The 86930-nt window shown below is 34.6% G+C and carries 89 protein-coding genes, 1 tRNA gene and 1 pseudogene (1 of these 91 running past the window's edge); 28 read left to right on the top strand and 63 right to left on the bottom strand.

Annotation, left to right across the window (positions count from 1 at the left end; all coding sequences use genetic code 11):
* Positions 1–257 precede the first annotated feature (257 nt).
* Both IEV35_RS09105 and helD read left to right on the top strand, forming a co-directional pair.
* Positions 258–659 (top strand): SLAP domain-containing protein, encoded by a 402-nt coding sequence (locus IEV35_RS09105; protein ID WP_188384360.1) that lies wholly within the window; start codon positions 258–260, stop codon positions 657–659.
* A gap of 118 nt (positions 660–777) precedes the next feature.
* Positions 778–3057 carry an RNA polymerase recycling motor HelD gene (gene helD / locus IEV35_RS09100; RefSeq protein WP_188384359.1) on the top strand — a complete coding sequence of 760 codons (2280 nt, stop codon included), beginning with the start codon at positions 778–780 and terminating at the stop codon, positions 3055–3057.
* A 137-nt stretch (positions 3058–3194) separates the two neighbouring features.
* On the opposite strand, the gene IEV35_RS09095 is transcribed toward helD, so the two are convergent.
* The 4 genes from IEV35_RS09095 to IEV35_RS09080 form a co-directional block, all read right to left on the bottom strand.
* Positions 3195–3851 carry a reverse transcriptase-like protein gene (locus IEV35_RS09095; RefSeq protein WP_188384358.1) on the bottom strand — a complete coding sequence of 219 codons (657 nt, stop codon included), beginning with the start codon at positions 3849–3851 and terminating at the stop codon, positions 3195–3197.
* 103 nt (positions 3852–3954) lie between these two features.
* Positions 3955–5124, bottom strand: a complete 1170-nt coding sequence (locus IEV35_RS09090; protein ID WP_188384357.1) for a hydroxymethylglutaryl-CoA synthase — start codon at positions 5122–5124, stop codon at positions 3955–3957.
* A 184-nt stretch (positions 5125–5308) separates the two neighbouring features.
* Complete coding sequence (locus IEV35_RS09085) at positions 5309–5482, bottom strand: hypothetical protein (RefSeq protein WP_188384356.1); 174 nt, start codon at positions 5480–5482, stop codon at positions 5309–5311.
* Positions 5483–5547: 65 nt separating this feature from the next.
* A complete protein-coding gene (locus IEV35_RS09080; RefSeq protein ID WP_188384355.1) occupies positions 5548–5841 on the bottom strand; it encodes a HesB/YadR/YfhF family protein in 294 nt (97 codons plus the stop codon).
* Between the two features lie 389 nt (positions 5842–6230).
* On the opposite strand from IEV35_RS09080, the gene IEV35_RS09075 reads away from it, so the two are divergent.
* The 5 genes from IEV35_RS09075 to IEV35_RS09055 all read left to right on the top strand — a co-directional run bounded on the left by IEV35_RS09075 (position 6231) and on the right by IEV35_RS09055 (position 11401).
* Positions 6231–6956, top strand: a complete 726-nt coding sequence (locus IEV35_RS09075) for a Crp/Fnr family transcriptional regulator (RefSeq protein WP_188384354.1) — start codon at positions 6231–6233, stop codon at positions 6954–6956.
* A 333-nt stretch (positions 6957–7289) separates the two neighbouring features.
* A complete protein-coding gene (locus tag IEV35_RS09070) occupies positions 7290–8522 on the top strand; it encodes a hypothetical protein (protein ID WP_188384353.1) in 1233 nt (410 codons plus the stop codon).
* A gap of 51 nt (positions 8523–8573) precedes the next feature.
* A complete protein-coding gene (locus tag IEV35_RS09065; RefSeq protein WP_188384352.1) occupies positions 8574–9734 on the top strand; it encodes an ABC-2 transporter permease family protein in 1161 nt (386 codons plus the stop codon).
* 36 nt (positions 9735–9770) lie between these two features.
* A complete protein-coding gene (locus IEV35_RS09060; protein WP_188384351.1) occupies positions 9771–10661 on the top strand; it encodes an ABC transporter ATP-binding protein in 891 nt (296 codons plus the stop codon).
* A 29-nt stretch (positions 10662–10690) separates the two neighbouring features.
* On the top strand, positions 10691–11401 hold the full coding sequence (locus tag IEV35_RS09055; protein WP_188384350.1) for a hypothetical protein: 711 nt from the start codon (positions 10691–10693) through the stop codon (positions 11399–11401).
* Between the two features lie 97 nt (positions 11402–11498).
* On the opposite strand, the gene IEV35_RS09050 is transcribed toward IEV35_RS09055, so the two are convergent.
* The 9 genes from IEV35_RS09050 to IEV35_RS09005 form a co-directional block, all read right to left on the bottom strand.
* Positions 11499–12071, bottom strand: a complete 573-nt coding sequence (locus tag IEV35_RS09050; protein ID WP_188384349.1) for a hypothetical protein — start codon at positions 12069–12071, stop codon at positions 11499–11501.
* 1 nt (position 12072) lies between these two features.
* Positions 12073–12708, bottom strand: a complete 636-nt coding sequence (locus IEV35_RS09045) for an SCO family protein (protein ID WP_188384348.1) — start codon at positions 12706–12708, stop codon at positions 12073–12075.
* Positions 12709–12786: 78 nt separating this feature from the next.
* Positions 12787–14460: a cbb3-type cytochrome c oxidase subunit I gene (locus tag IEV35_RS09040; RefSeq protein ID WP_188384347.1), complete on the bottom strand. Its 1674-nt coding sequence runs from the start codon at positions 14458–14460 to the stop codon at positions 12787–12789.
* Positions 14461–14477: 17 nt separating this feature from the next.
* Positions 14478–14945, bottom strand: a complete 468-nt coding sequence (locus IEV35_RS09035; RefSeq protein WP_188384346.1) for a cytochrome c oxidase subunit II — start codon at positions 14943–14945, stop codon at positions 14478–14480.
* A gap of 15 nt (positions 14946–14960) precedes the next feature.
* Complete coding sequence (locus IEV35_RS09030) at positions 14961–15116, bottom strand: hypothetical protein (protein WP_188384345.1); 156 nt, start codon at positions 15114–15116, stop codon at positions 14961–14963.
* A gap of 860 nt (positions 15117–15976) precedes the next feature.
* Positions 15977–17002, bottom strand: a complete 1026-nt coding sequence (locus IEV35_RS09020) for a nuclease-related domain-containing protein (protein ID WP_188384343.1) — start codon at positions 17000–17002, stop codon at positions 15977–15979.
* Between the two features lie 776 nt (positions 17003–17778).
* Positions 17779–18798: a multicopper oxidase domain-containing protein gene (locus IEV35_RS09015; protein ID WP_188384342.1), complete on the bottom strand. Its 1020-nt coding sequence runs from the start codon at positions 18796–18798 to the stop codon at positions 17779–17781.
* A 222-nt stretch (positions 18799–19020) separates the two neighbouring features.
* A complete protein-coding gene (locus IEV35_RS09010; protein WP_188384341.1) occupies positions 19021–19389 on the bottom strand; it encodes a cupredoxin domain-containing protein in 369 nt (122 codons plus the stop codon).
* Positions 19390–19524: 135 nt separating this feature from the next.
* Complete coding sequence (locus IEV35_RS09005; protein WP_188384340.1) at positions 19525–19764, bottom strand: DUF2249 domain-containing protein; 240 nt, start codon at positions 19762–19764, stop codon at positions 19525–19527.
* A 154-nt stretch (positions 19765–19918) separates the two neighbouring features.
* Between IEV35_RS09005 and IEV35_RS09000 the strand changes: the two genes are divergently transcribed.
* Positions 19919–20611, top strand: a complete 693-nt coding sequence (locus tag IEV35_RS09000) for a Crp/Fnr family transcriptional regulator (RefSeq protein ID WP_188384339.1) — start codon at positions 19919–19921, stop codon at positions 20609–20611.
* Between the two features lie 112 nt (positions 20612–20723).
* Here the strand turns inward: IEV35_RS09000 and IEV35_RS08995 are convergent, their stop codons facing one another.
* Positions 20724–21854: a TIGR04053 family radical SAM/SPASM domain-containing protein gene (locus tag IEV35_RS08995; RefSeq protein WP_188384338.1), complete on the bottom strand. Its 1131-nt coding sequence runs from the start codon at positions 21852–21854 to the stop codon at positions 20724–20726.
* 199 nt (positions 21855–22053) lie between these two features.
* Between IEV35_RS08995 and IEV35_RS08990 the strand changes: the two genes are divergently transcribed.
* Positions 22054–23520, top strand: coding sequence for a multicopper oxidase family protein (locus IEV35_RS08990; protein ID WP_188384337.1), 1467 nt, complete (start codon positions 22054–22056; stop codon positions 23518–23520).
* A gap of 105 nt (positions 23521–23625) precedes the next feature.
* Here IEV35_RS08990 and IEV35_RS08985 read toward each other — a convergent pair whose 3' ends face one another.
* From IEV35_RS08985 to IEV35_RS08970, 4 genes and pseudogenes are all read right to left on the bottom strand, one after another.
* Positions 23626–24462 carry an SDR family oxidoreductase gene (locus IEV35_RS08985; RefSeq protein WP_188384336.1) on the bottom strand — a complete coding sequence of 279 codons (837 nt, stop codon included), beginning with the start codon at positions 24460–24462 and terminating at the stop codon, positions 23626–23628.
* Positions 24463–24484: 22 nt separating this feature from the next.
* Positions 24485–25216, bottom strand: a complete 732-nt coding sequence (locus IEV35_RS08980) for a DUF3784 domain-containing protein (protein WP_188384335.1) — start codon at positions 25214–25216, stop codon at positions 24485–24487.
* A gap of 37 nt (positions 25217–25253) precedes the next feature.
* Positions 25254–26480: pseudogene (locus IEV35_RS08975) on the bottom strand (MFS transporter).
* Between the two features lie 161 nt (positions 26481–26641).
* A complete protein-coding gene (locus IEV35_RS08970) occupies positions 26642–27142 on the bottom strand; it encodes a CarD family transcriptional regulator (RefSeq protein WP_188384334.1) in 501 nt (166 codons plus the stop codon).
* A 132-nt stretch (positions 27143–27274) separates the two neighbouring features.
* Between IEV35_RS08970 and IEV35_RS08965 the strand changes: the two genes are divergently transcribed.
* Positions 27275–27712: a MarR family winged helix-turn-helix transcriptional regulator gene (locus IEV35_RS08965; protein ID WP_308419777.1), complete on the top strand. Its 438-nt coding sequence runs from the start codon at positions 27275–27277 to the stop codon at positions 27710–27712.
* A 44-nt stretch (positions 27713–27756) separates the two neighbouring features.
* Here the strand turns inward: IEV35_RS08965 and IEV35_RS08960 are convergent, their stop codons facing one another.
* Positions 27757–28917 carry a hypothetical protein gene (locus IEV35_RS08960; RefSeq protein WP_188384332.1) on the bottom strand — a complete coding sequence of 387 codons (1161 nt, stop codon included), beginning with the start codon at positions 28915–28917 and terminating at the stop codon, positions 27757–27759.
* A 129-nt stretch (positions 28918–29046) separates the two neighbouring features.
* Positions 29047–30183, bottom strand: a complete 1137-nt coding sequence (locus IEV35_RS08955) for a hypothetical protein (RefSeq protein ID WP_188384331.1) — start codon at positions 30181–30183, stop codon at positions 29047–29049.
* A 187-nt stretch (positions 30184–30370) separates the two neighbouring features.
* On the opposite strand from IEV35_RS08955, the gene IEV35_RS08950 reads away from it, so the two are divergent.
* Complete coding sequence (locus IEV35_RS08950; protein ID WP_188384330.1) at positions 30371–31222, top strand: alpha/beta fold hydrolase; 852 nt, start codon at positions 30371–30373, stop codon at positions 31220–31222.
* Positions 31223–31252: 30 nt separating this feature from the next.
* Here the strand turns inward: IEV35_RS08950 and IEV35_RS08945 are convergent, their stop codons facing one another.
* The 15 genes from IEV35_RS08945 to IEV35_RS08875 all read right to left on the bottom strand — a co-directional run bounded on the left by IEV35_RS08945 (position 31253) and on the right by IEV35_RS08875 (position 46362).
* Positions 31253–31963 carry an MOSC domain-containing protein gene (locus tag IEV35_RS08945; RefSeq protein ID WP_229740693.1) on the bottom strand — a complete coding sequence of 237 codons (711 nt, stop codon included), beginning with the start codon at positions 31961–31963 and terminating at the stop codon, positions 31253–31255.
* A gap of 21 nt (positions 31964–31984) precedes the next feature.
* Positions 31985–32623 (bottom strand): hypothetical protein, encoded by a 639-nt coding sequence (locus IEV35_RS08940; RefSeq protein WP_188384329.1) that lies wholly within the window; start codon positions 32621–32623, stop codon positions 31985–31987.
* A 52-nt stretch (positions 32624–32675) separates the two neighbouring features.
* Positions 32676–34952, bottom strand: coding sequence for a M20/M25/M40 family metallo-hydrolase (locus IEV35_RS08935; protein WP_188384328.1), 2277 nt, complete (start codon positions 34950–34952; stop codon positions 32676–32678).
* A 561-nt stretch (positions 34953–35513) separates the two neighbouring features.
* The gene (gene srtB / locus IEV35_RS08930) at positions 35514–36287 is read right to left on the bottom strand and encodes a class B sortase (protein WP_188384327.1); all 774 of its coding nucleotides are present in this window, start codon (positions 36285–36287) and stop codon (positions 35514–35516) included.
* 21 nt (positions 36288–36308) lie between these two features.
* Positions 36309–37079, bottom strand: a complete 771-nt coding sequence (locus tag IEV35_RS08925; RefSeq protein ID WP_188384326.1) for an ABC transporter ATP-binding protein — start codon at positions 37077–37079, stop codon at positions 36309–36311.
* Entirely contained in the window at positions 37069–38052 is a 984-nt protein-coding gene (locus IEV35_RS08920; RefSeq protein WP_188384367.1) for a FecCD family ABC transporter permease, read from the bottom strand. Before IEV35_RS08920 ends, IEV35_RS08925 begins: the two co-directional genes overlap by 11 nt.
* A 48-nt stretch (positions 38053–38100) precedes the next feature.
* The gene (gene isdE, locus IEV35_RS08915) at positions 38101–39021 is read right to left on the bottom strand and encodes a heme ABC transporter substrate-binding protein IsdE (protein ID WP_188384325.1); all 921 of its coding nucleotides are present in this window, start codon (positions 39019–39021) and stop codon (positions 38101–38103) included.
* 106 nt (positions 39022–39127) lie between these two features.
* A complete protein-coding gene (locus IEV35_RS08910) occupies positions 39128–41032 on the bottom strand; it encodes an NEAT domain-containing protein (RefSeq protein ID WP_188384324.1) in 1905 nt (634 codons plus the stop codon).
* 17 nt (positions 41033–41049) lie between these two features.
* Positions 41050–41928, bottom strand: a complete 879-nt coding sequence (locus IEV35_RS08905; RefSeq protein ID WP_188384323.1) for an NEAT domain-containing protein — start codon at positions 41926–41928, stop codon at positions 41050–41052.
* 419 nt (positions 41929–42347) lie between these two features.
* Positions 42348–42893 carry a histidine phosphatase family protein gene (locus IEV35_RS08900; protein WP_188384322.1) on the bottom strand — a complete coding sequence of 182 codons (546 nt, stop codon included), beginning with the start codon at positions 42891–42893 and terminating at the stop codon, positions 42348–42350.
* A gap of 33 nt (positions 42894–42926) precedes the next feature.
* Positions 42927–43523 (bottom strand): HAD-IA family hydrolase, encoded by a 597-nt coding sequence (locus tag IEV35_RS08895; RefSeq protein ID WP_188384321.1) that lies wholly within the window; start codon positions 43521–43523, stop codon positions 42927–42929.
* A gap of 19 nt (positions 43524–43542) precedes the next feature.
* Entirely contained in the window at positions 43543–44202 is a 660-nt protein-coding gene (locus tag IEV35_RS08890; protein ID WP_188384320.1) for an HAD family hydrolase, read from the bottom strand.
* A 46-nt stretch (positions 44203–44248) separates the two neighbouring features.
* The gene (locus IEV35_RS08885) at positions 44249–44836 is read right to left on the bottom strand and encodes a GNAT family N-acetyltransferase (RefSeq protein WP_188384319.1); all 588 of its coding nucleotides are present in this window, start codon (positions 44834–44836) and stop codon (positions 44249–44251) included.
* A 253-nt stretch (positions 44837–45089) separates the two neighbouring features.
* A complete protein-coding gene (gene splB, locus IEV35_RS08880; protein WP_188384318.1) occupies positions 45090–46118 on the bottom strand; it encodes a spore photoproduct lyase in 1029 nt (342 codons plus the stop codon).
* A complete protein-coding gene (locus tag IEV35_RS08875) occupies positions 46111–46362 on the bottom strand; it encodes a transcriptional regulator SplA domain-containing protein (RefSeq protein WP_188384317.1) in 252 nt (83 codons plus the stop codon). The genes splB and IEV35_RS08875 overlap by 8 nt, the downstream gene beginning before the upstream one ends.
* Before the next feature lie 134 nt (positions 46363–46496).
* On the opposite strand from IEV35_RS08875, the gene IEV35_RS08870 reads away from it, so the two are divergent.
* A complete protein-coding gene (locus IEV35_RS08870; RefSeq protein WP_188384316.1) occupies positions 46497–47162 on the top strand; it encodes a hypothetical protein in 666 nt (221 codons plus the stop codon).
* Positions 47163–47186: 24 nt separating this feature from the next.
* Here IEV35_RS08870 and IEV35_RS08865 read toward each other — a convergent pair whose 3' ends face one another.
* The 3 genes from IEV35_RS08865 to IEV35_RS08855 all read right to left on the bottom strand — a co-directional run bounded on the left by IEV35_RS08865 (position 47187) and on the right by IEV35_RS08855 (position 49634).
* The gene (locus IEV35_RS08865) at positions 47187–49037 is read right to left on the bottom strand and encodes an SLC13 family permease (protein WP_188384366.1); all 1851 of its coding nucleotides are present in this window, start codon (positions 49035–49037) and stop codon (positions 47187–47189) included.
* A gap of 73 nt (positions 49038–49110) precedes the next feature.
* Entirely contained in the window at positions 49111–49377 is a 267-nt protein-coding gene (locus IEV35_RS08860) for a DUF2442 domain-containing protein (protein ID WP_188384315.1), read from the bottom strand.
* Between the two features lie 8 nt (positions 49378–49385).
* Positions 49386–49634, bottom strand: a complete 249-nt coding sequence (locus IEV35_RS08855; protein ID WP_188384314.1) for a DUF4160 domain-containing protein — start codon at positions 49632–49634, stop codon at positions 49386–49388.
* A 470-nt stretch (positions 49635–50104) separates the two neighbouring features.
* Here IEV35_RS08855 and IEV35_RS08850 point away from each other — a divergent pair, with 470 nt between their 5' ends.
* A complete protein-coding gene (locus IEV35_RS08850; protein ID WP_188384313.1) occupies positions 50105–50347 on the top strand; it encodes an alpha/beta-type small acid-soluble spore protein in 243 nt (80 codons plus the stop codon).
* 41 nt (positions 50348–50388) lie between these two features.
* Here IEV35_RS08850 and IEV35_RS08845 read toward each other — a convergent pair whose 3' ends face one another.
* The 5 genes from IEV35_RS08845 to IEV35_RS08825 all read right to left on the bottom strand — a co-directional run bounded on the left by IEV35_RS08845 (position 50389) and on the right by IEV35_RS08825 (position 53876).
* Positions 50389–51573 carry an NAD(P)/FAD-dependent oxidoreductase gene (locus IEV35_RS08845; protein ID WP_188384312.1) on the bottom strand — a complete coding sequence of 395 codons (1185 nt, stop codon included), beginning with the start codon at positions 51571–51573 and terminating at the stop codon, positions 50389–50391.
* A gap of 58 nt (positions 51574–51631) precedes the next feature.
* Positions 51632–52870, bottom strand: a complete 1239-nt coding sequence (locus IEV35_RS08840) for an NAD(P)/FAD-dependent oxidoreductase (RefSeq protein ID WP_373284716.1) — start codon at positions 52868–52870, stop codon at positions 51632–51634.
* Position 52871: 1 nt separating this feature from the next.
* Positions 52872–53252 carry a (2Fe-2S)-binding protein gene (locus tag IEV35_RS08835; RefSeq protein ID WP_188384311.1) on the bottom strand — a complete coding sequence of 127 codons (381 nt, stop codon included), beginning with the start codon at positions 53250–53252 and terminating at the stop codon, positions 52872–52874.
* On the bottom strand, positions 53242–53517 hold the full coding sequence (locus tag IEV35_RS08830) for a (2Fe-2S)-binding protein (RefSeq protein ID WP_188384310.1): 276 nt from the start codon (positions 53515–53517) through the stop codon (positions 53242–53244). The genes IEV35_RS08835 and IEV35_RS08830 overlap by 11 nt, the downstream gene beginning before the upstream one ends.
* 286 nt (positions 53518–53803) lie before the next feature.
* Positions 53804–53876, bottom strand: a tRNA-Val gene (locus tag IEV35_RS08825).
* A gap of 140 nt (positions 53877–54016) precedes the next feature.
* Between IEV35_RS08825 and IEV35_RS08820 the strand changes: the two genes are divergently transcribed.
* From IEV35_RS08820 to IEV35_RS08790, 7 genes are all read left to right on the top strand, one after another.
* Positions 54017–55699 carry a DUF2207 domain-containing protein gene (locus IEV35_RS08820; protein WP_188384309.1) on the top strand — a complete coding sequence of 561 codons (1683 nt, stop codon included), beginning with the start codon at positions 54017–54019 and terminating at the stop codon, positions 55697–55699.
* A 717-nt stretch (positions 55700–56416) separates the two neighbouring features.
* The gene (locus IEV35_RS08815) at positions 56417–58147 is read left to right on the top strand and encodes an ABC transporter ATP-binding protein (RefSeq protein ID WP_188384308.1); all 1731 of its coding nucleotides are present in this window, start codon (positions 56417–56419) and stop codon (positions 58145–58147) included.
* Positions 58137–59972 (top strand): ABC transporter ATP-binding protein, encoded by a 1836-nt coding sequence (locus tag IEV35_RS08810; protein ID WP_188384307.1) that lies wholly within the window; start codon positions 58137–58139, stop codon positions 59970–59972. Before IEV35_RS08815 ends, IEV35_RS08810 begins: the two co-directional genes overlap by 11 nt.
* A gap of 152 nt (positions 59973–60124) precedes the next feature.
* Positions 60125–60856: an alpha/beta hydrolase gene (locus IEV35_RS08805; protein ID WP_188384306.1), complete on the top strand. Its 732-nt coding sequence runs from the start codon at positions 60125–60127 to the stop codon at positions 60854–60856.
* Between the two features lie 113 nt (positions 60857–60969).
* Positions 60970–61488 (top strand): YjcG family protein, encoded by a 519-nt coding sequence (locus IEV35_RS08800; protein ID WP_188384305.1) that lies wholly within the window; start codon positions 60970–60972, stop codon positions 61486–61488.
* Positions 61485–61910 (top strand): GNAT family N-acetyltransferase, encoded by a 426-nt coding sequence (locus IEV35_RS08795; RefSeq protein WP_188384304.1) that lies wholly within the window; start codon positions 61485–61487, stop codon positions 61908–61910. The genes IEV35_RS08800 and IEV35_RS08795 overlap by 4 nt, the downstream gene beginning before the upstream one ends.
* Positions 61911–62761: 851 nt before the next feature.
* On the top strand, positions 62762–63463 hold the full coding sequence (locus IEV35_RS08790; protein WP_373284719.1) for a YetF domain-containing protein: 702 nt from the start codon (positions 62762–62764) through the stop codon (positions 63461–63463).
* Positions 63464–63503: 40 nt separating this feature from the next.
* Here IEV35_RS08790 and IEV35_RS08785 read toward each other — a convergent pair whose 3' ends face one another.
* The 3 genes from IEV35_RS08785 to IEV35_RS08775 all read right to left on the bottom strand — a co-directional run bounded on the left by IEV35_RS08785 (position 63504) and on the right by IEV35_RS08775 (position 64298).
* On the bottom strand, positions 63504–63767 hold the full coding sequence (locus tag IEV35_RS08785; protein WP_188384303.1) for a hypothetical protein: 264 nt from the start codon (positions 63765–63767) through the stop codon (positions 63504–63506).
* Between the two features lie 73 nt (positions 63768–63840).
* Positions 63841–64035, bottom strand: a complete 195-nt coding sequence (locus tag IEV35_RS08780; RefSeq protein ID WP_188384302.1) for a hypothetical protein — start codon at positions 64033–64035, stop codon at positions 63841–63843.
* A gap of 65 nt (positions 64036–64100) precedes the next feature.
* Positions 64101–64298: a hypothetical protein gene (locus IEV35_RS08775; protein ID WP_188384301.1), complete on the bottom strand. Its 198-nt coding sequence runs from the start codon at positions 64296–64298 to the stop codon at positions 64101–64103.
* Between the two features lie 197 nt (positions 64299–64495).
* Here IEV35_RS08775 and IEV35_RS08770 point away from each other — a divergent pair, with 197 nt between their 5' ends.
* A complete protein-coding gene (locus IEV35_RS08770; RefSeq protein WP_188384300.1) occupies positions 64496–64963 on the top strand; it encodes a CotY/CotZ family spore coat protein in 468 nt (155 codons plus the stop codon).
* A 77-nt stretch (positions 64964–65040) separates the two neighbouring features.
* Here the strand turns inward: IEV35_RS08770 and IEV35_RS08765 are convergent, their stop codons facing one another.
* The gene (locus IEV35_RS08765) at positions 65041–65562 is read right to left on the bottom strand and encodes a CotO family spore coat protein (RefSeq protein WP_188384299.1); all 522 of its coding nucleotides are present in this window, start codon (positions 65560–65562) and stop codon (positions 65041–65043) included.
* Between the two features lie 154 nt (positions 65563–65716).
* Positions 65717–67078: a magnesium transporter gene (mgtE, locus tag IEV35_RS08760; RefSeq protein ID WP_188384298.1), complete on the bottom strand. Its 1362-nt coding sequence runs from the start codon at positions 67076–67078 to the stop codon at positions 65717–65719.
* 163 nt (positions 67079–67241) lie between these two features.
* Here mgtE and IEV35_RS08755 point away from each other — a divergent pair, with 163 nt between their 5' ends.
* Complete coding sequence (locus IEV35_RS08755; RefSeq protein WP_188384297.1) at positions 67242–68417, top strand: FtsW/RodA/SpoVE family cell cycle protein; 1176 nt, start codon at positions 67242–67244, stop codon at positions 68415–68417.
* A gap of 50 nt (positions 68418–68467) precedes the next feature.
* Complete coding sequence (gene prpE / locus IEV35_RS08750; RefSeq protein ID WP_188384296.1) at positions 68468–69214, top strand: bis(5'-nucleosyl)-tetraphosphatase PrpE; 747 nt, start codon at positions 68468–68470, stop codon at positions 69212–69214.
* Here prpE and IEV35_RS08745 read toward each other — a convergent pair.
* The 3 genes from IEV35_RS08745 to yjbM are packed head-to-tail and all read right to left on the bottom strand — an operon-like array spanning position 69211 to position 71557.
* Positions 69211–70098 carry an RluA family pseudouridine synthase gene (locus IEV35_RS08745; RefSeq protein ID WP_188384295.1) on the bottom strand — a complete coding sequence of 296 codons (888 nt, stop codon included), beginning with the start codon at positions 70096–70098 and terminating at the stop codon, positions 69211–69213. The two genes, prpE and IEV35_RS08745, sit on opposite strands and share 4 nt — an antisense overlap.
* Positions 70099–70117: 19 nt before the next feature.
* A complete protein-coding gene (locus IEV35_RS08740) occupies positions 70118–70918 on the bottom strand; it encodes an NAD kinase (protein ID WP_188384294.1) in 801 nt (266 codons plus the stop codon).
* 30 nt (positions 70919–70948) lie between these two features.
* Positions 70949–71557, bottom strand: coding sequence for a GTP diphosphokinase (gene yjbM, locus IEV35_RS08735; protein ID WP_188384293.1), 609 nt, complete (start codon positions 71555–71557; stop codon positions 70949–70951).
* A 127-nt stretch (positions 71558–71684) separates the two neighbouring features.
* On the opposite strand from yjbM, the gene IEV35_RS08730 reads away from it, so the two are divergent.
* From IEV35_RS08730 to IEV35_RS08715, 4 genes are all read left to right on the top strand, one after another.
* Positions 71685–72260 (top strand): CYTH domain-containing protein, encoded by a 576-nt coding sequence (locus tag IEV35_RS08730; RefSeq protein WP_188384292.1) that lies wholly within the window; start codon positions 71685–71687, stop codon positions 72258–72260.
* 73 nt (positions 72261–72333) lie between these two features.
* The gene (locus IEV35_RS08725) at positions 72334–72714 is read left to right on the top strand and encodes a globin domain-containing protein (RefSeq protein WP_188384291.1); all 381 of its coding nucleotides are present in this window, start codon (positions 72334–72336) and stop codon (positions 72712–72714) included.
* Between the two features lie 14 nt (positions 72715–72728).
* Positions 72729–73619: a ClpXP adapter SpxH family protein gene (locus tag IEV35_RS08720; protein WP_373284715.1), complete on the top strand. Its 891-nt coding sequence runs from the start codon at positions 72729–72731 to the stop codon at positions 73617–73619.
* 342 nt (positions 73620–73961) lie between these two features.
* On the top strand, positions 73962–74141 hold the full coding sequence (locus IEV35_RS08715) for a hypothetical protein (protein ID WP_188384290.1): 180 nt from the start codon (positions 73962–73964) through the stop codon (positions 74139–74141).
* Positions 74142–74773: 632 nt separating this feature from the next.
* Here the strand turns inward: IEV35_RS08715 and pepF are convergent.
* From pepF to IEV35_RS08655, 12 genes are all read right to left on the bottom strand, one after another.
* A complete protein-coding gene (gene pepF / locus IEV35_RS08710) occupies positions 74774–76588 on the bottom strand; it encodes an oligoendopeptidase F (RefSeq protein ID WP_188384289.1) in 1815 nt (604 codons plus the stop codon).
* A 100-nt stretch (positions 76589–76688) separates the two neighbouring features.
* Entirely contained in the window at positions 76689–77879 is a 1191-nt protein-coding gene (locus IEV35_RS08705; RefSeq protein ID WP_188384288.1) for a competence protein CoiA, read from the bottom strand.
* Between the two features lie 86 nt (positions 77880–77965).
* The gene (mecA, locus tag IEV35_RS08700; protein ID WP_188384287.1) at positions 77966–78649 is read right to left on the bottom strand and encodes an adaptor protein MecA; all 684 of its coding nucleotides are present in this window, start codon (positions 78647–78649) and stop codon (positions 77966–77968) included.
* A 363-nt stretch (positions 78650–79012) separates the two neighbouring features.
* Positions 79013–79408 (bottom strand): transcriptional regulator SpxA, encoded by a 396-nt coding sequence (spxA, locus tag IEV35_RS08695; RefSeq protein ID WP_188384286.1) that lies wholly within the window; start codon positions 79406–79408, stop codon positions 79013–79015.
* A 288-nt stretch (positions 79409–79696) separates the two neighbouring features.
* Positions 79697–80278 (bottom strand): GNAT family N-acetyltransferase, encoded by a 582-nt coding sequence (locus tag IEV35_RS08690; RefSeq protein ID WP_188384285.1) that lies wholly within the window; start codon positions 80276–80278, stop codon positions 79697–79699.
* 158 nt (positions 80279–80436) lie between these two features.
* Positions 80437–81663: a putative glycoside hydrolase gene (locus IEV35_RS08685; protein ID WP_188384284.1), complete on the bottom strand. Its 1227-nt coding sequence runs from the start codon at positions 81661–81663 to the stop codon at positions 80437–80439.
* Positions 81664–81941: 278 nt separating this feature from the next.
* Positions 81942–82499: a hypothetical protein gene (locus IEV35_RS08680; RefSeq protein ID WP_188384283.1), complete on the bottom strand. Its 558-nt coding sequence runs from the start codon at positions 82497–82499 to the stop codon at positions 81942–81944.
* Between the two features lie 3 nt (positions 82500–82502).
* Positions 82503–83135 (bottom strand): SCO family protein, encoded by a 633-nt coding sequence (locus IEV35_RS08675; RefSeq protein WP_188384282.1) that lies wholly within the window; start codon positions 83133–83135, stop codon positions 82503–82505.
* A complete protein-coding gene (locus tag IEV35_RS08670) occupies positions 83116–84597 on the bottom strand; it encodes a cbb3-type cytochrome c oxidase subunit I (protein WP_188384281.1) in 1482 nt (493 codons plus the stop codon). Before IEV35_RS08670 ends, IEV35_RS08675 begins: the two co-directional genes overlap by 20 nt.
* 17 nt (positions 84598–84614) lie before the next feature.
* Entirely contained in the window at positions 84615–85139 is a 525-nt protein-coding gene (locus IEV35_RS08665; RefSeq protein WP_188384280.1) for a cytochrome C oxidase subunit II, read from the bottom strand.
* A 175-nt stretch (positions 85140–85314) separates the two neighbouring features.
* Positions 85315–86121 carry an MBL fold metallo-hydrolase gene (locus IEV35_RS08660; RefSeq protein WP_188384279.1) on the bottom strand — a complete coding sequence of 269 codons (807 nt, stop codon included), beginning with the start codon at positions 86119–86121 and terminating at the stop codon, positions 85315–85317.
* 132 nt (positions 86122–86253) lie between these two features.
* Positions 86254–86550 (bottom strand): DUF378 domain-containing protein, encoded by a 297-nt coding sequence (locus tag IEV35_RS08655; RefSeq protein WP_188384278.1) that lies wholly within the window; start codon positions 86548–86550, stop codon positions 86254–86256.
* Between the two features lie 147 nt (positions 86551–86697).
* On the opposite strand from IEV35_RS08655, the gene IEV35_RS08650 reads away from it, so the two are divergent.
* On the top strand, positions 86698–86930 hold the 5' portion of the coding sequence (locus IEV35_RS08650) for a pyridoxamine 5'-phosphate oxidase family protein (RefSeq protein WP_188384277.1). The gene runs 190 nt beyond the window's last position; only the first 233 of its 423 coding nucleotides appear in the window; the start codon lies at positions 86698–86700; its stop codon lies off the right edge, out of view.

The raw sequence follows: 86930 nt of genomic DNA, 5'->3' as shown, positions 1-86930 counted from the left end.
GTTTATTTGATGTAGTGGTCGGGAAACCAACTATATCTTATCACGAAGAGAGGCCTTTTTAATTTTAATACCACGCTATAAGCTCTCCGGAACCCCCGGCATAGCCAGGGGTTTTCAAATGACATAAAAAAAATGCCATGCTTTATAACATGCATGGCAGTGAAGAATACTCTATACCTATAACCAACAATGTATGACCTTAACTCCAATATGTTACACTACTTATATCTAGCCTCATTAATAAAGGAGAATACGTTATGCATACATTAAATTATCAAACTGCATGGGAAAAACAAATTTCAGCTAAGGATAAGGCATTAGTGGAAAGGAAATTCGAAGAAACTATTTTAGAGGAGGACACTGTACAATATACATTAATAAGAAAGGATCGAAATTATAAAAATGAGTTATTAGTATTAGTTTTAGTCCATAATACTACTGATCAGGATATTATGTACAAACAAAAAAAGCTATGCTTATGGCATAACGATACATTAGTTGCAGAACATATATTTACATTGCATAATCTTACTGTGAAAAGTAATAGTAGTATGCCTTGGACTTTTATTTTTCCAATTGGGACATATAATCTTGAGGAGAAAATAGAAATTGACCATATATTTCTTAGAGAAAGTATTGAAAGGAAATCAGAAATATGATAGTGTTAGAGGGTACTGTCTGAATAATCAATGATATGATATACTTCTTCCTATTTTATTATATCACTTATAATTCGGTTAGTCAACACAAAATATATAAAAGATTGGGGTTGATTTAATGAGTCACGACAAAAACATAGTTGAGGAACAAAAACGTGTCGATGAGGTCATTCAGGAAATCAACATCATAGAAGAGAAGCTTTACTCTAAAGCCGGGGGGCTGAAAGAAAGTATTATTGATCTTCGTAAAAACTTCTGGGACGATGTAACTGTAAACTTAGATGAACCAGATGATGTAATTGAAACACAAGCAAGTTTAAAACAGCAGGCTGAGTTATTGGCTGAGCGGGAACGATCACATGGCAAAATTGGAAAACAGCTAAAAACATTAGCTCGACTCAAGGACTCCCCCTACTTTGGAAGAATTGATTTTAAAGAAAGACCAAGGAATGAAGAAGAGCAAATATATATCGGAATAGCATCACTGATGGACCAACATGAAGAAGACTTTCTAATATATGATTGGCGAGCACCTATTTCAAGTCTTTATTACGACTTCCCTCCCGGTGAAGCTTCTTATCAAACGATAGATGGTACAATTACGGGAGAAATTACACTGAAGCGACAGTTTATTATTAGACAAGGTAACATAAAAGGAATGTTTGATACGGGTGTAACAATTGTTGATAATCTGTTACAAGATGCCCTTGGTAATAACGCAAGTACTACGATGAAAAGTATTGTTGCAACAATACAAAAAGAGCAAAATAAAATAATTCGCAATGAACATAGTAAATTACTTGTTGTGCAAGGTGTCGCTGGAAGCGGCAAAACTTCAGCTGTGCTTCAACGTATCGCGTACTTACTTTACCGATTTCGTGAGAATTTGAATTCAGAGAACTTATTGCTTTTTTCTCCAAACCCTTTATTCTCTAGCTATATATCAAATGTACTACCAGAACTCGGCGAAGCAAATATAAGTCAAACTACTTATCTCGATTTCTTAAAAGAAGGAATTGAAAAGGATATTGCAATTGAATCCCCTTTTGAACAAATGGAGTTTACGTTAACTTGTAAAGATGAACAGTTACTAGCATCTAGACAACAAAATATGAACTTAAAATCCAGCATTGATTTCAAATCAATTTTAGATGACTATCTTTCCTCTTTACTCATAAGTGGCATTCAATTTAGAAATATTACTTTTCGAAATGAAATTCTTATTTCTAAAGAGAGTATATCAAAATATTTTTATTCACTTGAAAATAACATCAGTATACCCAATCGAATTGAACTAGTTTCTAAATGGCTTCTTAAAGAGCTTCGGGTCATACAGGATAGAGAAAAACCTAAAGAATGGGTACTTGAACAAGCGGAATTACTAGAAAAAGAAGAATATCTACAAGCATATTATGAGAATCAACGTGTAGATGAAGAAGACTTTAGTATCGAAGAAGATGTATTACGTACTCAAGTGATTAAAAGATACTTTGCTCCAATTCGTAAGCAAATTAAACAATTTGCATTTGTTCATACACTCGCTACCTATAGACAACTTTTTATAGATTGGGAACCGTCTACCGTATCAGATGAATGGGATACTATTTGCGAACTTTCCATTGACTATTTAACGAATAAGTTTTTAACATGGGAAGATGCTACAGCATATCGCTACTTTAGAGGAAAAATTATCGGAGACAAAGAACATCGTGGAGTACGTCATTTATTTATTGATGAAGCACAGGATTACTCTGCTTTTCAATTCGCATATATTCAAGAAGTGTTTCCATATGCTAGAATGACATTAGTCGGAGATATAAACCAAGCTATTTTCTCTTATGCCTCTACAGAAAATCCATTAGTTCCTAACTTTTTCGATGAAAGTTTCGAGAGAATTGTTCTTACAAAAAGTTATCGTTCCACAAAACAAATAGTTGAGTTCACGAAGAAATTTGCTCCAGGCGGTGAAATAATCGAACCATTTGAGCGAGATGGAGATCCACCGAATGTTATTTTTTTAGAATCCATTTCCAAGCAGACCGAAGAAATAATAAATTCTATAGCCAGATTTAAGGATAAACAATTTGAAACAATCGCTATTCTATGTAAAACATTGAAAGAAAGTAACGATATTTTTGATATGCTCAAAGATAAAGTTGCTATTAAACAAATTACAGAAGAAACGTATGCATTTGATAAAGGGATTGTTGTTTTACCAGTCTACCTGGCAAAAGGTATTGAATTTGACGCAGTCATTATTCCTGATGGCTCACTAGAACATTATAACCAAGAGTCTGATCGCACTCTTTTTTATACTGCCTGTACTCGTGCCATGCATTCATTAACGATACTAACGACAAATAATCCATGTTCGTTTTTACAAGAAGCCTTGAATTAACATTTTTGGATATTTATCATTTCTTATCAATATAAGTTAAGTTAGGATTCCATTTAAATCACATCAAAAAACCGCTTGATAGAAACCTAATTTCTTTCCAAGCGGTTTTTTATTTCATAAAAATATAGATTGATTCGTTATTCCAACTCACTATTACTATAAATCTCCACTCCACTCAATGCTTGTGTTGCTAGATGGTCTGCTTCCCGGTTTTTCTTCCGGGGTATTAACTTATATTCAGGAGTAATACCCAATTGCTCTACCTTTGCCTCAATTCTTTCAATCCAACGAAGTAATTCTTCTTCATAGCATGGCCACTCATCATTTAATTGATTAATAACACCTTGTGAATCACCTGTAAATGTAACAGGCATATGGTGAATACCGATAGTTTCTAATTCATTAACCGCTAGATGTAATGATGCATATTCCGCTTCACCATTTGTGTTTAATTCCTCCACCAATGCATTTTTCCGTATTCGATATTGTTTCTTGCCTTTTTCGTAATAGATGACACATCCTAAGCCAGAATTACTAGAGCTAATGTCAAATCCCCCATCAAAGAATACGACTATATTGTGTGGCTCTTCCTCTAAACTTTGAACATACTTCTTCAACTCTTTTACAGTCCAAGTAGTATCATGTTGATCATATAAAGTTATATTTTTTACTCGACCAGTTTTCTGTAAATCTTCTACTAGTAGTAATGCTTTTTCTGGGGTCATCTCATCAGAGTGAAAAGTAACTTCAGTTCCCTTTGGCGTTTTATATATTATCTCCATTTTTAGTATCATACCACTATCAGTACTCCTATTCGTTTAAAGGTAATTTCCTTTTAATTGTAAAAAAGGGATACGAACCATTTTATGATTTGCATCCCCAAAACACTATTATTTTTTAACGATTTTTATTTACATATTGACGTTTGTTATCAACTACACCACTTAAACAGATTGTAGCAGGATCCTTCGATATATCTAATTCAATATCTGAACCATCTGCAGGTAGAACATCCTCGAAGATTTCTTCGTATTTTTCAACAGTTACTTCTTCCCTCTTATTAAATAACTGTTGATGAGATTCTTTGATTAAATAATCTCTATAATTCAGCTGAAGCACCCCAGTAAAGAATTCTCCTACAGCACCAGAACCATAACTAAACATCCCGATTCGTGAACCATCTTCTAAATCAGCATTTTCAAGTAAGGATAATAAGCTTAAATATAAAGAACCCGTATAAATATTACCAACATTACGGTTATAGATTGTACTTGTTTGGTAATTCTTTAGTAATCGTTCCTGCACTTCTTCCGACGCTTCATCCAATACAGTGCGTAAAGCTTTTAATCCCATTTTTGTATATGGGAGATGATAACAAATTGCTTCCATGTCTTTTAATTCTAGACCAGATTTTTCTTTATATACTTCCCACACTTTATTAAAGAATAATATATATTGCTCATTTGAGAACTTCCCATCCACAAATGCCTTGTCCGAATAGATTGGTCTCCAAAAATCCATAATATCATTTGTTAAATAAACATTATGTTGTTCTAATTCCATAACATGTGGATTAGCACTAATAATCATCGCTACTGCACCTGCACCTTGAGTTGATTCCCCAGGTGTATTTAATCCATATCTTGCAATGTCTGTTCCAAGTACAAGAACTTTACTTTCAGGATTTAGCGCAATATGTCCTTTTGCCATTTGAATACCAGCTGTCGCTGCGTAACAAGCTTGCTTTAATTCAACGGCACGTGCATGAGGATTCAAGCCAAGTAATTGATGAACATATACTCCTCCTGATTTCGAATGGTCGATTCCAGATTCAGAACAAAAAATGACAAAGTCAATTTTTTCTCTATCTTCTTCGTCAATTATCTGAAGAGCTGCATTAGCAGCTAATGTCACGGAATCCTGAGTAATTGGTGCAATGGCCATTTGGCTTTGTCCAATTCCAATTGTAAACTTCGCAGGTTCAACACCTCTTGCCTCCGCTAACTTCTCCATATCCACATACACATGTGGTGAATAAAATCCTATTTTATCTATTCCTATTTTCATGCTGATTTCTCCTCCTGAGTAATTCTATCTCCTATTATAACTACATGTGAATAATCACACAAACAGAATTAAAATTATGTATGGTACTGGTTTAACAATTGAAGTATCTTTCTCCGTTCTGTAAATTAATAATAAATTTTCAGAACGGAGTAACATTTAATTATTGTTTTGCAGAACCTTACACTTACCCATTATCTCTTTTTCGTTTATTCTTTTTTCCATTAATGTTTAGAAATTCACTATCACTAGCAAATTCTTCATCATGTTTTCCGTTTCGTTCAGGTTCCGTATTATACTTAATCCCGTAATTTTTCTGACGCCCTGTATCACGATTTCTATTTTTATTTTCTTCAGACATAATTTGCCCTCCTCATCATAACATGTTCAAGGATTATTATGTCCACGAAAACACATCTTATTTGATTAGTTTTTTTCAGTAAATTGATACTCTACCTCTTCCTCCCCCATGACGACTTTCATATTATATTCGTCCAAAAACCAAGCATCATTTTTATTAAAATAAAATGTAATACCATCCACTTCTTGTTCTTCACCTATATCCCCATGAAGACCTACAGAAATCCCCAAGAAAAAGTTAGGATGATCCGTTTTTATACCTCCATAAATTTTTAAGAAAAATTGAACATAATCCCCATTCTCTAATCCCATTTCATCTTTGAACCACTTCACTGCATCACTAGTTATTTGTAAACCCATTGGTGCACCTCATTTTTTTATTATTATCTATACCCTATTCTATAATAGATTACGTAAAATAGCGGAGAAAACGACATAATAAACCCACTTTTTATCGAAATTTGACACAAATATATATACTCGTCGTTTCTCAACAATTATTATGAAGCCTATACTCACGTTAAAAGGTTCAAGATACATACGATTTGATCAAAAAGGTATTTAAATTTAAATATTCGCAATATTTTATTAAGTTTATTATCGTTGTATATTTACAATAAAATAATTTATAATATAAAGTTTATACATTTTTCACAATATCGTAAAGACTAGGACAAAAGTATCCCTACTTTTAATGGTAAACTATAGATAGATTAAACTAATCACTCTTTTATAAGGGGTTGAATACAATGCTTTCTAGTCTTATGTTAGGTGCTAACAATAGCGCTAATATTTCTATATCTAATGAATTAAGAGAACTATTAGATTCTATTAGTACAACTAAAAAGGTAATGAAAAATGCTTTTATTTTTCACGAAGGTTTAGAAGCAAATGAAATTTATATCGTTAACACTGGACTTGTACAAGTGTCAAAACTAACTGCCGATGGAAAAGAACTAATCTTACGTATTTGTAATCGTGACGATATAGTCGGTGAATTATCTTTATTTAGTGATGATCCTAAATATTTACTAAGCGGAAAAGCTTTAACTGATGCTGAGATTCAAGTCGTTCAAAAGGATCAACTAGAAGATGCATTACTTTCCAATGGAAATTTAACATTTGAATATATGCGTTGGTCAAGTACACAAATGCGTAAATTCCAATCAAAGATTAGAGACCTATTATTAAACGGAAAGAAAGGTGCATTATACTCTACCTTAATTCGTCTTGCAAATAGTTATGGTTTAGAACAAGATGATGGCACATTAATCAATGTCTCTCTTACAAATCAAGAACTGGCAAACTTCTGTGCTGCAACGAGAGAAAGTATTAATAGAATGCTTGTTCACCTTCGCAAAATCGATGTCATAACTATCGATAAAACGGGAAGAATTTTTATTAAAGATTTAGATTACTTAAAAACAGAAATTGGCTGTGAAGGATGTCCAATTGAAATTTGTAATATTAACTAAAACAACCAACAATAGAGACTACTTGTTAGTCTCTATTTTATTTTAACGGTTAGTTTTCAATAATACTGTGATAATCGTCACTTCCAATTTCATTCACTAAAGCAATAGAATTTTATGAGGCTGTCGTTAAATGCTTAGCTAGAGACTATATGTTTTGTTTGTTTCTAGCTTTTTTGATTTACTAACCGCTCCCTTTCCTCTTAATCTATCGTCCTCCCTCAGTTATGGTTTACAAAAATCGACTGGAAGTTTATACTAAAAACAAATAATTTTTATATAATTTTGAACAATATATAAAAATTAAAGATATATAAATAAAATGGGGTAATCAAAATGGTTAAATCGATGTTTATTCATGAATTTAAAATGATGGTAACAAGCAGAAAAAATATTTTATTTCTCATCGCTCTAATAAGTCTGATTTTAACTTACTGTTTGCTAGTACTACCTACGAAAGAAACTCCAGATTCCTTTGACCCAGAAATAATGAAAAATGAAATCGTTGATCTTAAAGCAGTTCAAGATGGAATGATTTTAAGAGGCGGAACTGGATTCAACAGGATGGCTGGATATGCACCATTTGCAGACAATGTGTACAACGTAAAAATACAATCAAGAATGGTTCAAGCATTTGAAGATAAAGACTTTGATCGTTTTTTACAGTTTCGATTAAAAGGGTATGGTTTTCAACAAATGGCAATAATGAGGGACTGGGGTATGATTGGGAATGCACCATATCCTATGTTAGATCAAGGTCGTGATGATAGCATAAGATCACTTAAATATGAAAACTATCAAGAAGTTGGCATACCAATTACATACGACATGATTGAACAAAAAACAGCATTACAAACAATTAGTAATTTCCTCCTTGGAACAACGGCATTCATGGTGTTATTCTGTGCCATCTATTTTAGCAGTGACATGCTCTCTAAAGATAGACAACACCGAACAGTATTACAAGGAATCCCTATTAGTTGGTACCGTCTAATTAATGTTAAAACTTTTACCACATTTATCTACACATTAATCGTACTAATTGGTTTATTACTTTTAGCTACGATAATTATCTCTATTCAACACGGCTTCGGTTCCTTTAATCTCGCTGTACCGATCACTGTACCTAGTACTCAACCAGATGATTATTGGGGTTATCGATTCAGTGAATACGATACCATCTCTATGGCTAAGTTTTTCTTATTAATTGCAGGAATAGTACCTATACTTGTTTATTTATTTATTCGATTAAATGCTCTAATTAGCTTACTATTTAAAAACTCCTGGATTGTCCTAATGGTAAGTACAATTATCTTGTTTTCAGAGCGAATCTATTATTCTAGGACAAAAACTGAATTATTCGGTATAGACATTAGTAATATACCGATGACATATTTCGATTTTGGACGAATTGTATCCGGTGAAAAATATTACCTACTCCACCTTGAGTCTATTACGTATGGACAAGGAATAATTGTTTTACTATGTACTGTTTTAGCATTAGAGGTTTCTATCTTTATTGGGTCACGACTTATTAATAAACGACGTTATTTCAGTAAGGCTGCATAAGTAATTTATGCCTACCGTAATTTTAATGCTCGTTTAGAAAGGAAAATGAATATGTTCTGGAAGTATACGTCTTTTGAATCAAAGTTGTTGTTAAAAAATAGAAAAAATTGGTTTATTGGTGTGTTCCTATTACTCTTTTTCGTTTTATATTTTATGTATTATCAACAGATTACCCCTCCTACTCTACACGATCAAAAAAGTGGAGAATGGGGAATGGCTTACGCTGCGTTTGAATACTTGGACTTAACCCGTCACGATATTCCTGAAGTTGCAGAAGTTTATGATTATTACACAGAAATCGCATCCCTAGTCGGAATGCAACGGTGGTACATTGGAAATGGAAACGATAGTGAACAGTATGTGGATAATGGACTTGAGATTAACCGGCTCCGGCTAATCGTTGATGATTTAGGTAATAGAGGTATACCGGATCATTTAATTATTCCGAGGGAAGAGATTCTAAAAGAAGACGCAATGTTGCGTTATATTAAAGAAAACGATCTACCTATTGAATCTGATTCCTTTGCAACGAACCAGCATCTTACCAATGTTCTCGGAATGTTTACTGGACTCCTATTACTCGTTATTGTTTTAATAAGCGGAAACGAATTACTCGTTTATGAGCGAAAACATCATTCCGTATTAAAAGGGTTTCCAATCTCATTTATGAAAAAAGTAACTAGTAAAATTGCTGTACATTTTATCCAACTTTACATTTTCCTAGTATTTGGTTTTCTATTCGGTGTAATCTACGTAGCTAACAAATTAGATGCAAACGAATTTTCTTTTCCAATACTAGTTTATAAAAATGAGAACTTTATAGCTGTATCGACATCTGAATATTTACTGTACATGTTTCTAGGATTAGCTTTAATAATAGTTTTAATATTAAGTTTGTCAGTTCTATTTAATATGCTTTTCCGAAATGCTTTTGCTAATATTCTTATTGGGCTTGGGATCTTTTTACTCCCAGATATCGCATCAGCAGCAGGTCTGAAAGCTACATTTTTACATCCAATTAAATATATCGATTTAACTAAAGTTCTATCCGGTGATTTAGCAACAGAATTAGGTAATAGCAGTATTGATTATTGGAATGCTATGGCTACTTTAGGAATCATCACCATTGTCATTCTCGGAACTATTTTTACTATAAATAAATTAGTTTATCATCGAGTTCCAAAAGATATGCCATTAGAGAAAGCATTCTAAAATAAAATACATTAAATTTAGAAACGGGGGATAATGATGCTTAAGTTAGAGAATATCTCTGTTAAATATAAAGATAAAGTCGTATTAGAAAACCTATCTTTTTCTGCAAATAGTGGGGAAATTATAGGGCTAGTAGCACCAAACGGTACAGGGAAAACAACCTTATTTAACGTGATTGCTAATTACCTTAAACCTAATAAAGGAAATGTTACTTTTAACGGGAATCTTCAATATAAGACAGAAAGAAAAGAATTATCCATTCACAAACAATTAGTCACTCTTCCTGATCAGGGAGACTTATTTGAAGAATTATCTGGTGTTGACCATATGAAACTATATGCCAATATGTGGAAAGGTTCTTCGAAACAAGTAAAAGAAATATATGAAGAATTGCATATGGAAGGATATGTAAAAAAGAAAGTTAAAACGTACTCTCTCGGTATGCGTCAACGTTTGTGTTTTGCTATGATTGCTGCAGCCGATACACCAATTATGCTAATGGATGAAGTAATGAACGGATTAGATGTAGCAAATGTATCGCTTATATCTAATCGGCTTATGAAAATGAAACAAGAAGGTAAGTTAATTTTTATTGCCTCTCACTTATTGGCAAACCTTGATCTATATGCCGATCGTGTCATTTACTTAAGAGATGGCGGCATTGTTCATGAGCAACGGCTAAATGAAACAGACGAGGAATTCATCAAAATACAAGTAACAGAAGAACAATACGAGAAATTACAATATGCATTACCAGAGAACCATTTGTATATCGGAAAAAGACTCTGTTGTATCCCAGTCACTGGATTGTCAATGGAAGAAAAGAAGGAATGGATAGAAAAGCTATCTGAATACAAAGACAAGGAACTAACAATTGGTCCACTCGGCACACCGGAATTTTATGAAAGATATTACCATGAAGATTGATTTTGTGCAGAATATTAGGAGGAAAATAAATGAAGCGAATTCTTTTATTAATTTGCATCGCTAGTTTATTTATAGTAATGGGTTGTTCAGAGCAACCTTCAGAAAAAGTATTAGCTTACAAAGAAAATAATGAAATAATCGGTTCCGAGCGAGATCAAATTATTGGCAATGTTAGTGATACCATCTATAAATCTATAGATCGAAGCAATACCGAAGCGGAAGAGTTAATTGTAGGTCCTATCGAAGGGACTGGTGAAGATATTACTCTACCAGAAGGAAGATATAACATCTTCACGGCCCCAAGCTCCGATGGTACTCCTTCTGCTGGAAGAGTTGTAATTTACGATGAAGATGGTAATGAACTCCTTCAAGAAATTTTTGATTCCTATTATGGAGTGGGTAGTGTGACAGTTGATGTAAATGAATCACACACAATCCATTTTGATGGGATCGAAGAAGCAATTATTCAACCAGCAAGCACTCAACTATCCACTGATTTAACAACTGGAATTTGGGAAGTTGGATTAGACATTGAAGCAGGTAACTATTCCGTTTACCCTAATGAAGACTATTCATATGGCACTGAATTAGCAGAATTAATGATTTTTGAAAAAGGAAAAGAACCTAGACTGTTCGAAATCTTAAATACTAGCAAAGAATCACCAATAAATGTTGAATTAAAAGATGGTCAAAAAATAAGAGTCGCAAGTATTAATAATCTGACATTTGAACCGAAATAATAGATAGATATAAATAAATATTAAGCTAGATACTTGTGGTATCTAGCTTTTTTGTTAAGTTAACTTATGAATTCATCGGTATTTTTCAAGAGTGGTATTATACAGTATCTGCTTCCTCGAATTCATCTTCATGTATAAATAAAGATTGAATTAAAAAGACAATAATTCCAAGAGCAGTAAATACAGATGTCCAACCAAGTGCTTTTTGCTCGGCTACTAGATAGTTGTTGCATAACTGTGCAGGGGAGAAAACATATAGTCCTCCCACTATTACATATATAACGGATAAGCAAGTAAGGATTATGTTTTTTCCTCGCTTGGTAAGTTTATTCCAACTATCTCTAAGTGGGACACCAGCTAAAAACGGTAAACTAATAAATTTAAAGATTTCTATCTCAGTCACCGTTATGGCTTCATCCATTGTTCTAGGAATCATCCAATAGATAACGATAATTAAAAATAATAACATACCTGGAATTCCATTTTTATTCCAAGTTGAGAAAAAGTTAGGAAAACGAGATTTTAGAAATGGAGTAATTAATATACCGACTATAACTAAAAGAGGCATTTGCATATGCATATGAATGACCATAATCGATTCTGACACATGAATAACTGGAGGGAGCATTAAAAATAAATATAATAAAAGCCCATATTTTACTTGTCTCATACTACATTCCCTCCCCTTCCCCAGTTAAAATTGTGTGAACCTTCGTTGCTGCTTCTTTCGTTTTTGTATAGTCCATCACTTCAACCAATTTCCCTTCTGGATCAACTAAGTAAAATGCGGAATTATGTGTAAATCCTCCTGAATTATCTGGTATTACAATTACACCAAATGCATCTAGCAAATTCTGCAATTCTTGCTTATCTTCAATTCTAGTCATTCGCCAAGTTTCTTCATCACTATTAAAGAAATGACTATATTTTTGTAATGCTTCGATATCGTCACGATCAGGGTCAAAACTAATACTTAAAAATACAATATCTGTTCCGATATATTCTTTCGGTATTTGGTTATATACTTCAGCAAGATTCATTTCAAGTTGAGGACATACGTCGGTACATTCCGTATAAACAAAAGTTAGCATGACATATTTTCCAGCAAATTCATTAAAAGTGTAATTCCTTCCTTTACTATCTTCTAAAGTAACTTGAGGAAATTCTGGTCTTTCCTTCTCCAATTGTAGTAGTCTTGCTGTCTCAGCAGTGTAGGCTTTAAACCCATCTGTACCAATAAAAAACAGGACAAATCCAAATAGAAAGACGATAAGAATTGCTATTGTTTGCTTCTGAGGTTTTTTCATTATTTTCACATCCTACAGTTGATATTTTGAAAAGGAAAGAGATAGCCTAGATAATAAGACTATCCCTTATTTTTCAAATTACCATGTTCTAAATCCTGGTGATCCTGGAGGTCCATTAAATATCATTTCTGTTAGTGGCATTACATAACCCATTGCTAAGATGATAATTAACATAGCAACTACGATGCCCCAATTTTGTGTCCATTTCGGAGTATTCTTCGTTCCGTCTGTTTCTGCAACTGGGAACTCTGTATTCCCTTTAGGTGCTTTGAACATTAGATGGAAGACAATGTATACCATTAAGATTACGGCTATCATTAGTAATGTTCCACCGATTGCTAGGAAGAATAAGTAAGGCTCCCAGCCTAGTGCTGTTGCGTTATCGCCATACGTGGAGTAAGATGTTCTTCTTGGTGACCCAAGTAAACCTACCCAGTGCATGGCACCAGCCATGAAGATCATTCCTACTGTCCACATTACTGTTTGAATAATACCGATTTTATTCATTTTAGGTGTCAATACACGTCCAGATAGATGTGGTACTAACCAATAAACGATTCCAAAGAATGTTAATGCAACTGTTAAACCTAATGTAAAGTGGAAGTGTCCTGTCACCCATAATGAGTTGTGAACTACTTGGTTTAAGTGGTGGTTTGTTTGAGCGATACCACCTGCTCCACCAGGAATGAATGCTGCCATCGCGATAAATGGTGCTAAGAATCGTACATCACCCCAAGGTAATTTCTTGAACCAACCGAGTAATCCTTTTCCACCGTTTTTACGGCCAACTTTCTCAAATACTGCAAACATAGCGAATGCTGTCATTAAAGAAGGGAATGCGATAGATAAACTCATGAATACGTGTGCAAATTTCCAACCTTCTGTAATTGCCGGGTCAATAATTTGGTGATGGAATCCACCAGGAATGTTCAGAATAACTAGTAAGATAACAACTAATCTAGTTAGAGAATCACTAAATCCTTTACCACCAATTAGTTTAGGTACTGCTACATACCATGCTGATACTGCTGTAAAGTACCATACGTTAACTAATGTGTGACCGAATCCCCAGAATAGAGTTCTTGATACCATTACATTAACTGTTTCCGTCCAACCAAATGCCCAAGGGATAAGTGTTAATACTTCAACTGTTACTAATATACTTGCACTGAATAAAAGTAGGAATGCTCCAACTGCAAAGTATGCTAATAATGGAAGATGTTCACCTTTATGCTTTTTCTTCCAATTCCATGCATTAATAAATACCCCAAATGCTGCTAACCAAATTCCAACTACTAGGAATACCAATCCAATGTAGAACCATGGTGAAGCTTGCATTGGTGGGTAGAATGTGAACATTACAGATGCATCACCTGCAATAATCGTTGCTGCTACAAGTACTGTTCCGAATACCGCTGAACCAAATGCGATCCAGCCAAGTTTTCTTGTAATTGGTATTAATCCACCAAGTACATGTGATATAGCTGCATAAAAGTAACCAATCATAAATAATGTTGTGAATACTAGAATCATTAAAATACCATGAGCAGTAAGCGTTTGATAATAACCAAACCAAGAAGGTAAATTAAATAATCCAGCTCTATTTAAACCTTGTAAAAGTCCTAATGTTCCTCCGATAAGTAATACGATAAATGCTAGAGACAAATATGTTTTTGTAAGTTTTGCATCTTGAGGATTAACTCCTAAAGCTTTGTTAACTTTTTCTCCTAATTTCGTTTCTGCTAAAGCCATAATCTTCTCCTCCTTTCCTATTTAACGGTAATCGTCGTACCCATGATTTGGTGACCGATACCACAATATTCATTACATAAGACTAAGAATTCTCCTGCCTCATCAAATGTTTTTGAAATTCGTTGAATATAACCAGGTGTGACCATGGCGTTTAAGTTTGTACCGGCTACTTGGAAACCGTGAATTACGTCTTTTGATGTCATAATAAACTCAACTTCAGCTCCAACAGGTATTTCAATGTTATTTGGAGTAAATTGGAAAGCAGACAAAGTCATAACTACTTCATATTTATTTTCTCCAACTTGATAAACACCAGGTTCGCTAAATAATTCATGTTCATCTACTTTTTCAGGATCTAGGGTTTCCATACCACTTGGAGGCCCCATTGATTTTGCAAATCCTTGATAACCAGTGATTACCATGGAAAGCACTAAAATACCTACGCCGACTATCAGCCAAATTTCCTCAGCACGATTAAACTTCATATTATTACCTCCTTTTTAAATTCGTACCATATATAAAGTTAGTAGTAATGCAATAAATAATACGATTCCTCCACCTACAAAAATTAATGAGGAAGCTAATGCCCCTTTATAAGAGTGATCTTCTTGCAAGTTTTCATGTTCATTTACTTTTATTTCTTTATTGACTGCCATTATCAATCCCTCCTTTATCTTCACCTTTATTTTATTTTGAAAAGAGACTCTTAAGTGTGAAATAAATCACACTACACCTGTGATTTTCACCTCATTTTCCGCTTCAGATGACAAAATTGTGAACTGGAAGAGGGATGTGACCTTCGAGCGAGAGTTTGTGACCTTGTGTGAGCGGTATGCGACCTTAGGGAGAGAGTTTCTGACCTTGCGTGAGCGGTATGTGACCTTCGGGGTGGAGTTTGTGACCTTGCGTGGGCGGTATGCGACCTTAGGGTTGGAGTTTGTAACCTTGCGTGAGCGATATGCGACCTTCGAGAGAAAGTTTGTGACCTTACGTGAGCGATATGCGACCTTCGAGTGAGAGTTTCTGACCTTGCGTGAGCGATATACGACCTACGAGAGAAAGTTTGTGACCTTACGTGAGCGATATGCGACCTTCGAGAGAGAGTTTCTGACCTTACGTGAGCGATATGCGACCTTCGAGAGAGAGTTTGTGACCTTGCGTGAGCGGTATGCGACCTTCGAGAGAGAGTTTGTGACCTTGCGTGGGCGGTATGCGACCTTAGGGTTGGAGTTTGTGACCTTACGTGAGCGATATGCGACCTTAGGGGTGGAGTTTGTGACCTTGCGTGGGCGGTATGCGACCTTCGAGAGAGAGTTTCTGACCTTGCGTGAGCGGTATGTGACCTTCGAGCGAGAGTTTGTAACCTTGCGTGAGCGATATGCGACTTTCATATGAGAGATATAATCTTTGTTAGGGAGTATAGATGTCTGACTATATTTTCATATTTGTAATATAAAAGGTTTATGCTCAATTGTTACAGAACATAAACCTAAAAAACCGTACAAAATAAGAAATATTAATCACCAAAGATGGAACGATTTCCTCCTGGTATTTTTGAATTCTGTGGGTACTTCTCTAGTGGTGGGGCGTGGTATTTCCTAGCTCTATTGTTACCGGAGTATTCTAAGTTCATGGAGTTTAGGATGCGACGTGCAATCTTTGGAGAGTTAATTTGAAGTATTTCACGACAAACCCGATTAGTAATAGTTGGTTCAAAAAGCAAAAAATAATCATAAATCTTTTGTTCATGGGCTGTTGGATCAACATCTCCACATTTCCCACATTCCCATCTTTTTCTCTTTTTGTATATAAGGGGAAAATGGCCACATTTCGAACAAACTATACCTTTAGCCAAATGTTGCTCTTTAATACGAAATTGATTAATTAAATCTGGCTTCAGTGGGTTATTTTCTTGAACTAACTTTTTATTTAATTTTCGGATTACCGTTTGATTGTATATGCTTCTAGTAAACTTAGTATATAAATTATCAAATGTAGTTGGTAAAGTTTCTAATTGAATAAACTTTGCTTCCTTGTCTTCGTCTAAATACGTAAGAATTGATGAAGGATTAGTGGACACTCCAATGGTCTCTATTGGAATTGAGGGAAATCCATTCTGTTGTAACCATAATATAAATTGTCTTTTTTGGTTATCAGCCTGTAAAATTGGATTTTTTTGGCTTCTTCGCTCTTCTCCGTCAATTTGGATTAGCTGTTTTGTACGAGGATTATACTGAAGTTCACCTTTTAAATTTTTAATTTCGATAATGAATATAACCATAGGAGTTAAAATTAGGTTATCAATCTGGAAGTTGATGGAACCATTTTTAAGGCGGAGTCCTTGGAAAATGTAGGCGTGACTATGAGGATAACTAGTGATAAAATAATCGGCACTTTTTTCTCCGTAATAACCAGCACGGTGACTGGCATATTCCTCTATTAGGGTTTTGTTTTCGCGGAATTTAGGAAGCAACCACCTAAATAGAGCTTCGTAACAAAGCACCGTATAGGGCTTAGTTCGATAAATCATTATTTTTTTCAATAAGTATCACTCCTTAAGAAATTATCCCTATATTATTTCTACAATTATTTACAAAATCCTTCTTATTTTACACAAAATATCATTTTGAATTATACTAAAATACTGCTAATCCCTATGTTGCTAGCAAATTGATAATCATGTGCTAACCACATATTTAAATTATGTACCCTTATAACCATACTATCTTACCTTCCTATCGAACTATGTGACCTTTAAATCAAACTATCTTACCTTACAATTAAACTATGTGCCCATAAAGTCAAACAATCTCACCTTCCCATCGAACTATGTACCCTTATAACCATACTATCTTAACTTATCCTTTACTTATGTGCCCTTTAAGCCATACTATCTTACCTTACCATCGAACTATGTGCCCTTATAGCCATACTATCTCACCTTCCCATCGCACTATGTGCCCATAAATCCATACTATCTTACCTTACCATCGCACTATGTGCCCTTTAAGCCATACTATCTTACCTTACCATCGAACTATGTGCCCTTATAGCCATACTATCTCACCTTACCATCGCACTATGTGCCCATAAATCCATACTATCTTACCTTACCATCGCACTATGTGCCCATAAATCCATACTATCTTACCTTCCCATCGCACTATGTGCCCTTTAAGCCATACTATCTCACCTTCCCATCGCACTATGTGCCCTTTAAGCCATCTCTCTCCTTGCCGCGTTCAATATTCACCCTTACCTACCAACACAATAAAACCAGATACCCCAAGACCGGGATACCTGGTTTTATTATATTCGTTATTCAGTTACAATTATCTTACCAACCGCACCTTTTTCTACGTGGTCAAATTGGTGAGTGACAAATTTGTAAGTGCCTGGTTCCTTAACGACGAATTCTACTACTGCTCCCCCACTAGCTGGTAGCCCAACTGTTTGCATACCTTTTAGGTGGTTATGTGGGTGACCATCAATATATACATCTTCTAAAATTGTACCAATGACGTGAAAGCTACTTACTTCATTCGGACCAACATTATTGAGATAGAAACGTATTTTATCGCCTACTTTTGCTTCAAGTGGTGTGTCAATTAAAGCACCGACAGTACCATTTGTATTTACTTGACCTTTTTCAAGAGCTTTTGCAGAAAATACTACTTGAGAAGGATCATTATGTGTCATATCATCTAAGTCATTATATTTATACCATTCATTTTGGATGATAACGAATTCTTTATCGACTTCATCATCAGTTGGATAACCATCTGTTGGTTTCACAATGATGACACCATGCATCCCGTTTGCAATATGAGTTAACACTGGGTCAGTACCACAGTGATACATAAATACTCCAGGGCTTGAAGCTTGGTAAACGAATGTTCCTTCTTCATTAGGCATTACATTGGCAAAGCCTTTATCTGGTGCTGTATGAACGGCATGAAAATCCATACTATGTGGGACGGCTGGGTCCATATTATCTAAAGTAAAATGAATCGTATCTCCTTCATTTACTACGACTACTGGACCAGGAGCCTCACCATTAAATGTCCATGCTTTATACATATATCCATCATCTAATTCAATATCAGTAATTTGAGATGTCATTTTCACATAAACGTCTGTTCCGTCACGATCCATTTCTAATGGTACAGGTTCTTGATTGATCTCTTCATGAGGAGCAAACACTTGAGCGCTAACAGATTCATTATTCTTATCTACTACATGTACTTCTTCTATTTTCCCTTGTTGTGTGCCACATGCTGCTAGAAGTAGAACAGGAACACTTAAGCCTACAAGTAAACCATACTTAATTTTTTTCATATCGTTCACCTCAGTGTTTTTAATAGATAAGATAATCTCGTTAGCTTTATGTGAAGTGATGAACTTATTATCTTATCTTCATCTTTATTATATAAGCGAATATGAATTTTACATGTGATATATATCACATATAACTATAAAAATATGAACAACATTGGAAGACATAAAAAAACCCTTAGTCCGTTAATGATTACTAAGGGTTTTTTTGCATCATAGTATTGATTATTGTACAACTAATGTTGCGATCATATCGCCATGACCTTCACCGCACATAATGCTGCAGTAGATTTTATATTCACCAGGTTCTGTTGGTGTAAATGTTGCTGTTCCTTCACCTTCAATACTTACATCTAAGCCTTCAATGGCAATTCCGTGATGACCTGCTTCATTTGTTAGAGCAACAGTAACTTCTTCTCCTGCTGTTACTACATATTCATCTTTATCAAAATCAAAGTTTGTTGCTATGATATTTACATCTGCATCTGAACCCGCGTCTGAGGATGTATCGTTTGAAGCTGTGTCATCTCCTCCACAAGCTGCTAATACTAAAATCAAAGAGAATAATAATCCTGTAAGTAATCCTTTTTTCATCATAATTTCCTCCTAGAAATCTATTTTTCTTACATCTTTATCGTAATATGGAATGAATGAATCAAGTGTGATGTACATCACACATACATAGGTGATTCACGATTATGTCACAATTGGGAACTGTCCCCTTTGATACTATTTTTTACCGATGGCTACTCTCCACAATGTAGGTCCATTCTCTAAATACTCCCATGTAAATTCTCCATCTCTTTCCATCATAAATTGATAATGAAGTGGTTTTGGATCATGGTCATTTGTCAATTCCATAAATTCACCGGACTTTAGTTCATTAAATACTTCAAAGATTCTTGGATGACGTATTCTTGGTTCTATATCTGGTGCATGTAACTTTGTTGCAAATTGAATATCACTCATTGTTTTACCTCCTATTATTTAGTTCAATTTCATCATAGTTCTTATTAAACAATTATTTAGTGAGATTGTTCACTTCTTGCCTATGATTTTCATCACGCACATATTTCGGGTATGATAGTATTATTGGAAGAGAGAAATTAGAAGGGATGATTTCATGACACCGAAGGCAATACGAGAACTTTTACAACGGTTTACATTATTTAAAGATTTAACGGAAGAAGAAATGATTCCCATCGTGGAATTAGCAAAACATAGACTATTCTTTCAGGGGACACATTTATTTATGCATGGCGATCCATTAACAAGTGTTTATTTTATACAGAAAGGTAAAATTAAAATTTATCGGACAGATATCCATGGAAAGGAACAAATTATCAATGTGTTAGGACCCGGTGAGATGTTCCCACACCAAGGTTTTTTTAGAAAAGATAATTATCCTGCACATGCAGAAGTTATGGAAGATTCCAATCTTATTTACATCCCAATTAATCTATTTGAAAACTTCTTAATTAATCATCCAGAAATTTGTGTGAAACTTTTTAAAGTACTTGGTGATAAAATTGTAGATTTACAAAACCGCTTAGAAGAAAAAATGCTTCACAATACATATGAACAAGTAATTTTATTACTATTACGTTTAGCAAAAAATAATGGGAAAGAACATGATGAGAAGTTAACAAAGATTACATTACAACTTACGAATCGAGAATTAGCTAATATGATTGGTTCAAGCCGTGAAACGGTTAGTCGAACATTAACACAGCTGAAAAAGAAAAATTTAGTTAGTTCAAATGATAGTGGTTACCTACTTATTGATATGGAAGCATTACAAGATGAATTAATTTAAGGATTACTCAAGCGGATTTTCCCCTTGAGTAATCCTTTTCTTTATTTATACAATAGAAAAACACCAGCCAAGTAAATCATTGGCTGGTTCTATATTCCATATTATCTTCAGGTTAAACCGTTAATTTCCCCTTTTCACGTAATGCTCTAGGGATATACACACAATATGGTTCACTTTCCATATAATCTCCTGTCACATTGTAAGCTCTTGAGCGTGAGCCACCACATACATGACGGAATTCACAAACTCCACACTTCCCTTTATATTTATCAGGGTTCCTTAAGTTTTGGAATACTTCTGATTCCCGATAAATTGTTGGTAATGGAGTAACTCGAACATTTCCGGCCTTAATTGGTAATAATCCACTAGGGTAAACATCCCCAGTATGAGAGATGAATACAAAACCATTCCCATCATTAACACCTTTAGGGGCACGGCCTAATCCATCTATTTGACCTGTTTTTCCTTTATTAATTGCATCTTCATAAAATATATGTTCCTTATCGCTCATTCCTTTTTTCTCACGCATTTTCTGCTGAATGACAACACGGCGATAATGCTGACCTGCTGTTGTTTTAATATCAAATGGCACACGTTTGGAAAGCTTGTATAGCCATCGGAATACTTTCTCATGTTCTGCTGGTGAAATCATATCCGATTCTTTTCCTCTTCCGGTTGGAACAAGGAAAAATACACTCCATAAGACACAACCAAGCTCCTCTACCATAGCTGCCATTTCATCGAGATACTCATAATTATATCGAGAAATAACCGTATTAATTTGAAGTGGCATATTTAATTCATGAAGATATTTAATGGCATTCATCGTTAGGTCAAACGAACCTGTTGTCCCACGAAAATGGTCATGAATCTCTGCACAATGTCCATCAATACTAAATGCCCATCGAGCAAGCCCAATATCTTTTGCCTTTTGCATTGCTTCTTTCGTTACATTTGGTGTGGCTGATGGTGTCATCGAAACACGGATACCTTTTTCAATTGCATATTTGGCAATATCAAATACATCCGGACGTTCAAGTGGATCTCCTCCGGTAAAAACAAGCATCGGATTATCCATTTCATATATATCATCTATTAATTTTTTACCTTCTTCAAATGTCAACTCTAGTGGATGTCGATGGTGCTGTGCTTCTGCACGACAATGTAAACAATGAAGCTGACATGCACGTGTTAGTTCCCAAATCACAATAAACGGATTTTCATTATAGTCTCGATTAAACAAAATAATCCCTCCCTATACTGGTGACGTTTTTACTTTAAAACATGATTACATTCGTAGGTGTGACAAACTTCACACTTAAAGGAAGAAATGGCTGCTAGGAATATATTGTCATGAAACTTTAAGAATAAATCCATGAAATCTACTAATTTACACGGTATTATAGAAGATAGACGTTTTAAAAGATTGGAGATTAATAATAATGAAGAAATGGTATATATATGCAGCAATTATTGTAGCCGCCATTATCGGTGTAATTTTGTTGCTAACGAATGTAATATCAGATGAGGAATCGACTAAGGATGACACTAATTCAGTAGTTTCATCAAAACCTCTCCCTATTCCTCCGATATTGGAAGACAAGGACCCAGATCCAAATAGAGCTGAATTTCATCTAACTGCCCAAAAAGGAAAAACAGAAATACTAGATGGAATTGAATCGGATACACTTGGCTATAACGGAAATATTCTTGGGCCAGTCATTCGAGTGCGTGAAGGTGAAAAGGTAGCAGTAAAAATGAAAAATAGTTTAGATGATCCGACTACCTTGCACTGGCACGGACTCCGTGTGGATGGAGAAAATGATGGTGGACCACATTCTGGGATTATGCCTGGGGATACGTGGGAACCCGAATTTACAATTGAACAACCTGCCGCAACGCTTTGGTATCATCCTCATATGATGCAATCAACCGCTAAGCAAGTATATGAAGGGCTTGCCGGGTTGTTTATTATTGAAGACGAAGTATCCGATAGTTTAGCTATACCGAAAGAATATGGTGTAAATGATTTTCCACTAATCATACAGGACAAAAATATTGATAAAGATGGAAATATGAAATATGAGCCAGGAATGAATGATATTATGATGGGGCTTTATGGTAGTTCATTTCTTGTCAATGGAGCAATAAATCCGTTTCTAGAAGTACCGCAGGGAATGGTACGATTACGCCTATTGAATGGCTCAAACGGTAGGACATATCACTTTGAATTATCTAACGGCCAGAAGTTTTATCAAATAGCTACTGATGGCGGATTTTTAGAAAAGCCTGTAGAGATGACTTCATTACAAATGAGTCCAGCTGAAAGAGCTGAAATCTTAGTTGATTTTTCAGAATTAAAACCTGGAGAAAGAATTAAACTCATTGATAGTGGCTCTGAATTAAGCCGAACTGTTACAGATGAAGGTGCAGTAGAGCTAATGGAGTTAATCGTATCTGAGGAAAGTACCGAAGTCTATGAGATTCCAGAGCAATTAACTAAAATTGATAGATATGATGTCGAGCAAGCTAACGTTACAAGAGATATGGTGCTTGCTGGGGTTGGAGCAACATTAACCATCAACGATAAAACAATGGATATGACGCGCATAGATGAAGAAGTAAAATTGAATGATACCGAGATTTGGGTTGTGACCAATCAACGAACAGGTACTCAAGGCGGAATGCCGCACCCATTCCATCTACATGGTGTGCAATTTCAAGTCTTAGACCGTGATGGGAATCCACCAGCAGAGAATGAAACTGGTTGGAAAGATACTATCTTAGTTCACCCTGGTGAAACCATACGCATTATTACTAAATTTGAACATATAGGTATCTTCATGTATCACTGCCACATCCTCGAACATGAAGACGCCGGCATGATGGGCCAATACGAAGTGAAATAAAAATAACTTTTTTAAGAAGGTGTCTGACACTTCCCGAAAAGAATAGAATATTGTCGAATAAAAAAGAAGTGCTAGAAGCCAATATAATAGGTTTCTAGCACTTTTTTATTTTCTTTTCATATTTAATTTTATTACAACTACCTTCTCAATAATAGACCAAGGAACAAATTTCTTCACATACCATAACTTACTTGTCCCTTTCCCAACACGATAACGTAGCTTTGGTTTCTTGGCAACTGTAATTCTCCGCACCAAATTAGCTACTTCATAAGGATCACCGGCATTCTCGTATGCTTGCTTCGCAAATTGTAAGGCATTTCGCTTTAGAATCTCTTCTTCTAGTATATCTTTACCTATCTCTAGTCCTTTTTCCCAAATACCAGTTTTAAAAGAGCCAGCTTCAACCATCGAAACATATATATTTTCAGAGAGTAATTCTAGCCGTAAGCTTTCGCTAAAACCTTCTAACGCAAATTTGGATGAGCAATATGGCCCCATTCCTGGAAAACCAAAGAATCCGCTAACACTACTTATATTAATGATTTGACCTCTCTTAGCCTTTTTTATTAAAGGTAATAAATATTTTGTAGTACGAATAACTCCCATTATATTTGTGTTATATTGGCTTTCCCAATCCTCAACAGATAAATCTGTAATGAATCCACCTTGCGAATAACCTGCATTATTAACTAACACATCGATATGGCTATAACGAGTTTTTACTTCATCTACCGTACTTTGTATTTGCTCTTCATCGGTAACATCCATCTCTATTACTTCTAATTTATCTTCCATCTTTAACCTTTTTACCGTATCGACTAATGCAGTCTGTTTCGTAGTATTTCTCATTGCTGCAATAACTGTAAATCCTGACTTAATTAATTCAATCGTAATCAGTTTTCCAAACCCACTATTAGCACCGGTAACAAATGCAACTTTCATCTGATTCTCCTCATTAAGCTTATTATTTTTTCATTAATTTTTCGAACCATTTATTTACTTCTTCTTCACTATCCCGGTTAAATATGACATAGTCATCCTTTATTGCTATGTACAGGTATGGTCCACTTTCCCCTTTAATAAAAAGTCTACCGTTTCCATAGGGCTCTTCCAACTTATACATACCTTTTTTTATGTTCCCGGTTGAAAAGCCATTCTTTCTAAGCTTTACATTCGGTAATTCTTCTAAGATTCTTACCTCCTCTATTTGATTAAGAGGCCACTCTATCCCATACATTCCAGAAATAACAAAAGTGTCATCTTCTATGTAAATTTCGTTCTCGGAACTACCACTTAATGTTAACCATCCAATGAACCCAATAATAATTACATTAGTAATTCCTAGGATCCATAACATCTTCTTCCGTTTGGATGGTACTTCAAACTTTTGTAAATACATTAATCCACCTAATAAGAAAATAGTAAATAACCCAAACCCAATCTCCATCCCGTATGGCACCTTTAAGATGGGTAGGATAGTAGCTAATAGTAGCATGTAAAAAGAATAAAGCATAATTTTCCCCAACACGTCAATATAACCATTTTCTTTTAAATATTCTTGTTCGTCTTTTGGCCGATTAGAGAAACCAGAGATGAGACTTAACTCTTTTTTCTTTACAATTAGATACGTTATTCCGCCATAGATAATAAGTGTCCATCCCATTACAATAGCGTATATTATCATACCTTTTGACATTCACGAACACCTCTTAACTTTATTTACATAGCTAAATTTATACTTTTGCTGGTTCTGGAATTAAAAAATGCATAATTGCTGCCAATACTAATATAACAATTGAAATGTACAAAGCTATAGTATAACTACCGTATAATGTATACACTACCCCCGGTATAAACGCTCCTAGGGCAGATCCGATTTGGTGTGCTAACGATAAACATCCAACAATAAAACCAATAGAATAATATTTAAAATATTGTGTTGCTAACATTTGCGTAGGTGCAACAGTCGCAAAATCTACAAGTCCAAATATGACTGAAAATGTAATTAATAGTTCAGTATTCTGAGCATAGATTAACATTCCAAATGATAGAGCTCTTGTTATGTATAAGAAGATTAATAATTTTCTACTACTCCATTTATCAACAATTACACCAGATAATAAAATTCCAATAATATTAAAGGCTGCTAACACACTTACCGCTGTACTTGTTACTATTGTAGCATGTCCATGATGACTTGAATAAGGAATTAAATGTGTGTCAATTAAACCGGTTGTAGTAAACCCACAAATCGCAAATGGTAATAAAAGAAACCAAAATTTGCGCATCCGAAATACGATCCACATCGATGTATTCTTATTATTTTCCGTCGCATCCTTGTCGTCTGTTTGTTCTGGTATACCACCAATAGGAAGAAGCCCTTTGTCTTTTGGATGATTTATTAATGCAAGAAGAACAATTGGAAACACGATAACAATTAATAAAAGTCCTAAAGCAAGATTTGCAATTCTCCAATCAAAATACTGAATCAATAGTAATGATCCAGGAACTAGTAGCATCTGTCCAAAACCAAAACCTGCCTCTAATATACCTAAAGCAAGTCCACGTTTTTTTGTAAACCAATGAACAACTAAAACCGTCCCGACGACATTAGATGCTCCACCATCTCCAACAGATACAATCGAATACAGGAGAAACAATTGCCATAACTAAGTAATAAAGGTGATGGCAAAAAAACAAATACCTACCAACAATGTACTAATGGATAGGATTACTCTTGCCCCATAATTATCAACTAATCTACCAATTATGGGCTGGGTTATTCCATAAATAATAAAACTGATTGTAGAAATTAATGATGTTGTTCCTCGAGTGATAGAAAGGTCCCTCTCCCAAGGTTCCATAAAAGCTCCAAAAGCTAGCCGTGCACCTTGTACTGCTAAAAATGCTAGAAAAATATCAACTATGATTACCCATGCATAATGAATTTTTCTATTCATTCAAACGCCTCTCTTCTCTACTTAATGAAGTATTAATATTCGATAGTTTAATATGATTTAAAGTTAATTGCAAGAAAATTCCCAATTAATAGCTTAATCATCTTATTTTAACCAAAATAAAAAAGCTAACCAATTAAGGTTAGCCTATCTCCTAAAACTATTTAACTAGCAATATTTAACATTTGTTTAATTTGATCATCAATGTCTTCGAATGTCGTATCTAACGCCAAAGCTAATTCCTCAAATAAAATTTGTTGTGTTTTTTTCAATAATTTCTTGTCTTGTTCTGCAAATGATTTTCGGTCAACACTAGCTTCATGTTTCTTTTTCATTAATGTATTCACTACTTTTGAAATGTCTGTCCGATTTGCACTTCTAATAATATTATTATATTCCTTATTTCGTATTTTTACATCACTAATCCATTCAATCCCTGGTTCATTAAATGTTTGAAGAACTTCCTTTGCTTCCTCTTTATCTACTAATCGAATCATTACGACTTTGTCATTATTAATTGGCATAGAGATTTTTAAGTCAGTATTATCAATTGGATGTAATTCATAGTACGTACGAATTTTACCTCCAAATTCTTTATCACAAATATCATCAATCTTACAGACACCATGTTCCTCATGAACAATTAATTCTCCAACTTTAAACATTGACTATGCCTCCATTTTTAAATCGTCAACTTAGTTTACAATATCTATTGTACACTTAATTCTCTCTAACGTCAACTTAGTTGACAATTAGCTTATATATTTAATATAGTTATGACGAATATATTTACGGGAGTGAAACCTTTGGAAGAATCATTTCAAATTCTTGATCTAATTGACTCCATTAGTGAAAGACATTTGCAATTACGTAAGCTTACTCAAACACTTTGGAATAATAGTTCAGATATATACTTATCGAATTCAGAATGGTTTATTATTTCTATAATTGTTAAAAAGGAAGTACCTATTTCATACATTACAAATAAAGTAGATATTACTAGACAAGCAACTCATAAACTAATAAAAAGTTTAGAATCTAAAGGAATAGTAGAAACATTTTATGTTGCACATAACAAAAAGAATAAATTCATTCGATTAACGCCATTAGGGGAAGAATGCTATAGAAAAAACGAGGCATTAAAAGCAACTATTGAACAAAAAATTGCAGCCAAGATAGGAAACGACAATCTAGATATATTTAAACAAATCTTAAAAGCTGATTGGGGAATATGAGAAATTATTATAGCCAACAGAAAATGTACTGTTGGCTACCCCATTCAATTAATTGTTTCATGGAACTTCTCGATTTCCATTCGTAATGTTTCTATTTCTTGTTCGGTAACATCCATACTTCCATATCGTACTTTTTGATAGATATCCACATTTACTTGTATCCCGATGCGTTTGAACCATTCATTAATTGTTTCAGATTTTTTCCTACCAATCTTTTGTTTATAAGCTTGTCTTTCAAAATCATGAACCATTTTCCTAACAGGGTGCTTATTCTCATTTCTTGAAGTAATCATCTTTTTTACCATTTTAGAATACACTTGAAGTCCATCGGTCAGTTTACCTAGCATCCCTCTTCTACCAATACCTTCATGTGTAGCTGGATCTCGCCTTATTACAATAAACAAAATAACAACACAAGAAATAGCTAAAAAAATTAAGAAGCCGATTAGTAACATACCCAAAATGGAAGTTATTCCAGAACTACCCTCACTAAACAATTTTTCCATATGCCCCAATTCTACTTGTTCTTCTAAAAAATCCCCTTGGTCGTACTGTGTAACAAATTGCAAAAGGTATGTAAATCGACCAACAATCGTTAGGAAAAAATAAATGATTTGATCTATCGCTCTACTAAAAAAATCCTGACTAGTAATGAGAAATGCCACTACTCCACCACAAAATAAACATATCGTCAAACCGATAGTATATATAGATGAAGACATACGTCTTCTTTTATCATCCAGTACTGCGATATGACTGAATATATAACCTAAAATTAAGGTAAATAGTAGTAGACTGAAAAGTAAAATTGCATATATATTATTTGTTAATGCATACACAGCCAATGAAAATAATGTCGACATAAATGTATACCTTGTCTCACGCCCGACAATAAGTAATTGCCGTATCCGTAAATATCTCCATATAATAATTAAGGAAAGAAGAAAGCTGAGTAAGATAGGAAATTCTAGTAAAATGTATCCACAAAATAAAAACGGTGTTATCCAATAATAATATTTATATTCAATTCCCTTTATTTCCAACCATATAAATAGACCACATAAGGGAATTGCCGGTATTAATGTATTCCAAACTGGTATCCAATTATAAGAAAAGTGAATTGGAACAATCATAATTATTGAAATAAAAATCATTTCACTAAGAAAGTGGTATTGATCAGAAATAAATTGTCTTCTTTCCCCCATCTATAACAACCCCAATTTCTTTGGTTTTTATGTATAAATACATCAATTATAATGGGAATTTTCTACTAAGTCCAATAAGTATTTAAATAATCAGACTTTAAAACACTGCCTATTAACTTTTCACTTTTACTAATTATCTTTGTATCGATTGAGCTCCATCTTTAATTGATTTATTTCTTGTTCTGTTACGTCCATTTTTCCATATCTTACTTTTTGATAAGTATTTACATCTACTTGCAACCCAATTCTTGTAAACCACTCTCTTAACGTTTCAGACTTTTTCCTACCAACCTTATTTTTAATTGCCTTCCTTTCAAATTCGTGGACTAGCTTTCTGACAGGATGTTTCACTCCAATTCTTCTATATTTGAACCGCTTTAGAAAGTTGGAAGTAGTAGTCAAATTATTTGTTAAGAATCCGATCACTCCTCTACCACCAGTACCTTCATGGGAGGATGGATCCCTTTTTAAAATCTTCATTAAAATAAAAACACAAATAATTGCAATGATTAAACCTATAATAAAATACGACATTGCAAAAAGAGAAATTAAGTTAAATCCATCTTCTTCAAACTTTGGTTGCTCAATTAGCGTAATCTCCGAATCCCCTTCACCTATCATTTCACTAAAAAAATTCTCGAGGAACTGAAATAGATAAGTAACTCTTCCAACTAAGGACAAGAGAGTGTATTCGACTTTATTCCATGCTGATAAAAGATAGGATTGGGTGCTAATCCAATATGCAATTAACCCTCCCACAATGAGAAACGAGAGTAAATTTAAACTAAATCGAAAAGCAAACCAACTTTCTTTTTTCTTCTCTATTACCGCTACATGACTATACATAAATCCAAAAATAACAATTAATAATTGGAAAAAGAAAAAAATGATAGACATTGTTTCTTTAGTTAGAAAATAAGCTAATAAAGAAGCCACTCCCGTAATAAATATGTAAAGTGATTCTCGGCCACTAACTAATAATTGCCTAATACGTAAATATCTCCATATAATGAGCACTGACAAAATCAAGCTTATAAATATTGTAAACTTCAATAAAAGATAGGTCATAAATAGGAATGGAACGATAAAGTAATATTGTTTGTATTCTACTCCTTTTACTTCAAGCCAGTAAAATATCAAACATAAAGGGATTGTTGGAAGAAAGGTATTCCATCCCCATATCCAGTCGTAATAATAATGAATTGGAATGAGGACAACGATGGAAATAAACATCATTTCAGCTATAAAGTGGTATTGATCAGTCAAAAATTGGCGTCTCTCTTTCAATTTTCCTCCACTCCATTTCTTGAGATAATTGATTGTGGATCATTATCGTTTTTTTATGTATATTTAATACAGAATTTTCTATAAAGTCTTTATATAAGTTTAACATATTTTATAAAACAAAAGACTTTTCGTAAGCAGAAAAATGACTATTATTGGAGTGATAAACATGACAAGGGCAAAACATATAATGATTGAAGGTCACCATCTGTTTATTAATATTATTGGGTATGGGGAACCGATTATTTTTCTACACGGAGGCCCAGGTAGTGAGCACCGTTTTTTCTTACCACATATACTACCTCTAGCAAAACATTTTCAGTTAATCTTGTATGATCAACGTGGCTGCGGTAGTTCAGATCCTTTACCAGGGAATAACTACTCCATCGAGGAAGAAATAAATACACTAGAATCTTTGCGGAAAGAACTACAACTAGAGAAGATTAATATATTTGGAGAATCATGGGGCAGTATGCTCGCACTTTCTTATGCAGCTAGCTTCCCAGAGAGAGTAAATAAGCTGTTTCTTACCGCAGCAATTGGTATAAACAATAAAGGATTTAATATGTTTAAGAAGGAATTATTAAAGAAAATATCGATTAAAGACAAAATAAAACTCGTTTCCACAGATAGAAAAGCAAATAAAGGTCATGCATCTACGGATGATTTGTTAGATATATTAGACCCTTACTATGTATTTGACAAGAATAATTTATTAAAAAAGAGTAAAACAATCATGAACCATACGGTGAATCATGTCATGGTAGAGGACATTGAGAAAAATTATGATTTAACTAGTCATGTAGAACAGCTAGCAAATATTCCAATCCTTATTGCACAAGGAAGTCATGATATTTTAAGCCCTACCATAATTGAAGAGTTATTAATTAAATTTATTCCTCATGCACAATTACATCCATTGGAAGACTGTGGTCATTGGACAGTGATTGAAAAGCCCGATGAAATCAATTTATTAGTTGAACAGTTTTTCCAATCAGAAGTTGAAGCGATTAAAAAATAAGAAACCGCACAATTACGTGCAGTTTCTTATTTACTGTTTATTCGGACCAAAAACCCGATTTTCACCTGTTGACTCCTTACCTGCTAATCGTTTCATTAATGTTTGTTTCCAGTTTTCTGCTAATAGATGACACGAGGCTAAGTTCTCATTTAGCTCAAGGTCATCTTTTTTTACGTACATGACTTCATTACAATTAGCAATTGTCCATTCAGGATATGGACGCTCTATTAATGTAAATTCCAGGTCTTTTTGTATATACCCTTCTTTTAATACTCGGAAATACCAGCCTGTTCGTCCTGAATCTTGAATTCTCAATGCAAGGTCCATTGTTTTAAATCGACGAGCTGGTTTCCAACACGGTCTTCTCGGCTGGGAAACTTGAATTACCGCTTCTCCAAGCTGATATGTATCACCAATACAAACAGAACTTTCTTCCATGAATTTAACAGCTAAGTTCTCACCGAATCCACCAGCATGCATGGCTTCTATTTCTTGCTTATTTTGCCAATAATCATAATGGTCTACCGTATAGGTAAAAAGCGCCTTTTCTGGTCCACCATGATTTTTCTTATCTGCTACCTCATCCCCAACAAGACCAGTAGTAGACAACCAAACCTTTTCTTTCGTTCCCTCTTTAAACATGCCAGATTCCCATTCTTTTTCCATTGACTTTGTTGCATTAGGATTGCCGACTTTTTTCACTTTGCCTACAAATAATTTTTGAACAAATGGTGTATTCAATTAGACTTCTCCTTTGATAAATTAATTCTCAGGCGGCAGTTTATACATAACTTCCCCTTTTTCATTTAAAAATTCCATTCTTGGCACATCATTGTTATCCACAACCATTCGTATTCGTGGAGTACCTTTTGAATCCATTAGCTGTACCTTTACATTTCCTTCTTTATCTTTCCCCATAAAAGCACGTTGAGCATTTCCTTCATACAGTTTATCTATTTCTTCACTTTTCACTTCTTCACTTAGATTGGATTTTTCTATAGTTGCTTGCTTCTCAACTAGTTGGGACAATGAAACTTTCGGACGATCATAAATCGAAAAACCATAAACACTCTCTCCTTTGTCCTCGGAGAAATGCATTTGGACAACTTGGTCCTGTTTATATTGATCAAACGTTAATGAACCTCCAGTAAACACATTACCTTCCTCATCAACTTCACTCCCAAATATGAGTCCACCACATTCCTCGCCAATACCATTATAAAACATAATCCCAGAAATTGGGTCACTTTGTCTATGGCCTGGTAATATATCTTTGCCATCCATAATCAATGGTGGAATATTTTCCTTATTAAATAATGTCATTTTGATCGTACCGTCTTTATCGACAATATTTAGCTTTTCTACATTTAATTCCGTAAATTTTCCCTTATTAGTTGCCATGATTCTTCTTTCCTCCTACTATTTATACTTCTCAATGCACATACAAAGCTATTTAATATTGGAAGGTTCTAGAAATCCAATACTGATCTCCATAAGTAGTCATGTTAGATGGTCTTTCTTCATAGTCACCAGGTAGTTCAAAACTTTTACTAATTACATAAAACTCTAGTTTTTGACCTTCTTTCACTGTAACTTCTAGCGTCATACTTTCACCCATTCCAATTAACTCCAAAAACAATGGATTTTGCATTGTATATTGAGTTGGATTGCTTTGTATAAGTGTGTCATTTACCTTCATCTCTTTAACTGTGACATGATTTTTTGTAACAAACTCTATTGCTGCTGCATTAGGTGTGGACAGGTCAAATGTAAGTGTTCTCCAGCCATTAACAGTATCATCTGTAGTTATATTAGATTCTGGTAAATTTATTTCATAATAAGGTGCCTCTGTAACATACAGGTCTTGAAGAAACGTATATATTGGAAGAGTGTTAGAGTTACCCTTTTCGGCTTCCCCATCGACAAACTGGCCTGTATAAGCATCCGGTTTTGATTTCGTTCCCCATATAGCTTTTTGTGAATCCCCATCTGCTAGGTAATACACTTCATTACTAGTTGGATGTTCACTTGTTGCCTCCAAAGTTATTGATTCGTAGGTTAATATGCTAATTCCAATTACTAATAATCCGAATGCATACTTCCAACTACCAATTAATCTCGTAAAGACAGGTACAAACAACATAAGACTCAATGTAGCAACAGCCATCACAATATGTACGACAGTTATAGTTAGAGCAAGATATAATGCATTGACAAGGAACGTAAACAAAACAATTCCTGGAATCAAAAACACGGAATATAGTATCGCATACTTTTCATTTGACCATTTGTCCGTTTTCCAAAATACGAGATTTATCCCTATTAAACTAAAGATTAATGGCCATACAAATAAGTAGCTGGCTCCTGTTAATAGAAAACTAGTAGCAACGGCTAAGAGAAACCAGCAAATCATAGTACCAATCACAATCGAATACGTACCTATCTTTCGTTGTACTATACTAATGAATAAGATCAATATTGCAGTAGTAATTAGTAGAAAACCAATTAAAAAGATACTAGCAATTTGTTGATCATTAATTAGCAGCCAACTAACTTCCTGAGTTGCTTGATCAATTAGTTTATAGATGAATAACGAAATACTAAAAGTTAGTGCTAATGAAACTAAGAGTAATAGGAATCCGATTAAGATGCTTGTTATTTTTAATTGTTTCTTACGAATCCCATGATAAATGGTTAATATTAGGCCTAGTAACGAAATAATAAGTAAGGGGATAACCATACTTTCTGAATAAGAAATTAATGTATGTCCAAACAAGTTAAAATATACGGCATTTTTATCTGATTGATTTTCAATTTTATTTAAATCAATATTGCCAAAATGTGTTGCTAATTCATAAGCATAGGTTGCATGGTGTAGGAGTGTATCTTTATTTACAAAATCTAAACTATCAATAGTTGTATGATAAGCGTTTAACCCTTGGGCACTCGCAAAGTTCAACCCTTGCATTCCAAAATTCATAAACTCCGTTAAATCCGTTCCATTCGGCATCACATCATACACTTCTTTTAAGAATGAGTTCGATGCTGGTGAACTAGTTGCCTTATGAAACTCTTTGATTAACTGATAGTTTCCTTTACTTGTTTCAAACATGACAGTAGAACCGGTATTTCCTCTTGCCTCAAAGTTAAAGACAACATCAACTTCTTTTGCCCATGGATGTTCCTCTACAAAAGCACGCGCACCAAATAACCATTGTTCTTCTGCATCCGTGATTAGGAAAATAATATCATTTTTAGGAGACTTATCTTGGAGTAAACGTGCTACTTCTAATAATGCAGCAACCCCATATCCATCATCACTAGCACCTGGACTATTGAAGACTGTGTCATAATGTGCCGCTAACATAATCGTCCCAGTAGCATCTGTTCCTTCTAATCTTGTTAAAATATTTTGGACTTGGGTTGCCCTGGCTATTTCAGGCTTATAAGCAAGAGTATCTTGTAATTCTACTGGGTAGCCCATCTCTTCTAATGTATCAACTAAATATTCTCTTACTCTTGCGTGTTCAATCGAACCGACTGGATGTGGTTCTTGGGCGATGTTTTCTAAATACCCCCATACACTTTCTATGGAGACTTCTGATTCACTATTATCCTTTATTTTTGGTGGGTTAAATGGTGTAAGGCCAATATAGATAGCAAGGAAAAAGATAAACAATAGTACTAGCGGATAGATAATGGAATGCTTTAATTTTAATTGTTTTTTCATCAATACGACTCCCAGCTCACAATTATTTTATTAAATATTAAGAAACTTCTCTATATAGTATATAACTTGGCAGGAATCCTATCAATGAATACTGGAATCATATTAAGTTTAATGATTGGTGTTTGTTTTTAAAAAGTGGGCTAGTATGTCTCTTTGGGGGAAAATTCATTTAATAGTTGAATGACAAAGGAAACTTAAAAATTTCTTTCAACTGTGGCATGAAAGGGAATTTCATCTCTTTTTCTTGTTATTTTCTCGTTCAACTTCGCTTATGAAAGGGAATTGCTACTCTTTATCTACTTATTTTCCTGTTCATCTGCGCTATGAAAGGGAAAAGCAACTATTTTTCTGCTTATTTTGCCGTTCAACATCGCTATGAAAAGGAAATGCTGCTCTTTTTCTGCTTATATTCCTGTTCATCTGCGCTATGAAAGGGAAAGACATATCTTTTTCTGCCTGTATTCCCGTTCAAGGTCACTATGAAAGGGAAATTCATACTTTTTCCCATTAAAAATCCCCTTCATTCGAAAAATGAAAGGGAAATCTAAATCTAGCTATATATTAATTCTTCTTCACTAATTTCGCTTGTACCACCATGCGGCCTTCGTTCGGATCTAGCAAATAATCACAAGTAGATAATGTAAGAACTTGATCATCCTCATCAACTTCAACATCAGTTTGATACATGGATTGCTCACGAATTTCAGTGAGATATTTAGCAAATTCATCATCACTCGCGAAGTTAGTCTCTATATAATTAAACTCTGTTGTTGTAATATAAACAGCAAAGATTTCTGCTTCATACGTATCGTATAATGTTTTTATTTCGAAAGTTTTATGTTCTTCAAAGAAATCTTCATCTTTATATTTAATTAAGTCATCAAACATGGAACCATCTTTCATTCGATGCCCATAAATGACTGTATTTTGTTTCATCGAATCGATGGTATTACGATAATCCATAAAGATACTTCCTGCGATGGAGTATTCTTTGTTGAATCCTTTATTTAGGTAATCTGTATTGTTATCAGCTTGTAAGACCGGATAATCAATTTCTGTACCTGGAATTTTGATCCAGCCGACGACTTCTTCATTTTGCTCTAATAGCTCTTTAAATTCTTCTTGAACAATTGGGAGGTCACTTGCTTTATCAGTTAAATTTGCAGATCCTTTCTCTGCAGCTGAAGCATAAAACGTTTCTTGTACATCTTCCAAAGATTTCCGGTTTTTATAATATTCCATTGCGATCTCAACAAGATTATATGCTGCAAAGAGGAAAACTAATAAACAACCTATTGTTACTACTTTTTTCCAACCATTTCTTTTGAATTTCATGAAAAGCGTCCCTCCCACCAACTAAATTCCGACTGGCACAATATACATTCCTAAATCTTCGTCATTCTTCACAACTACATTAACTCCATAGACGTCATGGATTAGTTTTGGTGTTACGATTTCTTTCGGATTACCTTTTTCAATTATCTTACCTTGTTTCATAGCAATAATTTGATGACTATATTGGATTGCTTGATTGATATCATGTAATACCATCACAATGGTTAATCCATGTTCATCACATAATTGCTTAACAAGGTCTAATATTTCATATTGATAGTAAATATCTAAATTGGATGTTGGTTCATCCAGAAATAAAAATGGTGTATCCTGAGCAAGTGCCATAGCAATCCATGCCCGTTGTTGTTGTCCACCGGATAAGGCATCTATTTTAGAATCTTTCCTATCCAAAAGTCCAGTCCGACGTAGTGCCCACTCAACCTTTTCTTCATCTTCATCGGTCTTTGGACTAAATGTATTTTTATATGGCAGACGACCGTATTCAACTAATTTCTCCACTGTCATGTCAGATGGTGCGGTGTTTTGTTGATGTACGACACCTAATTTCTGTGCTAATTCTTTTGGTTTATATTTATTTATTACTTTACCATCAAGAATAACTTGTCCCTCTTGAGGCTGATAATTATTTGTAATTATTCCTAATAATGTTGATTTTCCACATCCATTAGGACCGATAATTGTCGTAATCTCGCCTTGATTAATTTGAGCATCAATACCGTGTAGTCGTTTTATTTTATCCTGATAGGCAAACGAGATATTGTTAATTTCCATAAATACGATCACTCTTTCTAAGCAGGAATATGAGGAATGGTCCACCAATGATAGCCATAATAATCGATGCTGGAATTTCAATTGGTGAAGCAATTGTTCTTCCTAACGTATCGGCTGTAATAATAAGCAATGCACCAGCTAATGCCGAGAACGGTATAAGTGCTTTATGATCTGTTCCAACTAGACTTCGGCCAATATGAGGTATTAAAAGTCCAACAAACGTAAACATACCGGCAACAGCTGTAGCAATCGATGCTAATAGTACGGCAATTAAGGAAATTACAAAGCGTGCACGATTTACACGGAATCCGAGATTGTTTAATGTTTTGTCTTTTAATCCTAGATGGTTACACCATGCAAAAACTAGGAATGAAAGGATTAGTCCGATTGTACCGTATAAAGCAATAATTTCAACATCATTCCACGTTTTCATTGTTAGTGTAGATGAAGTTACCGAAACACCTGACATCATACTACTACCATTCGAAGAGCTCAAAAATTCGCTTAATCCAGTGAATAATGCATTAATGGCAACACCAATTAAAATCATTCGTAATGGATTTAATCCAGACTTCCAAGAAAACATATAAACGAGTAAAAATGCAATTGCTCCACCTATAAAGGAGAATAAAGGCGTATAGAAAAATAATGTAGGGAAGAAAGTAATCATGATGATTGACATGAAGCCAGCACCTGATGAAACACCAATAATACCTGGCTCAGCTAAAGGGTTACGCATAACCGCTTGTAAAAGAACACCAGATACGGATAATGTAGCACCAGCAAATAATGCAATGATAATACGTGGGAATCGCAAATCTTTAATTATTTCAACATTGTCATTTGTCCCTGTGAACAAACCTTTTATTAATTCTCCAGCTGTAATCTCAATACTACCTGAAATGGCAGAATATAAAGTTACTGCAACTAAAAGAATAATAACTACTATAAAACTTACTAACTTTTTTACCATCGATAATACCTCTTTCATATGGGGACAGTCCCCACTGTGGAGACTATCCTAATTCGCCAAGTCTGGATAAAGCATTTCAACTAATTCTTCCATCGCTTCTGTAAGAGCTAAATTTGCGGTGGAACCAAATCTCGTTTCTTCTAAGTCGTATACAAGGTTATTTTGAACTGCTTTAAAATGTTTCCATATGTCGTTCTCTTTAAAATCTTTATCAAACATTTCCACTACTTCTTCTGGCATTCCGTGAGCCATACGTAGAATAACATCTGGATTGGATTGTTGTAAGTTTTCAGTGTTTGCTGCAATATATTCGTAACCTTCAGCATCCACCGCATTGACCCCACCAGCTCTACGAACAAGATCGCCCACATAAGAGTCCTCTGTTGCTACTAAATAACTACCAGGAACACCAAATAATATTAACACAGTTGGAGGCTCTTCATCTTTTACTTTTTCTTCAATTTCAATCATTTTTTCTTTAAAACCGTTGACGATTTCCTCTGCTTTTTCCTCACGGTCATACTTTTCACCTAAATGAAGGATGCCTTCATACATTCCTTCAACACTTTCTAGATCTATATAAGTTGCAGGTGTATTTGTTTGAGTAAATTTTTCTTCCACATATTCCGTTAGCGTAGTAACTGTCAATACATCAGTAGGTTTTAGTGACAGAATAAGTTCCATGTCTGGCTCCATCGCTAAACCAACTTCTGGAAGACCGTCATATCGTTCGGGTAAATCTTTATATGTTGTTGGTACACCGACAAGATCTATACCAAGTACATCAGTAATTTCAACCAATGCAACTGTTGTATTAACAATTCGGTGTTCTTCTTCTTTAGCTGACTTACCTTGTGATTCATTTGTTGAATCGGATTTTTTTACATCAGAAGTTGCATCTGCACTTCCACAAGCTGCAAGAACTACTAAAGCAAATAACATTAGTAATAATCCAATTTTCTTTTTCATACTTCCACCTCTTTTCGCAAAATTTCCTCTGAATCTTCAAAAAACACTTGTATATAAACCGAGTCTTACTGTAATTAAACAGTAAGACTCTAAAATTAATTACCTATTATGCAAAACGTCTTTTAGCAAAGAATGCTAGTGGAATAGCTGAACCGATTAATAGTAATACATAAAGTAAAATGTTCGTGTCGTCTCCTGTTTGTGGGTTAACAGTTTTACCATTACCACTACCATCTGTAGAAGCAGCTATTTTGTGATTCTCTGAATCAATTTCTATCATATTACTTTCATCGAAGAATAAACGAGCACTATGATCCATGCTGTACATTCCTGGAACAGTAATATGCATGTCCATTACAACTGGTTTACTTAAATCAGTAACTTTAAATTGAATCACCATAGAACCATCTGCATTTTTCTTAACGATAACTACATCACCATGAGCAGTTCGTAAAGAATCAATCATATCACTATTAGTTACTGTCAATTGAATATATTTTTCACCATTCTTAACTAATAGATAAGCAGGCTTTTTAAAGAATTGGTCTGCTGCTGATGCTTTATCTTGTGTTGCATGTTTTACTAGGTAGTTTATTTCGTATACTTTGTCAGGTGTTAACTGATCTTTCTTGTCTTGCACTTGATGGTTGGATTTATCGTTTGAAGACTTGTCTTGATTATTTTTGTTTTCTTGACTTTCTTTATTTGGTTTTTCCGTCTCTGTTACCTTTTCACCATCATTTACTTCTGTAACAACTTTTTCAGAACTAACTTCAACTTTACTATCAGTATCCAATACTAAACGTGCAGTATGACTTGCACTATACATACCTGGTACAGTAATGTGCATTTCTAACATAATCTCGTCCGTTAGTTCACCGTTAAGTTTAAACTCAACTACAACTGAACCATCTGAGTTTTCTTTAACAACTTCAACTTCGCCATCAGATGTTTTTAAAGAATCAATTAAATTCCAGTTATTAACTTTTAGTTGAAGGTATTGAACACCATCTTTAGTAAATAATACTGCAGGTTTGACAAAATATTGATCGGCAACTGAATTTTCATTACCTACTTCTTTAAGCACATCGAATCCAATTTCATATACTTTATCTTGCGCAGTTTCTTCTTCTTTTGGTTCCTCTTTTGGCTCTTCAACAGGTTCTTCCACTGGTTCTTCAATAATTAGTGAAGAGTCAAGTAGTTCTTCGGCAATATCATCTATGGATTCTACATTTAAAAATAAACGTACTGTATGATCCATTGATCCCATTGGTGTACTAATCGTCATATCTAAATATAATACTTCTGGTAATTCTGAACCGACATTAAATAGTAACGTACCAGTTTTTCCATCTTCATTTCGTTCTACATTAGAATCTAGACCTTGAATACCAAGCGCCGTAATGTAGTTTGCACCTGAGAAATTAATCTCAACTGTTTTTGATCCGTCAGTTTCTTTTGTAACTAATGCAGGCTTCGCAAAGTATCTTGCAGCACTTGAATCTGCATTCTCATCACCTTTTAAAATAACAAAGCCGATTTCGTCTTTCAAAATAGTTGCATTTAATAATTCCTCTGAGATTTCATCTATGGATTCTACATTTAAAAATAAACGTACAGTATGATCCATTGATCCCATTGGTGTACCAATCGTCATATCTAGATATAATACTTCCGGTAATTCAGAACCAACATTAAATGTTAAAACACCAGTTTTTCCATCTTCATTTCGTTCTACGTTTGACTCAAGACCTTGAATACTTAAGGCTGTAATATAATTAGCACCTGAAAAATCAAGATTTACTGTCTTTGTTCCATTTTCTTCTGTAACAGATGCAGAAGGAAAGTATCTAGCAGAACTTGAAGATGAGTTTTCATCACCTTTTAAAATAACATAACTTAATTCGTTTCCCGTATTTTCATCAGCCGCAAATACTGATCCTCCAAATACTGGCAGGGTAAATATTGCGATAATAAGGGCTAACATTAATTTAATACTGTTTCGCATGTCTTTCTCTCCCTTAGTTAATTACTACGTTTTTTACGTATCAATAAAATTGCTACTACAACGATTATTACTCCTACGATTAGTAGGACGATAAAACCAGCGTTTGAAGAGTTATCCTCTTTTTGTGTATCTTCAACCTGTGTATCAGAAGCTTCCTTGGAAGTTAGATCTTCCTCTTCTTCAGAATTTGCATCTTCAGCATTTTCTTCATTGTCTTCTTCATCAATTTCTTCTGCTTTATCTGCTTCTTCTGTTTCTGTTTGTTCTTCTTTCTTCTCTTCTTCCTTCACAGTATCTTCTGGTTTGTCGTTACCTTTATTTTTATCGGTATTAGCAACCGTTGTATTCTTTTCCTCTTTTTCCTTCTTTTCTACTGGTTGATTAGTAGATTGGGAAGACTCTTTTTTATTCGAGGCTTTTTTCTCTTCAGCTTTCTGTGCTGGAGCTGAAGCAGCTTTTACTGGACTAAGATCAAATACTGCTCTAGCTGTATGTGTCATGTCGTATAAGTCTGGAACAACGATATGCATTTCCATATCAAGAGGCTTAGATAAATCTCCGTCCACTCTAAACTTAACTGTTCTTACAAAGTTTGTTTTATCCTCACTAACAATTTCAACTGGTCCCGATGGCGCAGAAAGTGATTGAACGTAATTACTTCCTGTTACAGTCATTTGAATATATTGCACACCATTTTGAACGGTTAAAATTGCAGGTTTTGTAAAGTAGCCATCTGCTATGGAAGTATTCTCACTATAAGCTTCTTTCATCTCATAGTTTAGCTCATATCTTCCATCTGCTATCTTCGCTAAGGCTACATCCTTCGGTAAGACAATCGAGGTTATGGAAAAAAATAATACTGTTATAATTGCTAAGAACGAAAATCTCTGTTTCATCCTATTTGTTTCCCCCCTTATCTTTAAAGCCTGTATTCATTTATTTAATAGATATCGAATCTGTTATATATTCTCGACATTATTAAATGTAACAGTAAGTTAGTAATTTAACCATAGAATATTTGTGAACAGAATTTGATAATTTTATGAACTAATTGTGTCTGAATTGTGAACTAGGTTGTAGGAAGGGATAATAGGAAAAGAATTAATCATTTGCGAAACAAATTGGAAGGTATATCAGTGAAGGTCTGGTGTGAGCTTCTATTTATTTTAATAGAAATGGTTCAAATCAACGTATTATTAGGTTGTATTATACAGGTTAATGAAAAGAGTCTCTGTGATAGTTATCACAAAAAAGTTCACAATTCAATAAAAAAGAGAAACGCATTTTTCATACACGTTTCTCCTTTTTACATAAATTATTTTTCCCATATTCTTCTATATGTTATGTTGTTTCCTTTTATTTTGAGTAAGAAAACATCCGGATTACTCATTCTTTTCCATTCTTCATAACTGAAATCGTTGTTATAATGTTTGAGTAATAAGGAAATTACTCCACCATGAGCAACTAAAATTTGGTTATGCAAATTAGTAGCCAGCATTTCGTTTACTACTTCTACAATCCGATTCATTGCTTCGTAACTTGATTCTCCGCCTTCATACTTCAGCTCTAAATCATAAAATGTCGCTTCTAATTTATCCATCCAATCTGGCATAAAGATGGTACTTAGTTCTCTCTCGATTAACCGGTTGTCTGTTTCTATCTCCAAGTATCTATCATTTGCTACCGGCTCAATTGTTTGAATTGCACGTAAATATGGACTGGATACTATTCGATCAATCTTCTTATCTTTGAAAAAATCTAGTAAATCAGCCGCTTGTTCAAATCCCTCTTCAGTTAGAGGCGCATCAGCTGATTGACCTGTTGCTTTACAATGTCTTATAACAAAAATATTCTTCTCCATCCCCCTATTTGTCCTCCGTAAGTGAATTATTTATCAATTAAATTCTTCAACAACTTTAGTCCAAAACTCCCCATAATCATTGAGATAAAAATCAGCTAAATTACTCTTATTGTTTTGAAATAAACAAGATTTAATGTTTAGCTCTTTCGCTGGAATGATATCCAATTCACGATCTCCGATTACTAGATCAATATTATATTTCTCATGGAGATATTCATAAGACTCTTTATTGGGCTTACGTGGAAATCCATCATCCCCAGCAACAATTTCGCTAAAGTATTTCTCCCACCCGTAATAACGTAATATCTTTCGAACATCTTTCCCTAGTTTATGAGTCATGATTACATTATTATTAGCATATTGTAACACCTTTTCTACACCTGAAAATGGCATCATTTCTTGTGGAGGAATTTCTTCTTCTAAACTAGCAAATTCCTTCAATTGTTCTTCAGACAGATTATAATAATTATTTGCATGTCTAAAAGATATCTTTATATTTTGATAGACATCCTTCTCATCTATATTTCTATCCGCTAAAACCTTTTTAAATAGTTTTGTATAAACTGGATACGTATCAAATAATGTACCGTCAAAATCCCATAATATTGTTAATCCTTTGTTATTATTCATACATTCCTCTTTCCTTCACTTACAACTTTATTACATCAAACAGTTGTATTGGTTTTTGTAACTTAGGATAATCTGTAATTTTCTCACTAAAATAGGTTGGCAGAAACCAGGTGGCCTGATAAGCTTTCAATCCTGCTTTAGATGCCCCTATTAGTTCATCGGAGCCACCATCGCCAATAAAAATCGATTCCTCAGGTGAAACCCCTAAATTTTGACACCCTAATTGGTAGATTTCTACATTTGGCTTTGCTAGCTTTACTTCATAAGAAAAAATAACATCATCAAAAAGTTCAGCTAGTGGAGTTGTTTCCCAATCCAGTACTTCTTCAGGAGTACAATTACTAATTAAGCCTAGCTTTACGTTCATATCTTTTAACTTTTGTAGCATTTCTAACACTTCATGATTAATATCTTGAAATGGTACTCTTTTTGATTCAACTCTAAGTTGATCAACCTTGTCTATCATACTTTCATCAACAGGCTTTCCTAATGATTGTAGAATGTCTCTTAGTACGCTCTTATGATCAGGATAGGTACCATCCATTCGACGCTCTCTTCGTAATGCCCATTCTTTTTTATACGTTTTTTTATCAATGCCTAACGCTTCGATAGAGTATGTTGCTTTCTTTTCATTATTTTCCCACTCTGTAATCAATGTTTCGTATAAATCAAAAAACACTGCACGAATAATTGTAAACCCTCCTCCCACCTGAATTGTAATTAAATTATCTTAACTTCTTCTCATAGCATCTACACTCATGTACCCTACTAAATTTGCTGTTTATTGTTTCAGTATCTTCACCTACATAGTGTGCAAAAGCTAGAATTGGATATAAATGTGGAACTTCACTTTTTAAATGTCCTTTCAATTCCTCGTCACCTTCCATAAAAACATGTAAATAGGAATCTACTTTACGGAACCCACTTTTCTCATACCAAATATTTACCCACTCATCATCCCTTGTCCAAGCTTCGAAACGATTTAAATTCTTTTCTCTCGCCAATTGTTCTGCTTTATCGAGAAGAAGCGTACCAATACCTTTTCGTCGATAATCTGGATGAACAGCAATATGCCAAATCATACCTCCAAGGCCACTTCCCCTGGAACAAACCGTTCGTTCTTCTACTTCATATTCAATGTCTATTAAACCAACTACATTCCCGTCTTCAACAGCTACTAATTCAATCGCAGGATTTTCATATACTTCCTTTTCTCTTAAAACATTGTCGTAATATGCTGTATCTAAAAATGATAGTACTCTACAACGTAGCCAACCTTGTTCATCTTTTGATTTATACTCTCTAATTTCCATAACTGTCTCCTCTTTCCTTCATAAGATTTAATGAGAAGACTCTCCCCCAACATAAAGAAAAGACCATCGTAAAAAACGAAGGTCTTTTTATGCATAAGTACAAGTAATTATAAACTATTCTGGATGGGGAAAGAGCCAACGTAATTATTTTCTAAATGTATGCGGTTAAACGTTGTCATTGGAATCCCCTCCTATCCTCGGTCAGTTATTGATATATTAACTATATCAATAATTCTGAAAAAGTAAATACTTTTTAGGTAAAATATTCTATTTTTGCGTCTGGAAAGAAACGTTTCACATATCCGCCAATCGTATCTTTAATATCCTCCTGCTCTTCATCCTTATAGACATATTTATAAATACCATATTTACCCCATTTTGTTTTCCGCTTCGATTCATCTAATTCCAGCTTTGTCATTGGATAATTTTCTTGAATGACTCGTTTGGCTGGTTTTGTAAACCGATGCTGTATCATTTCAAATGTTAAATCTTTTCTAGCATGGGACGGTAAGGTCGCTTCCAGTTTTTCAAACATTTCTAAGTACCCTTCTTTCCAACCATCATGAAGATAGATCGGTGCAACGATAAATCCTAAAGGATAGCCGGCCTCGGCAACTTTTGCTGCTGCTTCCACCCGTTCATGTAGTCTAGATGTCCCTGGTTCAAAATATTTAATAATGTAATCATCATTAATACTAAAACGAAATCGTGTTTTTCCTTGGTGATCCGCATCTAGTAAATGATCTACATGGGCAAATTTTGTAACAAATCGTAATTTACCATGTTTACTTTTTCCAAAAAATTCAATTGCATGCTTTAAGTGGTGAGTCAAATGGTCAATCCCTACAATATCAGATGTACATGATGCTTCAAATCTTGTGAAATCGGGCGCCCGTTCTTCCATATATTTTTCTGCCGCATCAAAAATCTCTTCTACATTTACATATGTACGTATATAAGGTTTACTCCCCATCGTCGTCTGTAAATAACAATAATGACAATGGCCCATACATCCGGTAGCAAGGGGAATCGCATATTCAGCAGAAGGTTTCGACGTATCGAATTTCAATGTTTTACGAATACCTACTACGAGTGTTGATTTAGCCGTTCGATATTTTTGGAAATGATTTTCTCCAGGTAAATTACGAATCTGATTATGTGAAGTTGTTTCGCGAATTTCTATTCCCATTTCCTCAAACTTTGCAAGCAATCTCTTACCATTAGGGTATTCTAATGCTCTCGGTTCAACATATACTAATTGTGGGACAAATGGTTTAACCATAGTATTCTCCATCATCTACACTACCAAATGCAGCTTGATAAGCAGATTCCGCTTCTTCCTCGGTTTGAAAAATAGCAAAATCATCAGAAATAGGATAATAATGTTCATGGGAAAAAAGCGCCAATTCATTTGGGTTATCTGGGTTTTCGACAATGGCAGCTTGTTGAACATGTGCTACATCTTGAGCATGTGGGTTACGGATAATTATGTAGACAACTTCTCCTGGTCTAAATTCTGTATTCATTTAATATATTCACCTATCTTCTATTTGTTTTATCCTATTGTTCCCTTCCCTAATTCAATTTATGTTTATGACTCTTTAACAACAGAATTATTCTCATGAAAATAGGTGACAATGATAGAAAGGATGTGATTCTTATGAATACAATCGTATATTTTTCCCTCGGGTTCGGGTATATTTTACTATTTATATGGTCACTATTACTTTCTAAAAACCATAGTTTAGCGAATTTAACTAATACAATTATGCTTGTGATTATTGGGTTAATCTATGATAATTTCATCATTGCACTAGGGAGGTTCTTTGGTGAAGGTGGTGTACTGGAGAGCTTAACGTATAGTAGATATTTATTTCATGCATTTTTCACGCCAACTTTAATTATTTTTGCTTGGAGTATCTCTCAAACATTAGATTTTTCATGGGCAAAGAAGCTTGCCTGGAAAAGAACATTAATCCTTTTAACAGCCGGACTCATATTATATGAACTTATTACATCCATTTTTGGATTGAAATTGGAACCAAATTGGAGTAATGGTGTACTAACGTATGAAAGTAACGAACAATCCGGTCTTATCGTAATCGTTGTTACATTTGTTCTTTTTGTTTTCAGCATATTACTTATTAAAAAACACCGCCTATATTGGCCACTTGTAGGAGTACTTTTCATGCTTTTATGTGCTGTCCTACAAAGGTGGTTCAACGACTTTCCTCTCATGAATATTGCTGAGTTCATCTTAATCGTATCGTTATTATTGACAAAAAGATTCGTTGTTCAAAATGAAAAAACGCCAATCTCAAATTGACTAGTGGGATTGGCGTTCTACTTCTTATAACGGATAAAGAATGGGAATAACTATGATCATGACAATAAACATAATTATTTGTAATGGCATGCCAACTTTTACAAAATCAAAAAACTTATAACCACCAGCAGTCATCACTAGTGCATTCGTTGGAGATGAAAAAGGTGTTAAAAATGCCATTGCCGATGCTGCGGTAACCATCATTGCAAATGTGTATGGATTTGCGTCAATAGCAAGAGCTGCATTTAGAGCAATAGGAGCAAATAATACTGCTGTTGCCGTGTTACTAATAACTTGTCCAAAAATAATCGTTAACCAGTAAACCCCGATTAATACTCCCATCGCTCCAAAACCACCAAGTAAATCAATGATGCCCGTCGAAATGAGTTCCATTCCACCTGTTTTTTCAAGTGCAGTTGCCATAGGTAACATTGCGGCAATTAGAACAATACTCTCAAAGTTCATTTCACTATACGCATCATCCATATTTCGAAGGCATCCAGTAATAATCATTAACACGGCACCAATTAAAACAGAGACTACTGCTGGAAAAACTTCAAAAATCATAAGTACTACCATTAATAACATAATTGCACCTGCAATAGGTGCTTTCCCGTTTGCCGAAGCTTTACTTGCATATTCTTTCGGTTGTCCAACAACAACCACATCCTGTGTTTCCTTGGACAGTAACTCTATATCTTCCCAGGATCCTTGAACAAGTAAAGCATCCCCGAAACGAAGTGGTTGCATGAGCATATCACTTAATACATAATTCCCTTTACGATTTATTCCAATGACGTTTAGATTATATTTTTCTCTAAAACCAATACTAGCAATGTTTTTATTAATAAAACTGGAATGTGGAGTAAGTAAAACTTCAACCATGCCAAGCTCTTTTGTTACTAAATGATTTGCTTCCGATTTCTCTTTTATTATCGTCAATCCGTTATCATTAGCAAATTGACTAACCTTTTCAGCAGATCCTTGAACAAATAGTACATCACCTGCATGTATAATACTATTTGGTCCGGCCATTTCTTGATATGTGATTGGCAAAATACGTAATCCTTCGCTTGCATGACGTTCTATTTTTAGTACAAACACTTGATATTGCTTTGGTGTGCGTAAATCAGCTAGAGGTGACTCAACAATTTTCGAATCATTTTCAACTTTTACTCGAAAAAGGTTCCCTCCTAAATGATAATCTTCAGCTAACTGCTTCGTAGAGATTTGGCTTGTTTCACTTGAATTTCCTTTACTTTTATTCTTTGGTATAACTGTATTTCTTACTAGAAACAAATAAATTATTGCAACTACAATAGCAATGACCCCTATTGGTGTAATTTGAAAGAATCCTAACTTTCCTAGTCCATAGTCTTCCATCGTCTGACTAACTATTAAGTTTGGAGGTGAAGCAATTAACGTTAATAATCCTGACAAACTCCCAATATACGCTAATGGTATTAAGTATTTAGAAGGACTTTCTTTAATGGAAATTGCAATACTAACAACAACTGGTAGCATTAATGCAACTGTTCCTGTATTACTCATAAAAGCCCCGACCCCAGCAACTATTGTGAGTAAAAGGAAGAACAGCTTCCGTTCACTATCTCCTGACCATTTCAATAATAAATTCCCTGCCATTTGTGCGAGTCCAGTCCGTAAGATCCCTGCACCAACGACAAATAATCCTGCAATCATGATGACAACAGAATTAGAAAATCCAGCTAGCGCTTCTGCAGGTTCTAAAATTCCAAAGATAACAAATGCAAGTAGAGCCATGATGGCGACAAGATCTACTCGGATTCGGTTACTGATAAATAAGATGATTGTAACTAATAGAATGATGAATGTTCCGATGAGTTGCAAGGTGATTCTCCTTTAACAAACATACTAAAATTAATTAGATATAACTACTGGTACAAAGTGAAAATCTCAGGATAACATATTATATAGCATCCATAATACTATCTACATCTTTACTTTCCTGATATAAAATATCTGGATCGAAATCTACTCCATTTTCCCAACATACTGTTCCAGCGACCTCATCAATCTTTACACTCATGAATACATCTAAATCATCTCGTATTTCAGCTAATAAACCGGTATCTGATTTCAAAAATTTTTTTATATTTAACATTCGATATTCTCTCATATCAAACTCTAATATTAATTTAAAAGTCCTTGTTGGATAGACAGATGTAATCTTCATATTTTCACCTACCTTAATTTTACGTATTTACCTTTTCCTTGCATTTGTTTCCAATTATATTTGAGTATCGCGTTATTCCTATTAAGAATAATCATAAGTTTGTCTATATCTAAATCTCTTGTTTTACCATGTAGATACTCTCCATCAATTGTATAAACTATTTCCTGCTCATTTTTAATGAGATGGATATGCGGTGGTGGATGATCTTTAAAATACATATATATGCTCCAACCATCAAATTCATATATTCTTGGCAAATTTTATCCTCCTTCTATTCTAACCTATTTATCGCTTTTTCTCACTAGCATCAAACATCAATAGTTATCTGAGGATAAAATACACCATAATATGTTATGTGTCATATTAGAAAAAAATAATTTCTTGCATGCAATATGCTTATGAAAGTTAATGATATATCTGACAAAGTTGATTTTTTCATTTAATCACATCTATAAAAAATCTCATTTCAACTAAATTATTGTTAAAAGAGTAAGCAATCTGATACCAATTAGAGTGATGATTAAAAACACTAATCTCTATTCCCAAGAGGTTAGTGTTCTACTTATTTTAAGACTGTATTTCGATTTTCGAAGTCAAACTATTGTCATTAGTGTTGCATTCCCTTGATGGTATATAACTTTGCAATCAGATGAACACTACCGTAAAACAATTTTAGACGCGTAAACCTATATATTCAGCAAAAGCTATAGAAAAGGAGGCGAAAAACATGGGTAAAAAGGAGTTAAACAAGTTTAAGGGAGAAGTTATGAAAGCTAAAGGCTACACTGTCGACAAGAAAAATCCCGATGCAATCAAATATGAGATTGCTAAAGAACAGGGCGTTCCATTAAAAGAAGGCTATAACGGTCACCTAACCTCCGAACAAGCAGGAAAAGTAGGTGGGCCAATCGGAGGTAATATGGTGAAAGAAATGGTGAGGATGGCGCAGGAACAGTTGAAGAAAAAATAAGAACAAATCGGAATCCATTTGCGGATTCCGATTGTAAACAATTAAGCATACACTTCCGATTTTTTAAACCGGTCAAAGCTTAGTGGCTCTTTTGGTATGATTGTTTCAGTTTTTTCATTAATAATTTCTTCCATTAATTTTGCTGTACCTGTAGCAAGGCTGATTCCGTCACCTTCATGTCCTGCCGCGATATAAAAACCTGGCACTTCTTTAACCTCAGAAATGATTGGTAAATGGTCTTCCGTAAATGGTCGGAATCCGGTATACGCGCGAATGATTTTAAAATCATTCATTTTTGGAAAGAAGCGAAGAGCGCGTCTTGCCATCGTCTCAACAACACGGATATCAATGGTTGGATCATACCCGACAAATTGACGGCTACTTCCTAAAAGGAAGTTCTGACTTTCTGTTGGTTCAAGCACGAGGGCTACTCCGTGCTCTGTTGTACGCTTGTCAGCAATTCGCTCACGACCGAATTTATTCATTAAGTAACCAAACTCCATCACATTTCGCATCATAACTGGTTGCTGTCTAGAACCTACTAAGATGTGGCCTTTCCTTGGAGTAATTGGTATATCAACATCAAGCATTTTTCCAATAAATGGAGCCCAAACACCTGCTGCATTCACTATCTTTTGTGCACGAACATCCTCATTTGTGGTTTGAATCTTAAATTCTCTTCCTTCTTTAGTAATATTTGTTACTTCTGCCCGCGTTTTCACTTGTAGTCCGTATTCACTTTCTGCTTTATCGACTAATGCATAGCAGAACATATATGGATTTATAAGTGAATCTGTTTCACACTCTAAGCCTCCGGGAATATCATCCGCAAAAAACGGTGATTCACTCTTAATATCGTTTCGATCGAGTACATTAAACTTTAGCCCAGCTTCATTCTGTGTTTTAACCCAATCGACTGCCGCTTGCATTTCATCATCATTATCACAAACTAAAATACTACCAGACTTTCTATATTCGAATGGTCGATCTAATCTTTTCGATAGATCTTCGATTAGTTCCTGGCTTACCCATGACATATGACTATCAAAGCCCGGATCTTTATCAACAATTGACACGTTTCCATCACAACGGGAACTTGTACCGCTTGCTATGTCATTCTTTTCGATAAGAATTACGTCCAAGCCTGATTCAGCAAGATAAAAAGCTACTGAACAACCGACAATCCCGCCCCCAATGACAGCAACTTCATAATTTTTCGCAGACATCGATTAACCCCCCTAAGTTGAAAATTTAATAAACTATAAAACTATTAACCCGATGGAATTACCGTACTAATTCCAACTCTTTTTGTGTCTTCATAGTTTCCTGAAACGCTGTAGAAACTTTCTTACGTCCTTCAGAAATACCCGGATGAAATTGAATGGATGCTGCATCTCGAGTGGCAACAACATTTCTTACGGCAGCTTGTAATTTCTCTTCAATATCTATACTATTCAATTCTTTATGAGCAATTGCTAAACCTGCCACTTTTCCTTGCTCTCTTGCAACTTTTGAACTTTCAATTCCTGTAATATTTCCAGCAACGTAAATTCCTTTTACCGGTGTTTCCATCGTTTCATTATGGATAGGGATATGACCACCAAGCTCCTCAGAATAAATAAATGGACACCCGACTACTGCTGCGAGTTCTGCTAAAGGATATAATCCACCAGCTATACAAACAAAGTCCACAGGGATTTCCTTTTCTGAATTCTCAACAATGTCACCATTTATCGTGACATCCACCATCGTAACGGATTCAACTTTGTCTGTTCCATTAATCTGTTTAATAGCTTTATTTAAATAGATTGGCATGCCCCACATTTTAATTCCGTTTGTAGGATAATATTTCAGTGCTAAACTTTGCACAAATTTATATTTTGCAAACTTGCTACCTAATTGAATAAATTTTGACGGTGCTAAGTGGGCAATCCGTGATAATCGGTCCATAACAAGTCTTGGATCGGACTGTTCATCAACCACTACATTACGTGTTGGAAGTGCCATACTATGTAACTCTATTCCTGCAAGTTGTAATTCTCTAGCAATTGCAGCCGATAAAACGTTCACACCGACAATGATCCCTTTTTCACCAACTTTTACGCGATGAACGTTTGTCATCACTTGTGCTGCACCAATAGACATTACGCCAGGTAGTGTCCAACCAGGAATTGGAGCCGGAGATTCCGCTGCACCTGTTGCAATTAGTACATTTCTCGTATGAAAATACTTCTTTTTTGTATGGATAACAAATTGGTCGTCTAACTTTTCAATGTGATGAACCGAGACACCTAATTGAATATCTGTTTCTAAACTTTCCGCACGTTCCAGTAAAGCCTTGCTTTCCTCGATTCCATTCCACCACTGGCCATTTGGCTCTTGATGAAGCTGTCCAAGAAGTCTACCGCCTGCTCTCGGAAATTCATCTAAAACGACAACGTCTAAATTATTTTCTCTACATTGGATAGCAGCTGCTAAACCTGCAGGACCTGCGCCTATAATTACAACATCATAAATTTGCATGTTACCCGCGTCCCTCCTGCTCCAAGTATTCAGCATACGTTTTCGGTATGTCACCCTCTTGAGAAGGATTAAGTGGGTGTGGCTGAACTTGTCCACTTTCCACAATCATATTTGCTTTAATTGGTGTAAGACATGCACGGACATTTGTTTCCCCATTGACCGTTACCCGACATTCAAAACAATGTCCGATATTACAATAAATCCCACGCGGATTACCTGATTCTTCGTGTTTACGCAATGTACGAATTCCATGTGCTAAAAGAGCAGATGCAATTGTATCGTTTTCATAGCCTTCGTATGTCTTCCCATCAAATTCAAATTGTACTTTTTGCCTTTCTTCCAACTTCCCTAACACAGGATGATCCACAATTCTATTCGTCATCTTTTCCGAAACCTCCTAAATCAGTTAATGAAATTGGTCTTACTGGAGGAGCAACCTTTAACGGAAGTGCATCAGATGGATTCTCCTTCGTTATGTTCGTTAATATTTTATCAATCGCTGGTCGACACGTTCGCCCACCACAAAATCCCATCCCAGCTCGTGATAATAACTTAATTTCCCGAGCAGAACTATTATGTTTTTTAGCTATTTCCTCTAAGTCACCCAGAGTAATTTCTTCACATCGACATATAATAGTGTCTTTCATGTTGAACCTCCTTGTTGATTGATTTATGTATTAACAACAAATCAATAGAGATTAGTTGTTTACTAGTTTTTGAAAGCGCTTACTTTATAACAATTAGATATCCTGAATCTTTAATACTTTCCTATAATCCAATATTATGCTTTTCTTTTAATTAAATCAATAAAATTAATAATTATGAGATAATTAGTTTTGTATATGTTATTTGAATAAATACAAGTAAATATTATTTTAGATAAGAAAAAGCCTAAGTTCCATAAACTATATGGAATTTAGGCCTTCTTTTTAGTGATTCCGATTGGGCTCGAACCAACGACCTCCACCCTGTCAAGGTGGCGCTCTCCCTGCTGAGCTACGGAATCGTATTATAATTGTAGATTAATTATATGAAGTCTACTATAAACTGTCAATGAAAATCTCTTCATTCCCCTCCAAATCTCTTTCAGATGAAACCATAATCATCCCTTTTCCGTATATAATAGTAATGAAAGTGAGGGATCGTATGAAAAAAGTAATTGGACTTTTTACTATTGTTATTATCGGACTGCTAATTTTTCCAATGCAGATTTTAGCAGTTGATTTTACTATTAATAAAACAAACATTGATGCTTACCTTCAAGGAAACGGAGATGTACACGTTGTCGAATCCCATACGTATGATTTTGACGGAGATTTTAATGGAATCACACGTACAATTTACCCGAAGAAGGGAGCTACCATTAAAGATTTTAAAGCTATAGAAAATGGCAATTCACTCAAAGTTAGACTAGACGACGAAACGTATAAAATCTATCGTAGTGGCGAAGATGAGTCTATTACAATTGAGCTTAACTACGTAATCATTGATGGCGTTGAAGTTTATACGGATATGGTTCAATTTTATTGGCCATTTTTTGATTCCAATAATGAATCAGACTATGAGAATCTCACCATCACTGTACATCCACCAGCAGCAACAAGCGATACTATTGCCTTTGGATATGATGCTGCTTATGGGAATCAGCAGATAGATAATAATGGAGTAGTTACCTTCCAGCTTGGACTTGTTGAAAGTGGTCAAAATGGAGATATTCGTGTGGCATATGATCGTTCTATTTTTTCTGCTGCCATAACTCATAACGAATCTATTCAACACACTCTCTTACAAGAACAACAAGAACTCAAAGATAAGCAATTAGACTTCCTCGAATGGCAAGGGAATTTGGACAAAGTAGCACCATTTGTAATTGGTTCATTTGGTCTGTTTTTATTGCTATTACTATTCTTTGCTTGGAGGAAAAAACATACCATTCTCCGAGAGGTGGAGCGACAAGCTAGCCAGTCCGTCATTCCGAAAGAACGAATGAGTATGCCTGCAACTATATATCATTTAAGAAACGCAATGGTAGACTTTGGTGATATGTTGACAATCGGTATGATGGATTTAGTACGAAAAGGAAATATAAAAGTGACTGAAAAAGATACGTATACCCTCGTAAATTCAAAGACTGAATACGAGCATGAAAGACAACTCATTCACTTGTTATTTAAGAAAATTGGTGAGAATGGAATTTTCACATTTGAAAAATTAGAACACTATATGAAAAGCGCTTTAAATAAGAAAAGCTTATATAATGATCTATCCATGTATCAAGGTGCATTAGTACAAGAAATTAATTCTCATCAACTATTTCATAACTTTACAAAACTGCGTTGGTTTATAGGCATTACTAGTTTATTTCTAATACCATTCATGATTTTACTAGGTCTTTATCAGTTATTCATGTGGCTTTTCTTTGCTTTAATTATGATGTTTGCTCTATTGTTCTTTTCATTCCTATTTAAAGTAAGGACAGTAGAAGGAAAACTAATTAAACATGAGTGGAAACAATTTAAAGAAAACTTCTCTACCATTCAAACTAATCATTGGTATAACTTATCTAAAGATGATAAAGAACGTGCACTTTTATTTTCAACTGGCATGAAGGACAAAAAGCTAGTGGACATTAACAAATCGTTAATTAAAAAGGATGCATCTATTCAAGATGATTCTTCTTATTTAGTGCTACAACTAATAACACTTTCCACATTAGCCAGTGTGAATTTTGGTTCTGTCTCGAATGTTTCTGCTGAGTCATCTACTACTACGACCACCTTCACAGGTACAGGAGTTGGTGGTGGCGGTGGAGGATCCGGCGCATTTTAATATCTATTAGATTCCCTCTCTCTTTATAAGGAGAGGGTTTTTCTATTGGATTAGTAGAGAATGGTCTTAATCGTGTTTAGATACTATCATTGGATTCCAAGTATACTCACCATTCTAGGAGTGATGTGACCTTATATCTCATGTATGTGTCCTTGCCTAGGTGGTATGCTCCCTTTTAACTCGAGTATGTGCCCTTGCCCAGTTGGTATGTACCCTTTTACCTCAAGTTTGTGACCTTGCTCGGCTGATATGTCCCCTTACACCTCGAGTATGTGCCCTTGTCCGGCTGCTATGCACCCTTATAACTCGAGTATGTGCCCTTGCCCGGATGGTATGTACCCTTTTACCTCAAGTTTGTGACCTTGCTCGGCTGGTATGCTCCCTTTTAACTCGAGTATGTGCTCTTGCCCGGATGGTATGTACCCTTTTAACTCATGTATGTGCCCTTGCCCGGATGGTATGTGCCCTTGTACAGCGCTTATCCTACCATAAACTCAAAGTATGCGACCATCACAGGAGTTACCCTGCCTTAAGCCCCAAGTATTTTAATGATTACCAATCAACAAACTCCCACTCCTATCACCACATTCACAAAATTCATTCGAAACACGAAATAAATTCTTGGAACTAATCTTGTTTATCCTTTATAATAAAATAGCGATTATATTTTTATATTGTAAAAAGATTTACAATTCCAACAATGGGGGTACATTTTTCGTGAGATCTGTTTTTTCTTTTTTAAAGCCGTACAAATTGACTGCAGTTATTGCATTTTTATTAATGCTCGTGGAACTTGCTGTCGACTTACTTCTCCCCTTCTTTTTAGGGAAGATGATTGATTATGGAATTCAGAATGGTGACTTAAACAATATCGTAATGTGGGGAAGTATCATGATAGCAATGGCACTTTTCTCATTTATTACTGGTATTACGAACTCATTCTTTGCATCCCACGTTAGCTGGGGGTTTGCATATGACATTCGTGAGCGATTATTTCGTAAAATACAAGAATTCTCGTTTGCTAACTTAAATCGTTTTGCAACATCACATTTGATGACTCTATTTACAAATGATGTTCGACAAATTCAAAACACGATTTTCATGGCTCTACGAATTATGGCTAAAGCACCACTACTTGCTTTAGGTGGAGTAATTATGGCCTTTATCGTTAATCCAAGACTTGCTATTATTTTCTTAATTTCTGTACCAGTTTTAATTGGATTTTTATTATGGGTACTTAAGAAAGCATCGAAATTATTTAGTCGTGTTCAAGAGAAAATTGATAATGTTAACCAAGTGATGCAAGAGAACCTTGCTGGGATGCGACTAATTAAAGCATTTTTCAGACGAAATCATGAACAAGATCGTTTTGAAGAGGCTAATACTGATTTACGTGATACTACTCGATTTACATTCCGTTTTATTGAAGCTTCCATGCCAATACTACTATTTGTGATGAACTTAAGTATTATTGCGATCATTTGGTTCGGTAATACTCAATCCATTGCTGGTACGGCAGACGTCGGGGATGTTGTAGCAATCGTTAACTATGCGATGCGTGTTGCTATGGCAATATCGATGTTCTCATTTATCATTATGGCACTTTCACGGACGAAAGCTTCAGCAGAAAGAATTGGGGAATTGCTCGACGAAGAAGTGGACCTATTGGATAAAGAGGATGCAGATGATAAGCAAAAGGTTATCGATGGAAAAGTAGAATTTAAACATGTTTCCTTTAAATACCCTACATCTGATGATTATGTGCTACGAGACATTTCATTTACTGTTAAACCTGGAGAAAAGCTAGCGATTATCGGAGCAACCGGTTCAGGAAAGTCTTCCCTATTCCAGCTTATCCCTAGGTTATATGACACAACATATGGGGAATTATATATTGACGATAAACCGATCTCTTCTTATAAATTAGATAACCTACGGAAAAGTATCGGATATGTTCCACAAAGTCCACTTCTTTTCAGTGGTCCTATTATTGATAATATTGCTTGGGGAAAAGATAACGCAACCCATGATGAAGTATTAAAAGCGGCAAGTGATGCGCAAATCCATCAAACAATAATGGACTTACCGAATCAATACCAAACACAAATTGGGCAAAAAGGGGTCAACTTATCTGGGGGACAAAAGCAGCGTATCTCTATTGCAAGAGCATTAATTAGGAAACCAAGAATTCTTATGCTTGATGACAGTACGAGTGCCCTAGACTTAGCTACAGAGGCAAGATTACTCGAAGCGATTCAAGATGATTTAAACACCCTTTTCATCATTACTCAAAAGATTTCTACTGCGATGAAAGCAGATCGAATCCTGCTTCTCGATGAAGGAAAGATGTTATCTATTGGAACACATGAAGAATTACTAAAAGAATCTGAGTTGTATCAACGAATTGTGGAATCACAATTTGGAAAGGAGTATCCAGATGTCCGTTAAACAGCAGTTAAAAGCTCCCTTTCAATATGAGAAAATTCCAATTGAGAATATTTCCGAGGAAGTTACAAAAAAACGTGCAAAGAACACATGGGGAACAATTAAACGAATATGGTCTTACCTCGCACGTGAAAAAATGCGATTATGGCTTGTAGTACTTATGGTCGTTATTAGTTCTGCAATGAGCTTACTTGGCCCATACATGGTTGGGATGGCAATTGATAATTTTATTGTTAAAAAAGCAGTAGATGGATTAGGGTTACTCGTTATCGGCTTAATTGCAGTGTATATATTAAACTCACTATCTGTTTTCCTGCAAAGCTTTTTCATGGTAGGAATTGCACAAAATACCGTATATGATTTACGTACAGAACTCTTTCATAAATTCCATCGCTTACCAATTGCCTATTTTGATAAAAGGCAACACGGAGAGTTAATGAGTCGTATTACGAATGATATTGATAATGTCAATAACACTTTGAACCAATCAGTGATTCAAGTATTCTCTAGTGTTTTAACATTAGTAGGTACTATAGCGGTTATGATTTATTTAAGTCCCATTCTAACTGTCGTAACGATGTCAATTGTTCCAGTCATGTTTTTTGCTACTAGATGGATTACACGTCGTACTGGTCCATTATATAAGTTGCAACAAAAACGTCTGGGGGAATTGAATGGTTATGTAGAAGAAACCGTTTCTGGGCAGCATGTTGTAAAGACATATTCACAAGAAGATCGGGTTATTGATGAATTCGAAGTTAGAAATAAAGATTTAAAGCATTCCGGATTTTGGGCATTAACGATTGCTGGTTTTATACCAAAAGTTATGAATATGCTTAACTTTTTAAGCTTCGGAATGATTGCACTTGTCGGTGGTATTTTAGTGGTAAATACAGAGGGGCTTGTATCTGTAGGTATTATTGTTATTTTCGCAGAATATGCCCGTCAATTTACTCGTCCATTAAACGAACTTTCTAACCAATTCAACTTACTACTTTCTGCAGTAGCTGGTGCGGAAAGAGTATTTAATGTTATCGATGAAGATGAAGAAGAATTAGATGAAGATAAAGCTATCGAGTTAAAGGAAACAAAAGGACATTTTAAATTTGAAAATGTATCCTTTGCTTATGAAGAAGAAACTATTATTGATAAGGTTTCCTTTGAAGCTAAGCCCGGTCAATCTGTTGCTTTTGTAGGGCATACTGGTGCTGGTAAAACGACGATTATTAACCTAATTTCTCGTTTTTATAATTATGACGGGGGTAAAATCACACTGGATGGTATTGATTTAAAAGATATTACTAGGAAGAGTTTACGTTCGCATATGGCATTTGTATTACAAGACTCCTTCCTCTTCCATAACACTATACGAGAAAATATTCGTTATGGTCGTTTACATGCGAGTGATGAAGAAGTAATGGAAGCTGCCAAAAAAGCAAATGCACATGATTTCATTGAAAAACTCCCTAATGGTTACGATACAATTCTTGATCAAGATGGCAGTGGAATCAGTCAAGGACAAAAGCAGTTATTAACGATTGCAAGAGCATTTATTGCAGAACCAACTATTTTAATTCTAGATGAAGCAACAAGTAATATTGATACCATTACAGAACTTAAGATTCAAGAAGCACTTCAAGAATTAATGAAAGGCAGAACTAGTTTCATTATTGCTCATCGTCTAAACACGATTCAAGAAGCAGATCAAATCGTTATGCTGGAACATGGTCATATTTTAGAAAAAGGAAATCATGAAGAATTATTAGAACTGAAACAAAACTATTATGACTTATATAAAGGTCAACTAAAAGAGGTAGTCGGAAGTTAATAATTATATGAATGGGGGCACTCTCCCCCATTTTTAGATTATGGTAGCCATACTCTATCTACTTGACTTCCTCTATATTTTTAATAAGCTTAAGACATAAAGCTAGCATGATGTCGAGCTAGTGGAATGGACATACTAATGGGGTGAATAACTTGGCTAGAAAAGGAAAAATGCTAGAAAAAGAAATTAATAGTAATTTCTTAGGTGAAACACTTGTCTTAAAGATTTACCAACCGGAATCTTTTTCTCCGTTATATAAATACCATCTATGTATTATGCAAGACGGTAATGATTATTATCAAATGGGACGGGTTGCAACATTTAGTGACCGTTTACATGATGATGCAGAAATAGAAAACACTGTCTTTATTGGAATACATTATAAAGATCGTTATGATCGATTAAAAAAATACCACCCATCAGGTGAGCAATATGATGCATATAGTAAATTTTTAATGAAGGAAGTAGTTCCATTATTGGATGATATTCTTCCAACTTACCACATGGGCGGAACCCGTGCATTAATGGGAGATTCCTTAGCTGGTACTCTAGCCTTAACGATGGCGGTGAGATACCCAAATACATTTGGAAAAGTTATTATTCAATCACCACTAGTGGATGATGTTGTGCTAGATATCGTAGAAAAAGCAACAAACCTCCACTCTCTTGAAATATACCATACAATAGGAACGGCAGAGACAGCTGTTCATACAACAAAAGAACCTGAAGTTGATTTTCTAACACCTAATCGTAAATTAAAAGAATTACTTGAACAAAAAGGATTAACATATTTTTATAAAGAAATCCCGGATGGAGAACATACGTGGAAATATTGGCAAAATGATATGGAAAATGCCTTAAAAGCAATTTTCAATGAGGATTAACTAACTATTTTCTTATAATTTAGTAAAAAAAACTTTCATTGTGAAACAATTTGTTTTACATTAAGAGTAACAGATGAAATGAACATTTCTAACATTAAATAGGAGGTTATGACATGAAATACGGTATTGCAATTTTTCCATCAAAAGAAATACAAGATGAAGCTAATTCTTATCGTAAGCGGTATGACCCACACTACCCTTTAATTCCACCACATATTACTATCAAGGAAGCATTCGATGCCGATGATGATATGATTGATGAATTAATTCCTGAGATGAAACGTGTCGCAAATGAAACAAAGCCTTTTACTATTCGTATAAATAAAGCTAGTTCTTTTGTTCCTGTAACTAACACAATCTATTTAAAAGTCGAACCAGAACCGAGTTTAACAGAACTATACGAGAAACTTCATACAGGTAAGTTTCCCCAAAACAAACGCTTTGCTTTTGTGCCACATATTACAATCGGTCAAAAATTGCTTGATGATGAATACTCGGATATTTTTGGCAGATTAAAGATGAGAAGCTTTCAATTTGAAGAAGAAGTAGATCGTTTTCAACTCCTATATCAATTAGAAAATGGTTCATGGACCGTTTTAGAAACATTTGTATTTGGAAAGGAACTGTTATGATCATTAAAGAAGTAACGACACCGGAAGAAAAAGAGCATGCTTTTCTCGTTCGAAAAGAAGTTTTTGTAGACGAGCAAAACGTACCGATGGACATAGAAATTGATGAGTACGAAGATGTAGCTATCCATTTTATTGGTTATGAGAATGATCGTCCAGTTGCTGCAAGTAGACTTCGCTTCGTAGAGGAATATGGTAAGTTAGAAAGAATCTGTGTCCTTAAAGAATACCGTGGAAAATCGATTGGTAAAGCAATTATCCATGAGATGGAAATGATTATTAAGGAAAAAGGTTATCTAAAAGCAAAATTAAATGCACAAACACATGCAGAAGACTTTTATCAAAAACTCGGCTATCAAACTGTATCTGACGAGTTTCTTGATGCAGGCATTCCACATGTAACGATGATTAAAGAGTTAAGTTAAAAGAATTTAGGTTCTAGAATAACAAGTATGTGAAACCTATCATTTGGGGTTCACATACTTGTTTTTATGATGTTTATTAGTTTTATTGAAAATTGAAGATCCTTAATAACGTAGTGTGACCGTTATTATCTGATTTTTATTCCTTTGGGCACTCATCAGGCATATGAGTGACGTTACTACTTAATTTTCTCTTCCCTCGGGCATTCATCAGGCATATGAGTGACCGTTACTACTTATTTTCTCTTCCTTCGGGCACTCATCAAGCGTATGAGTGACCGTTACCGCCTAATTTCTCTTCCTTCGGGCACTCATTAGGCATATGAGTGACCGTTACTACTTATTTTTTCTCTCTTCGGGCACTCATCAGGCCTATGAGTGACCGTTACCGCCTAAATTTCTCTTCCTTCGGGCACTCATCAGGCATATGAGTGACCGTTACCGCCTAATTTTTCTTCCTTTGGGCACTCACCAAACATATGAGTGACCGTTACCGCCTAATTTTTCTTCCTTCGGGCACTCATCAAGCGTATGAGTGACCGTTGCTCCATTATTTCTCTTCCTTTGGGCACTCATCAGGCATATGAGTGACCGTTACTACTTATTTTTTCTTCCTTCGGTCACTCATCAGGCATATGAGTGACCGTTACCGCCTAAATTTTCTTCCTTCGGGCACTCATCAAGCGTATGAGTGACCGTTGCTCCATAATTTCTCTTCCTTCAGGTACTCATCACACGCAAGAGACTACTTATTTTTTTCTCCTTATGAGCACGAATCATCTCCTTGTCCCCTACTATAAATGAATGACTTCATTCATGTTGGTAAAACTAAACTTGGAAAGGGGACATTTAAAGTGCTATCCTATTCTCAAATGTTTGTTGACACTATTTTTGGTTTCGTTGCCTTATATGCATTAACAAAAATTCTTGGAAAAACGCAAATTTCCCAACTTACTGCTTTTGATTTTATTTCAGCTATTATTCTTGGTGAGCTTGTTGGAAATGCATTGTTTGATGATAAGGCCGGGATAATGGAAATGGCTTATGTTCTTTTTTTATGGGGCGCACTATTATATGTCATAGAAATTATTACCCAAAAGTTTAAAGGAACTCGTGCTTTACTGGAAGGACAACCAGAAATTGTAATTCGCAGAGGTAAACTAATTCGTGATGTGATGAAAAAAAATAAATTAGATGTCAATCAGTTACAACATTTACTACGTGAAAAAGACATCTTCACCCTTCGTGAAGTAGAATATGCGATATTAGAAACGAATGGGACCATTTCTGTGATGAAGAAATCAGATTTTCAAAATCCAACAAGAAAAGATATGAAACTTGCTCCACAACCAACAAATCTTTCCGTTACATTAATTAATGATGGGGAAATTATATATGATAATTTAGAGGAAAAGAATTTAACTGAGGAATGGTTAATGGAAGAATTAAAAGAGCAAGGTTTTGATCGAGTAGAAGATGTATTTTATGCAGAGTACTTAAAAGATGAAGAAATGTTAGTATTACCGTATGTAAATAGAGGAAAACCAAAAAAATAATTTCATTATAAAACCCGCTACACATTCGTAGCGGGTTTTATTATATCCGTTCATTTATATGCTTACCTAGGCCTGTAAGTTCAATCAATATCTCTTCTGTAGATGCCTGCTCGTTGTATAATTCCCTCTGTCTTAATGCAACGGGCTGATTAGGGTTATCCTTCTCACGTTTTAACTCTTCATAGGATAATTGTAACTCAGTTTTATACGTTTTCTTAACAGCCTCAATGTTCCTTCTCTTAACAAACATCCTTTTTTGATAATCCGTATACTCATGTTGTTGAATAGGTAATATATATCCCACATTAATACCTCCTTCAACTGGTTCATTAAAAATATTCGAATTATCTTACTATTTTATGTCTGTTATTCAAGAATTATTCCATCCTTTTTTCCAATTCCTTCATCCATGATTCAATTTCATTGATTGTTTTCATAAATCGACTGTTCCATTCGACCATTTCTTTTTCAAATGTACGTATTTTTTCTTCAGGCTTATTTAACCATTTTTCATTTTTTGCTAAATGTTTCTCGATTATCCCAAGATTTTTAATAAGTTTTTCTTTATCCATCATCTTCCCCCGCTTTTTCAGTCAAAAAAAAATGCAGCTAATGCTGCAATGTTATGACGTATTAATTATATCCAGGAGAATGGTCCTCTGTCTCGGTCATCATCTCTCCGTTCAGAACTTTCGCGATTACTTGATTCAAAACGGTCTTCTTGGCTTCTTCCTCCCAATATAGGATCAAATGGACGATTTTTCGGCTTAATAATAACATTTTCTGCTTCAATAACAAGATCTTTTACGCGGATTACTCGTTTCCCATCAGACATAGCAATCTCTCCCTCATGATATTTGCTCGATATTAGTCTATGTAACTATTTTCTTAACGTATGGTCAAAAGCCCTTATTCTTATCATTTTTCCTCTAGATAAGTAACACAAAAAATCGTACATGTGCCCACACCGAATGACACATCGCACATATTCTATTAAAGAAAGTAAGTTAATTAAAGAAAGGAGAATGTTTCATGGGTTGTGGCCATGGTAGAGTTGAAGGTGCACAGACAGGAAATTGTGTTTGTGAGGTTCTTCGTGATATTGTAGACGCTCAGAATGACGTTATAGAAAATTGCTGTGACAGTAGTTGTGAGCAATCAATTAATGATTTGTTAGGTGAAACAGATCCAGGCACAGGTTTAGACACAGTTCCTGTATTGCTTTATAACAAGTGTGATGGTAAACCATTCAAAGGATACGGAGCTAAAAGAGGTCGTATTCACGACATTAAATCAAGCTTCTACTTCCGAGTTAAAACAGTTGATGATGATTGCTGTGCAGTATTAGAATTACTACGTGATCCAAAAGACCAAGATTGTGTAACAGATCCTTGTGCACAATTTACTGGTAACTTAGAAAACACTGGTATCTGTATCACTGTTGACTTAACTTGTTTCTGTCACGTTACTTGCTTACCAGCTATTAGCGTATTTGACTAATACGAACAACTATATTAGTTGTTTGAGTAAACACCATGGAATTGTTCCATGGTGTTTATTTCATTTTCAGTTACTTATTAAAATCCGAGAAGTAAGATATCCATAATTTCCTCATCATTAATATAAACCGATCTTCTTCCTACTCTCATCCGTACAACTTGCTCCTCATAGCTTTGGATAACTCCACGATATTTCTTACCCTCTGTTAATACTTCACAACGCATTCTCGGTAAATAATCGGGTGTATTAAGAAAGTATTTTATCTTTTCATCTTTCGTCATATCTTTAAATTTCTTTTTTTCTTCCATATCTAGTTCATTATCAGTTGAGGAGGACGATTCCATTTGTGGTTCTGCTGGATATCTCTTTTTTACCTTGTTGGCAGCTTCTTCTGCAGCTCCATTATGAAATGAGCTTAAAGGACGTCTTCTTTTAATTGGTTGCTGATTCGTTTTTTTTTCCACTTCATTGCTAGGAGCGGTAACATTCGATTTCTTAGGGGATAAATATTGATGTTGCATTGGGGCTGTTGGTTTATTTTGATTCGGTTGATGGATATACATTAATGGCTCATTGGCAAATTTCCTTTTATTAGTCACGATGTAATTCTCCTTTCTAGTTCAATCATCATGACAGTATATGTAATTGTAAATTAATATGTGTAAATGCCTAGTGCAGAAGTTTTTATACAAGATTGCTACCTGAGTATAAAAAACAGGAAGAACATACTACACGGTTCTTCCTGCTCCTATTCTATAACAACAGACCCATAAAAGTAGTTGCCAATCCAAAGTAAATTAACACGGAGATAATGTCATTAATTGTTGTGATAAATGGACCAGATGCGACAGCTGGATCGATATTCATTCGATGCATTAACAATGGAATTAATGAACCTGCTAATGTAGCAATAATTAATGTTGCCATAATCGACAAGCCTACTAAAATGCCTAAGTATAAGTTTTGTTGCCATAAAAATATAACGATTGTAATAATTAATCCGCAAACCGTCCCTGTAATAAGTCCTGTCCCAGCTTCTCTGAGGATTAATTTGAATTTACCATCTGTCTCATATTCCCCTGTTGCTAATCCTCTAACAGCAACGGCTAAGGCTTGTGTACCTGTATTTCCTGCCATACCAGCGATTAACGGAATAAAAATGGAAAGAATCGTTACTTTGCTTAATGTTTCTTCAAACTGCCCAATAAGACTTGCTGTTAATAGACCGAGAAATAGTAAGATAATTAACCATGGCAACCGCTTCTTTGCTGCTGTAAGTGGATTTATATCTGGTCGGTCCACATCAGAGATACCTGCAAGTAATGAATAGTCCTCACTAGCTTCTTCATCAATAACATCTAATATATCATCCACTGTAATAATCCCTAATAAATGCTTTTGAAAATCTACGACCGGAACAGCTAAAAAGTCATAATCTCGCATAATCTGTGCAACTTCTTCCTGGTCTTCTGCTACAGAGACATAAAACACATTTTCATTTAATAGTTCAGCTATCTTTACATCATCATCTGAAATAATTAAATCTCGTAAAGAAAGTACCCCAACAAGTTTTTTTTCCTCATCAACAACATATAAATAATAAATAGTTTCTGCATCGGGTCCTTCTTTTTTTAGCTGGACCATTGTTTCTTTAACGGTTTGTGTTTTGTTAACTGAAATGAATTCAGTTGTCATAATACTACCAGCAGTTTTTTCTTCATAATGAAGAAGATCCTTTATTTCATCAGCTTCTTCTTCATCCATAATTGTTAAGTAGCTTACAACCTTATCTTTATCCATTTCATTCAAGATATCAACTGCATCATCTGTTGCCATCTCACCTAAAACCATAGAGGCATAGTTTAGATCCATTTCAACAAAAAACGGCTGTATATCTTCCAATTCAATATGTTCCATCATTGCAGCAAGTTCTTCAGGTGAAAGATAACTATAAATCAACATACGATCAGATGGCTCTATCTCTATAAAAAATTCAGCTTGATCATAAGGATGCATGTCCAAAAAATTTGTTCTGAACGCATTAATATTTTCATTGGCTAAGCTTTCTTTAAGTTTTTCGAAGTGTACTTCAATCTTTTCGTCTAAATTTTCCATGCTTAGTCCCCCTTCGTTCTGTTTATATATTAGTTATACTATACCCTATATTAAATCAGAGCTAACCATGATAAAAAGTGATATAATAATTTAATGCTTAATTAATTAGCTAAAATCGTGTAAACTTTATAAAGGAAGATTATACAGAAAGTAATGATAACGAATGAATACAAATAAACTCGATTATACATTAATATCGATAATATTACTACTTGGCATTGTGAGTGTGTTTACATTATATACCGTAGAACCAACACTTCCAGCAAAATTACAAGGTCAAAACTTTACGGAAAAACAAATCGTTTGGTATGTCGGCGGAAGTATTGTAATTGCATTGATCATGCTTATCGATTATGACCGGTTTAGACAGCTGACTTGGGTATTATACGGTGTCGGAATGATTATGTTATTTATGCTATTCTTAAGAAGGTTTTTCGGATTATTTTCTGCAATCATTCCAAATGTAAAAGGTGCATATGGTTGGTTTTCATTTCCAGTACTTGGTACATTACAACCTGCAGAAATTATGAAAGTTATATTAATTCTAGCCTTAGCACATGTTATGTATGTCCATAACCAGAAGTATGTTACACAAACAACAAAGAGCGACCTTTGGTTATTGTCCAAAATATTAATTGTAGCTGCACCACCAATGGGACTTATTGCAGTTCAACCGGACTTAGGTACCTTTTTAGTTTTATCTGCAATTACAGGAGCTATGATCTTAGTATCTGGAATTAGGTGGCGACTTATTTTCACCATTATCCTAATAACAATTGGATCTGTTGGCATCATTATTGCCGCTTACTTCCTTTTCCCAAATACAATTGCAGTTTTTTTAGAAGAATCGTTATTTAAACATGTATCGGGTCGATTTTACGGTTGGTTAAATCCTGAGCAATATTCTGATTCAGGCTACCAATTGATTCGAGCAATGATGGCTATAGGTTCGGGGCAATTATTTGGTAAAGGGATCGAAATGATGCAAGTCTTTGTACCAGAACGTCATACTGATATGATTTTCACTGCAGTAGCTGAACAATTTGGCTTTATTGGTTCGAGTATTGTCGTTACCCTGTTCTTCTTGTTAATCTATCGACTTATTCATATTGCAATACAAAGTAATGATAGTTACGGAAGTTATATTGTAACAGGAATGGTTGGTATGTTTGCCTTTCAAATCTTCCAAAACATTGGAATGTCTATTCAATTACTTCCGATTACTGGATTACCACTACCATTCTTAAGTTACGGAGGAAGCTCGACACTCACATATTTAATGGCAATTGGTATTGCATTGAATATTCATTCCCGAACGAAAAGTTATATGTTTGAATAAGGCGAGAATAGCAAATAATATTCTCGCTTTCCTTTTGTGAGGTGATCATGATGAAAATTGATGTTATTGGGGATATTCATGGGTGCTATGATGAACTTTGTATGTTGTTTGAAGAACTCGGTTACAACTTGGAACAAGGAATTTACATCCATCCCAAAGGCCGGATTCCTGTCTTTGTTGGTGACTTGACGGACCGTGGACCTGACTCACTTAACGTCATTCAGCTAGTATATGAAATGGTGATAACACATAAAAAGGCAAAATACGTTCCCGGAAATCACTGTAATAAATTATATCGATTTTTCTTAGGAAATAAGGTTCAGCAAAAACATGGATTAGAAACGACAGTGGCAGAATATGAATCCCTTGATGTGAAGAAAAAAGGGCATATACAAAATCAATTCATGCGACTCTATGAGGAAGCACCTTTATACCTTAATCTTCCAGAAGCAAATGCCGTCATCGCTCATGCTGGCATTAAAAAATCGTATATAGGCCGGAACGATAAGAAAGTAAAGACATTTGTCCTTTATGGAGATATTACAGGAAAGTTTGATGAATCAGGGAAACCAATTCGCAGGGACTGGGCACAGCATTACGATGGGGACCAGTGGATTGTATATGGACACACACCAATACTACGTCCAAGAATTGTCAATAAAACGATAAACATTGATACTGGTTGTGTATTTGGAAATCAGTTAACTGCCTTCCGACTACCAGAAGAAAAAACAATAGCTGTTCCTTCGAGTCTACCATTTCAAGAAGAAAAATTCAGATCCTTTCCAGATGATTAAACAAGTTCATCTGGCAGGATCTTTTTCATATCTTCTGGTAAGCGGGAAGCAAATACTAACCTTTTCTTTGTTAGAGGATGCTCAAACTCTAATTGATAACAATGTAGTGCCTGACGATAAATAACATCTTTTTTTCCTCCATAAAGATCATCTCCAGCTAATGGATGACCAATATAGGAAAAATGGACGCGAATTTGATGAGTTCTTCCAGTTTCTAGTTGTACCTTAACTAAAGAGTGAATACTATTGTCTTTCATTACTTCGTAGTGGGTAATCGCCCTTTGGCCATCACTTCGTACCATCCTTTCAACAATAGAATCCTCTTTTCTTCCAATATTTTCGTCAATCGTTCCTTTTAAATTCGCCAAGACACCTTGTATAACTGCATAATAGGTACGTTTTACTTGTCCAGCTTTTTGTGCTTTAGATAGGATGGAATGACTATATCGGTGTTTAGCGATTAATAGTAATCCAGATGTATCACGATCAAGTCTTGTCACGACGTGAATCGTATATGGGATATGATGTTGTTCATAATGGTATAAGACTCCGTTGGCGATCGTACCAGACGGATGATGTAACGATGGAATGGTTGCAACACCAGCTTGTTTATTAATAACAAGTACGTCGTTATCTTCATAAACAATTTCAATTGGAACATTTTCCGCCTTCATATGGTTCCCTTTTATCTCAAGTGGGAATTCCAGAGAGATTGTGTCACCTGTTTGTAAAACATAGCGCAAATTTTCTTCCTTGTCATTCACACAAATTTTTCCGCCATCATAAATAAGGCTTTTCAGAATTCTTCTAGAAAAGCCTTGCTCATTTCGTAAATAATCTCTAAGTATCATCCCTGTATGCACTTCTTGTATTGTCCATTTCATTTTTTACTCTTCCTAGTCTTTAATTAATGTCTGAAATAAATGAATCACGGACTCGATTCCAAAAAGGAAATGGTCTAAAACGAGCAAAGCGAATTTTTTCCTTTGCAACTCTACATTGAATTGATTTTACATTTGTGTAATTATGAGTGATATGGTCAATTGTAATAAAAAAGCTACGGTCTACAATTGGTTTTAATAAGCATGTATGATGCTTTGGTAAAATCAATGGTGATCCAATTGTACGGAAGACACGATTATTAATCGAAGCCATTTCTGTTAATTGGATTGCTTCAATTGAAGGATGAATAATTCCTCCTCCAAGTGCTTTGTTGTAGGCTGTACTTCCTGAAGGAGTGGATATACATAATCCATCACCCCGAAATGTCTCAAATCGCTCCCCTTTAATTTCCACATCGAAAACAACAGAACTTTCTGGCGTTTTTATCGTTGCTTCATTCAAAGCTAAAAATGTATCTGTTTTATTCCCTGTTTTCGAACGAATGATTACCTCTAACAGTGGATATTCGACAACTTGGTATGGAGTCTTTGCAATTTCAATAACTAGTTTTTCTAATTCATCAGGTACATAATCAGCATAGAACCCTAAATGGCCTGTATGTATCCCGATAAATGCTGTTTCATTTAGACGATGATGGTACCGATGAAAAGCCTCTAAAAACGTTCCATCTCCTCCTATAGATATAACTAAATCTGGTTCCTCACGATCATATACTAAATCAAAATCAATAAGATGTTGCTTCATCCGGGCTTTTAAATTATTAGACCGTTTGTCACCTCTAGAAATAACCTTGAATTTCAAACTAATACCCTCCCCTAGAACGACTAAACATTATTTACGATGAAAAATTCGTTGTGCTTCTTGGATTTCTGTTTTTATTTTTGACATTTCCTCATCTAATTTAAATGCTGCTTCAGCTGCACGTTGTAATCTTTTTTCCACATCTGATGGGATTCTTCCTTTGTACTTATAATTTAATGAATGCTCATTTGTAGCCCAAAAGTTCATTGCTAATGTACGGATTTGTATTTCAGCAAGAAGTACTTTATTCCCATGAATGGTTTCAACAGGATATTCAATAGTCATATGATAAGAGCGATACCCACTCGCCTTTTTCTCAGAAATATAATCTTTCTCTTCAATGATTCTAAAATCTTTTCTGGATTGTAACATCTTTACAATAGTATAAATATCATCTACAAATTGACAAACAACACGCACACCTGCAATATCAGTAATATCTTGTTCAATACGGTCAATAGGTATATTTCTTTTCTCTGCTTTTTCTAAAATACTTTGTACTGGTTTTACTCTTCCAGTTATGAATTCTATCGGAGAATGGCTCGCTTCATATTCAAACTGAGCACGCATCCCTTTTAATTTTACTTTTAGTTCTTCCACTACTTGTGAATATGGTGCAAGTATTGCTTCCCAATTCATTTAAACACCACCTGTGAGATTAAACATGATTTCGATTTTATTTTAACACAAAAGAAATATATATTCTTTGCATAATTATATCTCTTTCGCCATAATCAATATAAATATCCGTTTTGGAGGACTAGTAATGGCCCAAGAAATAGAAATAGAGTTTAAAAACTTACTCTCTAAATCAGAATTTGAAGTTTTATTACAATCACTACCTTTTCTCGAAAAAGGGAAAACTCAAATAAACTACTACTTTGAAACAGAGGACTTTCAATTAAGAAAGAACCATGCAGCACTACGCATTCGTGAAAAAGAAGGGAAGTACCGCTTAACACTAAAAGAGCCACATCCTAATGGTCTACTGGAAACACATGATGAATTAACAAAAGAAGAAGCATTAGAATGGTTACAGAACAAACCAATTGCTAAACCAGAAACATTAAAGCAATTAGAGAATCTCGGAATTCAGATAGATGCGATCAAGTATTTTGGAAGTTTGGCAACGATCCGTAGAGAGTATGAACAGGAAGGGTTAATATTTGTATTAGATAAAAGTCAATATAACAACATAGTAGATTATGAATTAGAAATTGAATCGACTGATAAAGAATCTGGTTTAAAAGCAATCGAGGACATACTAAAGCAATTTAATATTACAAAAAAAGATACTCCAAATAAAATAGCAAGATTCTTTTTAAGCTTGGAAAAATCATAGAGAAGTCAGATAAGTTGCTCACTCTTCTTTGTTGTTGCTACAATATAAGGACAATTAAGAAGGAGTTATGACAATGAACCACAGAACGATATATGAAGCCATCGGTGGATTTGAAACAATAGATCGACTTGTAACCGCATTTTATAAACGAGTTAGTAAGCATCCAAAATTAATTCCTATTTTTCCAGAAGACTTAACCGAAACTGCCAGAAAACAACGGTTATTTCTGACGCAGTTTTTTGGTGGACCTAGTCTTTTTACAGAAGAGCGTGGACATCCGATGATGCGAAGAAGACATTTACCATTTGAAATTACCCCGTCTAGAAAAGATGCGTGGTTAGAGTGTATGGAAGCTGCATTAGAAGAAGCAAAAATAGAAGAACCATATAAAACAGTTATGTTTGAAAAATTAACAATGACTGCCAACCATATGATGAATACACCTGAACCATAGAAAGGAGAATCGATGTGAGTTGGGAACGTACGGAGCTAATGAGCCCACAGGTAGCAAACACATCGTTCGATGATAGTGGTACGAAAAAAAAACCAATTGAAATCTATGTATTTATCGATCCGATGTGTCCTGAATGTTGGTCACTTGAGCCCTATTTAAAAAAACTTACCATTGAATATGGACGTTTCTTTACGTTAAGGCCATTAATTACAGGTTCCTCCAAACCGCTGAATCATGATAACTTTGATTCCCCTAAAAAATTACGTGAAATATGGGAAAAAACAGCCTCTAGGACAGGGATGAGTTGTGATGGTGATTTATGGATAGAGAACCCAATCCATTCCCCTACTACTGCATACCTGGCTATAAAGGCTGCAGAACTTCAAGGTATTCGATATGGAAAGGTATTCTTACGTAAAGTTCAGGAGAGTTTGTTTTTAAAGAAACTAGATATTTCTAATGAGGCCGTACTTCTTGAATGTGCTAAGGCGGCAAAATTAGATCTCCAAGAATTCCAAAATGACCTGCATTCTGCTACAGCACGGAAAGCCTTGCAATGTGACTATAAATTACAAAAAGAAATGGAAATCGATTATATGCCGACAATAGTCTTCTTCCATAAGGATATTGAGGAACAAGGGATTAAGATATCTGGACTATATCCATACGATATTTACGTTAGTGTACTAAGTGAAATGCTAGAACACCATCCGATACCTTCCACACCACCTTCTATTGAAGATCTTATTCGTGAATATGAGGTTATTGGAACAAAAGAGGTTTCCGTTGTATATGATTGGTCCTTAGCAAAAGCGGAACGGGAAATGAAGAAATTACAATTAAAGCAGATTATCGAAAAACTCCCAGCAAAACATGGTACTTTTTGGCAGTATATGAATAATTAGTTTGTTAGAAATTATACAATCTTTTTTAATTCCCCAGGGTACTCCCTGGATTTTTTAATATCTTCCTTTTACTGAAAAAAAGGCAAAAAAATAAAGGATATACGGGGCAGCGTATATCCTTTTTTCTCACTTCTTTGTATTAAAACAAAGGGGGATGGGAGAAAGTTTCATGATCAAACAAAGGGGTTTTGTTTGTGATTCATCTCACATTTATAATATAACAAGGATTCTATTTAAATGCAACAACTTTGTTCTACATTTCACAATTCTGTCACTTCTATTTTAATCTCCTTTATCATATATATTAGTAGATTACTTTATATTTTTGTGGGGAGGATTCCAATGCGAGAACTATTACCTTACTTATTCGTCATCCTTACGTTCTTTGCGATAATACTTAATCTACTAGGTTTGATGCAGTTAATACCGCTATATATAACCCTTCCAATCTTATTCTTTTGTATATATTTCACATTATTCTCCTTTACACATCGGAATAAGTATCGTGGTAGAGCTAGATGAGAATTTTTATTGAAGATCCTTCATTTTCTTGAATGAGGGATTTTATTATTGGTTTTTATGAAGTTTATGGGAAATGAATGGGATTTCTATTCGTTTTTGTTTCTCTTTTTCTGTTCATAGTGGCTATGAACGGGGTTTCATTCTGGATTTCTTTTTCTTTTACCCTTCATCACGACGATGAACGGGGTTTCATTCTTTATTTCTTTCTCTTTTCCCCTTCATCACGGCTATGAACGGGGTTTCATTCTTTATTTCTTTCTCTTTTCCCCTTCATCACGGCTATGAACAGCATTTTTATCGGTATTTCTTCCTCTTTTCCCTTTCATCACGGCTATGAACGGCATTTCATTCTTTATTTCTTTCTGTTTTCCCTTTTCATCACGGCTATGAACGGCATTTCATTATGGATTTCTTTCTCTTTTCCCTTTCATCACGGCTATGAACGACATTTCTATCTGCTTTTTTCCTTTCATACCCTTCATTCTCGGTCATGAACGGGATTTCGATCTGCTTTATTCCTCTTTTCCCCCTTCATCATGCCCATGAACAGAACTTCACCGATTTTTTCAACCCCTTTCACCCATCCCCATCACAACCAAAGAAGGATGACCCGCTACAGGTCATCCTTTTAATTATTTCTTCAACAATAGTTTTTCCATTTCGTTTAACTTTTCTTCAAACACATCTAATGCATCAAGAATTGGTTGTTTGGAAGTCATGTCAACTCCAGCTTTTTTCAATACTTCGATTGGATAATCGCTGCTACCTGCTTTTAAGAAACCAAGATAACGATCTACTGCACCTTCTTCTCCTGCTAATATTTTATTAGCTAGTGCAGTTGCTGCAGAATATCCAGTAGCATATTGATATACATAGTAATTGTAATAGAAATGAGGAATTCTAGCCCATTCTAATCCAATTTCTTCATCGGAAACTACATCGTCCCCGAAATATTTCTTATTTAACTCATAATACATTTTTGTTAAATAATCAGCAGTTAAAGCTTCTCCAGCTTGAGCACGTTTATGAATTTCATGTTCAAATTCTGCAAACATTGTTTGACGGAAAACTGTTCCTCTGAACCCTTCTAAGAAATAATTTAGTAAGTACAGTTTTTGTTGTTCATCTTCAAGCGTATTTAACATGTAATCATTAAGTAAAGCTTCGTTTGCAGTGGAAGCAACTTCTGCTACGAAAATAGAATAATTCCCATAACGGTACGGTTGGAATTTTCTTGTGAAATAACTATGTGCAGAGTGACCTAACTCATGTGTTAAAGTAAATAGATCATTCACACGGTCCTGCCAGTTAAGTAAGATATATGGATTTGTTCCATACGTACCGGAAGAATAAGCTCCACTACGTTTACCTTTATTTTCTTCCACGTCAATCCAGCGATTAGCAAAGCCTTCTTTAATAACATCAAGATATTCTTCACCAAGAGGTTTTAAGCTTTCTAAAACATACTCCTGCGCTTGTTCATAGGATACTTTCATATCTACATCTTGTACTAATGATGCATACATATCGTACATATGAAGTTCTTCTACACCTAGAACTTCTTTACGTAACTTAGCATAGCGATGAAGTAGAGGTAATCTTTCATTTACTGCCTCAACTAAATTATCATACACTTCTTCAGGTATGTTGTTATTATCTAATGCTGCTTGTCTTGCTGAATCATAATTACGTACTTTTGCACTAAAGTTATGTGTTTTAACTGTTCCACCTAATGTGGATGCAAATGTATTTTTAAATTGACCATATGTTTCATACATTGCCTGAAATGCATCTTTACGAACACGACGATCTTTTGATTCTAAAAATCCAACATAACGTCCATGAGTAAGATCAACTTCTTCCCCATCTTCATTTTTAATTGTAGGGAATTTCAAATCTGCATTGTTTAACATACTAAAAGTTTGTGAACCAGTAGACAATGCTTCAGAAGCTTCTGCTAGTAGAACTTCTTCTTTTTCACCTAGGACATGCTTACGTTGTCTTAAAATTTCATTTAATACATGTTCATATAGCTTAAGTTCTTCTTTTTCCTCTAAATAGCTTTGAATTGTTCCTTCTTCCATTTTCAAAATCTCTGGAACTAAATAACTCATAGAACTTTGAGCAAGTGTTAGCACTGTTTCTGCCTTTGCATTTAATGCTTGGTAAAATGAGTTCGTAGTATCTTGATCGTAGCGCATATGTGCATATGTATAAAGTTTACCAAGTCTTTCTGATAACTCATCCTGTAATTTTAATACACTGTATAATGTGTCGGCAGATTCTGAAACTCTCCCTTGATATTCAGATACTTTAGGAATATCATTTTTTAGTGCGCTTAACTCTTCTTCCCAAAGTTCATCTGTAGCGAAAATGTCCTCTAGACGCCACGTTCTCTCAACAGGTACTTCATTTCTAGATTGAAGTTCTTTTGTAGCCTTAGCCATTTTATAATTCCTCCTTTATTTTCAACTTACATAACATAATAATCTAGCAAAGAACAATTATTCCCACTAAAATACTATATTACTTAGTATAACGAATCATTTATGAAAAATGCTCATATTTTGTCTTGGAAATTTTCGAAAGTTCATTCATTAGCAATTCGTCTCCAGCTAATGCATCTTCAATATGTGAAAATGTTACTATTTCACGGCACTTCACAAATTCGTTCTTGGAAATAGGTTTAATATAATTCAGTGAACAGAGCAGTTGAAGATATTCTAAAATGGGATCATATGAGGATTGTATTAGTGGAAATTGATTAGTAGACATTGATTGACGAAGTTGAAAATGGCAGCGATGAACGGAGAATTTGGCTCCTACTCGTAGTGGACTTATAACGTCTAAGCAGATACGACTTTGCCAATTCCATAATGGGGTATTCATTCGATATTGCGATTTTACAGGAAGATATACTATCGATGGCAAATGCTCCCGATGTACCCCTTTTGAATATAGCCAGCGGTACCAAATGAGTTCTTTCCCATAGAGTCTTTTAGGTTGGTATAATCTAAATGCATGTTTTGCATTTTTCCATTCTTTTAATACCAAATCTTTAGTTACAGTTTGATGCCTAAATAAGTCTATAAAGGTAAGGTGGTGTAATTTTTTCATTGAGAAAGTTCCAAACATTGATTTGGAGTTTATATGAATTAAGTTAGTTGCCTGTATGAAAGTGTTCGTTTGGGGGTCATAAAAGAAGAGAGCAGGTAGATTAAACTCCTTAAACTGATGAAGTAGCTGAAGATGGAATGCATTTACAGTAATTTGATTGTTACTTCTACGATGGAATTGATTTGCACCGAGAATCCAAATAGGCTGAATCTGGTAGTCTAAATATCCTTCTGTACGATTTAATATTTCTTTAATCGGTATTTTTGTACACTGGTATTCAATAGCTATTTTCTTTTTATTAATCGTTAACAGGATATCGGCACGTTGGTTAATATCTCGTATATATGTTTCCAACGATACGTTTAAACCTTGACTTAATAACCAATTAAATAATAATAACTTGCCTTTTTCATGATATGCTCCTTCACCGCCTTCACTCGCTGGACAGTTACTTTTACTATAGTGAGCGAAATGGGGAATTATTTTGGAACCAGCCTTCATGATAACTCTTTCCTCACAAGTTGGGCAGTAGAAATCCATATTTCTTAACCTGTCAATATCTTGTGAAGAATACTGATATAAAGTCAGTACTTTTCCATTTTTTAATTTTGCTTGAAGCAAATATATCACCTCCACCTAATATAATTCGATAGAGGTGACAAGATTCCTGCATAAAAGACAAAAAAAGAACCCCAATTGGGATTCTTTTAAATTGTTTGGGAAAAATGCTTGCGAATGTCTGCAAACGTATTAGAGTCGAAGATTTTTTTACCGTATTCTTCAAGTACGTGAATAGTAATATTAGAGTCATTACCAAATTCAAATACGCGAGATATAATATCTTCTTGTGTATGTTCATCAAGCGTTTCTTGAGAAAATTCCATATATAAATAGTACTTTTCATTATAGTAGTATAATGTTTCTTCTACACTTCCAGTATCATCTTGGAAATGATGACTCAATTGAATGACATCTTCAAAGTCATTAAAGCTAGCGATAATCCAAAGATTTTCTTCTATAAAATCTTCATCGGTATCACTGCTATTACCAAATTTCTCTTCCAAAAATGACTCTACTTTTTCATCTACAGGTATATCTATTGTTGAACCTTCTTCATCAATAGGAAATTCTAGATTATCTCCATTTTTAGAAAGTTGTGCTTTGGTTACAACAATTTCTAATCCTTTTTCGAGGGCATGAACTTGAATCCATAAAGGGCCATCTACATGAAAGTCTTCTTGATAATTTACCTCGTCCATCATTTGCCAAAATAATTGCTCGCTTCGTTCACGATTGTACCAAATTTCTTCCCTTTCGAAACCACGATCTTCAATATCTACGTATGAGATAAAGAACTTAACCGTGTTTTCGTTAATTCTTTCGATTTCCATGTAATTCTCTCCCTTCTAATATAGTTTAGCAAAAGCATGTTAGTCCTACAAAGTTAATGAAGTTGGACTTTGCCTAATCTATAGAAAAAGTGTGTAACTTATATATATTGTATGTTAGCTTATTGCATAATGAAAATTAATATGCCTATTTATAACTATTTAAATCATTATTTTAACTCATTTTGATTCATTTGTCACTCAAAACTTGATATCAAAAGTACTGGGACAAAAGCTTTTTCTACATAATTAAAACCGAATTATACGATTTGGGTGCAACTAACCTAATGAATCGTATTGTTCGGCTTTAAAATTAGAAATTTAGTTTTGTCCCAGCCGCTTTTCCATTATTTACTTATGAAACAACTAATTTACTAATCGTTGAGCTTCTTTCAATTGGAAAGCTCGTACTTTTCTTGGTAAGAATCTTCGTATTTCATCTTCATTATAACCAACCTGCAACCTTTTTTCATCGATAATAATTGGCCTTTTTAATAGTCCAGGTTTCTCTTGAATAAGTGCAAAAAGCTGTTGAAGTGGAAGCTGCTCAATATTAATATCTAAATCTTGAAATGCTTTTGAACGAGTTGAAATAATTTCGTCAGTTCCATTTTCAGTCATACGTAATATCTCTTTTATTTCATGTAACGTAATAGGTTCAGAGAAGATATTACGTATCTTATATGGAATGTTATTATTCTCCAGCCAGGCTTTAGCCTTCCTACAGGATGTGCAACTAGGAGAGGTAAAGAGTGTTACCATCGTATCTCACTCCTCAATTTATTATTTCATTTTATAAACGTATGTAGTTATTAAATAATAATTATTTTAAATAACCCTTTACAAGTATACAATAACTTAGCGGTAATTAATAGAGTATTTAACATAATTTCTACAGTTCACAAAATGTTAATTTTTACTTTAATATTACCCTTCCCATTAGCTTTATTTGCTAAACATGCTACTTCGATTGTCCAACTCATTTTGTGAAAAAACATAAAAAGAGCAGGGATGTTTTCATCTCCTCTGCTCTTTTTATATTGTTCATTATTATTTATTTAACTCACCTAATATATCGTTTGACTCACGTTCTTGATCATATGTTAAAACTTCATCCACAGGTTGGTAAGATTCTCCGTAAATCTCTTTGTCTTTGTACGTGTGGATAGATTCATACATTTTTTTCATTTGTTCAAAAATAAATTCTTCAGACTCATTGTTTGGTGACCAATAGAGAATCTCCATGACATTTTCTTCGTTTGTAGCAAGGGATCTACGATTGTAACCAATGGATTGTGCATGTGTAAAGCCTTCTCTTTTATAAAAATGTAATCTTTTTTCTGAATCAGAATCTTCATAGTCAATAGGCTCTACTTCTAAAATAATTGGCTTATTTCGCATTTTTAACTTTTCAATAAGTTTATGACCAATACCTTGTCCCCTTGATTGTGCCGAAACCCATACATAGTCAATAAATATAAATGTATCAAATTCAGCATACATCATCACATGATAAGGGCCTTCATCTTTGTGATATACATCTCCTTTTTCCTTCAATAATAATTCCATATGTTCTTTTGATTTCATTTCTTCAATAGGGAAATACTTATTTAATTTTTCATACCAGTCCATGGATCTACTCCTTCATTTTTTCTACCTTGTCAGTATAACGAAATAATTAGTAATTGTTAAACGCCACATGCACGTGTATATATTCAGTATGTGTAGTTAAATGAAAAAATAAGAAAAAAAGCAGAACTTTTTCATAAAGTTCTGCTTTTAATCACTTATTATGGCGTATAATCCACATTTTCAGAATAAACATTTCCTGCATTCCATAATAGGAATTCATTTATTCCATTATCTTGCAATGCTTTTATTTGTGCTTCTACTTCATTCTTTCCATATTGAGTTACAGGTAATCCTGTACCATGATAAATCCAAGGAGCTTCAAAGTCTTGAATCCAAGGTCTTGAAACTGGAGGGTTATCTAATTTGGATAGAACTTCATTTTCAACCTTTGCATATTCATCTGTTAGTCGATATGGCTCAGTATCTGGAAATGGAATTCCGAAATAATGATTGGACCAATGACTTGGATATATCATAGATGAAATAACATCAACATTTTCTGAGATTTTAGAGAAATTCTGACCAATACCCGGTGCTTCCGGAATAGTTGCTGAATACCCAAAAATATCAACAGAAACATCAACACCATATGGTTCAAGTTCTTGTTTAGCATAAGCAACAAAATCTGTCACAGCTTGAACACGTTTTTGTACATTATCTGTACCATCATCAGCATATTCACCAGTTCCATAATTCAATACTGTATCACGATGTTCGAAACCCTCTGGGAAACGAACATAATCAAATTGAATTTCTTGGAAACCTAGTTGTGCTGCAAATTTAGCAATCTCTACATTGTAATCCCATACTTCTTGTAAGAATGGATTGACAAATGCCTCATTTCGGTTATTTTTCCATACTGTTCCATTCTCTGTAAATGATAACTCAGGTCTATTTTGTGCTAGAACCGAATCTTTAAATACAACAACTCTTGCAATCGGATAAATTTCGTTTTCTTCTAATGTTTTCATTAATTCTTGAATGTCTTTAATATAATTTTGTCCGATATTTGCAAATGGTGAATCCTCTCCGGGTTTAAAGGTTAAATAACCATGATCATCTTTAATATCAATAACCATTGCATTTAAATCGGAGTTATTTACTAAATCTAATAACGAATTCAAACGACTACCACCAGCAGAATGCCCTGTTACATAAATTCCTCGCACAGCATCAGGGTATTCAAAATGATATCCTGAATCAAATACAAATCGTGTTAAGTTTGTATCTTCTTTAATTAATTGGATCGATGTATTTCGGATAACATGGTCAGATGCAATTAATTCTTCTTCCCCACTACTTTTTACAGGCATTGCAAACGGAAGTAAAATAACGAGTAGGAGTACAAATGGGGTCATAAATCTCTGTAGATGTTTATTATTCATTCTATCAATCTCCTAAGCAATAATTTAAGTTTGCTCCCGAAGTTGATTCATCCAACTTTTCGTTTGCAACACTTTTATTCTATTATATAGCAGATATGCTAGATTTTGAATGGCAAAAACTAGATTTATGTCATTAATTGAATTTCCTTGTCGATTCGGTGCCTTGGTTTTATTTAATCATATTAAATATAATTTAGAATAATGCATTACCAAAACTTTTACTGTCAAATTAGTAATCATAAAAAGAACAGAGTCTGAAATCGAACAGCCTCTGTTTCTTATTCTTCCTCCGATTGATCTGTAAAGACACTTTGTAAGACATACAATACCATAAGGGCTGTAATGAATATAAATCCCCATCCTAATGTTTTTTGTTGTTCTAACAAGTAGTTATTACAAATTTGAATTGGTGAGTCTAAATATAGCCAGCCCATTAGTCCAAACATAGATAGATAATTTAGATAAATAAATATCCTGCCAAATGCTTTTATTTTTCTCCAACTATCTTTCAACAAAAATCCTGCTAATGGTAAACTGATGAATTTAAATATTTCATAAATAGGAAAAGTTAAAGCTTCATCTAATGTTCGTGGTAGCATCCAAAACATCGTGATAGCTACAAATATAATAATTCCTGAAACACCATTTCCATTGATTAGTTCAAAAAGCTTAGGATATTTATTTTCAATATATTCACCAATACACCAACCAACTACAATTAACAATGGTAGTTGCACTAACATGTGAATTATCATCATGGATTCCATATAGATTCGAATCGGAGGGATAATTAAGATGAGGAAAATTAAACTTCCTATGATGAAAGACCTCTTCACTTACTATCCCTCCATATCATTCTGTAATGTATCCATAATCTTCACAGCCGCTTCATCTGTCTTTTTATAATCCATTACATCCAATAATTCTCCATCTCGGCCAACAAAATAAAATGCGGAGTTATGTGTAAAACCTCCCTCTCCATCAGGTAAAACGATGACTCCAAATTCATCAAGTAAAGAAGATAACTGTTCTTCATTATTAATCCGAGCCATTCGCCATGTTTCTCCGTCACTACTGAAAAAGTGTTGGTATTTTTCTAATGTCTTCGGGTCGTCACGATCTGGATCAAAACTGATACTCAAAAACATAATTTCTTCACCGAGTAATTCAGAAGGTATTTGCTTATATACCTCTGCCAAGTTCATCTCCAATTGTGGACATACATCTGTACATGAGGTATAGATGAAGGTAAGTACAGCATACTTACCTTCAAATTCAGTAAATTCATATACTCTTTCTTTGCTGTCTTCCAATGTTACATTAGGAAAGAATGGTTTTTCTTCCATTAACCGGTAGATTCTTGCACTTTCCGCTGTATAGGCTTGAAAACCATCTGTACCAAAGTAAAACAGGCAGAACGACAATACGATACTAAAACTAATTAGTATGATATTACGCAGCTTTTTCTTCATGTAGATCGCTTCCTAAAGTTCCTCTATTCTTCACATAACGTAAGAAATGAATAATGAAAATCGTAGTAGCGATTACGAGAAATACGCCAGCAATTGCTCCAAATACAGCTGGAGTCATCCAACCTGGATAGTGAATTGCCCAACGTCTTGGTGTACTTAAAGCACCTGACACTAAAAACTGTATACTGATTGCCATCATTGCGATTGTATAGCACCAAAATGCAAATTTATCTAATTTCGTCTCTTGAACGTTACTATCTATTTTTGCTAAATAATACATAAAGGAAAATAACATAACGACTGCTCCTAGTCCCATATACATATGGAAGTGACCTGGAACCCATTTTGTATTATGCATGACATGGTTTACAACGATTGTTGCATCAACAATCGCGGGAATTGCACCAATTGTCCAACCTAACATAGACATAAATGCTAACCCAGATGCCATATCCCACTTAATTCCAGATTTATGAACAACCATTAAAGCTCCATAAGCTGTTACAACAAGAACTGGTATACCATTTGCGTAGGATAATGCTTGCCCCATGATAAGCATCCATTTTGGCATAGAAAAGTCCATTAACATATGGTGTGTATAAATTAATAATGTGAATACGGTAGACATTGTCCAAGCAACTAAAAAGAGTTTCGTAACCGCCCACGGACGTTTTGCATACTTAGGTAAGAGTTCATATACTACGATGACTGCCATATAGATAATAGCGTTAGCAAAAATATGTCCAAATGCATAAGTTAAGTTTTTCGCTAACATCGGATCAAATGTAAATGATGGGTTGATTACATTAATAATGTTCATAATTAGAACTGCTGCTCCAGCGATTAATGCAGTTACATTTACAATTGTTACCATTGTACTTGCAACTACGGCTTTCGGTGGTGCATCTTCTACTCTCTTTTTACCAGAAAGTACATCCCAACCTAATCCTTTTCCTAGACTTCCGTAATTTTTAATAATTGCTCTTCCTGTATCAATGTATAATAGTAAAAATCCTGTTCCTAAAATCAACATTCCGAATAAGTATAATAATGCTCCAGTTACTCCCCAAGCATTAGCTGAAATAGCTGGTAACGGATATAGGAATGTCCATGCACTAGCATATTCGAATGAAAATACCCCAATTACTACTAAAACTACGCCAACTAAAACTAGAGCTAAAAACCATATAAACACTTTCTTTGATAGTTCAACATATTTACCTAAGAAATACCACATAACTCCCGCCGCTGCTAGTGCTGCAGCCCCAATCATTCCCGTCCCATGGATCGTTAAGAACTGGTAGAATGCTGCATCAGATACATTAATTACTCCTCCTTGTGCAAAAAGCATTAAAATACCAAAAATCATCATGGCAGCGATTACAACTCCACCAAGGATTAATGAAGCCGTGACTAACTTATTATCTGATTTCACATTTTTACTTCCAATTGCTGTGCTCATTCTATACTCTCCCTTCGTTACTCTGTAACCGTAATTTCACTAACCATATAATGGTGAGCTAATCCGCAATATTCCATACATAGGATTTTGTATGTACCAGGTTTTGTGAATGTTATATAAACTGTATTTGTATACTCTGGCATTGCTTGAGTTTGAGCGATGATTGTCATATCCTCATCATAAATTCCAAAGCCATGAGTAACATCCGTACTTGTTACATCAAATTCGATTGGTTCCCCAACTTTAAATTCTGTTTCACTCATAATCCAGCCAAATTGTACTGCTTCCACATCAACGAGAGTAGGGTCTTGACTTTCCCCATAGATCGGCAAATCATACGGTAACTCACGTAAAGTATAAATACAAGCTACCAATAAGATGGTGACAAGTGTTGTTGCATAAACTTTTCTAGCTTTGTTCCACTTTGTCTTAATTGGCTCATAATCACTTTTTTCTCTTGATTTCCATGCTACGACTGCAAAAACAATTAATATTAAACTCATAAAAACTAAACTTGTTACCCATGCTGCTGTCTGTACCATTTTTTTACCCCCTTAAAAATAGAAGATTAGTTTTTCTGCCTTAATAGTAACCGAGCCCCCGCCTTCCAACCTGTGAAATAAGTCACTTTTGGCTTATTTTAATTATGACTTTATTTTGAACGACTTCGATTGATATTTTAAACACAAAAAAATGAGCAACTTGTTAATTGCTCATTTAAGAATTTAATATCGAACGAATCATATGAATGGAATCCCATTCTCCGAACGAAAAATATGTAATTGGATACTTTTTTTCAAACAATTTTTGTTGAATTTCTTTTTCATCGAGACCCTGTCTATTTAATAAAACCACATTTTCTCGCAAATCATTTAAATATTGAAGTTTCCGCAATAATGCCCTCTTTCCATCCTTTACATAGCCAGCATGACAGCAAAATAATTCCTGAAAATCATAGGACAACACCTTCTCTATAGATGTAATAATTTGTGGTATACTCTCATCACGAAGGACTAATTTTGTATTCGGTTGTACAAACAGGTCACCAGAGAAGAGCTGACCAGTGGATTTATTAAGAAAAGCAAGATGGTCTTCGGCATGACCCGGTGTCTTGATCACATCCCAAGTCGCATTTCTTGATGTAAACGTATTGCCAATTGGTTGGGCCTGGAATGGTTTTCTTTTCCCCCAAAACACTCTTCGATAAAACGGATAATCCGCTTCTTCAAGACATTCTTTTATTGTTATGTTACTCATCCTTATAGGCACATTAAATTGTTGTTGGATATAATTAGCACCACCGATATGATCTTCATGTGCATGGGTAATCATCACTTGATCGATGTCAACTTTTTGAAAGAATAGTTTAAATTCCTCTAATAATCTAGGAGAACCAGTATCAATCAACACTCCATCAACATAAAAACAGTACACATTTAATTTAACTTTTGACATAGTTACCGAGCCATTAATAAAGTGAACATTACTCTCCGTACCAATATTGGCATTTGTTTTTATGAACATGTGCCCACTCCTAACTGCACCAAACAAATGAATGGTGATTCATATTATTATCATACTTTGCATATCATTTGATTTCAAGTTAGGAAATGACAAAGAGTAGAGCTAATTAAAACCCTACTCTTCTCTTAATGTTTAAATATCTCTATCGTCTTTTCTAATACTTGAAAAGTCTTCTTCCTCACCAAATTCTGTACCATAATTTAATCTACCGGTCGCTGTTCTATTATTAACTTCCCTATCCGGTTCAAATAGATATCGTATGCTTATTAATCCAGCAAGACCTACTAACGAATAGACAATTCTAGATAGTACGGAATCTTGGCCACCAAGTAGTGTTGCCACTAAATCAAAATCAAAAAGTCCTATCAGTCCCCAATTTATTGCACCAATAATCACTAACGTTAACGCTATTCTTTTTAATGTGTCCATATTCTCACCTCCATTAAAATTTTAAATAAACTACACATGTAGTCCGTATTATTTTCTACCATTTACTATTAATTCATTCTAGAAACAAGTGATTATTTTAGTTCAATAAAGGAATAATGAAAATGTAGCAAAAAAAGGAGTGGGAATATGTCACAACAAGAAATTAAAAGTGAAATCGAACGTATTTTAGATCATAATAAAGTCGGTACAATGGCCACAGTCCAAAACGGTAAACCACACTCGAGATATATGACTTTCTTTCGTGATGGCCTAACATTATATACCGCCACAGATAAGGATACACATAAAGTAGATGAATTAAACCAAAACCCTTTTACCCATATACTGTTGGGATATGAAGGAGAAGGAGTTGGAGATGA

The sequence above is a fragment of the Ornithinibacillus halotolerans genome, assembly GCF_014637405.1.
Taxonomy (GTDB): domain Bacteria; phylum Bacillota; class Bacilli; order Bacillales; family Amphibacillaceae; genus Ornithinibacillus; species Ornithinibacillus halotolerans.
Note: the sequence above shows the minus strand (reverse complement) of the source record. Positions and strands in the feature narration are given on the sequence as shown.

Coding starts and splice junctions, on each gene's coding strand:
- IEV35_RS08935 (WP_188384328.1), bottom strand. CDS start 34,952: ATGAAAAAACAATTAAAATTAAAGCATTCCATTATCTATCCGCTAGTA.
- IEV35_RS09015 (WP_188384342.1), bottom strand. CDS start 18,798: ATGAAAAAAATTAAGTATGGTTTACTTGTAGGCTTAAGTGTTCCTGTT.
- IEV35_RS08730 (WP_188384292.1), top strand. CDS start 71,685: ATGGCCCAAGAAATAGAAATAGAGTTTAAAAACTTACTCTCTAAATCA.
- IEV35_RS08905 (WP_188384323.1), bottom strand. CDS start 41,928: ATGAAACAGAGATTTTCGTTCTTAGCAATTATAACAGTATTATTTTTT.
- IEV35_RS09070 (WP_188384353.1), top strand. CDS start 7,290: ATGGTTAAATCGATGTTTATTCATGAATTTAAAATGATGGTAACAAGC.
- IEV35_RS09055 (WP_188384350.1), top strand. CDS start 10,691: ATGAAGCGAATTCTTTTATTAATTTGCATCGCTAGTTTATTTATAGTA.
- IEV35_RS08910 (WP_188384324.1), bottom strand. CDS start 41,032: ATGCGAAACAGTATTAAATTAATGTTAGCCCTTATTATCGCAATATTT.
- IEV35_RS08670 (WP_188384281.1), bottom strand. CDS start 84,597: ATGAGCACAGCAATTGGAAGTAAAAATGTGAAATCAGATAATAAGTTA.
- IEV35_RS08895 (WP_188384321.1), bottom strand. CDS start 43,523: ATGAATAATAACAAAGGATTAACAATATTATGGGATTTTGACGGTACA.
- IEV35_RS09105 (WP_188384360.1), top strand. CDS start 258: ATGCATACATTAAATTATCAAACTGCATGGGAAAAACAAATTTCAGCT.
- IEV35_RS08665 (WP_188384280.1), bottom strand. CDS start 85,139: ATGGTACAGACAGCAGCATGGGTAACAAGTTTAGTTTTTATGAGTTTA.
- IEV35_RS08950 (WP_188384330.1), top strand. CDS start 30,371: ATGACAAGGGCAAAACATATAATGATTGAAGGTCACCATCTGTTTATT.
- IEV35_RS09075 (WP_188384354.1), top strand. CDS start 6,231: ATGCTTTCTAGTCTTATGTTAGGTGCTAACAATAGCGCTAATATTTCT.
- IEV35_RS08920 (WP_188384367.1), bottom strand. CDS start 38,052: ATGGTAAAAAAGTTAGTAAGTTTTATAGTAGTTATTATTCTTTTAGTT.
- IEV35_RS09065 (WP_188384352.1), top strand. CDS start 8,574: ATGTTCTGGAAGTATACGTCTTTTGAATCAAAGTTGTTGTTAAAAAAT.
- yjbM (WP_188384293.1), bottom strand. CDS start 71,557: ATGAATTGGGAAGCAATACTTGCACCATATTCACAAGTAGTGGAAGAA.
- IEV35_RS08845 (WP_188384312.1), bottom strand. CDS start 51,573: ATGTCTGCGAAAAATTATGAAGTTGCTGTCATTGGGGGCGGGATTGTC.
- prpE (WP_188384296.1), top strand. CDS start 68,468: ATGAAAATTGATGTTATTGGGGATATTCATGGGTGCTATGATGAACTT.
- IEV35_RS08770 (WP_188384300.1), top strand. CDS start 64,496: ATGGGTTGTGGCCATGGTAGAGTTGAAGGTGCACAGACAGGAAATTGT.
- IEV35_RS09080 (WP_188384355.1), bottom strand. CDS start 5,841: ATGGGTTTACAAATAACTAGTGATGCAGTGAAGTGGTTCAAAGATGAA.
- IEV35_RS08725 (WP_188384291.1), top strand. CDS start 72,334: ATGAACCACAGAACGATATATGAAGCCATCGGTGGATTTGAAACAATA.
- IEV35_RS09085 (WP_188384356.1), bottom strand. CDS start 5,482: ATGTCTGAAGAAAATAAAAATAGAAATCGTGATACAGGGCGTCAGAAA.
- IEV35_RS08755 (WP_188384297.1), top strand. CDS start 67,242: ATGAATACAAATAAACTCGATTATACATTAATATCGATAATATTACTA.
- IEV35_RS09005 (WP_188384340.1), bottom strand. CDS start 19,764: ATGAGTGATATTCAATTTGCAACAAAGTTACATGCACCAGATATAGAA.
- IEV35_RS08990 (WP_188384337.1), top strand. CDS start 22,054: ATGAAGAAATGGTATATATATGCAGCAATTATTGTAGCCGCCATTATC.
- IEV35_RS09095 (WP_188384358.1), bottom strand. CDS start 3,851: ATGATACTAAAAATGGAGATAATATATAAAACGCCAAAGGGAACTGAA.
- IEV35_RS08795 (WP_188384304.1), top strand. CDS start 61,485: ATGATCATTAAAGAAGTAACGACACCGGAAGAAAAAGAGCATGCTTTT.
- IEV35_RS08745 (WP_188384295.1), bottom strand. CDS start 70,098: ATGAAATGGACAATACAAGAAGTGCATACAGGGATGATACTTAGAGAT.
- IEV35_RS09040 (WP_188384347.1), bottom strand. CDS start 14,460: ATGGCTTTAGCAGAAACGAAATTAGGAGAAAAAGTTAACAAAGCTTTA.
- IEV35_RS08840 (WP_373284716.1), bottom strand. CDS start 52,870: ATGCAAATTTATGATGTTGTAATTATAGGCGCAGGTCCTGCAGGTTTA.
- srtB (WP_188384327.1), bottom strand. CDS start 36,287: ATGAAATTCAAAAGAAATGGTTGGAAAAAAGTAGTAACAATAGGTTGT.
- IEV35_RS09045 (WP_188384348.1), bottom strand. CDS start 12,708: ATGAAAAAACCTCAGAAGCAAACAATAGCAATTCTTATCGTCTTTCTA.
- IEV35_RS08940 (WP_188384329.1), bottom strand. CDS start 32,623: ATGGCAACTAATAAGGGAAAATTTACGGAATTAAATGTAGAAAAGCTA.
- IEV35_RS08860 (WP_188384315.1), bottom strand. CDS start 49,377: ATGAAGATTACATCTGTCTATCCAACAAGGACTTTTAAATTAATATTA.
- IEV35_RS08875 (WP_188384317.1), bottom strand. CDS start 46,362: ATGAATACAGAATTTAGACCAGGAGAAGTTGTCTACATAATTATCCGT.
- IEV35_RS08835 (WP_188384311.1), bottom strand. CDS start 53,252: ATGACGAATAGAATTGTGGATCATCCTGTGTTAGGGAAGTTGGAAGAA.
- IEV35_RS09000 (WP_188384339.1), top strand. CDS start 19,919: ATGACACCGAAGGCAATACGAGAACTTTTACAACGGTTTACATTATTT.
- mgtE (WP_188384298.1), bottom strand. CDS start 67,078: ATGGAAAATTTAGACGAAAAGATTGAAGTACACTTCGAAAAACTTAAA.
- IEV35_RS08900 (WP_188384322.1), bottom strand. CDS start 42,893: ATGGAGAAGAATATTTTTGTTATAAGACATTGTAAAGCAACAGGTCAA.
- IEV35_RS08715 (WP_188384290.1), top strand. CDS start 73,962: ATGCGAGAACTATTACCTTACTTATTCGTCATCCTTACGTTCTTTGCG.
- IEV35_RS08870 (WP_188384316.1), top strand. CDS start 46,497: ATGAATACAATCGTATATTTTTCCCTCGGGTTCGGGTATATTTTACTA.
- isdE (WP_188384325.1), bottom strand. CDS start 39,021: ATGAAAAAGAAAATTGGATTATTACTAATGTTATTTGCTTTAGTAGTT.
- IEV35_RS08775 (WP_188384301.1), bottom strand. CDS start 64,298: ATGTCTGATGGGAAACGAGTAATCCGCGTAAAAGATCTTGTTATTGAA.
- spxA (WP_188384286.1), bottom strand. CDS start 79,408: ATGGTAACACTCTTTACCTCTCCTAGTTGCACATCCTGTAGGAAGGCT.
- IEV35_RS08925 (WP_188384326.1), bottom strand. CDS start 37,079: ATGGAAATTAACAATATCTCGTTTGCCTATCAGGATAAAATAAAACGA.
- IEV35_RS08810 (WP_188384307.1), top strand. CDS start 58,137: ATGTCCGTTAAACAGCAGTTAAAAGCTCCCTTTCAATATGAGAAAATT.
- IEV35_RS08970 (WP_188384334.1), bottom strand. CDS start 27,142: ATGTTTAAAGTTGGAGAATTAATTGTTCATGAGGAACATGGTGTCTGT.
- IEV35_RS09010 (WP_188384341.1), bottom strand. CDS start 19,389: ATGAAAAAAGGATTACTTACAGGATTATTATTCTCTTTGATTTTAGTA.
- IEV35_RS08985 (WP_188384336.1), bottom strand. CDS start 24,462: ATGAAAGTTGCATTTGTTACCGGTGCTAATAGTGGGTTTGGAAAACTG.
- IEV35_RS08780 (WP_188384302.1), bottom strand. CDS start 64,035: ATGGATAAAGAAAAACTTATTAAAAATCTTGGGATAATCGAGAAACAT.
- IEV35_RS08800 (WP_188384305.1), top strand. CDS start 60,970: ATGAAATACGGTATTGCAATTTTTCCATCAAAAGAAATACAAGATGAA.
- IEV35_RS08960 (WP_188384332.1), bottom strand. CDS start 28,917: ATGGGGGAAAGAAGACAATTTATTTCTGATCAATACCACTTTCTTAGT.
- helD (WP_188384359.1), top strand. CDS start 778: ATGAGTCACGACAAAAACATAGTTGAGGAACAAAAACGTGTCGATGAG.
- IEV35_RS08660 (WP_188384279.1), bottom strand. CDS start 86,121: ATGTTCATAAAAACAAATGCCAATATTGGTACGGAGAGTAATGTTCAC.
- IEV35_RS08675 (WP_188384282.1), bottom strand. CDS start 83,135: ATGAAGAAAAAGCTGCGTAATATCATACTAATTAGTTTTAGTATCGTA.
- IEV35_RS08850 (WP_188384313.1), top strand. CDS start 50,105: ATGGGTAAAAAGGAGTTAAACAAGTTTAAGGGAGAAGTTATGAAAGCT.
- IEV35_RS09060 (WP_188384351.1), top strand. CDS start 9,771: ATGCTTAAGTTAGAGAATATCTCTGTTAAATATAAAGATAAAGTCGTA.
- IEV35_RS08980 (WP_188384335.1), bottom strand. CDS start 25,216: ATGTCAAAAGGTATGATAATATACGCTATTGTAATGGGATGGACACTT.
- IEV35_RS09035 (WP_188384346.1), bottom strand. CDS start 14,945: ATGAAGTTTAATCGTGCTGAGGAAATTTGGCTGATAGTCGGCGTAGGT.
- splB (WP_188384318.1), bottom strand. CDS start 46,118: ATGGTTAAACCATTTGTCCCACAATTAGTATATGTTGAACCGAGAGCA.
- IEV35_RS08830 (WP_188384310.1), bottom strand. CDS start 53,517: ATGAAAGACACTATTATATGTCGATGTGAAGAAATTACTCTGGGTGAC.
- IEV35_RS08685 (WP_188384284.1), bottom strand. CDS start 81,663: ATGAATAATAAACATCTACAGAGATTTATGACCCCATTTGTACTCCTA.
- mecA (WP_188384287.1), bottom strand. CDS start 78,649: ATGGAAATCGAAAGAATTAACGAAAACACGGTTAAGTTCTTTATCTCA.
- IEV35_RS08820 (WP_188384309.1), top strand. CDS start 54,017: ATGAAAAAAGTAATTGGACTTTTTACTATTGTTATTATCGGACTGCTA.
- IEV35_RS09090 (WP_188384357.1), bottom strand. CDS start 5,124: ATGAAAATAGGAATAGATAAAATAGGATTTTATTCACCACATGTGTAT.
- IEV35_RS08885 (WP_188384319.1), bottom strand. CDS start 44,836: ATGGAAATTAGAGAGTATAAATCAAAAGATGAACAAGGTTGGCTACGT.
- IEV35_RS08655 (WP_188384278.1), bottom strand. CDS start 86,550: ATGGACACATTAAAAAGAATAGCGTTAACGTTAGTGATTATTGGTGCA.
- pepF (WP_188384289.1), bottom strand. CDS start 76,588: ATGGCTAAGGCTACAAAAGAACTTCAATCTAGAAATGAAGTACCTGTT.
- IEV35_RS08690 (WP_188384285.1), bottom strand. CDS start 80,278: ATGGACTGGTATGAAAAATTAAATAAGTATTTCCCTATTGAAGAAATG.
- IEV35_RS09050 (WP_188384349.1), bottom strand. CDS start 12,071: ATGAGACAAGTAAAATATGGGCTTTTATTATATTTATTTTTAATGCTC.
- IEV35_RS09030 (WP_188384345.1), bottom strand. CDS start 15,116: ATGGCAGTCAATAAAGAAATAAAAGTAAATGAACATGAAAACTTGCAA.